At 36.1% G+C, this 101,252-nt stretch carries 93 protein-coding genes, 17 tRNA genes, 1 rRNA gene and 1 riboswitch (1 of these 112 only partly in view); of the genes, 39 read left to right on the top strand and 72 right to left on the bottom strand.

Going from position 1 to position 101,252, the window contains the following annotated elements; all coding sequences use genetic code 11:
• The 4 genes from QDN89_RS03560 to treP all read left to right on the top strand — a co-directional run.
• Positions 1 to 59, top strand: partial view of a GntR family transcriptional regulator gene (locus QDN89_RS03560; protein WP_280768697.1) — the final stretch only. The gene continues 343 nt to the left of window position 1, outside the view; the window shows 59 of its 402 coding nt (coding positions 344–402); its start codon lies beyond the left edge, outside the window; its stop codon occupies positions 57 to 59.
• Positions 49 to 930, top strand: coding sequence for an ABC transporter ATP-binding protein (locus tag QDN89_RS03565; RefSeq protein WP_280768698.1), 882 nt, complete (start codon positions 49 to 51; stop codon positions 928 to 930). Before QDN89_RS03560 ends, QDN89_RS03565 begins: the two co-directional genes overlap by 11 nt.
• Entirely contained in the window at positions 920 to 1,930 is a 1,011-nt protein-coding gene (locus QDN89_RS03570; protein WP_280768699.1) for a hypothetical protein, read from the top strand. Before QDN89_RS03565 ends, QDN89_RS03570 begins: the two co-directional genes overlap by 11 nt.
• 206 nt (positions 1,931 to 2,136) lie before the next feature.
• Positions 2,137 to 3,558 carry a PTS system trehalose-specific EIIBC component gene (treP, locus tag QDN89_RS03575; RefSeq protein ID WP_280768700.1) on the top strand — a complete coding sequence of 474 codons (1,422 nt, stop codon included), beginning with the start codon at positions 2,137 to 2,139 and terminating at the stop codon, positions 3,556 to 3,558.
• Positions 3,559 to 3,634: 76 nt separating this feature from the next.
• Here the strand turns inward: treP and QDN89_RS03580 are convergent, their stop codons facing one another.
• Both QDN89_RS03580 and QDN89_RS03585 read right to left on the bottom strand, forming a co-directional pair.
• Positions 3,635 to 4,546: a pseudouridine-5'-phosphate glycosidase gene (locus QDN89_RS03580; RefSeq protein WP_280768819.1), complete on the bottom strand. Its 912-nt coding sequence runs from the start codon at positions 4,544 to 4,546 to the stop codon at positions 3,635 to 3,637.
• A gap of 100 nt (positions 4,547 to 4,646) precedes the next feature.
• On the bottom strand, positions 4,647 to 5,717 hold the full coding sequence (locus QDN89_RS03585; RefSeq protein ID WP_280768701.1) for a carbohydrate kinase: 1,071 nt from the start codon (positions 5,715 to 5,717) through the stop codon (positions 4,647 to 4,649).
• Between the two features lie 185 nt (positions 5,718 to 5,902).
• Here QDN89_RS03585 and QDN89_RS03590 point away from each other — a divergent pair, with 185 nt between their 5' ends.
• From QDN89_RS03590 to splB, 4 genes are all read left to right on the top strand, one after another.
• Entirely contained in the window at positions 5,903 to 7,540 is a 1,638-nt protein-coding gene (locus QDN89_RS03590; protein ID WP_280768702.1) for an ABC1 kinase family protein, read from the top strand.
• 23 nt (positions 7,541 to 7,563) lie between these two features.
• On the top strand, positions 7,564 to 7,902 hold the full coding sequence (locus QDN89_RS03595; RefSeq protein WP_280768703.1) for a phasin family protein: 339 nt from the start codon (positions 7,564 to 7,566) through the stop codon (positions 7,900 to 7,902).
• A gap of 167 nt (positions 7,903 to 8,069) precedes the next feature.
• Positions 8,070 to 8,348: a transcriptional regulator SplA domain-containing protein gene (locus QDN89_RS03600; RefSeq protein ID WP_280768704.1), complete on the top strand. Its 279-nt coding sequence runs from the start codon at positions 8,070 to 8,072 to the stop codon at positions 8,346 to 8,348.
• Positions 8,345 to 9,373: a spore photoproduct lyase gene (gene splB, locus QDN89_RS03605; protein ID WP_280768705.1), complete on the top strand. Its 1,029-nt coding sequence runs from the start codon at positions 8,345 to 8,347 to the stop codon at positions 9,371 to 9,373. Before QDN89_RS03600 ends, splB begins: the two co-directional genes overlap by 4 nt.
• Positions 9,374 to 9,463: 90 nt before the next feature.
• Here splB and QDN89_RS03610 read toward each other — a convergent pair whose 3' ends face one another.
• From QDN89_RS03610 to map, 6 genes are all read right to left on the bottom strand, one after another.
• Complete coding sequence (locus QDN89_RS03610) at positions 9,464 to 9,784, bottom strand: hypothetical protein (protein ID WP_280768706.1); 321 nt, start codon at positions 9,782 to 9,784, stop codon at positions 9,464 to 9,466.
• Positions 9,785 to 9,881: 97 nt separating this feature from the next.
• The gene (locus QDN89_RS03615) at positions 9,882 to 11,792 is read right to left on the bottom strand and encodes a sensor domain-containing protein (protein WP_280768707.1); all 1,911 of its coding nucleotides are present in this window, start codon (positions 11,790 to 11,792) and stop codon (positions 9,882 to 9,884) included.
• A 457-nt stretch (positions 11,793 to 12,249) separates the two neighbouring features.
• Positions 12,250 to 13,107, bottom strand: a complete 858-nt coding sequence (locus QDN89_RS03620; protein ID WP_280768708.1) for a GNAT family N-acetyltransferase — start codon at positions 13,105 to 13,107, stop codon at positions 12,250 to 12,252.
• A 41-nt stretch (positions 13,108 to 13,148) separates the two neighbouring features.
• On the bottom strand, positions 13,149 to 13,607 hold the full coding sequence (locus tag QDN89_RS03625) for a GNAT family N-acetyltransferase (RefSeq protein ID WP_280768709.1): 459 nt from the start codon (positions 13,605 to 13,607) through the stop codon (positions 13,149 to 13,151).
• 316 nt (positions 13,608 to 13,923) lie between these two features.
• Positions 13,924 to 14,346 carry a hypothetical protein gene (locus tag QDN89_RS03630; RefSeq protein WP_280768710.1) on the bottom strand — a complete coding sequence of 141 codons (423 nt, stop codon included), beginning with the start codon at positions 14,344 to 14,346 and terminating at the stop codon, positions 13,924 to 13,926.
• A gap of 147 nt (positions 14,347 to 14,493) precedes the next feature.
• Positions 14,494 to 15,264: a type I methionyl aminopeptidase gene (gene map / locus QDN89_RS03635; RefSeq protein ID WP_280768711.1), complete on the bottom strand. Its 771-nt coding sequence runs from the start codon at positions 15,262 to 15,264 to the stop codon at positions 14,494 to 14,496.
• A gap of 384 nt (positions 15,265 to 15,648) precedes the next feature.
• Here map and QDN89_RS03640 point away from each other — a divergent pair, with 384 nt between their 5' ends.
• Both QDN89_RS03640 and QDN89_RS03645 read left to right on the top strand, forming a co-directional pair.
• Positions 15,649 to 16,203, top strand: a complete 555-nt coding sequence (locus QDN89_RS03640) for a GNAT family N-acetyltransferase (RefSeq protein ID WP_280768712.1) — start codon at positions 15,649 to 15,651, stop codon at positions 16,201 to 16,203.
• A gap of 154 nt (positions 16,204 to 16,357) precedes the next feature.
• Complete coding sequence (locus QDN89_RS03645; RefSeq protein WP_280768714.1) at positions 16,358 to 17,422, top strand: peptidoglycan-binding protein; 1,065 nt, start codon at positions 16,358 to 16,360, stop codon at positions 17,420 to 17,422.
• Between the two features lie 68 nt (positions 17,423 to 17,490).
• Here the strand turns inward: QDN89_RS03645 and QDN89_RS03650 are convergent, their stop codons facing one another.
• Positions 17,491 to 18,411 carry a ketopantoate reductase family protein gene (locus tag QDN89_RS03650; protein WP_280768715.1) on the bottom strand — a complete coding sequence of 307 codons (921 nt, stop codon included), beginning with the start codon at positions 18,409 to 18,411 and terminating at the stop codon, positions 17,491 to 17,493.
• An 88-nt stretch (positions 18,412 to 18,499) separates the two neighbouring features.
• Entirely contained in the window at positions 18,500 to 19,684 is a 1,185-nt protein-coding gene (locus tag QDN89_RS03655) for an MFS transporter (protein ID WP_280768716.1), read from the bottom strand.
• A 153-nt stretch (positions 19,685 to 19,837) separates the two neighbouring features.
• Between QDN89_RS03655 and QDN89_RS03660 the strand changes: the two genes are divergently transcribed.
• Entirely contained in the window at positions 19,838 to 21,532 is a 1,695-nt protein-coding gene (locus QDN89_RS03660; protein ID WP_280768717.1) for a M3 family oligoendopeptidase, read from the top strand.
• 133 nt (positions 21,533 to 21,665) lie between these two features.
• Here the strand turns inward: QDN89_RS03660 and QDN89_RS03665 are convergent, their stop codons facing one another.
• Together QDN89_RS03665 and QDN89_RS03670 are read right to left on the bottom strand one after the other, a co-directional pair.
• Positions 21,666 to 22,649, bottom strand: a complete 984-nt coding sequence (locus tag QDN89_RS03665; protein ID WP_280768718.1) for an aldo/keto reductase — start codon at positions 22,647 to 22,649, stop codon at positions 21,666 to 21,668.
• A gap of 81 nt (positions 22,650 to 22,730) precedes the next feature.
• Positions 22,731 to 23,039 (bottom strand): hypothetical protein, encoded by a 309-nt coding sequence (locus QDN89_RS03670; protein WP_280768719.1) that lies wholly within the window; start codon positions 23,037 to 23,039, stop codon positions 22,731 to 22,733.
• Between the two features lie 565 nt (positions 23,040 to 23,604).
• Here QDN89_RS03670 and QDN89_RS03675 point away from each other — a divergent pair.
• The 3 genes from QDN89_RS03675 to pgeF all read left to right on the top strand — a co-directional run bounded on the left by QDN89_RS03675 (position 23,605) and on the right by pgeF (position 26,181).
• Positions 23,605 to 24,870: an MFS transporter gene (locus tag QDN89_RS03675; RefSeq protein ID WP_280768720.1), complete on the top strand. Its 1,266-nt coding sequence runs from the start codon at positions 23,605 to 23,607 to the stop codon at positions 24,868 to 24,870.
• Between the two features lie 83 nt (positions 24,871 to 24,953).
• Positions 24,954 to 25,145 (top strand): hypothetical protein, encoded by a 192-nt coding sequence (locus QDN89_RS03680; RefSeq protein WP_280768721.1) that lies wholly within the window; start codon positions 24,954 to 24,956, stop codon positions 25,143 to 25,145.
• Between the two features lie 190 nt (positions 25,146 to 25,335).
• Positions 25,336 to 26,181 (top strand): peptidoglycan editing factor PgeF, encoded by an 846-nt coding sequence (gene pgeF, locus QDN89_RS03685; protein ID WP_280768722.1) that lies wholly within the window; start codon positions 25,336 to 25,338, stop codon positions 26,179 to 26,181.
• A 58-nt stretch (positions 26,182 to 26,239) separates the two neighbouring features.
• Here the strand turns inward: pgeF and QDN89_RS03690 are convergent, their stop codons facing one another.
• The 3 genes from QDN89_RS03690 to QDN89_RS03700 form a co-directional block, all read right to left on the bottom strand.
• Positions 26,240 to 27,667, bottom strand: a complete 1,428-nt coding sequence (locus QDN89_RS03690; protein ID WP_280768723.1) for a dihydrolipoyl dehydrogenase family protein — start codon at positions 27,665 to 27,667, stop codon at positions 26,240 to 26,242.
• Between the two features lie 492 nt (positions 27,668 to 28,159).
• Entirely contained in the window at positions 28,160 to 29,587 is a 1,428-nt protein-coding gene (locus QDN89_RS03695) for a SpoVR family protein (RefSeq protein ID WP_280768724.1), read from the bottom strand.
• Positions 29,588 to 29,702: 115 nt separating this feature from the next.
• Positions 29,703 to 30,920: a two-component system sensor histidine kinase NtrB gene (locus QDN89_RS03700; RefSeq protein WP_280768725.1), complete on the bottom strand. Its 1,218-nt coding sequence runs from the start codon at positions 30,918 to 30,920 to the stop codon at positions 29,703 to 29,705.
• Positions 30,921 to 31,386: 466 nt separating this feature from the next.
• Here QDN89_RS03700 and ilvE point away from each other — a divergent pair, with 466 nt between their 5' ends.
• From ilvE to QDN89_RS03765, 13 genes are all read left to right on the top strand, one after another.
• Positions 31,387 to 32,298, top strand: a complete 912-nt coding sequence (gene ilvE, locus QDN89_RS03705; RefSeq protein WP_280768726.1) for a branched-chain-amino-acid transaminase — start codon at positions 31,387 to 31,389, stop codon at positions 32,296 to 32,298.
• 405 nt (positions 32,299 to 32,703) lie between these two features.
• Positions 32,704 to 34,455, top strand: coding sequence for a biosynthetic-type acetolactate synthase large subunit (ilvB, locus tag QDN89_RS03710; RefSeq protein WP_425335365.1), 1,752 nt, complete (start codon positions 32,704 to 32,706; stop codon positions 34,453 to 34,455).
• Positions 34,452 to 34,973 carry an acetolactate synthase small subunit gene (gene ilvN, locus QDN89_RS03715; RefSeq protein ID WP_280768728.1) on the top strand — a complete coding sequence of 174 codons (522 nt, stop codon included), beginning with the start codon at positions 34,452 to 34,454 and terminating at the stop codon, positions 34,971 to 34,973. The genes ilvB and ilvN overlap by 4 nt, the downstream gene beginning before the upstream one ends.
• A 61-nt stretch (positions 34,974 to 35,034) precedes the next feature.
• Complete coding sequence (gene ilvC, locus QDN89_RS03720) at positions 35,035 to 36,066, top strand: ketol-acid reductoisomerase (RefSeq protein ID WP_280768729.1); 1,032 nt, start codon at positions 35,035 to 35,037, stop codon at positions 36,064 to 36,066.
• Positions 36,053 to 37,606, top strand: coding sequence for a 2-isopropylmalate synthase (locus tag QDN89_RS03725; protein WP_280768730.1), 1,554 nt, complete (start codon positions 36,053 to 36,055; stop codon positions 37,604 to 37,606). The genes ilvC and QDN89_RS03725 overlap by 14 nt, the downstream gene beginning before the upstream one ends.
• A gap of 15 nt (positions 37,607 to 37,621) precedes the next feature.
• Positions 37,622 to 38,728 carry a 3-isopropylmalate dehydrogenase gene (leuB, locus tag QDN89_RS03730; RefSeq protein ID WP_280768731.1) on the top strand — a complete coding sequence of 369 codons (1,107 nt, stop codon included), beginning with the start codon at positions 37,622 to 37,624 and terminating at the stop codon, positions 38,726 to 38,728.
• 101 nt (positions 38,729 to 38,829) lie between these two features.
• Positions 38,830 to 40,245 carry a 3-isopropylmalate dehydratase large subunit gene (leuC, locus tag QDN89_RS03735; protein ID WP_280768732.1) on the top strand — a complete coding sequence of 472 codons (1,416 nt, stop codon included), beginning with the start codon at positions 38,830 to 38,832 and terminating at the stop codon, positions 40,243 to 40,245.
• Between the two features lie 30 nt (positions 40,246 to 40,275).
• The gene (gene leuD / locus QDN89_RS03740; protein WP_280768733.1) at positions 40,276 to 40,860 is read left to right on the top strand and encodes a 3-isopropylmalate dehydratase small subunit; all 585 of its coding nucleotides are present in this window, start codon (positions 40,276 to 40,278) and stop codon (positions 40,858 to 40,860) included.
• Between the two features lie 238 nt (positions 40,861 to 41,098).
• Positions 41,099 to 42,643, top strand: a complete 1,545-nt coding sequence (locus QDN89_RS03745; RefSeq protein WP_280768734.1) for a peptide chain release factor 3 — start codon at positions 41,099 to 41,101, stop codon at positions 42,641 to 42,643.
• Between the two features lie 446 nt (positions 42,644 to 43,089).
• A complete protein-coding gene (locus QDN89_RS03750) occupies positions 43,090 to 43,782 on the top strand; it encodes a DUF1538 domain-containing protein (RefSeq protein ID WP_280768735.1) in 693 nt (230 codons plus the stop codon).
• Entirely contained in the window at positions 43,779 to 44,510 is a 732-nt protein-coding gene (locus tag QDN89_RS03755; protein ID WP_280768736.1) for a DUF1538 domain-containing protein, read from the top strand. The genes QDN89_RS03750 and QDN89_RS03755 overlap by 4 nt, the downstream gene beginning before the upstream one ends.
• Positions 44,507 to 45,217, top strand: coding sequence for a P-II family nitrogen regulator (locus QDN89_RS03760; protein WP_280768737.1), 711 nt, complete (start codon positions 44,507 to 44,509; stop codon positions 45,215 to 45,217). The genes QDN89_RS03755 and QDN89_RS03760 overlap by 4 nt, the downstream gene beginning before the upstream one ends.
• A 36-nt stretch (positions 45,218 to 45,253) precedes the next feature.
• On the top strand, positions 45,254 to 45,685 hold the full coding sequence (locus QDN89_RS03765; protein ID WP_280768738.1) for a CBS domain-containing protein: 432 nt from the start codon (positions 45,254 to 45,256) through the stop codon (positions 45,683 to 45,685).
• A gap of 61 nt (positions 45,686 to 45,746) precedes the next feature.
• Here QDN89_RS03765 and QDN89_RS03770 read toward each other — a convergent pair whose 3' ends face one another.
• Positions 45,747 to 46,916, bottom strand: coding sequence for a cation:proton antiporter (locus QDN89_RS03770; protein WP_280768739.1), 1,170 nt, complete (start codon positions 46,914 to 46,916; stop codon positions 45,747 to 45,749).
• A complete protein-coding gene (locus QDN89_RS03775) occupies positions 46,917 to 47,411 on the bottom strand; it encodes a cation:proton antiporter regulatory subunit (RefSeq protein WP_280768740.1) in 495 nt (164 codons plus the stop codon).
• 165 nt (positions 47,412 to 47,576) lie between these two features.
• On the opposite strand from QDN89_RS03775, the gene QDN89_RS03780 reads away from it, so the two are divergent.
• On the top strand, positions 47,577 to 48,482 hold the full coding sequence (locus QDN89_RS03780; protein WP_280768741.1) for a DMT family transporter: 906 nt from the start codon (positions 47,577 to 47,579) through the stop codon (positions 48,480 to 48,482).
• Between the two features lie 50 nt (positions 48,483 to 48,532).
• Here QDN89_RS03780 and QDN89_RS03785 read toward each other — a convergent pair whose 3' ends face one another.
• The 14 genes from QDN89_RS03785 to QDN89_RS03850 all read right to left on the bottom strand — a co-directional run bounded on the left by QDN89_RS03785 (position 48,533) and on the right by QDN89_RS03850 (position 65,413).
• Entirely contained in the window at positions 48,533 to 48,739 is a 207-nt protein-coding gene (locus QDN89_RS03785) for a Spo0E family sporulation regulatory protein-aspartic acid phosphatase (RefSeq protein WP_280768742.1), read from the bottom strand.
• Positions 48,740 to 49,087: 348 nt separating this feature from the next.
• Positions 49,088 to 50,821, bottom strand: a complete 1,734-nt coding sequence (locus QDN89_RS03790; protein ID WP_280768743.1) for a phospho-sugar mutase — start codon at positions 50,819 to 50,821, stop codon at positions 49,088 to 49,090.
• Between the two features lie 80 nt (positions 50,822 to 50,901).
• Positions 50,902 to 52,566: a glycerol-3-phosphate dehydrogenase/oxidase gene (locus QDN89_RS03795; protein ID WP_280768744.1), complete on the bottom strand. Its 1,665-nt coding sequence runs from the start codon at positions 52,564 to 52,566 to the stop codon at positions 50,902 to 50,904.
• 241 nt (positions 52,567 to 52,807) lie between these two features.
• The gene (glpK, locus tag QDN89_RS03800; protein WP_280768745.1) at positions 52,808 to 54,310 is read right to left on the bottom strand and encodes a glycerol kinase GlpK; all 1,503 of its coding nucleotides are present in this window, start codon (positions 54,308 to 54,310) and stop codon (positions 52,808 to 52,810) included.
• Between the two features lie 11 nt (positions 54,311 to 54,321).
• Entirely contained in the window at positions 54,322 to 55,167 is an 846-nt protein-coding gene (locus tag QDN89_RS03805; RefSeq protein ID WP_280768746.1) for an MIP/aquaporin family protein, read from the bottom strand.
• Between the two features lie 213 nt (positions 55,168 to 55,380).
• Positions 55,381 to 55,935, bottom strand: coding sequence for a glycerol-3-phosphate responsive antiterminator (locus tag QDN89_RS03810; protein WP_280768747.1), 555 nt, complete (start codon positions 55,933 to 55,935; stop codon positions 55,381 to 55,383).
• Positions 55,936 to 56,069: 134 nt separating this feature from the next.
• Positions 56,070 to 57,080 carry an aldose epimerase family protein gene (locus QDN89_RS03815; RefSeq protein ID WP_280768748.1) on the bottom strand — a complete coding sequence of 337 codons (1,011 nt, stop codon included), beginning with the start codon at positions 57,078 to 57,080 and terminating at the stop codon, positions 56,070 to 56,072.
• Between the two features lie 190 nt (positions 57,081 to 57,270).
• Positions 57,271 to 58,806 (bottom strand): GNAT family N-acetyltransferase, encoded by a 1,536-nt coding sequence (locus tag QDN89_RS03820; RefSeq protein ID WP_280768749.1) that lies wholly within the window; start codon positions 58,804 to 58,806, stop codon positions 57,271 to 57,273.
• A 188-nt stretch (positions 58,807 to 58,994) separates the two neighbouring features.
• A complete protein-coding gene (locus tag QDN89_RS03825) occupies positions 58,995 to 59,459 on the bottom strand; it encodes a chemotaxis protein CheX (RefSeq protein ID WP_280768750.1) in 465 nt (154 codons plus the stop codon).
• Between the two features lie 35 nt (positions 59,460 to 59,494).
• Positions 59,495 to 60,187, bottom strand: coding sequence for a DUF2225 domain-containing protein (locus QDN89_RS03830; RefSeq protein ID WP_280768751.1), 693 nt, complete (start codon positions 60,185 to 60,187; stop codon positions 59,495 to 59,497).
• A gap of 204 nt (positions 60,188 to 60,391) precedes the next feature.
• Positions 60,392 to 61,363 (bottom strand): ABC transporter permease, encoded by a 972-nt coding sequence (locus QDN89_RS03835; RefSeq protein ID WP_280768752.1) that lies wholly within the window; start codon positions 61,361 to 61,363, stop codon positions 60,392 to 60,394.
• Positions 61,364 to 62,425, bottom strand: coding sequence for an ABC transporter permease (locus QDN89_RS03840; RefSeq protein WP_280768753.1), 1,062 nt, complete (start codon positions 62,423 to 62,425; stop codon positions 61,364 to 61,366).
• Positions 62,425 to 63,951 (bottom strand): ABC transporter ATP-binding protein, encoded by a 1,527-nt coding sequence (locus QDN89_RS03845; RefSeq protein ID WP_280768754.1) that lies wholly within the window; start codon positions 63,949 to 63,951, stop codon positions 62,425 to 62,427. Before QDN89_RS03845 ends, QDN89_RS03840 begins: the two co-directional genes overlap by 1 nt.
• Positions 63,952 to 64,255: 304 nt before the next feature.
• Positions 64,256 to 65,413 (bottom strand): BMP family lipoprotein, encoded by a 1,158-nt coding sequence (locus QDN89_RS03850; protein ID WP_280768755.1) that lies wholly within the window; start codon positions 65,411 to 65,413, stop codon positions 64,256 to 64,258.
• Positions 65,414 to 65,849: 436 nt separating this feature from the next.
• Here QDN89_RS03850 and QDN89_RS03855 point away from each other — a divergent pair, with 436 nt between their 5' ends.
• Positions 65,850 to 66,242, top strand: a complete 393-nt coding sequence (locus QDN89_RS03855) for a response regulator (RefSeq protein WP_280768756.1) — start codon at positions 65,850 to 65,852, stop codon at positions 66,240 to 66,242.
• 330 nt (positions 66,243 to 66,572) lie between these two features.
• Positions 66,573 to 66,845 (top strand): hypothetical protein, encoded by a 273-nt coding sequence (locus tag QDN89_RS03860; protein ID WP_280768757.1) that lies wholly within the window; start codon positions 66,573 to 66,575, stop codon positions 66,843 to 66,845.
• Between the two features lie 128 nt (positions 66,846 to 66,973).
• Here the strand turns inward: QDN89_RS03860 and eutH are convergent, their stop codons facing one another.
• The 9 genes from eutH to QDN89_RS03905 all read right to left on the bottom strand — a co-directional run bounded on the left by eutH (position 66,974) and on the right by QDN89_RS03905 (position 75,266).
• A complete protein-coding gene (eutH, locus tag QDN89_RS03865; RefSeq protein WP_280768820.1) occupies positions 66,974 to 68,047 on the bottom strand; it encodes an ethanolamine utilization protein EutH in 1,074 nt (357 codons plus the stop codon).
• A gap of 128 nt (positions 68,048 to 68,175) precedes the next feature.
• On the bottom strand, positions 68,176 to 68,610 hold the full coding sequence (locus tag QDN89_RS03870) for a hypothetical protein (RefSeq protein ID WP_280768758.1): 435 nt from the start codon (positions 68,608 to 68,610) through the stop codon (positions 68,176 to 68,178).
• 97 nt (positions 68,611 to 68,707) lie between these two features.
• Positions 68,708 to 70,540, bottom strand: coding sequence for a PAS domain S-box protein (locus tag QDN89_RS03875; protein WP_280768759.1), 1,833 nt, complete (start codon positions 70,538 to 70,540; stop codon positions 68,708 to 68,710).
• A gap of 172 nt (positions 70,541 to 70,712) precedes the next feature.
• On the bottom strand, positions 70,713 to 71,606 hold the full coding sequence (locus tag QDN89_RS03880; RefSeq protein WP_280768760.1) for a manganese catalase family protein: 894 nt from the start codon (positions 71,604 to 71,606) through the stop codon (positions 70,713 to 70,715).
• Positions 71,607 to 71,703: 97 nt separating this feature from the next.
• Complete coding sequence (locus tag QDN89_RS03885) at positions 71,704 to 72,603, bottom strand: DMT family transporter (protein ID WP_280768761.1); 900 nt, start codon at positions 72,601 to 72,603, stop codon at positions 71,704 to 71,706.
• Between the two features lie 30 nt (positions 72,604 to 72,633).
• Entirely contained in the window at positions 72,634 to 73,356 is a 723-nt protein-coding gene (sfsA, locus tag QDN89_RS03890; protein ID WP_280768762.1) for a DNA/RNA nuclease SfsA, read from the bottom strand.
• A gap of 18 nt (positions 73,357 to 73,374) precedes the next feature.
• Positions 73,375 to 73,932, bottom strand: coding sequence for a hypothetical protein (locus tag QDN89_RS03895; RefSeq protein WP_280768763.1), 558 nt, complete (start codon positions 73,930 to 73,932; stop codon positions 73,375 to 73,377).
• A gap of 112 nt (positions 73,933 to 74,044) precedes the next feature.
• Complete coding sequence (locus QDN89_RS03900; RefSeq protein WP_280768764.1) at positions 74,045 to 74,362, bottom strand: YbjQ family protein; 318 nt, start codon at positions 74,360 to 74,362, stop codon at positions 74,045 to 74,047.
• A gap of 34 nt (positions 74,363 to 74,396) precedes the next feature.
• Positions 74,397 to 75,266 (bottom strand): DUF1028 domain-containing protein, encoded by an 870-nt coding sequence (locus tag QDN89_RS03905; protein WP_425335366.1) that lies wholly within the window; start codon positions 75,264 to 75,266, stop codon positions 74,397 to 74,399.
• Positions 75,267 to 75,395: 129 nt separating this feature from the next.
• Between QDN89_RS03905 and QDN89_RS03910 the strand changes: the two genes are divergently transcribed.
• Together QDN89_RS03910 and QDN89_RS03915 are read left to right on the top strand one after the other, a co-directional pair.
• Positions 75,396 to 76,049 carry an SDR family oxidoreductase gene (locus QDN89_RS03910; protein ID WP_280768765.1) on the top strand — a complete coding sequence of 218 codons (654 nt, stop codon included), beginning with the start codon at positions 75,396 to 75,398 and terminating at the stop codon, positions 76,047 to 76,049.
• Between the two features lie 150 nt (positions 76,050 to 76,199).
• The gene (locus QDN89_RS03915; protein ID WP_280768766.1) at positions 76,200 to 76,427 is read left to right on the top strand and encodes a hypothetical protein; all 228 of its coding nucleotides are present in this window, start codon (positions 76,200 to 76,202) and stop codon (positions 76,425 to 76,427) included.
• 87 nt (positions 76,428 to 76,514) lie between these two features.
• On the opposite strand, the gene QDN89_RS03920 is transcribed toward QDN89_RS03915, so the two are convergent.
• Together QDN89_RS03920 and QDN89_RS03925 are read right to left on the bottom strand one after the other, a co-directional pair.
• Positions 76,515 to 78,104 (bottom strand): PTS transporter subunit EIIC, encoded by a 1,590-nt coding sequence (locus tag QDN89_RS03920; protein WP_280768767.1) that lies wholly within the window; start codon positions 78,102 to 78,104, stop codon positions 76,515 to 76,517.
• A gap of 118 nt (positions 78,105 to 78,222) precedes the next feature.
• Positions 78,223 to 79,569, bottom strand: a complete 1,347-nt coding sequence (locus tag QDN89_RS03925) for a 6-phospho-alpha-glucosidase (RefSeq protein WP_280768768.1) — start codon at positions 79,567 to 79,569, stop codon at positions 78,223 to 78,225.
• Between the two features lie 167 nt (positions 79,570 to 79,736).
• On the opposite strand from QDN89_RS03925, the gene QDN89_RS03930 reads away from it, so the two are divergent.
• A complete protein-coding gene (locus tag QDN89_RS03930; protein WP_280768769.1) occupies positions 79,737 to 80,453 on the top strand; it encodes a GntR family transcriptional regulator in 717 nt (238 codons plus the stop codon).
• Between the two features lie 29 nt (positions 80,454 to 80,482).
• Here the strand turns inward: QDN89_RS03930 and QDN89_RS03935 are convergent, their stop codons facing one another.
• From QDN89_RS03935 to QDN89_RS03950, 4 genes are all read right to left on the bottom strand, one after another.
• Positions 80,483 to 80,608 (bottom strand): anti-repressor SinI family protein, encoded by a 126-nt coding sequence (locus QDN89_RS03935; RefSeq protein WP_280768770.1) that lies wholly within the window; start codon positions 80,606 to 80,608, stop codon positions 80,483 to 80,485.
• Positions 80,609 to 80,638: 30 nt separating this feature from the next.
• A riboswitch (cyclic di-GMP riboswitch) is annotated at positions 80,639 to 80,730 on the bottom strand.
• A 343-nt stretch (positions 80,731 to 81,073) separates the two neighbouring features.
• The gene (gene yhbH, locus QDN89_RS03940) at positions 81,074 to 82,237 is read right to left on the bottom strand and encodes a sporulation protein YhbH (protein WP_280768771.1); all 1,164 of its coding nucleotides are present in this window, start codon (positions 82,235 to 82,237) and stop codon (positions 81,074 to 81,076) included.
• Positions 82,238 to 82,647: 410 nt separating this feature from the next.
• Positions 82,648 to 83,238, bottom strand: coding sequence for a signal peptidase I (gene lepB, locus QDN89_RS03945; protein ID WP_280768772.1), 591 nt, complete (start codon positions 83,236 to 83,238; stop codon positions 82,648 to 82,650).
• A 334-nt stretch (positions 83,239 to 83,572) separates the two neighbouring features.
• Complete coding sequence (locus QDN89_RS03950; protein WP_280768773.1) at positions 83,573 to 85,468, bottom strand: PrkA family serine protein kinase; 1,896 nt, start codon at positions 85,466 to 85,468, stop codon at positions 83,573 to 83,575.
• A gap of 169 nt (positions 85,469 to 85,637) precedes the next feature.
• Here QDN89_RS03950 and QDN89_RS03955 point away from each other — a divergent pair, with 169 nt between their 5' ends.
• Positions 85,638 to 87,509, top strand: coding sequence for a transglycosylase domain-containing protein (locus QDN89_RS03955; RefSeq protein ID WP_280768774.1), 1,872 nt, complete (start codon positions 85,638 to 85,640; stop codon positions 87,507 to 87,509).
• 33 nt (positions 87,510 to 87,542) lie between these two features.
• Here the strand turns inward: QDN89_RS03955 and QDN89_RS03960 are convergent, their stop codons facing one another.
• The 8 genes from QDN89_RS03960 to QDN89_RS03995 all read right to left on the bottom strand — a co-directional run bounded on the left by QDN89_RS03960 (position 87,543) and on the right by QDN89_RS03995 (position 93,136).
• Positions 87,543 to 88,100, bottom strand: coding sequence for a DUF5366 family protein (locus QDN89_RS03960; protein ID WP_280768775.1), 558 nt, complete (start codon positions 88,098 to 88,100; stop codon positions 87,543 to 87,545).
• A 94-nt stretch (positions 88,101 to 88,194) separates the two neighbouring features.
• Entirely contained in the window at positions 88,195 to 88,500 is a 306-nt protein-coding gene (locus tag QDN89_RS03965; protein WP_280768776.1) for an antibiotic biosynthesis monooxygenase family protein, read from the bottom strand.
• A 285-nt stretch (positions 88,501 to 88,785) separates the two neighbouring features.
• Positions 88,786 to 89,259 (bottom strand): tRNA (uridine(34)/cytosine(34)/5-carboxymethylaminomethyluridine(34)-2'-O)-methyltransferase TrmL, encoded by a 474-nt coding sequence (gene trmL / locus QDN89_RS03970; RefSeq protein WP_280768822.1) that lies wholly within the window; start codon positions 89,257 to 89,259, stop codon positions 88,786 to 88,788.
• An 88-nt stretch (positions 89,260 to 89,347) separates the two neighbouring features.
• Positions 89,348 to 89,875: a hypothetical protein gene (locus tag QDN89_RS03975; RefSeq protein ID WP_280768777.1), complete on the bottom strand. Its 528-nt coding sequence runs from the start codon at positions 89,873 to 89,875 to the stop codon at positions 89,348 to 89,350.
• 204 nt (positions 89,876 to 90,079) lie between these two features.
• Complete coding sequence (locus tag QDN89_RS03980; protein ID WP_280768778.1) at positions 90,080 to 91,018, bottom strand: amidase domain-containing protein; 939 nt, start codon at positions 91,016 to 91,018, stop codon at positions 90,080 to 90,082.
• A gap of 163 nt (positions 91,019 to 91,181) precedes the next feature.
• Positions 91,182 to 91,715 carry a methylated-DNA--[protein]-cysteine S-methyltransferase gene (locus tag QDN89_RS03985; RefSeq protein WP_280768779.1) on the bottom strand — a complete coding sequence of 178 codons (534 nt, stop codon included), beginning with the start codon at positions 91,713 to 91,715 and terminating at the stop codon, positions 91,182 to 91,184.
• A 28-nt stretch (positions 91,716 to 91,743) separates the two neighbouring features.
• A complete protein-coding gene (queG, locus tag QDN89_RS03990) occupies positions 91,744 to 92,919 on the bottom strand; it encodes a tRNA epoxyqueuosine(34) reductase QueG (RefSeq protein ID WP_280768780.1) in 1,176 nt (391 codons plus the stop codon).
• Between the two features lie 143 nt (positions 92,920 to 93,062).
• Positions 93,063 to 93,136: transfer RNA gene (locus QDN89_RS03995), tRNA-Gly, on the bottom strand.
• A 584-nt stretch (positions 93,137 to 93,720) separates the two neighbouring features.
• On the opposite strand from QDN89_RS03995, the gene QDN89_RS04000 reads away from it, so the two are divergent.
• The 3 genes from QDN89_RS04000 to QDN89_RS04010 all read left to right on the top strand — a co-directional run bounded on the left by QDN89_RS04000 (position 93,721) and on the right by QDN89_RS04010 (position 96,086).
• Positions 93,721 to 94,107: a DUF302 domain-containing protein gene (locus QDN89_RS04000; protein ID WP_280768781.1), complete on the top strand. Its 387-nt coding sequence runs from the start codon at positions 93,721 to 93,723 to the stop codon at positions 94,105 to 94,107.
• A gap of 36 nt (positions 94,108 to 94,143) precedes the next feature.
• A complete protein-coding gene (locus QDN89_RS04005) occupies positions 94,144 to 95,022 on the top strand; it encodes an SDR family oxidoreductase (protein WP_280768782.1) in 879 nt (292 codons plus the stop codon).
• A gap of 209 nt (positions 95,023 to 95,231) precedes the next feature.
• A complete protein-coding gene (locus tag QDN89_RS04010) occupies positions 95,232 to 96,086 on the top strand; it encodes a CAP domain-containing protein (RefSeq protein WP_280768783.1) in 855 nt (284 codons plus the stop codon).
• 52 nt (positions 96,087 to 96,138) lie between these two features.
• On the opposite strand, the gene QDN89_RS04015 is transcribed toward QDN89_RS04010, so the two are convergent.
• Positions 96,139 to 96,468, bottom strand: a complete 330-nt coding sequence (locus QDN89_RS04015) for a hypothetical protein (RefSeq protein WP_280768784.1) — start codon at positions 96,466 to 96,468, stop codon at positions 96,139 to 96,141.
• Positions 96,469 to 96,959: 491 nt separating this feature from the next.
• Between QDN89_RS04015 and QDN89_RS04020 the strand changes: the two genes are divergently transcribed.
• Together QDN89_RS04020 and QDN89_RS04025 are read left to right on the top strand one after the other, a co-directional pair.
• A complete protein-coding gene (locus tag QDN89_RS04020; protein WP_280768785.1) occupies positions 96,960 to 98,039 on the top strand; it encodes an N-acetyltransferase DgcN family protein in 1,080 nt (359 codons plus the stop codon).
• The gene (locus QDN89_RS04025; RefSeq protein ID WP_280768786.1) at positions 98,036 to 99,112 is read left to right on the top strand and encodes an alanine/ornithine racemase family PLP-dependent enzyme; all 1,077 of its coding nucleotides are present in this window, start codon (positions 98,036 to 98,038) and stop codon (positions 99,110 to 99,112) included. Before QDN89_RS04020 ends, QDN89_RS04025 begins: the two co-directional genes overlap by 4 nt.
• A 216-nt stretch (positions 99,113 to 99,328) precedes the next feature.
• Here QDN89_RS04025 and QDN89_RS04030 read toward each other — a convergent pair.
• The 17 genes from QDN89_RS04030 to rrf form a co-directional block, all read right to left on the bottom strand.
• Positions 99,329 to 99,414: transfer RNA gene (locus tag QDN89_RS04030), tRNA-Leu, on the bottom strand.
• 35 nt (positions 99,415 to 99,449) lie between these two features.
• Positions 99,450 to 99,538 (bottom strand) — tRNA-Leu (locus tag QDN89_RS04035).
• A gap of 27 nt (positions 99,539 to 99,565) precedes the next feature.
• Positions 99,566 to 99,639, bottom strand: a tRNA-Cys gene (locus QDN89_RS04040).
• Between the two features lie 3 nt (positions 99,640 to 99,642).
• Positions 99,643 to 99,717 (bottom strand) — tRNA-Gly (locus tag QDN89_RS04045).
• 63 nt (positions 99,718 to 99,780) lie between these two features.
• Positions 99,781 to 99,855: transfer RNA gene (locus QDN89_RS04050), tRNA-Gln, on the bottom strand.
• Between the two features lie 15 nt (positions 99,856 to 99,870).
• Positions 99,871 to 99,946, bottom strand: a tRNA-His gene (locus QDN89_RS04055).
• Between the two features lie 12 nt (positions 99,947 to 99,958).
• Positions 99,959 to 100,032, bottom strand: a tRNA-Trp gene (locus tag QDN89_RS04060).
• A gap of 23 nt (positions 100,033 to 100,055) precedes the next feature.
• Positions 100,056 to 100,139 (bottom strand) — tRNA-Tyr (locus QDN89_RS04065).
• A gap of 58 nt (positions 100,140 to 100,197) precedes the next feature.
• Positions 100,198 to 100,273 (bottom strand) — tRNA-Thr (locus QDN89_RS04070).
• An 11-nt stretch (positions 100,274 to 100,284) separates the two neighbouring features.
• A tRNA-Phe gene (locus QDN89_RS04075) sits at positions 100,285 to 100,360 on the bottom strand.
• 62 nt (positions 100,361 to 100,422) lie between these two features.
• A tRNA-Asp gene (locus tag QDN89_RS04080) sits at positions 100,423 to 100,498 on the bottom strand.
• 137 nt (positions 100,499 to 100,635) lie between these two features.
• A tRNA-Met gene (locus QDN89_RS04085) sits at positions 100,636 to 100,712 on the bottom strand.
• Positions 100,713 to 100,742: 30 nt separating this feature from the next.
• Positions 100,743 to 100,818: transfer RNA gene (locus QDN89_RS04090), tRNA-Val, on the bottom strand.
• 30 nt (positions 100,819 to 100,848) lie between these two features.
• Positions 100,849 to 100,923, bottom strand: a tRNA-Glu gene (locus QDN89_RS04095).
• 9 nt (positions 100,924 to 100,932) lie between these two features.
• Positions 100,933 to 101,025 (bottom strand) — tRNA-Ser (locus tag QDN89_RS04100).
• A gap of 7 nt (positions 101,026 to 101,032) precedes the next feature.
• A tRNA-Asn gene (locus QDN89_RS04105) sits at positions 101,033 to 101,107 on the bottom strand.
• Between the two features lie 9 nt (positions 101,108 to 101,116).
• A 5S ribosomal RNA gene (rrf, locus tag QDN89_RS04110) occupies positions 101,117 to 101,233 on the bottom strand.
• Positions 101,234 to 101,252 lie beyond the last annotated feature (19 nt).

The following is a 101,252-nucleotide window of genomic DNA, read 5'->3' on the forward strand; positions in this document are numbered from 1 at the left end:
TTCTTCGTTGGTTTAATGACGTTTATGAAGAAATGGAGGGAGAAAACGATGAAAGTTAATCATATATCTAAATTCATTCACGGCCAACGAATCTTATCTGATATCGACTTTCACGTGAAAACTGGTAATATTGTCGGAATTATTGGACGTAATGGTGCAGGAAAAACGACACTATTACGAACGATGGTCGGAATCCTAGACCCCTCCAAAGGTGATATTACAATCGATGAACAGAGTATTTTTCTCTATCCAAAGCTTAAAGAGCAAGTTATCTTTGTTCCTGATTCTTCCGAAGCAATGAAAAATTATAGTACAAAAGAAATGCTTACGTTATATAAAAGTATCTACCCTCAATTTGATGAACATTATTTCTATGATTTAATGGATAGATTTTCATTAAAAGCTATAAATAAAATTGGAAATTACTCTAAAGGAATGAAGGCACTCTTTTCACTCGTTGTTGCTTTTTCAACAAAAGCGAAATACATCCTTCTTGATGAACCAACGGATGGACTAGATGTTATCGTAAAAAAACAAGTTCTTAAGATTCTCGTCGAAGAAGTTTCTACAAATGATGTAGCTGTTATTATCTCTTCTCATCGACTAGATGAACTAGAATTTATGGCCAACGATATTATTATGATTAAAGATGGAAAAGTAGACAGTCATTATGAATTAGACGAAATGAAAGAAATGTACAAAAAAGTTCAAATTGTCTTTGATGGTGATGGGATCATACCTGAATTTTTGAGTAAGCACGTGGACATCCTTCATCAAACGGGTCGAGTGTATACAATCCTCATGGATAAAAATAATCTTGAAATTCAGAAAAAGATAACAGAAATCTCACCTCTTCTCTTTGAAGAACTCGCTTTATCATTAGAAGACTTATTCGTAGCCAAATTAGGTGGTGATGAAGATGTTTTATAAAGCTCTATGGTATCAGAATTATAAACAAACGCGTATTATTATTTGGATGATTCTCGCACTGTTTATTCTACATTTACCTTTCCAATCGATATTGTCTCTAGAAAGATGGAAAGAACAAGAACACCAAGCGCAGCAAGTAGAGGACTATACATACGAAATACAAGCTTGGGAAGTTCTAGAAATATTCTCTCAAGGAACACTCCCGATACTTTTATCTTTAGGTATCATTGCTTTAGCCTGTCTTTTGATCGGTTTAGAACGAAATACTAGAAGAAATGACTTTACATTCTCTTTACCATTTAAAAGACAAGACTTATTTTTAGCTAAGTGGTGTTATGGAACTGCGGCTATCACACTTTTTCATATCGTCAATTTCTTTGTGGCATACGTTATTATTTATCAATCTGAATATCGCTTTGCCCTAGAACTTGCAAATTGGATTGAAATTTTTTGGGGACCTCTTTTAGGGTTTATCATGTTTTTTACATTTACACTCTTAATCGGAGCTATTTCCGGAGAAATGATTTCTCAAGTCATATTAACGTTTCTGATTGGTATTTTTCCTTTAGGAATATTTTTCTTAATGCAAGAACTGATTAATGTTCATTTTCGAATTTTCATTAGTTCACCAACATGGTTGGAGTTTTTAACTCCTTTTATGTATGTGATGAATCACCCTTCTCTTGCATCAACAATAGTATTTCCAATAATTTTAACTGGTCTATTTCTTTGGCTAGGAGTTCATTTATATCAAAAAAACAAAATTGAACACAATGGTGAATTTCTAATATTTAAAGTACTAAACCCTATCTTTTTAATCATTATTACTATCTGTTTATCTTTACTAGGCGGAATGATTGTTTCGTCACTTGCTCCTTGGAACGCTGATTTATTAAGAATCATTTCTTATTGGATAGGATTTACTACATTTCTTTTATTTTCATTACTACTTACAAATAGACTCTTATCCATGAATATCACTTTTCGAGGGAAAGCATAATTTGATAACCTTTCTAAAACAAAAAGAAAGTCACCTTGCTTTATATGACAAAGCTTAGGGTGACTTTCTTTACTGTTGGCTTATTCATAGAAATAATTTCTAAAATAAAACGGTTGCAAAACTTGTATATACAAATTATAATGAAACTATCAACAGGAACTTGTATATACAATTTTATGTAAACGATTTATTTAGGAGGTTCTACTATGAAAAAATACGAACAGCAAGTTCGTGACATTCTTGAAGCAATTGGTGGCGAAGAAAATGTCAATAAAGCCACTCATTGTGTTACCCGACTTCGACTAGCCTTGAAAGATGAGTCCAAAGTAGATACCGATAAGCTGGAAGCGATCGATATTGTAAAAGGTTCTTTTTCTACGAACGGGCAATTTCAAATTATCATTGGTCAAGGCACTGTCGATCAAGTTTATCGTGAATTGATTGCCATGACAGATATCGGCGAATCGTCCAAACAAGATGTGAAAGATGCCGGGTCGGAAAAATTAAATCCGTTTCAAAAAGGTATTAAAACATTAGCCGATATTTTCATTCCAATTCTACCTGCTATCGTTACGGCTGGTTTACTGCTAGGTCTAAATAATATCCTTGCTGGAGAAGGAATCTTTTTTGATGAGCAGTCTCTCATCCAAGTTTATCCTCAGTGGGCTGATTTAGCTGAAATGATTAACATTATTGCAAGTGCTGCGTTCGCCTTTTTGCCAGCATTAATTGGTTGGTCTGCAGTTAGGCGATTTGGAGGTAGTGATATACTCGGGATCGTTCTAGGTTTAATCATGGTTCACCCTGATTTATTAAACGCTTGGGCTTATGCTGATGCATCATCAGCAGGTGAAGTACCTGTATGGAATTTATTCGGTTTTGAAGTAGAGGCAATTGGTTACCAAGGACAAGTATTACCTGTATTATTTGCTTCCTATATCTTATCTAAAATTGAATTAGCTTTACGTAAACGAGTACCAGAATCGATTCAATTACTAGTTGTCGCACCTGTCGCCCTTCTAGTCACTGGTTTTATTACATTTATCGTCATTGGACCGATTACTTTTGCTTTAGGGAACGGTATCACTGGTTTATTTGTTTGGTTATTTGACGTACTTCCTGCTCTTGGCGGTTTGGTTTACGGTATTTTATATGCTCCACTCGTCGTAACCGGAATGCACCATGCTTTCTTAGCTGTTGATATACAACTTACCGCTCCAGCAGATGGAGGTACATTCTTGTGGCCAATCCTTGCATTGTCTAATATTGCTCAAGGATCTGCCGCTTTAGCAATGATTTTTGTTACGAAAAACGAAAATTTAAAAGGTTTGTCAGGTACATCGGCCATATCCGCTTATTTAGGAATTACGGAACCTGCCATGTTTGGGGTAAATATACGTTATAAATTCCCTTTCATCTGTGCTATTATCGGTTCAGCTATTGCCGGAACATTTATCTCCATTAATCATGTTCTTGCAAATGCAGTCGGTGTTGGTGGATTACCTGCTTTCTTATCCATCTTCCCACAAGATTGGGCACCATTTTTCATCGGAATGTTCATAAGTATCGTTGTTCCATTCGTACTAACATTCCTTTATGGAAAATTTGTTCTAAAAACAGAAATCTAAAAATAGCGCTAATCCCTAAAAAACCAAGAAGAAGTCTTCTACGAGACGTTCTTCTTGGTTTTTAACTTTTACGATATTATCTGTTTTTAAATGCTACAGCAATTTCTGCACCAACTCGAGCATTATTCTCTACAAGAGCTATGTTTGTTTTCAATGTCGCACCTTCACTCATCATCTTTAATCGGTCTAAAAGAAACGGTGTTGTCTCTTTCCCATTAATATTTTGTTTTTTTGCTTCAGCAAGGGCTGCGTCAATGATCGCATCAATCGTTGATTTGTCCATCTCATCATTCAAAGGTACAGGATTACCAATCACTACGCCTCCTTGAAGATTCAAATCCCACTTCACTTTCAACATTTCTGCAACTTCTTCAGCAGAGTGGGCATGTACATCTACACCAAAACCACTTTCCCTCGTATAAAAAGCTGGAAATTGATTTGTTTCATAACCTACAACAGGAACCCCTTGTGTTTCCAAATACTCCAACGTTAATCCGATATCCAATATAGATTTTGCTCCTGCACAAACGACCGCTACATTCGTTTTAGCTAACTCTTGCAAGTCAGCAGAAACATCCATCGTTTCTGTCGCTCCTCTATGGACTCCACCGATACCTCCTGTCACAAACACTTCAATATTTGCTAATTCGGCACAAATCATAGTCGCGGCTACCGTTGTTGCCCCCATTTTTTTCATAGCTAAAACAGCAGGTAAATCTCTTCGACTTACTTTAACAACGTCCATTTCTTGCGCTAAAGAGATAAGCTCTTCATTCGTTAAGCCTACTTTTATTTTTCCACCTATAATTGCAATTGTAGCTGGAACGGCTCCTCTTGCTCGAATGATCTCTTCTACTTTTGTTGCCGTTTCAACATTTTGTGGGTAAGGCATACCGTGAGATATTATTGTTGACTCAAGTGCTACAATAGGCTTGTTCGCTTCCTTTGCTGCTTGTACCTCCGGTGAAAACTCAATATATTGTGAAATATTCATATTATTATTTCTTCCTCCTAATGATATTTAATGCGATACTATCGACATGCTATAATGACAGAGAATTATGTTTTATGTTTTATGTTTTGATTCTTTACAAATCAAAAACCGTTTCATCTAAGTTTTTAGCAACAGAATCGTTTGTTTCTAATGTGAATTTAGCTAAACATAATCCATGCTTGCAAGCTTCTAAGACCGTTTTTTCATGAAAGGTAGCGTAAAAAAAACCAGCTGCAAAAGCATCTCCAGCTCCTGTTACATCCTTTACCTTAGCAGGCACTGCTTCTATAAAACCTTCTTCCACTTTGGTTACGTAATAAACGCCTTTTTTTCCTAACGTAACGATTATATTTTTCACCCCATGCTTTTTCAACTCCAACATCTTCTCTTTAACATCTAAAGCTGAATTTATCGAAAATCTTTCTACTAAGGCATCAAGTTCATCATTATTAAGAATCAAATAATCCACATTTGATAAATTCTCAGGTAATCGGTTTATTTTTTTCGCAGAAACAGGTACTACAGCTAATAGTTGTTCCTTTCTTTTATTTTGAATGATTTCTTGCAGTACATTTTCCGGAAAATTCGTATCCAATATTAAGATGCTTGCCGTTCGAATATGACTAGCCACTTTATTTAAATCGTCTAGGGTAATCGAATCATAAATATCCATATCTGCTAATGCAAACATCATCTCATTTTCAGCATCAAGTACTGCTGTATAGCTACCCGTTCGTTCACCATGTTTTTGCAAAGATGCAGAACGATCAATCATCGAAGAACCCAACCACATTTTCTCACTTTCTTGATCATACCCGGTAGCTGTAAATAATGAAGTAGAAACATGAAGGCGCGACAAATTTTCAGCAACATTTCTTGCGACTCCTCCTACAGATTCCGTCACATAAACTGGATTAGAATCTCTCCATTTGAAATCTTGATCCAACTTTGCTTTACGATCAATGTTGGCTCCACCTACGCATAGTATTTTTTTACCTTCATTTAGAACATATGCTCGACCAACAATATCTCCACTTCTCGTTAGTGATGAAATATATCCTGCAATGGCTGATCGTGAAATGTTAAGCCTCTCAGAAAGTTCTAGTTGAGTAATATAAGGATTATTACGTATAAGTTCATAAATCATTTGCTCCTTTGCATTCATTAAAATTTCTCCTTTACCATTTATCGTTCACCTCTGCCTTTATTTTAAACAAATGTTTATTTAACTGTCAAATGTTTATAGGGGAAATAGTGACATATATTTATAATGAAACGGGTATAAGAGATAATAGGTTTTTTTATTCGTCTCCATTACATAGAGGGCGACTGATCGACAGGAGGATCACTGTGAAAAATTTCTCACTATATAGGATTATTATAATCGTAGCTATGTTTATAAAAATTGTATTCCAACTGTATATTTTTAATAAACGAAATAAAACATGGACGGCTGATACGCAAGAAAAATGGGAACAATTATTAAAAAAACAAGCAGCAGAGTATCGAGAAAAAGCAATTAAGTTAGAAGGCTTAATGATTAAAGTTGGTCAGTTTTTAAGTACTCGAGCAGATATTATGCCAGAGGTATTTCTAAAAGAACTGGCTGATCTCATTGACCAAGTACCTCCTGTTCCCACTCATATTTCAAAAAAAATATTGGAGGAAGAATGGGGACAAGGGCTTGAAAATTATTTAGCTGAAATTGGTGATAGACCTGTTGCTTCTGCATCAATAGGTGAAGTTTTCAAAGGGAAACTTCATAACGGACAAGAGGTAGCTATTAAAATACAACGACATAATATTGATAAAATCATCCGTACTGACTTCAAAGCACTGCGTATCGTATTATGGATCACCCGTGTTTTCACTAAATTTGGTAAAGAAACGGATACAAAAGCTCTTTATAAAGAAGTAGTTTCGATTATTGGTAATGAGTTAAATTATCATAAGGAACTGAAAAATGGCCAGTATTTTCAAAAAAGGTTTCATGACAGTGAAGACTACTATATTCCACAATTTTATGAAGAATACAGCACGAGAAGAGTCCTTGTTATGGAATGGATGGATGGTCGTAAAGTAACGGATTTGTCTTTCTTAAAACAACATAATATAGATAGAAAAGATACATCTCGCCGAGTATTCCAGTTCTTTGTCGATCAACTATTCGATTATGGAATGTTCCATGCCGATCCTCATCAAGGGAATATTTTAGTAACAAAAGAAGGTATGATTGTTATACTCGATTTCGGTATGGTTGGTGAAATTTCACGAGAAGAATCTGCGAAAATAAGAAAAATGATCCAAGGTCTTGTTTTGGATGATTACCAATTAGCAATTGATCAACTGCAAGAACTTGGTTTTCTGTTACCACATGCAAATAAATTTAAGCTCGCTACTTTATTAAAAACATATATTAATATGTACCTTGAGCAAGGGATTAAAGAGTTGGATCAAGAAACTGTCGAAGAAATATTTCTAGATTTGCAAGAAATTGTCCGTGAACAACCTATTCAATTACCTGCTGAGTTTGCCTTTTTAGGACGAGCGGCATCAATTGGTGTAGGTGTCCTTACAATCATTGATCCTGATATAGATTTCATGGAATTAGGAAAACCAGTTGTCATGACTTGGCTTGAAGAAAATGATGAAGACCAAGGTAGTCTTCAAATGCAAGTTTTAAAAGATTCTGTGAAACCTTTGCTGTCCATTCCTCGTAATATAAATGAATGGCTAGAATCTCCAACTTACCAAAGGAGGTCTGAGGAAAGACGGCAATGGCGTTCATTTGATCACCAACGATACATGCTTTTAATGATTGGATCTTCAATATCCTTTTTGTTTATGTTATCCTTTTTACTAATATCTGTATTAATTGATCATTCTTTGCTACAAATGATCACAATAGTATTGACGATTGTCTCATTTATCTTTAGCTTAGTAACCTTCCTACTTCATAAACGGTGGGTGAATAATTATAGAAAATAAAACCATTTAGGAGGTTTTTTATTATGGCGAATTTATTAAAAACAGGTTTCTTGTTAGGATTAGGTGCTGCTGTTTCCAGTAAAGAAAGAGTTGATAAGTATGTGGATGACCTTCTTGCTAAAGGAAAGGTTACCCCAAAAGAGGCGGATGAATTGTATCAATCTCTTCTAAAAAAAGGAGAGGAAACGGAAGAACAATGGAATAGTCGCACAAAAGAAAAAATGCGTTCTGTCATGGAAGATTTGAATATTGTTTCTAGAGATGAGTTCATTGGATTAAAAGAGAAAGTGGAAATTCTCGAAAAAAAGATAATAGAACTCGAAACAGTAAAGCCTGAACAGAAAAATGATGAACAAGAATAGTACAAAAAGTATTAAAACGACAGCTTTATTGCTGTCGTTTTTTTATATGTAGAAATAATTTACCAAGGATAAATAAAGACGATACTTATCATGATAAAAATAATGAAATATACAAAAGTACCATAAGAATCGAATTTAATACGAATAACAAAAGGAGCAGATTAATCATGAAAAATAATGAATATCATTCTGGGGATCATGTTTATGTCATTCAACGCAACCCCCACACACAATCTGTTGCACATATCCAAGGAGCCAATATCGTTGAAAATCCATATCACCCTGGTGAACTCTCTCTCTTCTTTATGGATGAATATTATCCTTTAACGGACGATTTCGCAATTTACTCAAGCTATGATGAGGCAGAAGAAGAATATAATCACTCTTTTTATGATCAAAATGAGAACGACACCAGTAATCCTATTCAAGAGGGTTACGATTTATGATAGAGCCTTTCGTTCCTCAACTCGTCTATATAGAACCAGGAGCGCTCGAGTATCCGTTAGGAAAACAACTGAAAATAAAATTTGAAAAAATGGGTATTGAAATAAGAAAAACAACTTCTCATAATCAAGTAAGAAATATTCCAGGAAAAAACGATTTACAGAAATATCGAAATGCAAAATCTACACTTGTAGTTGGTATCAGAAAGACACTGAAATTTGATACATCTAAACCATCAGCTGAATATGCTATTCCACTAGCTACTGGTTGCATGGGTCACTGTCAATATTGTTATCTACAAACAACAATGGGCAGTAAACCTTATATTCGCACGTATGTAAATGTCGAAGAAATTCTTTCAGCTGCCGAAATGTATATGAAAGAAAGAGCCCCAGATGAAACAAGGTTTGAAGCTGCCTGCACATCTGATATCGTTGGAATCGATCATTTAACACATTCATTAAAAAAAGCCATTGAGTATTTCGGAAAATCAGATTATGGAAAACTACGTTTTGTAACAAAATATCATCACGTTGACCACTTGTTAGATGCTGCTCACCAAGGAAAAACGAGATTTCGTTTTAGCATCAATGCAGATTATGTCATTCGTAACTTTGAACATGGGACATCTCCACTCATTGAAAGAATTAAAGCAGCAGTCAAAGTAGCTGAAGCAGGATATCCTCTCGGGTTTATTGTCGCACCAATTTACTTACACGAAGGATGGGAAGAAGGATATTTACAAATGTTCCAATTGCTTGACGAACATTTACCGAAACACATTCGAAATGATCTGACCTTCGAATTGATCCAACACCGATTTACCAAACCAGCTAAACGGGTGATACAAAAAAATTATCCGATGACAAAGCTAGAGTTGAATGAAGAAAAAAGAAAGTACAAATGGGGGAAATACGGAATAGGAAAGTATGTTTATCAAAAAAACGAACAAGACGATATCCAACAGCACTTACACAATTATCAGCAACAATACTTCCCTGAATCCACGATAGAGTACTTTACATGAAGCAAGGTTTTACGAAGCATTTTGGGGAACTTTCATTTATATCTAAAAACAGGCTCCCCCTTTCATTTAAGTGAGGTAGCCTGCTTTTCTTTATTTTCTAGCTTTCTGATGACTTTTTTTACTGTGTTTTTCTTGCTCTGCTTCTTGTTTAATTTCTGCTAAGTGTACTTGATACCAAATAAATCCCCAATATGCCCCTATTGCAAGGAAAACCAATAAGTAAAGACCACTTCTTAGTAATTCTCCTTGTGTGAGAAAAAGGGTGAAATCAAAGCGAAAAGAGATAATAAATGTCACAACCATATACAACAACCAGAGTTTTATAGCAAAATGATAAAGCCCCTCTTTTATTATAAACTCTTTTCTACCTTCATCTACTCGGGCTCTCATCCGTTCTTTTCGTTTAGACAATCTAATTTTCCTCCTAAATAACAAAACTCCACTTAATCGATTATTATACTCTAGCTCGTATTTTACATGAAATATTTAAAAGCATCTAGACTAGTTTTTAGGAGATCAGAATCGGGTCTTGCATAATGATAGGAATATCATTCCCATCTACTGGCTTACTGATTATAAATCCTTGAATCCCATCACATTCATGTCGCTTCAAGAAAGGTATGACATCCTTGTTTTCTATACCTTCTGCAATAACATACATCCCTAACTTCCTAGTTAAATGAATAATTGTTTCAACGATAGCGGTATTTACTTTATTCACAGGGATATCATTCATAAAGGAACGATCTATTTTCACAAAATCAGCTGGAATTATTTTCAAATAATTCAGCGAAGAATATCCTGTTCCAAAATCATCTAAAGCAATTCTACAACCTAATTTCTTCAGGCCATTAATCGTATCAAGGCTCGTTTCAATATGATACATTAATACTGTTTCTGTAATTTCAAATTCTATTTTCTTCGGTGTAACATTAAATTTTTCGATTAACAAACTTACTTCCTCAACGAACGTACTTTTTCTTATTTGATTTGCTGATAAATTTATCGACATTTCCAGATCAAGACCGTCATTTTCCCATTTTTTTAATTGAGCAAATGATTCTTGAATGATCCATTCACCTAAAGGGATAATATACCCCGTTTCTTCTGCAATAGGAATAAAATCTAACGGTGGAATTCGCCCTTTCTTTGGATGGTTCCAACGAATCAGAGCTTCAACAGCTACAATCTTATCTTTTTTTAAGTCGTACCTTGGTTGATACTGCAAATAAAACTCTTGATTTTGCAAACCTCTTTTCAAATCATGTTCTAGCTTAAATGAGTCTATTGTCTGATGGCGTTCCTTGAGATAAAATTCGATACTATTCCCTGCTTCTTCTTTCGCTAAATACATTGCTATATCAGCATGCTGGAAAAGAGTGTGAAGATCCCTTGAGTCCTCAGGAAAAATCGAAATTCCTATACTTACATCAACTACAATGTGCTGTCCGTCTAAAAAATATGGTTTACTTAGCTCTTTATTCGTAAATTCTAATACTTCATGTAATTTTGCAAATGATGTCATATTACCATATAGAATGCTGAATTCATCTGCGCCATTACGATACACGCTAATTTGCATTTTTTCAGATAAAAGTTTTAGTCTTTTTCCAACTTGTTTCAACAATTCGTCTCCAATATGATGCCCAAAAGTATCATTTACCGTTTTAAAACGGTTAAGATCTATAACAATCAACGCCACTTTTGTATCATTTTTCTCTGCGGTCATGAGAAGATGTTCTGCGTCTTTTGTTAAACTAAAACGATTGCGTAGCCCTGTCATGAAATCATATTGTACTAAGTATTCTAAGTCCTCTTCGTGTTTTTTTCGTTGATTTATATTTAAAAAGAACACTGACGCCCCTACGTCCGTTGGAAAAACCCTCACATCAAACCATGATGATTGTGCCTTATAATACTCTTCAAAATATTGGTTTTGATGATTTTGTTTTGCGTCCAACAACGCTGGAAAGAGTTTTGTTTTCTTTCCTTCTGGGAATTCCTCCCAAAGATTTTTCCCAATTAAATTTCCTTCTTTTCTCCCTAACATTTTCGTTGCCTCATTATTCACATACGTTAAACGAAAATCTCCGTCTATCGAAAAAAAAGCATCAGTGAAACTTTCAAGAATTTTTCTCGAATTAATCAGTGTGTCTATCCTACGCTTTTTCTCATCAAGTAACTTATCATGAATCTGTTCATTTTTATTAAAATAATATCTTATTAATGCAAATAATAAAATAGACGTCACAATAACATAACCAATACCTTTTGTCGTTTGTATTAAAATAGCTGTACTAGAATTCCCAAATAATGAAGCAACTAATCTATCCGAAAAAGTTATCCACAAGACTCCCAAAGCAAGGTACAGTATCGTGATTTTTAATGCCGCTTGGTTAATTGTAAACAATGATGACATTCATTTACACTTCCTTTTTTTTGAGATTTGTGTCCGTAAAAGAAGTTTCACTATGCGAAACCTGGAAAAGCATGGCGAAAATAGACACAAATTATGTCAATATTGATTCTAAATATTCAGTCTTATTATACTATTTTTTTTACATTTTGTAACGTGTATCACAATTAAATAGTTTAAATGAAGGATATCTTTAACATTTTTGTTGATACAGAGAGTTTTTTCATAGTACTTCGTCAGATATATCCCACCCTCTCCCCGAACGAACCGCTAGTCTTCAGAAAAGAGCATGAACTTCAACAATAAGGTTCGAATCGCTTCGACGTAGGCAACGAATAGAATGTAATTGAAAAAAACAACTGTCTCAAAAACCATTCTAAATTTAAAACGAGTCAGGATATATTCACCTGACTCGTTTTTCTATACCATTTCCCATTTATACTTTTAGAACATAATCTTATTATTTATACTTAAATTGATATTCCACTGCGTCCCCTACAGGTTCATAGCCAATTTTCATGTAAATTGAGTTTGATGTAGGATTTTTTGCATTTGTATTTAAACTGCAAAATTTAAACCCTTCATTCAACATTCTTTCGCTTAATGCACCGACACATGTTGTTGCATACCCTTTTCGTTGATACTCTTCAGGAGTGTAAACGAAATTTACTACAACTCCATTTTTTAATTCTCTCGCTCTTTTCGCCATTGAAACTGGTGTGCAATTTTCATCTCTCCAAAGAAACACTTGGTTGTTTCTTATTTCTTTAATGACTGTTTCTTCTAATAAAGGGTGTTCTTTCAAACCTAATGCCTCTTTTTCAAATTCCTCTGTCCACGACATAACCAATGCGATATCATCTTCTGTTGCATAAGTAAGTCTGCCCTGATTACGAGGGTATTTTTGCAAATGTTTCAGTTGATATATATTTTGGGTCAATTTCTCTTCTGCATATGCACCTGTCAACTTTGTCCATTCCTCTGCAAACGTTTTAGCAGTGTCTGTGCAACCAATCACTCCTGGAAGAGTCATCTCGTGAGCATGTATCCATTTCGCCGTTTCTTTCAGAGCATCTAAATGACCACAAATAATTAGATTTCTAGGTGGTGTTCTTACCGCAACAACTGTGACTTTGTCATTGTTATCTTGGCCTAGGATCATAACATTGTTTTTATTGATAGAACTCGAAGACGATTCATCTTTTGATAATTGCCTTAGCACTCCAAGAGGAAGGTTATGATTCGCTTCTTTTCGAATAAGAAAATCTTCTGCGATTTCAAGCATCTTTGAGGCCGAGTCAAAACGAGTAAAATACATGCTTATTCCTCCTCACACATATAGTCTAGAAACTTATATTACTAGACAATTGCCTTCTCCATTCTTACAAATAAATATTCTTCTCCATTTAATATATTGAGGGATCTGTTTACTGTTTGGAAGCCTTGCTTTTCAAATAATCGAATGGCCCTTTGATTAAATTCAGGTATATCCACTAGTAATTTTTTTGGCTCATACCATTCTATCGCTGTTTTAATTGCATACTCAGCAAACGAATACCCTTTACCTTTACCTACTAAATCAGGGTGAAGGCCTATATTAATTTCTACCTCATGTATATTCAATGGATCAAAGGTAAAATAACCGACCAAACCTTCGCCTTCATAAATAGCAGCATAGTGATTCCATTTGAATGGATTCAAAAATTCATCCAAATCATCTAAGTTGTTTTGAATATTATAAAATGAAAGATTGTCATTATATTCCCACTCAACTATTTCTAGTGCCGCCTCATTTGTCATCCATTTCCACTGAAACATGTAACTCCTCCTAATACAACTTAAACTCTTCGTTTATTATTTTACAATGTATTTAAATATGATCTACATTAATTATTACCGTATTAGAAAATGTAAAGACATTGTTTCTTTCTAATTTCATTATACATCGATCTGCTCATAGCTTCATCCATTAATTACTATTTGAACGTTAAAAAAACCCCCTCGAAATTTCTACAGGGGAACAAAGAATGTTTTAATCCATTTTTAAAGCATCACTTTTTTGCTTCTATAAAACGAAGACACTCTCAATTAGTAATTAAGAATGTCTTCGTTATTCCCTAGTGTTCGTTTATCATTATCGGCATTGAAAAGAACGAATTAGCCTAGTATCTAATCCCATATACACCCATCTAAACTGCCTTGGCCTCCATCTATACCCTGCTACAGACGTCCGTCCGATAAATGTAGGCCAAAACCAAAACCTACGACCATCATCTAAAATGACATACGTATAACGGTATAAACACCGTCTAAAGGCACCAGGATCGACGGCGAAAACTCCAACTTCTTGTTCCACGCCAAGCGGTGGTCTTCCTGGCGGGGGACCAGGAGGTGGACCATCTTGCCCAAAACCTGGAGGGCCAATGGGCGGACGTGGACCATATTGTTGGGGCCCCCCATATGGAGGTCCAAAACCAAACAATGAACCAATCGCTCCTAATCCTTGAGGAGTGGGTTGAGAAGGAAGTAACCAGCTTAATTGACGTTGATCTTGCACGATCTCCTCTCCTTTCTTTTTCTATTCTCTACATTCTATGTTCACTTAAAATCATGGTGCTTGCCTATTTATCTTCGAATTGTGAGACCTAAAAAAACTCTACTTAAAGCCATGTGCGCTTTAAGTAGAGTGAAACCCATCGCAAATTTACAAATCAATCATGCCTTCTTGATTTTGATCCGTTGTAATGATTGGGTTACCTTTTGTTACGACAAGTGTATGTTCATATTGTGTAGAAATAGTCTTATCTCTCGTTCTCGCAGTCCAACCATTATCATCCATTTTAGACTGCCAATCTCCAATATTTATCATTGGTTCTATTGTAATGACCATTCCCTCTTTCAACCGTTGCCCTTTTCCACCTTTTCCAAAGTGAGGAATATTTGGTTCTTCATGAATCGTCGGTCCAATACCGTGTCCAGCAAAATCTCTTACAATGCCATAACCGTAAGGCTCAATAAACGACTGAATCGCCGCTCCTATATCTCCCACACGATTCCCAGCAACAGCCTGCTCAATTCCTTTGTAAAGCGCTTCTTCCGTGACTCGATTTAATTGTTTAATTTCATCAGACACTTCGCCTACCTCGTATGTCCATGCCGAGTCTGCCAAACCACCGTTAAGATCAACAACAAAATCCATCGTCACAACGTCTCCTTCTTTTAATGGTTGATTTCGAGGAAAACCATGGCAAATTTCATCGTTTATAGATGCACAAGTGGCGTAAGCATAACCAAGATAGCCTTTTTGAGCAGGTTTTGCACCATGTTTCTTTAATGTTTTCTCAACAAATGCATCTAATTCAAGCGTTGTTACACCTGGTCTTACCATCGTTGCTAATTTACGGTGGATACTAGCAACCAATACTCCTGCTTCTTTCATTAATTCAATTTCTCGATCTGATTTTCTTTGAATCATTGCATATAAACTCCTTTATAAGTAAGTAATGGATTAAGATATGATTTTTTCTAGAAGCTTGTGATGATTATTTATTAAATTTCCAATGAGTAAACTTTGTAGCTATTCTCGATCTTTATTTTTAAAAGTAAAACTGTATCGCCTTTCATCATACCAATATACGGCTCTTTCATTCAACTTATTAGTCGTGGTTCGTTAAAACCTTAATTACAAAACGTGTAAACCTCTCCAACTAAATCGATTAATTTTGCATGGAAATTTAGAGCTAAGTTTTGTTGAATGATATCAGATTTCAGAACCTTTTCTTTAACCACCCCCCATTTTTCTTTGATCTCGTTTATAATCATATTAGATCGGTTAAATTTTGCAAGGAAGGTGAACGAAATGATCAAACTCATTCCATTTACAAGAGACCACTTTTCCTATTTAAAATATTGGCTTAACGATACATCACCTGCTTTTTTAATGAAATGGGGAGGAGTCACATTTCAATTCCCCTTAACAGATGAACAACTTCATTCATATATAACTAATGTTAACGAAAAAAATAATGAAGCCTTCCTTTTCACAGTTATTAAAAAAAATTCATGTCGACCGATTGGACACGTGGCATTAAGAAAAATTGACCATATACACCACTCCGCAAGAATTGGTAAACTTCTTATTGGAGAAGAACAAGATAAAAAGCAAGGGTTTACACCAATTATTCTTGATCAAATATTACATTTTGCATTTGAAACATTACAATTACATAGAATATCTCTTGGAGTTTTTGAGACGAATCCTCATGCCCACAAAATCTATCGTCGCTATGGATTTAAAGATGAAGGATTTTTTCGAGACTTCAGACTCGTCGATTCAGAGTATTGGGGAATGTACGAAATGAGTTTGTTACAAGATGAGTGGCAACAAAAGCAAGTAAACTGCTCGTTTGAATAATGTGAAAGTCTCTGAAAGATAACAAAACCATTTCGAATAATGACAATCTCTTTTCATAACATTAAATAACATCAAAAGGTATTGAACCTCCATGTCTAGGCTGATACGATTGGCATCGTTGAACTAGGAAACACAAAAAGGAGGTTTTCATATTATGAAAACAAACAAATCAAATCGATCGTTTCAACGATTCGGCGTCTCAGCTGTTGTAGTCGGTGCCATTTTATTTTCAGGCACACAAGTAGGTGCAGCAAGTAATGATAAAGAATTGGGAGACAAACTATTATATACTGGAAAAAATCACGATCATGTCATTGAACTCAAAGAATTGCTTGAAGACAATGACTTCCTTGAGAAAAAGGAAAGTCACGAGTGGAGCAATGAGTATAATGAATCAACAGCTAAAGCCGTACAAGAATTCCAAGAAAAATACGACTTGTTAGTAGACGGTCTTACGGGGATTCAAACAGCTGCAGCCCTTTCAGGACTTGAAAAAGGGGACGAAGGGGACCTTGTATTAGCCCTTCAAGAAGACCTTGCTGAGTTAGACTACTATGAGTATAACCTAGATGGAATATTTGGTCCTTTGACCGAAGAAGCATTGATTAATTATCAAAACGATGAAGACGTGGAAGATAATGAAGGTGTTGCTGGGCCATATACTTATTCAGCTTTAAAAGACATGACAAGCAGGTATAACCCTAACATTGAAGCACCACAATCAGAAGTAGCAACATCAAATCAAGAAAATGAATCAAGTAGTTCAAATGAACCTAGTTCTTCAAATGAATCTACAGAAGAAAATAACTCAAACGAACCTAGTTCTTCCAATGAATCTGCGGAATCTAGTTCTTCCAATGAATCAACGGAATCTAGCTCTTCAAATGAGTCAAACGAATCTAACAGCTCAAATAACGATGCTGAAACGACAATGAACTTAGAAGCAACTGCCTATACTGCAGATTGTGAAGGCTGTTCAGGTATCACTTATACAGGAATTGACCTTAGAAATGATCGAGACAAAAAAGTTGTTGCTGTTGATCCGAATGTTATTCCACTAGGATCAATTGTTGAAGTAGAAGGTTACGGACAAGCTGTTGCAGGAGACATCGGTGGTGCGATTAAAGGCAATCGAATTGACTTACACGTACCAACAAAAGATGAAGCTTTTGCATTCGGAAGACAAAATGTAGAAGTAACAATTATTGAAACACCATAACTAGTTCATAAAACAAGGTACCTCCTTATTGGAGTTACCTTGTTTTTATTTAAGCTCTTAACACATTTCTAAGTGAGATTTTTCTCATAAACCTTCAAATGTTGATAAATTAATTTTAACAAAGGTGTTTCTACCCCTGTTCTTTCAGCTAAAAGTAATAAATACCCTTGCAAATGATCCGCTTCAATACGATGGCCTTTTTCAATGTCTCTCAACATAGAAGATTTCATTCTATCATCTAATTGCTCTACGATTGCCATCTGTTTTTCTACGATACCCTCCGCAATCGGTGCTCTCGCTTCTTCCATTGTCAGCCTTACTTCTTCGAATAACTGTTGTATATACGTGCGTCCTTCTAATGTATCTCGAATCGGTCCTACAGGAGCACGCATGAGAGAAGTTATACCAGATACTGTTGTAATAAATAAATATTTATGCCATAAATCTTGCTCGATATGGTCACTAAGTCTAAATGTCGCTTTTGTACCGGAAAACAGCTCATTTAATTGATTAATTCGTTCCGTTTTTACTCCGGACATTTCACCAAATGCTAATTCATGCTTCTCACTCGTTTGAATGATGTGTCCTTTTTCATTCAATGTGGATTCAATAAAACATAAACCACCTACAACTTGCTCTTTTGAAACATACGTATATAGGTCCTCAATATGTTCTATGCCATTCAATAGAGGTATGACGATTGTATAATCACGAATAAACGGTTCCACAGCTTCCATTGCCTCTTTAAAATGGTATGCTTTCGTTGCAACAAAAACGATATCAAATGGACTATCTTCTTGTTGATCAGATCGAATCGTTGAGGGTTTTAATCTGACATCTCCATGGACACTTTTTATAATTAAACCTTCCTCTTTCAATTGTTTCTCTCTCTTCTCTCGAACGAGAAACGTGACATCCACTCCTTTCTCTAATAATCGTCCACCGAAATATCCTCCTGTAGCACCTGCACCTAAAACTAATGTTTTCATAATAATAAGCCTCCTTTTAACCACACGATGATGAATTCAACAAAAAAGAGAAAACTCCTTTAAAAGTTTTCTCTTTAAGAATTATTTATTATCCTTGTCTTACTTCCGGTTCATCATTTGGCGATACTTTTAACTTTTCTTTATTGAATAACATAAACAAAATAAAGAGCATCGATATACTAAACGCAATATAAAACAACTGACCACTTACGATATCGTATAAAAATGCAAAAAGAAGAGGTCCTATTATTCTACCCATACTATCTGCAGAGAATTGAAGTCCAGAAGCGTAACCTGAACGATTACCGCTAGCCCTCGTAATCAACGATAGAGATAATGTTCGAATAACTGCATTCCCAACAACAAATAGAATTAAATAAATAGCTGCAAAAAACATGTTAAAGAAAATGGCCATGAATAAAAAGGCAAGTCCTGAAGCTAATTGACCAACAATAATCCATCTGTATTCTGTTCCTGTTTTAACTTTTCTAAGCAATCCACCTTGAACAAGGGCTAAAATGACACCACTAATAAAAAATAATCCGCCCATTTCTGTAGGAGTCATTGCAATCATATCAATCCCGTAGATCTGAAACACACTTTCTAAACCGGCTAATAAAAAGGAAGCACTAAAACTCATGATGAGTAAGACTTTTAACGTTCCACCAGTTGGAATGGTTAACGTAGGCAGGAACTTTCGATTATGTTCAGCCTCTACCTTGATCCATTTAGCATCATCTAGATTTTTCCATGCAAACGGCACAAGTACAAGCATAATCCCTCCAGCTAAAAAGAAAGGTACACCAAAGCCAAATACACTAAGAAGTCCGCCGGATGCCGGACCAATGATAAAACCTACCCCGATAGACATCCCTACCAAACCTAAATTACGATTTCTCGTTTCATCATCAGAAATATCTGAAATGGTTGACATGGCAGCAGCATACAACGCACCTGCAAACACACCACTCAGGGCTCTTGCTATGTACATCATCATTAGTGAATCAAGAAATAAACCAAATAATATAAACCCAAGAGCATACCCAAACAGTCCGAGCATTAATATACGCCGTCTTCCGTGACGGTCGGCCCAATGCCCCCATGTTGGTGATGTTAAAAAAGAAGCCAATGAATAGATCGCCAGTAAACCACCAATATGACCGGCACGGCTACTAACATCCGTCACAACTTCTGGCAAGACTGGAATAACCATACCGAATCCTGCATAAACTAAAAATTGAATGATTAAGATAATACTTAATGTTTTTTTCATAATGCTTCCCCCATCTGCCCCCTCGTAATTTCTAACACGATCATAGTTGAATCATACCATAGACTAGTTTTCTCAAACACCCATTTTCATTCGACGTATGTCAGATAATATATTATGCTATGAGAGAAAGTATTGGCTAATAGGAGGAGAAATATGACAAAATTTTATCAAGAAAAATTAAACTTTCATCAACCTGAATCTATTGAAGATTTTTTTCTTGAACTAACAGAAGAAGATATCACATCAGTTGCTCAACTAGAAGATTGGCTTATACGTCAATCGGATCTTTACGATGCATTGGAAGAGGGCCTTACAGGACATTACATAGACTTTCAATCTCAAAGTGATTCTGAAACTGCAAAAAAAGCATTCGAACATGATCAACAAGTTATCGTACCTTTAGTTAAAAAATATGAAGCTTTATTAGATGAAAAGTTTCTTTCCAGTCCTTTTATAAGTCAATTAGATCAAAATGAATTCAAACAATTTATTAAAAGTAAAAACAATGCAAAAGCTTTATTTCGCGAAGAGAATATTTCACTCGAAGTAGAAGAAGACCGCTTAGCTACTAGTTATTTTGAGCACACCGGGGCTATAACGGTTAATTGGAAAGGCGAGGAGAAAACATTGAGTGAAATATCAGCTTATACACAAGATGCCGATCGAGAAACAAGAAAAAACGCCGTGCAACTTTCTGCAGAATCGTTTCTTTCGAAAGAATCTGAGTTGCAAGAGATTATGAGCGAATTGATTCAACTTCGTCAGAAAAAAGCTGAAAATGCCAACGAAAAAAATTATCGCGATTATATGTTTAAGAAATATGAACGCTTTGATTATACACCTGAAGATTGTAAACAATTAGCTGAATCGATTCGAAAACATGTCACCCCTTTAAAAGATAAAATTCAGCAAGAGCACAAACAGAAATTAAATATCGACACATATCGCCCCTGGGACACTAATGGAGTAGCAAAAGGATTAAAACCTTTGAAACCATTTGAAAATAGAAATGAACTTGTTCAAAAATCAGCTGCGATTTTCTCTAATCTCGACAGTCGTTTCGAAGAATTATTAACAACAATGGATAACAGAGGTATGCTTGATTTAACAACACGAAAAGGCAAAGCACCTGGAGGATTTTGTGCTCCTTTACCTATCTCTCAATTATCGTTTATTTTTATGAATGCATCCACTACTCATGATGATATGATTACCCTCCTCCATGAAATGGGACATTGCATTCATAATGATTTCAAAAAAGACATTTCTCTTAGTGAGTATCGTGACACACCAATGGAATCATCTGAATTGGCAAGCATGTCGATGGAACTGCTAACGATGGACCAATGGGAGTTATTTTATAAAAATAAAAATGACCTTGTTCGAGCTAAACAAGATCAATTAAAAGGTATCATCGAATTTTTACCGATGGGGATGGTAGTTGATCAATTTCAACACTGGTTATATGAAAACCCTAACCATACTCCAGAAGAGAGAAATGAAAAATTTGCCGAACTTCAAAAGGAACTTAATTCAAATGTGGTGGATTGGTCTGGATATGAGAAGTGGTCTGAAACAATGTGGCTAAAAATTCTCCATATTTTCGAAGTGCCTTTTTACTTTATTGAATATGTGATTGCGCAACTAGGTGCCGTGCAAATGTATAAACAATATCGCAACAATCCTGAGTTAGCACTGTCAAATTATAAAAAAGCACTTACTTTAGGAGCTTCGAAGTCGCTAACTGAAGTTTACGAAGCAGCAGGCATAAGGTTTGATTTCTCTGAAGAGATGATTAAAGACTTAATGAATTTTGTGGAAGACGAACTATCTTCATTACAAGTTTAATGCAGAATTTGAGCCCGGTTACAAACAGCAACTTCGACATCAAGATATCCGAGTTATGCTCCAATTCCATGCTTTAAAAGAAAATAATAAAATCCCTTGCAAAAAGGTGCAAGGGATTTTATTCTGTAAAGCTCTAATAAGCTCCGCGTATATGTTCATGAACTTCGTTTTCATAAAACTCTTTAAGCCGATTCATCTCTAACTGACTGAATTTCTTCCCTTCGATTGCTTTAATGTTATCATCCACTTGTCTGACATTTCTAAACCCTGGAATAACGGATGAAATCGCATGGTGTTGCAAAATCCATCTTAAAGCAGCTTGAGTCATATTGCCTCGACCATCAGCAATCCATGAGACATCGTTGCTTAGTTCGACCCCTTTTTCAAAAGGAAGTCCACCAAACGTTTCCCCTACATTGAATTGTTGCCCATCTCGATTAAATTTCCGATGATCATCGTCCTGAAAAGCATGATCACTAGTGAATTTCCCTGTAAGTAATCCACTTGCCAGAGGTACTCTAGCTAAAATTCCAACACCTCGTTCAATTGCAGCAGGAAATAGCTCAGAGACTGGTTTTTGTCTAAATAAATTGAAAATAACTTGAAGAGCTCGAACATTTTCGTTCTGCATGGATATAAGACCTTCTTCAACTGTTTCTACACTGACACCATAGTAGCGAATTTTTCCTTCTGCTTGAAGTTTGTCTAATACATGAAATACTTTTCCATCTTTTAATATTTCTATTGGAGGGCAATGAATTTGATAAAGATCTAAGCGATCCCTTTTCAATCGACGAAGGGTATTTTCCAAATATAGCCTTACAGAATCCTCAGAGTAGGTAGCTGGATCATGAATGTCACCAGCACGACAAAACTTTGAAGCAACATAGATCTCATCTTCTTTTCCTTTTGTTGCTTTCGCTATTAGTTCTTCGCTATGACCATCACCGTATACATCTGCTGTATCAAAAAAATTCACCCCGTGTTCCATCGCTCTCTGCAAACCTGCTAAAGCATCTGTATCATTCGTATTCCCCCAAGCACCACCAATTGCCCAAGTACCAAAACTTAATTCACTGATCTTCAATTCAGTATTTCCAAGTCTACGATAATTCATTGGAACCTCCCTGTCTGCTTTATAGATTAACTATAGTCAAAATTTAATACGCTTTCAATTGATTTGAACACTTTTTAGTCATTATGTGTCTTTTTTATGAAGTAACTTTTTTTCTAATTCTTTAAACGCTTCGATAAACTCAGCAGGGTCTTCTTTTACAATATAAGTAAAAACTCCTTGGCTTGTGTGAATAAAAAGTGTTCCTTCTTCCCCACTTTTTAATTCTCTATATGACATGTCAAACACTTTATCTGCTGGAAATTCCCTATGTTGAGTAATTAGTTTATCTTCATATAAATACAACGTCCGTTCATACTCTACATTTTTTTGTTCTATGCTGTTGATTTCTCGTCGAACCTTATAATAAGGATGAGTAGCAAGTGCTTTCATTTTATTCTCCTTCCTCGGTTAAACCATCTCCTACACATTCGTTTACGATTTAAAGGGATATGTGTTTCATCTTAATCTAAAAACAAATGAACATCAAAAAAATTCTATTATTTTCTTTATAAAAACACTTCACACACATCATATTATGGTTTAAAATTACGTTATAATTAGATAAACTACGTTATATTCTTTTAATCATCTAATATGAATTTATATGATCAAATACATCAATATACAGGTTTATTTGATGGATTTTTACTGAAGGAGGATCTGCAAAATGAAAAAAACATTTGTTGGATTCAGTCTCGTATTTTTCTTTGCTATCGTTGGACATTATTTAACTTAATTCATCTAAAATACACGCACTCGTATAACTTACGAGTGCTTTTTTATTTGCTTAAGTTTATTTTAAATTTTAATTTCATTGCTCTGTTATCGTTCAGTTTTGATTTTAAAACTCAACTTAATAAAGCTTATTTCATAAACAATATGGAAATAACATTACGTTTCTCGAAATATTTGTTAGAATATATTTCAATGCGTGTTTAAGAGAAAGGACTTACTTATGATTAAAAAAAACAAAAATGAAAGTTCCCCAACATTTTATTACGGTTGGTATATTGTATTAATTGGTGCCATGAGTTTGTTTTTCTCTGGACCAGGTCAAACTTATTCCAATGCAGTATTCATAGATTACTATATATTAGATTTCAACTGGGAACGCTCACTAGTTTCAGGAATATATTCAGCCGCAACCCTTGCAGCTGGGTTTCTTCTTTTTCTCGTCGGTTCTAGTATCGATCGTTTTGGCCAACGGACCGTATCTTTAACTGTTAGCATTTTACTCGCTGCCGCATGTTTTTGGAACAGTATCGTCATGAATCCCTTTATGCTTTTTATAGGTTTCTTTTTAATTCGTCTACTTGGTCAAGGTTCTATGACACTAGTCCCAAATACACTTATTCCCCAATGGTTTATTGAAAAAAGAGGTCGAGCATTTAGTTTAATGATGATTGGTGGATTTATTAGCTCCACTTTATTCCCTCCTTTTAATGCATTACTCATTTCCAACTTCGGTTGGGAAAATGCTTGGAGAATATTAGGAACAATGATCCTCGTCTTTTTTGTTCCTATCGTCTACTTCTTTATGAAAAACAAGCCGGAAGACATTGGACTTCTTCCTGATAATAAACAATTAGATAAAAATGGAAATGATACATCACCTCGTTTAGCCAATGATGTTTCCTTCACATTAAGAGAAGCCATGCGAACGAGGCAATTTTGGCTTTTGCTCCTCTGTGTTGGCATCCCATCTATGGTTAACACTGGACTGACATTTCACCTCGTTTCCATTTTAGGAGGAAGTGGTTTAAGTACTGCCGCATCAGCTTTTATTTTAAGTTTGATGGCTATGGTCGGATTTCCAGTAACAATGCTCGCTGGATTCGTTCTTGAGAAAATAAAGGTTCATTATATGTTTGCATTTGTTTTTGTTGGACAATTTATCTTTATTATAACGCTCTATTTCACGGATTCTTTTGCATGGGCGATTGCATTCGGATTAATATGGGGATTGATCGGTGGCATAGAAAGAATTGTGATCTCGATTATTTTCCCTGATTATTTTGGTAGACATCACATAGGAAGCATCAAAGGAATTGCAACAACGATGACTGTCGCAGGATCTGCGTTCGGTCCTCTTCCCTTTGGCATTGCCTATGATGTCTTTGGAGGATATAATGAGATTTTGCTTATCATGATGATATTTCCTGCAGTAGGTATGATTGCTAGCTTATTATCACCGAAACCAAAGAAAAAACCTTCTTTATAATACGCCTAACAAGAAATTACAACTCTTACTTGCTATAATAGCAGTTGATTCAATTAAAATGTTACGAAAGGCTGTGGAAAAAGATGGATATTTTCACCGTACCTGATCCTTCAGACAGTGGAATGGGCTATGCTTATATCGTTATGACCTTTGTCTTTATTGCTGCATCATTTACAGTCTATAAATTAAAAAAGTCGTCCCAAAAAGGAAAACAAAAAGAAAAAGAAGAACCGAAATCATATGAGATGTATGACCCTAAAGATAGATCAAAGTGAGAATAACAGTTTGAGCCCCCTAAAATTGGGTGGCTCTTTCTTAACTTGATTATCGTGAACCATTTTTTCTGCGGGACTTGACTGCAAAACACGAGCGTGTATCTTTCAAAACCGACACGAAACAATTAACTATCCACTATGATAAAAAGAAGAAAATGCATTTTATTACAACATGGGAGTGATATATTTTATGGGCGAACCGTTTATAAATAAAAGCAAATCTACGTTAGCTCTTGAAGAGTGGCAACAGTTAGAACCAAATCTTGTTGTCGGTTTTACAACGAAACATGGTGGGGAAAGCTCTTTTCCTTTTGAAACGAATAATTTAGGTTTGCATGTTGGGGATAATCCTCAACAGGTAAGATCCAATCGCAGAGAGCTTTCTAAAGAACTCCATTTCTCTGCTGAAAAATGGGTGTGCGCCGAACAAGTTCATGGAGATCAAATCGTTAAAGTCACAGATAAGCTTTCAGGTCAAGGTGTCCTTGATTACGAAGATAGCATCAAAAGTACAGACGGGTTTTATACGAACAAAGATAACATATTACTTACGTTATGTTACGCTGACTGCGTACCAATTTACTTCTTTTCTCCCGATCACCATATGATCGGAATTGCTCACGCAGGCTGGAAAGGAACTGTGAAAAACATTTCCGGAAAGATGATTCAGCTGTGGGATATGATGGAAGATATTTCTCCTTCTAATGTGCAAGTAGTTATTGGTCCTTCGATCGGTTCCTGTTGTTATGTTGTTGATGAAAAAGTCATAAAAGAAGTAAATGAAGTACTTGAACACATTTCATCAGAGGTAACTCCTTACAAAGAAGTTACGGAAGGACAGTATCTTCTTGATTTAAAAACATTGAATAAATTATTACTACTTCATGCTGGAGTAGAAGAAATGAATGTGAATGTTTCAACTTTGTGTACGAGTTGCAATGATCATCTATTTTTCTCTCACCGCCGTGATAAAGGTAAGACAGGTAGAATGCTAAGTTATATTGGTTTCCAACCTAGCATGAAGGTTATTTTATAATAATTAATCATCATATGAAAAGAGGAGGAAGCTATTTTAGCTCCTCCCTCCTTTCATTTTATCGAAACCATGAAACATATTTATTCATTACTTTAGAAAGAGAGCTTCCAAATAGCTTCTCTCTCCAATACAAGTCACCCGCATTTTTCACTATTTCCCCTCTAGAAGGATAAGGATATACACTATTCGAGATTTTTTTAATGGAATCCCCGTTTGTTTTCATGTAGACAAGTTGTTGCATCCAATCTCCAGCATTTGCTCCTGCAGCATGGGCACCTAAAATCATTCCTTTGCTATCAGTTATGATTTTTACAATGGACTGGTTATCATTTTCGGCAATTAAGCGATCAACATGACCACTGTCCATTCGATATACGTGATAATCTTCCCCTCTTACTTCTTTTACTTCTGCTTCCGTCATACCTAGATGAAAAATTTCAGGTTCAGTATAAAAAGCCCAAGGTACATGATCATAAGATACTTTTCGTTTCAAACCAAATACTGCGTTAGCTATAACAACTTTGCCTTCATGTCCTGCCCCGTGTGTAAATGGGAAAGCTCCATTCACATCTCCAATCGCATAAATATGTGATTGTGATGTTTGCAATGTTTCTTTTACAATGATCTCTCCTTTAAGATTGACATTGACTCCTGCTTTTTCTAGATCTAACTTATCCGTATTCGGCTTTCTACCAATCGCAAAGAAAAGTGCATCTGCTTCTATTTCCCGAGGGTTTTGTCCAGTTATCTTAACAAATGTCTTGTCCACTTTTTTTATAACTTTTTCAACAGTTGAAGACAGCAAAAATTCCATCTCTTTATTTAACTGATAAAAGACTACTTCTGCAACTTCTTCGTCTTCTCGTTGCAAAACTTTATCTGCTGCATCAACAACCGTCATCTCTGAACCTAATCGACTTAGAGCTTGGGATAACTCAAGGCCAATAGGTCCTCCGCCAATCATTACAATTCGTTTCGGTAACTCTTCCATATCAAAAACCGATTCATTCGTTAATACTTGGATATGTTCCATTCCATCAATGTTTGGAACGATCGGTCTAGAACCAGTTGCGATAATAATTCGTTTTCCTTTAATTACAGCTCCTGATGACAATTGTATATGATGGCTATCTTGAAAAGTCGCTTTAGCAAAAATAACATCTATTCCTAAATCACGAAATCTCTGATCCCCATCATGTTCTTGGATTTTTGACACCGATTGATGAACTCGCTCTTTCGCAGTAGCCCATTTTGGTGTACCTGAAACAGAAACGCCAAAAGATTTAGCGGACTCATAAAGGTGATGGACTTCCTTAGCGGCTGCTATTAGTGCTTTTGAAGGGACACACCCAAAATGAAGGCAATCTCCGCCAAGTGAGTTCCTCTTTTCGATTAATGCAACTTTTGCTCCGAACTGGGCAGCTCCTGAAGCAACAGTTAACCCTCCAGAACCTCCACCAATGACGATAACGTCGTATGTTTTCATTACTGACCTCCTTCAACAATTCAGTAGTACTTTTTGCAACTATTTTTTCACTAAAGTAATGACCTAAATTTATCATACTTACATCGTAATTTCTCTTTACAGCACCTTCTACAATTATCATAACTTGAATTATCTATTTTGAAAGTAAGTTAGAATACAAAAAAGTGTATTCTAAAAGCCAGTTTCAAAAAAAACGAGTCAGGATAAATCCTCCTGACTCGTCTTTCTATAAATATCTTGATATATCAGCTATTGGAAAGTGACAGTCGGCGACTGTCTCAGGAAAAACATCGAGTAAAGACCCGCGGAAGAAGGAATCAGACGAGACTCAACGGCGTAGTCTGAGGACGCTTGCTGATCCCTCAGAAAATATACCGTGAATGCAAACAATGTGATACAGGAGTGGATGTCGTCGCACTAGTACCGTGATTTAAAAGATAAGAGAAAAAGCTGGAACTGTCTACTCTATTTCCAAGGTATGCTCGTTCCATGTTAAATATATCTTTTACTTATTTTTTTCCCATCATAGCAATAGACGATCGGACGTTCTGCTATAACCGTTTCTATATGAACCGGTCTCCCCCAGAGTTGATGCAAATAAGGTAACGTTTTTTCTAAATACGTTGTATCCAATTCTACTCCTTCATATTCATGTGTTAAGAATAACTCGCCTGCTTTTAAATAGTCCCCATTTTTTACAGTAATAAAAGGAAAACCTCCATTAATTCGACTTGTTATAATCTGGTCTCTTACCCCTTGCCACTCTTTATCAACGATCTCATAATCTCTTCCTTGTTTTTGAAACAAATACATATCTTCCCTTAAAACTAATTCCTTCGTTAAATAATTTCGAATGAACGAAATATCTGATTCAATTTCACGCACTTCAAATATTTTCTCTCTTCCACTATTCGGTTCTATCCCTTGTCGTTCCATCATATCTTTTGTTGGATTGTTATATCTGTTTTCAATATCTTCAAATATTTTTAACCCAAGATAATACGGGTTAATTTGTGTTCGTGACGGCTGAATCACCCCGGCATTTAGCTTAGCAAATTCAATTGATTCATCTGTTGTTAAGTCCAACTCCCTAATAATTTGTTGGTGCCAATAACTTGCCCAACCTTCATTCATAATTTTCGTTTCCAACTGAGGCCAGAAATAAAGCATTTCTTCTCGCATCATCGTAAGGATGTCTCGCTGCCAGCCTTCTAACTCTCTACTGTAATGTTCGATAAATAAAAGTAAATCTTTTTCAGGCTCAGGGGGGAACTGTTTTTGGTTTTTATTCTTATTTGTCGCTGTTGATATTTCTTTAGGTTGCTCCTCCAATTCCCACAAATCATCATAAGGGCTAGTTTTTATTTCATCTACTTCGTCATTAACCCACGTATCTTCCATTGACCAACTTAATTTTGATCGTTGAATACTTGGGTCAATATGTTCTTGAATCGCTAGAACTGCATCGAGAAACTTTTCAACCTCTCTCTTACCGTGGATCATCTCATATTGCTGAATACGCTCTGCAGTTGCTGTCATGCTCTCAACCATGTCGCGTCGTGTGTTAACAAAACGGGCATTATTCTTGAAAAAGTCACAGTGAGCCAGCACATGAGCAATGATTAGTTTATTTTGTATTAATGAATTCGTATCTAGCAAAAAAGCATAACATGGGTTTGAATTTATAACCAACTCATAGATTTTACTTAACCCCAAATCATATTGCATTTTCATTTTATAAAACTGCTTTCCGAAACTCCAATGATTAAACCTTGTTGGCATTCCGTATGCACCAAAAGTATAAATTATATGAGCAGGACAAACTTCATAACGCATTGGATAAAAATCAAGCCCAAAACCTTCAGCAATTTCTGTAATTTCATCAATCGTATAAGGGAGCTTCTCCTCATCTATAGACATGTCATTTCCTCCTTGTTGTATCTGTTACTTCAAGTTATGAAACGACATGGCAAATGATGAGAATAGTTTCATCAAACTAAACACAAAAAGACACCTAAGTGGTGTCTTTTTGTGTTTAGTTCTGCACTGGGATAGGAAATTTCACGAAAAACTCCGTTCCATTTTTCCCTGTTTTAAAATCAATTTTTGCATGATTACGTTTGGCAATGCTATAGCAGATAGATAAACCAAGTCCTTGATGATCACTTTTCGTTGTCAAGAATGGTCTACCTAAATCTTCAATAATATCCTCATAAATTCCATTACCTTCATCTTTTATTATTAAAATCACTTCATCGTCAAGCACCGTCGTTTTAATCGTTAACGATTGATTTGAGTTCATTGCTTCTAATCCATTCGTAGAAAGGTTTAATATAAGTTGACGAATCTCTCTTTCATCAATGAATACTTTTGGAATAGTAGAATCCATTTCGATAATAACTTTTTTTGTATCCAAAGACGTTTGAGACATGATCATTGGTTTAATACTTTGAATGCATTCGTTTAACTGATAATGTGTTAATTCATTTCTTTTATCCGTTGCTAACGATAAAAAGTCACTAATAACTCCTTCTGTATAATCAAGTTCCGATAACATTAAATCAATCGTTTCACTATTTTGTTCAAATGCTTTGTTTTGACTGAATAATTGCAAGAAACCTTTTACCGTTGTGAGTGGATTTCGAATTTCATGTGCTAGTCCAACAGCCATGTCTCCTACTAATTTTAGATTATCAATTCTACGGCTTTTTATTAGTAACTCTTGCTTTTCAATAATTTCAGCTTTCAATTGATCATTTTGTGCTTTCAAAGTTTTAGTTTCTTCTTCCACAAGATTATATAAATACCGTTTATGAATATCAAGTTCTTGTACAAGCTTATTCTCATTTACTAGTTCCGATATCGTTAGTACAGCACCATTTACTCTTCCCATTTCATCAAACAACGGAATAGCAGAATTCAAGATGGTCGTTTTCTTTCCATCGAACCTATTTATATCGATAACTTCTCCAAAAGTTGATTCCGCTTTATCCAGCGCTTTTACGACGGCCCACTCGTCTCTTTTTACTTTCTTTCCGTTTCCCTTATGATAGCCATCATATTCTTCATATATCGAACTTCTTTTTAAGTTTGCTGGGTCACCGCCCCAAATTTCAGAAACCTTTGCATTAATATGTTTAAAATTTCCATAAGCATCAACAATTAGTACACCAAAAGGAAGAGCGTTAATTACCATATCTACGTTCAAATCTGAGCTCTCTATCCTTTCATCTTGCACATTATGATTAGACATATAGAACCCTTCTTTCACTCAACTGACATCCTTAATTTAGTTATACAATTATCGCAGCAGATAATCAATATACAAACACTGGATATTAAAAGTTCTTCATTTATTATAAAAAAAAATTAATGTAAACGCTTTAAAAAAATTTACAATTAATCTGAAAATTTAATTAATTCTCTTTCGTACCAATACTGTAACCGCTTACTTAAAAGTCGATTGTTTTGAAATGTTAGAATATTTCACAAATAACTGTTGACCTTCCTTTATTTTGTCTGTATTATTGGCGTCAATATCATATTTATCGGCAAACAAATTTCATTAATTGCCAACGTAAATTTAATGATTTTTTCCTTCTCTTGCACTTATTGGTAGAGTATGAAAATACTAACAAATAAAAACAAGAGATTATTGGTTTTATCAAATTAATTTAACACATCACAGCGTCTAAACTTAAAAGGAAGGAGTGATCGGTATGAGCAGCCAATGGATTTTTTTAGGTGGCGAATTCGTAAAGAAAGAAGACGCCGTCGTTTCTGTTTATGACCATGGTTTTTTATATGGCGACGGAGTTTTTGAAGGAATTCGAGTCTACAGTGGAAATGTTTTTAAACTTCATGAACATCTCCATCGTCTCTATGAATCCGCACAGTCTATCATGTTAAACATCCCATACGATAAGGAGGAAATGGAACGAATTATTGTAGACACTGTCCGAAAAAACAAACTAGACACTGCTTATATCCGAGTAGTTGTCTCTCGAGGACCTGGCAATTTAGGATTAGATCCTACATTTTGTTCTCAGCCAAAAGTCATTGTCATCGCCGAGGCACTCGCTCTATTCCCTAAAGAACTTTATCAACGAGGATTAAGAGTTGGTTCCGTTGCAACACGGAGGAATCGACCAGATGTATTAAGTCCACAAGTGAAATCGCTGAATTATTTAAATAATATATTAGTCAAATTAGAAGCTAATCAAGCTGGTGTAGATGAAGCCTTGATGCTAAATGATCAAGGATATGTCACAGAAGGCTCAGCAGACAATATCTTTATTGTGAAGAACAATACGATTTATACCCCTCCTGTCTATTTAGGAGCTTTAGAAGGTATTACTCGAAATGCTATTATCGATTTAGCTAACAAACATGGGTACGACATGAAAGAAGCGCCTTTCACGAGACATGATGTATACATTGCTGACGAGGTATTTTTAACAGGAACTGCTGTTGAAGTCATTGCTGTCGTAGAGGTGGATGGTCGTAAAATTCAAGATGGCAAGCCAGGAAAAGTAACGTCACACTTATTAGCTGAATTTAGAAAAGTTGTACGAACTGACGGTGTTGCTTGCTACGATTCTACAGTTGCTAACAAGGCAATCGTAAGTTAAGTCATACTAAAAACTTTATATCATCAAAACGATGAAGGGAAAAAAGGTTTAAGGTCTTGTATTCACAGAGAGCCGGGGTTGCTGGAAGCCCGGAAATACAGCTTAATCCGACATCGTCCCAGAGTGTTATGCTGAAAGAACTTATCCATTAGGCATAACCAGGTGTTTACACACCTGTTATCAAAAGAAGCAGTTCTTGTTGAACCGCTTCATGAGGCAATTTTCGTAAGAATATTGCAAACCCGGGTGGTACCGTGAAAAGTAAAGGTCTTTTCTCCCCGTTAAACGTTCCCTACTTTTTATTCTGTAGATTTTAGCGTTTAAGGGAAGAAATAGGCCTTTTTGTTTTTGAATAAAACAGAAAAATTAATTTATTAGAAAAATGATTCATTAAAATTTAATTTGATGAATCAACAGCATTCTAGGAGGGATGAAACGGTGAATCTTGAAACACAACCAAAAGCTCAAGCTGCAGCGGTGAAGACAGGGGCAGACATTCTTGTAGAATCATTGATAGAACAGAAAGTTGATACATTGTTCGGTTATCCAGGAGGTGCGGTGCTTCCAATCTATGATGCACTCTATCGATCTGATGGAGACTTCGAACACATTCTTACTCGTCATGAACAAGGAGCGATACACGCAGCCGAAGGATATGCTCGAGTATCTAACAGACCTGGAGTTGTTCTAGCTACATCTGGGCCTGGAGCAACAAACCTTGTTACAGGTATCGCAGATGCGATGATGGATTCTCTTCCACTTGTCGTCATCACAGGTCAAGTTGCTACAACAGTAACAGGCACAGACGCTTTCCAAGAAGCTGATGTGATGGGCATTACAACACCAATCACGAAACATAATTATCAAATTCAATCAAGCTATGAAATCCCGAAGATTATAAAAGAAGCATTCCATATTGCTTCAACAGGTCGACCTGGTCCCGTAGTTGTTGATATTCCGAAAGACATATCAGCAAGCCCATGTACGAAAACAGATCAATCCGATTTTCATTTACCTGGATATCAACCAACGATAAAACCAAATCCGTTGCAAATTAAAAAACTAACAGAAGCACTGAAAAAATCAAAGAAGCCACTCATTCTTACTGGTGCTGGGGTCCTTCACGGACACGCTTCGGATGTATTATTGAATATAGCAGAAAAGTTTTCTATTCCAGTTACTTCTACTTTGCTTGGTCTTGGAGCATTCCCAGGCGATCATGATTTATTCCTAGGAATGGCTGGAATGCATGGAACGTACACATCCAACATTGCTATTTCCGAATGTGACTTACTCATTAATGTCGGAGCAAGATTCGATGATCGTTTAACTGGAAACTTGAAGCACTTTGCTCAAAACGCTGTAATCGCGCATATTGATATTGATCCAGCTGAAATAGGAAAAAATGTTCCAACGGACATTCCAATCGTTTCTGACTCAAGGGCTGCCCTAGAAGAATTTGAAAAACAAGCGAAAGTTGGACCAGAACATCAAGAGTGGATGGAAAAACTAAACCATAATAAAGTTGAGTTCCCTCTTTGGTATAAGAATCCACAAGCTGAAATGATACCGCAGTGGCTCATCTCATCGATCTATAAAGCAACCAATGGAAATGCCATTGTGACAACAGATGTTGGACAACATCAAATGTGGGCTGCGCAATACTATACATTCTCCAAACCAAATAAATGGGTCACTTCCGGAGGTTTAGGAACAATGGGATTTGGTTTCCCAGCTGCGATTGGTGCACAGTTAGCTGCTCCAGATGAACCGGTTATTGCCATTGTAGGTGATGGTGGATTTCAAATGACATTGCAAGAACTTTCCGTTCTTCAAGAACGAGGATTACCAGTGAAAATCATTATTGTAAATAATGAAGCTCTAGGAATGGTAAGGCAATGGCAAGAAGCTTTTTATGACAAACGCTATTCAGAATCGATCATCAGTGTTCAACCTGATTTCGTAAAACTAGCGGATAGTTATAGCATCAGAGGAATGAGAATTGATACTCAAGAAGAATTTTTGTCAGCAATTCCTGAAGTTATGGCATACGACGGTCCTGTCCTAATGGATTGCCGAGTTCTTCAACAAGAGAATGTCTATCCAATGGTCGCACCTGGAAAAGGAATTGATGACATGGTAGGGGTGAAACCATGAAACGAATCATAACAGCTATCGTTCAAAACAGAAGTGGTGTTTTAAATCGGGTTACTGGCTTAATGCACAAACGCCAGTTTAATATTGAAAGTATTTCCGTTGGTCGAACAGAAACAGAAGGTATATCCAAAATGACTTTCGTCGTTGACGTACCAGATCACCAAAAGCTTGAACAGTTAACGAAACAGTTAAACAAACAAATTGATGTTCTAAAAGTAACTGACTTATCCGATAAAGCGATTGTTGCTAGAGAATTAGCACTAATCAAAGTTGTAAGTAATTCACAACTAAGAAACGAAATTCAAGGGATTATTGAACCGTTTCGAGCATCAGTCATTGATGTAAGTAAAGATAGTGTTTCTGTCCAAGTGACAGGAAAACCAGACAAAATTGAAGCTTTGATTGACTTGCTACGACCTTATGGCATTAAAGAAATTGCAAGAACTGGTCTCACAGCATTTGCTAGAGGTCATCAACCGCAAGTCACTGAATTCACTTCCTATTCATTACTAAAATAAATGAACATGGACATTTTAACAATCACAAAAACTACTAACTAAACTGAGAGGATGTTTTACAATGACAAAAGTACTTTACAATCACAATATTCAAGATGAGGTATTAAAAAATAAAAAAGTTGCTATTATTGGCTATGGTTCACAAGGTCATGCCCATGCGTTAAACCTTAAAGAGAGCGGGTTTAATGTCGTTGTTGGACTTAGAAAAGGAAAGTCTTGGGATAAAGCAGTTGAAGATGGTCTTCAAGTTGAAACAGTAGCAGATGCGACAAAACAAGCAGATGTCGTAATGGTTCTATTACCTGATGAAGGTCAACCTAAAATTTATGAAGAAAGCATTAAACCTAATTTAGAAGCAGGGAACGCTTTAGCTTTTGCTCACGGTTTTAACATTCACTTTAGCCAAATTGTTCCTCCAGAAGATGTGGATGTGTTCCTTGTTGCACCAAAAGGACCTGGTCATCTTGTTCGCAGAACATTTGAAGATGGTGCTGGTGTTCCCGCACTTTACGGTATTTACCAAGATCATACTGGAAAAGCAACGGACGTTGCACTAGCATATGCAAAAGGCGTTGGTGCAGGTCGTGCTGGTATTCTTGAAACTTCATTCCAAGAAGAAACAGAAACAGATTTGTTTGGAGAGCAAGCAGTCCTTTGCGGTGGTATCACTAGTTTGATCAAAGCCGGATTTGAAACATTGACAGAAGCTGGTTATCAACCAGAAGTTGCATATTTCGAGTGTTTACACGAAACAAAATTGATTGTAGACCTTCTTTATGAAGGTGGTCTTGCAGGAATGCGTCATTCGATTTCAGACACAGCACAATGGGGAGATTTCGTATCAGGTCCCCGCATTGTTGATGCCGATACAAAAGCTCGTATGAAAGATGTTCTTACTGACATTCAAACTGGAAAGTTTGCGAAAGAATGGATCCTTGAAAATCAAGCAAACCGACCTCAATTTAATGCCATCAATGCAAAAGAAAACCAACATCAAATCGAAAAAGTTGGTCACGAACTTCGTGAACTTATGCCATTTGTTAAGCAACAACCTAAAAAGAAAAAGGATGTGGTCTCCCATGGCTCGCGTTAACGTCTTTGATACTACTCTTAGAGACGGCGAACAGTCCCCTGGTGTAAACCTTAATCAACTAGAAAAGCTAGAGATCGCAAAACAGTTAGAAAGATTTGGCGTCGATGTGATGGAAGCAGGATTCCCTGCTTCTTCACAAGGCGACTTTGAAGGTGTTAGAGAAATCGCACGTAAAGTACGCGGTGTCTCTGTCACAGGTTTAGCTCGAGCGAAAAAATCAGATATTGATACAGCTTGGGAAGCCTTAAAAGAAGGAGCGGATCCTAGACTCCATGTTTTTCTTGCTACTTCCCCTATTCATATGACATACAAACTAAAGAAAACACCGGAACAAGTCATTCAAATTGCTGAAGAAATGGTTCGTTACGCAAGAGAAAAATTCCCTAAAGTTCAATGGTCAGCTGAAGATGCCTCCCGTTCAGACCCAGAATTCCTCGTAAGAATTATTGAAAAGGTTATTGATGCTGGTGCTACTGTCATCAACCTTCCAGACACTGTTGGATACACCACTCCAGCGGAATACGGGCAATTATTTAAATATATTTCTAATAATGTTCGAAACATCGATAAAGCCATTTTATCAGCCCATTGTCATGATGACTTGGGAATGGCCGTAGCCAATACGATAGCAGCGATTGAAAATGGTGCTACGCAAGTAGAAGGAACAATTAATGGAATAGGTGAACGTGCAGGAAATGCTGGGCTAGAAGAACTAGCAGTTGCACTTAATATACGAAAAGATTTTTACCCTTATGAAACCAACTTGGTTTTAAAAGAAATCAAGCGGACAAGTGACTTAGTAAGTAATTTAACTGGTATGGTTGTTCCACGGAATAAAGCGGTAGTCGGCCAAAACGCTTTCGCACATGAATCAGGTATTCATCAAGATGGTGTCTTGAAAAATGCCTCAACCTATGAAATTATCACGCCTGAAATGGTTGGTGTAAAATCTAATAACCTCGTTATGGGGAAACATTCAGGTAAACACGCATTTAATGACAAAGTGAAACAACTTGGTTATGAATTATCAGATGAGAAACTACTCGAAGCATTTAAAGCTTTTAAACAATTAACGGATCGCAAAAAAGAAGTGACTGATGATGACTTATTTACTATATTAATTGAGATACAAACAGACTCTGATGATGTTAAGAAATATGAACTTAAAGCGTTTCAAGTGCAATATGGTTCTTCTAACCTTCCGACGGCTACCGTTTCATTGATTGCACCAGATGGAACAAAATTAGAAGATGCTTCAACCGGTCAAGGTAGTGTAGAAGCTCTATATAATACGTTAGATTCCATGATTGTAGAGAAAATTCATCTGTCTGATTTTCAACTAAACTCTATCGGTCGTGGACGTGACGCTCTAGCTCAAGCTAAGGTTGAAATGACCGTTAATGGACTTTTCGTTACTGGTCGAGGTTCTTCACAAGATGTGTTAGAAGCTTCAGCTAAAGCCTATTTAAATGGCGTTAATCGTGCTTTTTACCATAAAGAACCTATCAAAGATAAAGTGATACATGCACAATCGAATTAAGGAGGATGGACAACGATGAATAAGAAGATCGTTCTATTACCGGGCGATGGTATTGGTCAAGAGGTTATCGAATCTGCCAAAACAGTGTTAGAAGCTCTTGCCGAAGAATACAACCATACATTTTCATATGAATCTCATGCGATCGGAGGAGCGGCAATAGATGAATACGGAACCCCACTCCCTGATACGACAGAAAAGGCTTGTCACGAAGCTGACGCCGTTTTGTTAGGTGCTGTAGGTGGACCGAAATGGGATCAAAACCCTTCTCATCTTCGACCGGAAAAAGGCCTGTTAGGAATTCGAAAGTCATTAGGTCTTTTTGCAAATTTACGTCCTATTCAAGGTTTTAATAACTTGCTTCATGCCTCTCCCCTTAAGGAAGAAGTGGTGAAAGGCAGCGATTTACTCATCGTTCGTGAACTTACTGGTGGACTTTACTTCGGTACACCAAGTGAGCGTCGAAACAATGGCCAATCTGCTGTTGATACTCTAGCTTATGATCGATCAGAAATCGAACGTATTGTAGAGAAAGGATTCCAAGCAGCTCAAATTCGTCGTAAACATCTTACGTCCGTAGATAAAGCTAACGTCCTCGAATCAAGTAAATTATGGCGTGAGGTCGTTGAAGAGAAAAAGAAAGATTATCCAGAAGTTACTGTTGATCATATGCTTGTTGACGCTACTGCAATGAAATTGATAACCAACCCAAAGTATTTTGATGTGATCGTCACAGAGAATATGTTCGGAGATATATTAAGCGATGAGGCTTCTGTTCTTACAGGATCATTAGGTATGTTACCGTCTGCAAGTGTAAGAAAAGATAGTTTTGGATTATATGAGCCGGTCCATGGTTCAGCTCCTGACATCGCTGGTGAAGGTATCGCCAATCCACTAGCAATGATCTTATCAGCAGCCCTCATGCTTCGTCACTCCTTTCATATGGAGAATGAAGCACGTGTTATTGAAGCCGCTGTTGCCGATGCATTAGAGCAAGGCTATCATACAGCAGACCTAAACATCGCTGGGGGACAAACAGTAAGCACAGAAAAAATGACTCAACTCGTCGTTGACTTTATTAAATCAGACAGTACTACGAACAGTATCATGAGCTGTTACGCATAAATCAAATCTATTCTATAATCGTACCTTGAAATGAAAGGGTACAAACACAGTAGCACCTGCTTATAAGCAGGTGCTACTCCTTAAAAGGAGTGAATGACAAAATGAGTAAACCAAAAACAATCATTGATAAAATTTGGGACCGCCACGTTGTCCACAAAGAAGAAAATAAACCTGACTTGATATATATCGATCTGCAACTCGTCCATGAAGTTACTTCCCCACAAGCATTTGAAGGACTTCGAATGAAAGGGCGCCGAGTTAGGCGACCGGATCGAACTTTTGCAACAATGGATCACAACGTACCTACGATTGCACGCCATATCATTAACGATCCTATTAGTAAAAAACAAATGGAAACATTACAAAAGAACTGTGAGGAGTTTGAAGTTCCTCTTGCTGATATAAACCACCCTGATCAAGGAATTGTACACGTTATCGGACCAGAATTAGGTTTAACTCAACCAGGAAAAACGATCGTCTGTGGCGATAGTCATACATCTACACACGGTGCCTTTGGTGCCCTTGCATTTGGTATCGGTACAAGTGAAGTAGAACACGTTTTGGCTACTCAAACGCTTTGGCAAGCCCCCCCTAAAACAATGAACGTCAAAGTAAATGGACGATTAAGCCCTGCCATTACGGCGAAAGATTTAATTTTAGCCATTATCGCAAAATTTGGGGTTCGTTTTGGAACTGGTTATGTCCTTGAATACACTGGAGAAGCTATTCGTGATCTTTCCATGGAACAACGAATGACTATTTGTAATATGTCCATTGAAGCTGGCGCAAGGGCGGGACTCATCAGCCCAGACGAAACGACTTTTAACTACTTAAAAGGCCGACGACATGTACCAAAAGACGAAGAATTTGATCAAGCTGTTGCAGAATGGTCTGCTCTAGCTACTGACGCTGAAGCAACATACGATGCAATGGTTGAAATTGATGCAAACGAAGTCGAACCTCAAGTAACATGGGGAACAAACCCAAGCATGTGTATTCCAGTGAGTGCAACTATTCCAGCACCAGAGTCTGCAAAAACAGACGCTTCTAAAGAAGAAATTGAAAGAGCTCTTGAATATATGGGGTTAGAAGCAAATAAACCTATCTCTTCCGTAACGATTGAACACGTGTTCATCGGTTCATGCACAAATTCAAGAATTAGCGACCTTCGTCGAGCAGCAAAGGTTGTGGAAGGGAAAACTGTCCATACGGGAGTCCGTGCTATGGTCGTTCCCGGCTCACAGTCGGTTAAGTTAGTAGCTGAATCAGAAGGTTTAGATAAAGTCTTCACAGAAGCTGGATTTGAATGGAGAGATGCAGGCTGTAGCATGTGCTTAGCAATGAATGACGATATTGTTCCACCAGGTGAAAGATGCGCCTCTACTTCAAACAGAAACTTCGAAGGTCGTCAAGGAAACGGAGCAAGAACTCACTTAGTAAGCCCTGAAATGGCTGCCGCCGCAGCAATTGAAGGACGATTTGTCGATGTTCGAACGTATTTAACAACACCTGTTTAATAGAATATTTACGATTAGGAGGAAGAATTCATGGAACCAATACGAAAACATAAAGGCCTCGTATATCCGATCAATCGATCGAATATTGACACAGATCAAATTATACCAAAACAATTTTTAAAACGCATTGAACGCCAAGGTTTTGGTCAATTCCTCTTTTATAACTGGCGTTTTGACGATGATGGAAATGAACGAAGTGATTTTTCATTAAACGATACAAAATATGATGGCGCCTCTATTCTTGTTGCCGGAGAAAATTTCGGTTGTGGCTCTTCTCGAGAACATGCACCTTGGGCTTTACAAGATTATGGATTCAAAGTCATTATCGCATCTAGTTTTGCTGATATCTTTTATAATAACTGTGTAAAGAACGGTATCTTACCGATTCAGCTAACAGAGGAACAAACCTCTGAATTAGTCAAAAAAGCGGAAGGAGAACCTTTCACATTATCCGTAGACTTAGAAAATCAAGTCGTTTTCGATGATGCCGGGTTCGAAGCTTCCTTTGAAATTATTAATTATTTAAGAGAAATGCTCTTAAACGGTTGGGATGAAATTGCTGTAACACTCACTCATGAAGATAAAATCAGCACATTCGAAAATACTAAAGCGTAACTTTATAATTTTAGCCAACGATTCTTCTTTAGAGATCGTTGGCTTTTTCATTCTCCAGACTTTCTAATTGGCATTGAAAAGTTATAGATGTAGTTGGTTTGCCTTCCTAACTTTTAATTTTTATTCGTTTAGGGGTGCTTCTTAGCTATTTTTTGTTTATAATAGAATATTGGAGCTTACTATATATCATATGTCAATCTCAAATTTTTAATTTTTCATTATAGAAAGGGTTATGTATATGTCTAATGAAACACCAAGACGAACATTTGCGATTATCTCCCACCCCGATGCTGGTAAAACAACGCTAACGGAAAAGGTTCTTTTACAAGGTGGTGGTATTCGCAGTGCAGGAACGGTAAAAGGTAAGAAATCTGGTAAATATGCTACTTCAGATTGGATGGAAATTGAAAAACAGCGTGGTATATCGGTTACTTCCAGTGTCATGCAGTTGCTTTACAAAGATATTCAAATTAATATTCTTGATACACCAGGTCACCAAGACTTTAGTGAAGATACGTATCGTACATTAACTGCCGTTGATACTGCAGTTATGGTTATCGATAGTGTGAAAGGGATAGAAGCCCAAACACTAAAGTTATTTAAAGTTTGTCGTATGCGTGGCATTCCTATTTTAACGTTTATTAATAAATTAGACCGTGAAGGGAAAGAACCACTAGATCTTCTTTCAGAAATCGAAGAAACGCTTGAAATGGAAACTTTTCCGATGAACTGGCCTATAGGAACAGGAAAGCGACTTAAAGGAATCTACAGCATTCCAGATGAAACGGTCGAAGTATACGACGATTCTCATGAACGAGAAATCATTCCTTATAAAGATAATACGTCTCTTGAAGATTATGAGAAAGAAACCTTGGAAGAGGAAATCATGTTATTAAAAGAAGCAGGAAATGATTTTTCCATGAATAAAGTTCATAATGGCTCATTGACACCTGTGTTTTTCGGGAGTGCCCTTTCAAACTTTGGCGTCCAGTCATTTCTTGATCAATTCGTAAAGTACGCCGCAGAACCACAACCTAGAAAAGCTTCTGGAGACTTAATTCAACCATCGAGTCCACATTTTTCTGGTTTTATTTTTAAAATCCAAGCAAATATGAATCCTAATCATCGTGACAGAATTGCTTTTTTACGAGTTTGTTCAGGAGTTTTTGAACGCGGCATGGAAGTCACTCTTTCTCGTTCAGGTAAAAAAATGAAGTTGAATCAAGCTCATTCCTTTTTCGCATCCGACACAGCAACTGTCGAAAAAGCAATGCCTGGTGACATTGTTGGTATCTATGATTCAGGGAATTTCCAAGTTGGTGATACGATCGTTGGCAGTGGTGACCGGATTCAATACGAAGAAATGCCACAGTTCCCTCCTGAACAATTTGCTAAAGTTACCGCTAAAAATGCGTTAAAACATAAACAATATCACAAAGGTATCGAGCAGCTTGTACAAGAAGGAACAATCCAACTTTACAAAACACCATATTTTGAAGACTATATCATTGGTGCTGTTGGAGAATTACAATTCCAAGTGTTTGAGTACCGAATGAAAAATGAATATAAAGTTGATATTGAATTTAACTATATGACACATGAGTTAGCACGCTGGGTAACAAAAGGAAAAGTAACGGATGATATGACAGATAATAGAAAAATGCTTGTCAATGATCAGCAAGGACGACCCGTTTTACTTTTTCAAAACGAATTTGCTCTTCGTTGGTTCCATGATAAACACCCTGATATTGAGTTAGCTTCAGGTTGGGAGATATTAGAATAGAAAACGACATTAAAACCTTGAAGTTACAGAGTTTTCACTCTTATTCTTCAAGGTTTTTTCTATGATCACACTATTTTATAAATGACTGAAATAAAAAGAAAAACCGAGACTAATCATTCGTAAGCCTCCGTTTAAATAACTTTTTCTTTCACATATTTTTTCTTTCCTACTCCATCACAGAAGCGACAAGAAACTTTCTTCGTTACAAACCACAGTTTTTTTTCCACACGACCGACCCCTTTACACTGCTTACAAACGTAAATTATCGCCATGTGTTCACCGCTTTCTGGTTAGTTAATTTTTAAGCTTTGTTATAGTATAATCTTTATTATCAAAATATTCAATTAATTTGATAATGTGCGTAAATTATTTTAGTTTAGGGTAATGAATATGTATGGTAATAAGATGTTATACAATAATTCAATTATTTTAAAAGGAGGCACAAAATGAAAGATGTTTTTGAACAATTGAAAGAAGTTGTTATGGCAATTCTTCCAATGGCTATCCTTATTATCATTTTGCAATATACTGTGATCGGCCTCCCGCCAGAAACTTTTTTTCGTTTTCTTGCCGGAGTAGTCATGGTAGGCCTTGGGCTTTTTTTATTTTTAGTCGGTGTACATATTGGCTTGTTACCAATTGGCGAAATGATTGGTTCAGCCTTACCAAAAACAAAAAAACCTTGGCTTATCATCCTCGTAGGATTTATTTTAGGGATTGTTGTGACAATTGCCGAACCTGATGTTCGGGTTTTAGCGTCTCAAATAGATCAAGTTTCTGATGGAGAAATTTCTAACCTTGTGCTAGTTTATTCCGTAGCTATGGGTGTCGGCTTTTTTGTGGCAGTTGCCATGGCTAGAACGATTTTCAATATCCCCTTAAAATATATATTACTTGTCGGGTACGGAGCGGTTTTCACTTTAGCTCTTTTTACACCGGAAACTTATATACCTATTTCGTTTGATGCTGGTGGAGTTACTACTGGACCAATGACTGTTCCATTTATTCTCGCTTTAGGTGTCGGCGTTGCTTCTGTTCTGCGAGGGAAGTCATCAACAAGTGATGGATTTGGTCTTGTAGCATTAGCTTCGATAGGCCCCATCTTATCGGTGATGATTTTAGGGGTGATATTCGGATGATTATTTCACTGTTTGAAGGAATTGATCATGTTATATATGAAGTTACAATGGCTATTATTCCTTTACTTGTCTTCTTTTTAGTATTTCAGTTCATATTTTTAAAGTTAGACAAGGAGAAAATTAAAAATATTATTATTGGGTTATTATTTACTTTTGCAGGACTCGTTTTGTTTTTACAAGGCGTAGAAGTCGGCTTTTTCCCTGCTGGCGAAGCAATCGGTGAATTATTAGGAGAACGAGAAAATACTCTTATCCTCCTCCCTACTCTTGGATTTCTTTTCGGACTAGTAGCCACCTTTGCTGAACCAGCGATTCGTATTTTAAACTATGAAGTAGAAAAAGTTACCGCAGGCTCAATTTCAAAAAATGTCATGCTAATTACGCTCTCACTTGGTGTTGGTACTTCTATTGCCCTATCAATGTTCCGCATTTTAGTCGGTCTCCCGTTATGGTGGTTCATTGTTCCAGGATATGGACTTGTGATGATTTTAGCGTTTATATCTAAAGACCGCTTTATCTCTATTGCTTTTGATGCTGGTGGTGTTGCTACTGGACCAATGACCGTTACCTTTATAATGGCCATAGCGGTTGGTGTTGCCTCTGTAACGGAAGGAAGAGATCCACTAATGGATGGATTCGGTATGATTGCTCTTGTAGCCTTGACACCAATCTTATCAGTGCTCATACTAGGTTTGATATATACACAGAAGGAGCGGGAGGAAGAATGAATAAAATCCGAAGAGACCATAAGCTCTTAGTCACAATTGTAAAAAGAGGAAGAGCTAAAAAAGTCATGAAAGCTGCTAAAAAAGCTGGGACTGAAGGAGGGACTATTTTATTCGGCATAGGTCGAGGGATTCGTGAGAAAAAGAAGCTCCTAGGTATAGAAGCTTTCTATGAAAAAGAACTTGTGCTTAATTTGATTCCTGAAGATATTTTACCAAATGTTATTGATTCCATCATTGAAGAAGTCAATCTAAATAAACAAGGCAAAGGAATTGGTTTTATAATCGACATAAAAAAAACAATTGGTATTGCACATATGGACTATGAAGAAGAGGTTAAGGAGGACTTAGAAGAAATGACTGATGATATAAACCATAAAGGATTCGATTTAATTATGACAATTGTTAACAAAGGCGATGCAGGTAAAGTAATTGATGCATCAAATCGTGGTGGGGCAGAAGGTGGAACTGTAATAAATGGACGTGGTAGTGGCATTCATGAAAAAGCAAAACTACTTTCTATCGCTATTGAACCTGAAAAAGATATAGTACTCACATTAATTAAAAAGAATTCTACAAAAGATGTTCTAAAAGCTATCGAAGAAGATGTGAAAATTAACCAACCCGGAAAAGGAATTTCTTTTGTCTTACCGGTAGAACAAACAGTGGGAATCCATCATCTTATGAAAACACCAGACGCAAATCAATAGATTTTTTTATTAACACTAAAAGGAGATGTAACGAAAATGCCTCAAGTTAAAGATGTATATAATACTATTACTGATGAATTCCCTACCATCGTACTTGATGCACCTTTAGTTAAAGTTCAACAAACCTTTCAAGAAATGAACCCCATGTTCAGGACTTTATATGTTCTTGATGACCAAAATCAATTCATAGGGACTATCCCATTAGTCAAAATTATTAAAGGGTATACATTAAAAAAAGGAATTATAACTTCTAAATCTAGCTCTGTTAAGGGGTTATTCCAGATGACTTCTCAAGATATAACAGCTCAAGATTTGATGGTAAAAAGTGGTTCTGTTTGTGAAAACGATTCACTTGATGAAGCATTACAATTAATGGTAGAAACAAGTGTTGATGAGCTTCCAGTCTTAGATAAGCACGGTAGCATGGTTGGCCATTTAAGTGTTTTTGAACTATTGAGTTATCTGTAATAGAACCTCTACTAAATTCAATCAAAAATAAACGAGAGCTGATGATTCAGCTCTCGCTCTTTTATCCTGGTAACTTAACTTTCTCAGGTTTTTTCTGCGGGTATATTGTTTTGGTTATCTTTGGTGCTAATTGAAAAAGAACAATCCCTATCACAGCGGTTGATAAAATAATCACACTACTAAATACCATGATCTCTGCAGATGCCAATGCGGCAATAATAATCGAAAACTCTCCACGCTGTATCAAAGATAAAGCTGCTCTAAGGGAAACTCTTTTCGTTAAGCCATATAATCGACCACCTACAATACCAACAATTACCTTGGCAATGATCCCCCATATTACTAAGGTTATTAATAATGGAATCATCGGAACTCCCGCGTCAAATTGAATGGTTGTTCCAAACCAAATAAAAAACAGTGGTAACGTCAAGTCTCTTATAGGCAAGATCAAATGTTCCAACTGATCCGTCTTTCTTACTTCAGCTATCATAATTCCAGCTAAAAAAGCCCCTAGGACTTCTGATAAATCTAAATAAAGAGCTAGTCCACCATAGGAAAGGGCGATTCCTATAACAAACAAAACAAATGTATCATAATTCAAGTGTCTTTCAAAAAAATGTTGAAGTTTATTAAATAAAAATTGACCTAAAATAACTGCACCTAAAATTAGTAAAACAACTTTAATAATAATAAAACTAAACGATCCAATTGTTAATGCTCCTCCAGCAGTTAACCCTACTAATATAGCAACTAAAATCGGAGCTACTAAGTCCTCAAATATTAACAACCCTAAAATGAACTCCGACTCTGGATTCGCCATTCTTTTAGATGTTTCTAACATTTTCGCAGTTATAGAAGAACTAGTCGCATAAACAACCCCACCAATAAGCAGCGCTTCAATGAATCCAAGTCCAAATAACAACACGATTGCAATTGTTACACCAATATTTAATAGAACGTCAATGCTGCCAGCTGGAGTCACTTTTTTAGCAACACCAATTAATTGTTTAAGAGGAAATTCCATACCTAACATAAAAAACAATAATACAATTCCTACCTCACCTATGATATGAAGTAACTCAGATTCACCAATTAACGATGTCAAAACGACACCAATCAAAATATAAGTAATAACTTCAGGTATTTTATATCGAATTCCGATTATTGCAATAAAGAACATTAGTAAAAATAGTCCCCCGGATACGAGCATAACTGGTAATTGTGAATCCAATTATTTAACCGCCTCTCCTGAGCATAAATCTTCAAAGTCCGTAATTTCATCTTGTTTACCAATAGCCATTAACGTATCCCCAGGTAATAGAAGTTGATCCACATCCGGGCTAGGAATGACTTCTTTATCCCTAAAAATACCAACGACAGAAACACCCGTTTTCTTTCGTATTTCAGACTCTCCAATTGTTTTGTTGACAAGAGGTGAATCTTGCTCTAATTTAATCCACTCTGTAACAATCTTACTTCTCAACAACTTCATCTTTTCACTATCAACTGGTTGAAAAACAGCTCCTAGTAGTTGGGCGCCTAATTCCCGTGTTTCATCAGCATTAAGGTCTATACAAAAATCCGCTTCATCATTATCACGATCATGAAAAAAATATAGCTCTCTCTTTCCGGTATGGTGAACGATCAGGACAATCATGCTATCTTCAGCAGTAATAAATGAAATTTTCTTTCCTATTCCAGGGAGTTCTGTCATTTTAACATCCATTATAAATCTTCCTTTCAAATAAAAAATGTACCAACCTATATTATATACTATTCTAATTCCTGTTCCTAACTCTTTTTTCAACACTGTATTATTGATGATATTGATAATAAAGTATCAAAAACCTATATGTTATACTAAGGCTTATTCAATCGGAGGTTGCTTATTTTGCGTATTCACCCATACATATTTTTAACCATTGCCATGCTTTTTTTCTCTGGAAACTTCATTGTTGGAAAAGCTTTTGAAGGGACAATTCCCCCTATTACATTAGCATTTTTTCGATTTGCAACAGGGTCACTCGTTCTTCTCCCATTATGTTATAAAACATTAATAAAGAAGTTGTCCTTATGGCGAAAAGAATGGAAACCTCTTCTAAGTCTTTCTATCTTTGGTATTGTCTTATTTAACGCTAGTCTTTATCTAGCTGTAAATTATACGAGTTCAATCAATGCATCTATCGTTGACGCATTGACACCAACCGTTGCAGCAATCTTAGGTTTTATAGTGTTGAAAGAATCATTAACTAAACTACAAATAGTTGGAATAATTTTATCTTTTGCAGGAATTTTATCAATCATTTCAAATGGGTCTTGGCATGTTATCACTTCTTTATCTTTTAACATCGGAGATATTATCATGCTGTTTGGAATTATTTGCTGGGCTAGTTATTCGATCATTATAAAAAAACATAGTTATAAGTTTCCTCCGATAGCTGGTCTTGTTGTTACAATGATTATTGGTACAATGATTTTGATGCCTTTCGCTTTAATTGAAAGTTACTACGTAGGTTTTCCAAACATATTTCAACAACATATTTTATTAGGGATTGCTTATATTGGAATTTTCCCTTCGGCAATTTCTTTACTATTATGGTATCGTGGTGTTGGAGAAATTGGACCTGCAAAAGCGTCTATTTTTTTCAACTTAGTGCCTGTTTTTACTACGATTATGGCGATCACTATTTTAAATGAAAAGATGACATATCCACAACTTTTTGGTGGTGCTATTGTCTTATGTGGTGTTTATCTATCTACTAAATCACAAAAAAAATTCCACCAAAAAGCATTGTAATAAGATTATTACAATGCTTTTTGACGGATTTATAATAATAAAAGATAAAATTAGTTAGTGCAGCTAATCTTATCTTTTACACTGTAACTTTTCTCATCACCTGTTTGGGTAATCCTCCGATATACATTCATTAATTGATCCAATTCTTGACTATATCGAATTGTCTCGGATGATGTAAATCCATATTTATTCGCTGATACGATCATTAACTGTCGCTTCGCTTCCATCTGAGATTTCAGAGATTGTTTTAAGACCATTTTTACCGCCTCACCTTACCTAACATTCAAAAATACTTCTTCTAAAAGATAAAGCATTTCAAATTTGAACAAACAATTAGTCTTTAATAACTATAATTTTATCACAACTCCCCTGTTTTTTTCCATTATTCTAACCTTTTTTTGTAAATTTCACAAAAGTTTTTAAACTAACTCCATTTATTTATTAACTTTATATTGATTTGAAGCTTAGTCTCGCACGAGTGCAAACTTGGGTGAAAGAGAGGATAAAAAGCTGGAACTCCATTTGCTGTGCTTTAATTTTCAGGATAGACAAAAAAACGAAAGAAAAAAAGAAGCCTATTATTAGACTTCTTTTTATCATAAGTACTATATTGCTTCGATCTTTTGGATTAATTCTCGTTTGATTTCTTCTATTCTTTTCGCTGCTTTAATAGCAGATGTTTCTTTCACACCAATATAGCATTTAATTTTTGGTTCTGTTCCGGATGGACGTAAACAGTACCACGAACCATCTTTTAAGATCATTTTTAATACATTGGAGTGAGGTAAATCAATTTTCTCTACTTTTTTCTCAGTGATCAAGTGTCGATCGCCCGTTTTGTAATCTTCAACGAACTGAACTTCATCTGACAGATCACCACTAGCGATTTCATCTCGGAAAACGGACATAATCCGCTGGATCTTTTCAGCGCCTTCCTTACCTTTGAATACGAAGGAAGCTAGATCTTCATAATAATAGCCATAGGTTTCATATATATCATTTAAGCCTTCATGAAGAGACATTCCCCTTTTTTTGTAATAGGCGCTCATTTCAGCAGCTAAGAGACCCGCTTGGATGGCGTCTTTATCTCTTGCAAAAGGTTTAATTAAATAACCAAAACTTTCTTCATAACCATATAGAAATTCAAACTCTTTAGATGATTCAAATTCACGTATTTTTTCCCCAATGAATTTGAAGCCTGTTAATACATCTAAAGTTTCTAATCCATAAGCTGAAGCAATTGTTCTACCTAATTCTGATGTCACGACCGTTTTGATTACGACACCATTGTCTGGTATTTCACCTTTTTCTTTTTTCTTTTTCAACAAGTAGTCAAGCATCAATGCCCCAGTTTGATTTCCTGATAATACTTGATATTTATTATCTTTATTTTTTGCTGCTAACCCAACACGATCCCCATCTGGGTCTGTTGCAATGAGTACATCTGCATTTGTTTTTTCACCAAGTTTGATTGCGTATTCAAAAGCATCATGCTCTTCTGGGTTCGGTGAACGAACCGTTGAAAACTCGGTGTCCGGTTCTGCTTGTTCCTTAACAATGTGAACGTTAGTAAAACCAGATTGTTCAAACCCTCTCATCATCGGAACAGTTGCTGCTCCGTGTAAGGGAGAAAAAACGATTGCTAAGTCGTTGCCTACTTCACTAATCAGTTCAGAATCAACAATAACAGATTCTAATTCTTTTTCATAAGCCTTATCTACTTCTTCTAATACCCACTCAAGCAAACCTTCTCGAACTAACTTATCAGCATCTTCTGTCTTAACCTCCAACTCATCCTCTACTGCATCTACCATTTTAATTAACATATCAGCATCCGCTGGAATAAGTTGAGCCCCATCATCTCCATATGCTTTAAATCCGTTGTATTCAGGTGGATTATGACTTGCCGTAATCATAATTCCAGAATAGGTCTGTAATTTACGGACTGCAAAGGATAATTCTGGTGTTGGACGAAGTTCTTTGAATAAGTAAGTTTTAATTCCATTTGCCCCAAAAGTACAAGCAGATTCAAGAGCGAATTCTTTTGACATCCGCCTATTATCGTAAGCAATAACCACGCCTTTAGACATCGCTGCTTCTCCAGCCTGCTTTATAAATTCAGCTAAACCTTGAGAAGCTTTTCGTATCGTGTATATGTTCATACGATTTGTCCCTGGTCCTATCTCTCCACGCATACCGCCTGTTCCAAATTCCAGAGTTTTGTAAAAACTATCTTCTAAATACTTCTCATCACTTTCATACTTCATTAGTTCTGCATTTAACTCTTCATTTAGTCCTACTTTTGATTTCCATCTCTCATATTGCTTTTTCCAATCCATTTAACATCCTCCTTTTAATAGGCAATCAGTCTTAACTCTAGTTATACTCATTTTCTGGCCTATAGTAAAGAGGTTTTCCATTAATTTTTTTCGCGTGTTTCTACAGGATTTGCTGCGTAATACAACTCTTCTTCTAAAATGGCAATATGTTTATCAAGCTCTTCTTCTGACCAATGGAAACGATCTTTCATATATTTAATGACTCCTGTTTTCCATTCTTTAACATAAGCGATATCAAAGAATAGCGCGCTTGTTCGTCGATTAAAAAAGTCAATTGGCGATACGACCATTTCTTCTTCAATACCATAAATTAAAGAAGCGTATACACTTGCAGGAAGATTGTAGTGTTTACTTTCGTTTCCTACTGTTTCAATAATTTCAAACACTCGTTTCACATTCGATCCATATAGGTTGGAAAGTCGCTTCGCTTCAGCTTCACTTAACCCTAGCTCTTTTCCTTTTTTCGTCCATTCTCTTACAAAACTATCGAGTTTATCAGAACCACCTACGTCTCCTCCAGATAAGGTAATCCCTGCAGTGCTACACTTTTCTTTCACACCTAATTCTTTACCTACAATATCAACTATTCTTTCTGCCATTTTTCTATAACCTGTTAGTTTTCCACCTGCAATAGAAAGAAGACCACTGTGAGACTCAAATATCTCATCTTTTCTGGAAATCTCTGAAGCACTTTTCCCTTCTTCGTGAATGAGTGGGCGAAGACCCGTCCAGCTTGATTCTACATCTTCCCGTTTTAACTGAACCGAAGGGAACATATAGTTCGTTGCATCAATTAAATAATCTAAATCTTTCTCTGTCATATGCGGAGAAGCAATATCCTCTAAATAATGGGTATCCGTTGTCCCAACATATGTCTTACCGCCTCTAGGAATAGCAAAAATCATTCGACCATCATCTTCTGTATCAAAATATACTGCCTGTTTCAATGGGAAACGAGCTTGGTCAATGACGATGTGTACACCTTTCGTTAAATAAAGGTATTTTCCTTTTTTAGAGTTATCTTTCTCTCTTAACTCATCTACCCAAGGACCAGCAGCGTTAACGACTTTTTTTGCTCGAATATCATAAGTTTCACCTGTAACGAGGTCAGTAACTTTTGCACCAACAACTTTCCCATCCTCATAGAGAAGGTTCTCAGCTTTTGTATAATTAGTAGCAACTGTTCCGCGGTATATAGCTTCTTTTAATATTTCTAGCGTTAGCCTTGCATCATCTGTTTTATATTCAACATAGACGCCTCCACCTTTTAACATATCTTGGCGAAGCAAAGGCTCTTTATCCAATGTTTCTTTCTTACTTAACATATTTCGGCGTTCACTTCGTTTAACTCCTGCTAAAAAGTCATATACTTTAAGCCCTAATGATGTAGCGAATTTTCCGAATGTTCCTCCTTGAATAATAGGAAGCATCATCCATTCAGGATTCGTCACATGTGGTGCATTTTCATACACGATTGCTCTTTCTTTTCCTACTTCAGCAACAATTTTAAATTCAAATTGTTTTAAATATCTTAATCCACCATGAACCAATTTCGTAGATCGACTAGAAGTACCTGCTGCAAAATCTTGCATTTCCACTAAACCTGTTGACAATCCTCTTGTCGTAGCATCAAGGGCAATTCCAGCCCCAGTAATGCCTCCTCCTATAACAAGAAGGTCAAGTTCTTTTTCTGTCATTTGTTGTAAATATGCTTCTCGTTGTACAGCTGAAAATGGTTTTGCCATAATTAAACATCCTCTCCATATAGTAAATTACTAAGAAATATGACTCACAAGTCGTTGTAAATTCAGCAGGGAGATAATTTCTAATAATAAGTACAAAAAAGAGACCACAACAACCCGTACATAAAAGGATTTCTTTTACGTTCAAGTGCTGTGGTCTCTCCATATCTCCAGACCTTTGATTAATTTAAACTAATTGTATCATAGAATACTAATATTTTATAACAAATTAGCTTAAAATATATTATTTCTTTCTCTTAAATTTCATTGTTGCTTCGACAGCTGTTTTCCATCCATCATATAAGTCTTCTCTATTAGCATCTTCCATTTCTGGTTTGAACGTACGATCAATGTGCCATTGTTGAGCAATCTCTTGTTTATTACCCCAGAAACCTACTGCAAGTCCTGCTAAATATGCAGCTCCTAGTGCTGTTGTTTCTTGTATTTCAGGTCGATCAACCGGAACATTGAGAATATCACTTTGGAACTGCATTAAGAAGTTGTTTGCTACTGCTCCCCCATCTACTCTGAGAGCTTTAACATCAATTCCAGAATCAGCTACCATTGCTTCAAGTACATCTCTCGTTTGATAAGTTAGTGATTCTAACGTTGCTCGAATAAAGTGCTCTTTCTCAGTACCACGTGTAAGTCCAAAAATCGCTCCACGAACCTCACTATCCCAATAAGGCGTTCCTAATCCAACAAATGCAGGAACCATATAAACGCCATCTGTTGAAGCTACTTTTGACGCATAGCCTTCTGTTTCCGGCGCAGACTTTATCATTCTTAAACCGTCACGCAACCACTGAATCGCAGATCCAGCAACAAAAATACTACCTTCTAACGCATATTCTACTTTTCCATCTATCCCCCATGCAATTGTTGTTAACAAACCATGACTTGATTTTACCGGTTTTTCCCCAGTGTTCATTAACATAAAACAGCCAGTGCCGTAAGTGTTCTTGGCCATCCCTTCTTCAAAACAAGCTTGACCAAATAGTGCTGCTTGTTGGTCTCCTGCTGCTCCTGCAATAGGTACCTCTTCACCAAAGAAATGATAGTCTATTGTATTAGCATACACTTCTGAAGATGGTCTTACTTCCGGTAGCATCGACTTCGGAACTCCAAGAATATCAAGTAGCTCATCGTCCCATTTTAACTCATGAATATTGTACATTAGCGTACGAGACGCGTTAGTATAGTCAGTAACGTGGGCCTTTCCACCAGAAAGTTTCCAAATAAGCCACGTATCAATTGTTCCAAATAATAGTTTTCCTTGATCCGCTTTTTCTCGGGCACCTTCAACATTATCTAAAAGCCACTTTACTTTTGTCCCTGAGAAATAAGCATCTATTAATAGTCCTGTTTTATCAGTGAAAAGCTGACTATATCCTTTTCCTCTTAGTTCTTCACATATTGGATCTGTCTGGCGAGATTGCCATACTAGTGCATTATAAATGGGCTTGCCTGTTTCTTTCTCCCAAATAACTGTTGTTTCCCGCTGATTTGTGATACCAATCGAAGCAATTTCTTTCGGCGATACATTTTGATTACTTAAAACTTCTGCAATTACTCCTAATACAGATGACCAAATTTCATTAGCGTTGTGTTCTACCCAACCTGGATTAGGAAAAATTTGTCTAAATTCTTTTTGCGCTGTATCAACAATTTTTCCTTCCTTGTTAAATAAAATCGCCCTTGAGCTTGTCGTTCCCTGGTCTAATGCGAGTACATACTTTTTTTCCATATAATCTCCTCCTAGGCTTCTTTTTGTTTTGGTGTGTGTTTTGTGTCTTCTACGCTTTCTGGATTAACATCATCTTTCTTCGCTTTAATGGAAACACCTAACACTACAAAGAACAGTGCAATGAAAATCCAAAGTCCTGCATTCATCGTTCCTTCAAACAGTGCTACATAACTTAATGTTCCAAGTGATCCCCCAATAATTGGACCTGCTATTGGAACCCAAGAGTAAGCCCATCCTGAATCACCTTTGTTGTGAATAGGCAATACAGCGTGTGCAATACGAGGTCCAAGGTCACGAGCTGGGTTAATGGCATATCCTGTCGTTCCACCTAGAGACATACCAATGACAACAATCAAGAAACCAACCAATAATGGATCTAGTCCAGCTGTTACATCATTCGCACCTAATGCTAGAATACCAAATAATAGTACGAATGTTCCAAGTACTTCACTGAAGTAGTTAGATGGAGTATGATCAATCGCTGGCCCTGTTGCAAATACTCCAAGCTTTGCTCCTTTATCCTCTGTGTTTCTAAAATGTGGATAATACATGAAAAATACCAGTGACGCCCCAACAAATGCTCCACTTAGTTGAGCTGCGATATAACCTGGTACGTCAGCCCAAGCAAAATCTCCTATCATAGCAAGACCAACAGTTACTGCTGGGTTAATATGACCTCCACTAATTCCCCCTATCATATAAACCGACATAGCTACACCAAGACCCCATGCAAAAGTAATAACAATCCAACCTGAACCTTCTGATTTTGTACCTTTTAATACTACGCCGGCAACAACCCCTCCACCAAAAATAATCAACATCATTGTACCTAAAAACTCGGCTAATACTGGTGACATGTTAAATTCCCCCTTTTGACAAATTTTAGAGAGCAAAAAAGACCAACAAAATACCACCTAGTTTTCTCGCTCCTAGGCGTATTTTCGTTGGTCTCCATGGTCTCCATCGAAAAATTTATTAACTTACTTTTTATTTAACCATTCAGTGTAAGCGTTGTCAATCTCTTCCCATTAATTAAACAATTTAATTAACGGAATTATTTGTTTTGTATATTAATTATTAGCTTCCCAAAGCTCTCGATTTGAAGTAGTTACCGCCGCTGCCCCTGCATTTATTGCAGCTTTTACTTCTTCATTGGACCGTATGAGTCCTCCTGCAATGATTGGGACGTTTGTCTTTTCATAGATTTCTTTAATAATATGTGGAATAATACCAGGAAGCACTTCAATAAGGTCCGGTTGGATCGTATCAAGCATGTTATAACTGGATTCCAACGCAATGGAATCGAGTAAAAATAATCGTTGTATCGTTAATAGTTTTGCTTTTTTAGCTGTTAACAGTACATTTTTCCTCGTAGAAATTAACCCTTCTGGTCGAATATCTCGACAAAGAAATTGAGCAGCATACTCATCACTTTTCAACCCTTGAACTAAATCAGCGTGAAGTAAAACTTTTTTATCATGCTCATGGAGCATTTTAACCAAACTTTTTAATTGACCAATATGAGTATTTAATAAAACGATGTATTCGTAATTTGAATTTGCTACTTTATCTAAATCTTTTAAATCACGAATTGCAGGCAAGATGGTTGAATTAGATATGCTCATAATATTTCGTCCCCCTCTAACTTTTAAACGGATAATGTAAATAGTATAGCATATTAGTCATATTCTTCATTTCTTTAATATAAGAATAAGCTTATTTTTATAAAACCATCTCACCTTAAAACAGGATATGTTATTTATAAAATTCCGAATGTAAACGTCGTTTGTTTTTCATAAACGTTTCCTTTTTCAACAATATAACTTTTGGTTTCATTCGGTGGCATTTGGGTTTCCAAACAAATTCCTGCGTATTTCTCTGCTTTTCCCTTATTCAAAAGAGGTGATTGCTTCACTTGATTTCCAGAGTAAATCACAATAGCTGGATCATCTGTTTTAACATGCAAAGATCTGCCAGATAGTTGATCAACTAAAACTACTTTTTCTTCATTCCATTTATCAAATATAAATGGATGGTCCAATCCTCCGCCAACAAGGTTAATTTGATCATCTGAATCAGCGATCATTTCATTTAACAATTTCCCTTTTCGAAAGTCAAAAGTCGGACGGCTTTCTACACTTTTAACATCTAGAGGAATAGATTCTTCGTCTAATTCATAAAACTTAGAACTAGCAACCGTTAAATGATGACCTAATATATTTCGTTTCAAATTTCCTGTTAAATTAAAATACGAATGATTAGTTAAATTTATTGGAGTTGTTTCATTTGGTAATGCCCAATAATGAATGATTAATTGATTGCTATCACTAAGTGTGTAGCTAATTTTAAATTGGACATCCCCGGGATAATTATCTTCTCCATCAGCACTAAAGTATTCAAAAATAAGAGTATTATCTTTCTGAGTTACATCCCATATTCTTTTCGCAAGGCCTTTTTCGCCACCATGCAAATGGTTATTACCATCATTCTTATCCAACTGAAATTCTTGATCTCTAAACTTTAACATGGCATCTTTTGTACGTCCTGACGTTCTTCCAACAACTACGCCTAAATAATGAGGGTTCGTTTCATAGAGAGAAATATCATCATAATGAATGACAACGTTCTCTTTTACACCTTCTTGATCTGGAACTAAAATTTCTGTAATCGCTGCACCAAAATTTATTGCTGTGAGGGACATCCCTTGACTGTTTTCTATCTTATACGAATAGACATCGCCATCTGAGAATGTAGCTACTTTTTTTTTCAATTAAACCCACTCCTATCTCATTAATTTGTATTTTAAATAATACACTAACTTTATTAATAAAATTAATAAATTATCTCTGCTACTTTATTGTACAAAAAAGTATGACGAAAGAAAAGCTTAACAAGTCGTCTTTAATCATTAATTTTATTATTAAAAGACCCCAGCAAATCACTGAGGTCTTCATTAAAAGTTAACAATCATATTGTACTTTGTACAAATCTTTTCTTCGATCACGCCACTGAGTTACATTCCCTGACTTCCTATGTCTTCTTAATAACTCTAAATCCACATCACCAACGACTACCGTCTCAATATTAGGATGACATTCTCCAACAACTCCGTCACGAGGGAAGGCAAAATCTGAAGGTGTGAATATTCCTGATTGTGCATATTGAATATCCATATTTTCAACATGAGTTAAGTTTCCAACAGTTCCAGCAATCATCGTATAAACTTGATTTTCAACAGCTCTCGCTTGCGCACAATAGCGGACTCGAAGATATCCTTGTCTTTCATCTGTACAAAAAGGTGTAAAAATGATATTCGCTCCTTTTTCTGTTGCAATACGCGCTAACTCAGGAAACTCAATATCGTAACATATTTGAATTGCAATTTTACCACAATCACTATCAAACACCTCTACTTTATCTCCCCCATGGATCCCCCAAAATCTTCGTTCATTTGGAGTGATATGGATTTTATATTGCTTTTCTACCGTTCCATCTCGCCGAAAAAAGTAAGCAATATTATATATTTTCCCTTCTTCTTCAACGAAGTGGGAGCCACCAATAATATTAACGTTATACTTGATAGATAAATCAATAAATAAATTTATATAGTCCTCAGTAAAATCTGTTAGCCTGCGGATTGCTTGACTAGGACTCTTCTCTTCGATAAAAGAAAGAAGTTGCGTAGTGAAAATTTCTGGAAAAACAACAAAATCCGAATTATAACTTGCACCAACATCGGCATAGTATTCACATTGTTGGGCAAATTCCTCAAAAGAATTTATTTTTTTCATCATATATTGAATCGCACAAATCCGAACTGGAAACGATGTTTTGAAATGTCGTTTTGTTGTCGGACGATAATCAACATTATTCCACTCCATTAACGTTGCATAACGCATGGAAGCTTTATCATCTACAAGATAATTACGATTGACCCGCTTTAACGTAAAACCATTCATAACTTGAAAAGTTAACACAGGGTCAAACACATTGTGACTCATTACTTCTTCGACATATTGCCTTGGAGTTAATTCAGCTGAATACTTTCTGTAATTAGGAATTCTTCCACCGATAACAATACTTTTAAGGTTCAATTCTCTTGCTAACTCTTTTCTAGCTTCGTATAACCGCCGTCCAATTTTCATCCGACGATAATCGGGATGAACAGCTACTTCAATGCCATAAAGGTTATACCCTTCAGAGTCATGATTCGTAATATATCCTTCATCTGTTATTTCATCCCAAGTATGTTGGTCATCGTACTCATCAAAATTTATGATTAAACTAGCACAAGAGCCAATTATTTCTCCATCCACTTCCACACAAAACTGTCCTTCAGGAAACAATTCTAAATGGCTATATAAATGGGATCTTTTCCAAGGTTCCATATTTGGAAAACATAATTTAGACAACTCAATAATTGCTTCTATATCATCGTGCCTTATATTTCGGATAATTATTTTTTTTTCAAATTTAGACATATCTAATGGACTCATAAATCTCATCCTTCCTTAAGTTTGACTTTTAGTTATCAAACTCTCAATGTTCGCTTGCTTCATTTAATCTAAAGCAAATATGACAAAAAAGCAAACATTCTTCGGAACTTTAGAAAATTCTCTCTATTAATGTTATAAAACCATGAAAAAACCGTTCATGGATTGACCCACGAAACGGTTTTATACGTTTAACTTGCTTTTGCAGTTAATGATATATGAACAGCTATTTCTCCTATGATTGAATCCATTGGAATCGTAATAAACATCTTTGTGGACCTAAAATTTGACATTCCATCGTTTACAACTGGAGGTGTGACATCAATCAAACAATTTAATTTGGAAAGTTCTGTTGCTGTTGATCCTGCTACCCAATTACCAAACTCTTGTATAGCACTCCATCCCATATCATCTAAAATTTTAATCGTTACGCCTCCCATCATTGTTCCAACCAGTTGTTTGGCTGTTTCTGTACTCAATGTACAAATGATTTGCCCAGATAGTTGTCCATTAATCCCCAACACAACTGCAACATCATCAGACGCGATAACGCCTTTGCTTGAACTTGGCTTGTTTGGTGTTATATCCACTCCAAAATGATTGTTCATGATTGCTTTTGTAGCTTGACACACAGCATTAATATGATTAGCATTCATTACTTCCTTTTCATCTCCTTAATTAGGCTATCTTTTTATCTATTTACGGCTTTATTTTTTTCTCTCGCTTTATACCATTGATCTCTAGCCATTTCTACAATTTGTGGTTCCATGTGACGATGTTTGTGTTGTATGACTTTCGAAAAATATTTAATGGCTTCGCCGTTTCTATTTAATAGACGATGAAGTTCTCCTAAAATATAGATAACTTTTAATTCTGACATAGATTCATAATTGCCATACGAAAAAGCTTTTTCAAACTTTTGAATCGAAAAGTTCACAAACCTCGTTGCTTCATCTTCTTCGTTAAGCTCCCGAAGTAACCAACTTAGTTTCATACATATACCTGCTAAAATGATGTCAGGTTGCATTGTTTGTTCCCCTGCAACAACTGCTAACTTAAAAACTCGAACTGCCTCTTCGTGACTTCGTTCACCGGAAAAATCTTGTTTTCTCCATTTTGATGATATCTTGTTTATAAATTGCTCCCTTTGAGCTTGATGAAACGTTTCTTGGAATTGATCGTTAAACGCATAACCGCACTCAGGACAAACATAAACTTCATACAACAATGGGTTTCTAGATGCATCTTTGTACTCTTTAGAAAAGTCATTGTTCACTTGTTTCACTCTAATATACCTTGATCGTAACTTTTTAGAAGTGAAATTGTGATCACAAATATGACAAGACAATTGCTTATCATACAATAGTGGCACTTCTTTAGTCATATAAAATCACTCCACTTCTATTTTTAACTTAATTAAAGTATAAATTACCTATACTAAAGAAGGAAGAAAAATATTTTTTTATAAACTAATTAATCTATTATACCTAAGACTATTATATCTCAAACAAAAAACATCACTCTATTTATCCAATATTAACCAAAAAAGAACACGACTATGTCGTGTTCTTTGAACAATATAAAATGATTAACGGCTACCTTTTTCATAAGGTTGATTTAATGCCTTCGGAGGTTCTGCTTTACCAACAAATCCAGCCAGAGCTAGAATCGTGAGTACATAAGGCAGAATCAACATATAAACTTGTGGAACATTCGCTAGTCCTGGTATTTGCTGAGCGGATATACTTAACGCTTGCGCAAAACCAAAGAATATAGCTGCTCCCATAGCTCCAAACGGATGCCATTTACCAAATATCAGTGCGGCTAAAGCCATAAAACCTTGACCAACAATTGTTCCACCAGCAAAGTTTCCTGCAGTTGTAATCGCATATACTGCACCACCACTACCTGCAAAGGCTCCACTTAGCATAACGCCAATATATCTCATTCGATTAACGTTAATTCCCATCGTGTCTGCTGCCATTGGATGTTCCCCCACTGAGCGAAGACGAAGACCGAATGGTGTTTTAAATACGACATACCATACAACGATTGCAATCAAAAATGCTATATATGTTGTGGCATACACTCGTGAAAATAGCATCGGTCCAATGATTGGGATCTCACTTAAAAACGGTACATTAATTCGGAATAAACGAGCTCCTGAAGAAATGGTGTCTGTTTGGCCTTTATCAAACACTTCACGAACAATATAAACCGTTAAACCAACTGCTAAGAAGTTCAAAGCGACACCACTAACGATTTGATCTGCTCGCAGTGTAATCGATGCAACAGCGTGGAACAAAGAAAACAAAGCACCTAATACAATAGCTACTAATATCCCCATCCAAGCGGATGCTGCTCCAAAACCTAACGAATCAAAAAATAATGTACCAATAATACCTCCAAAAGCTCCCATAACCATGAGCCCTTCTAGGCCTATATTTACTACTCCGGATCTTTCTGAAAACAAACCACCCATTGCTGTGAGAAGAAGAGGGGTAGCTGCAATCAGAGCAGCCGGGACAATAGTGTAAAGGATTGGTAGTATCAAATCCATTTATTTCCCCTCCTTCTTGCTTTGAAAGCGGCTATAGATCCAACGAATCAAATAGCTTGATGCTACAAAGAAAATAATTAAAGCAATAATAATTTCAACAAGTTCAGGTGCAACACCTGCTTGACTTTGCATATTATTGGCCCCTTGTTTCAAACCACCAAATAAGAAGGCTGATAAAAAGATACCAATGGATGTACTAGACCCTAAAAGAGCAACGGCAATCCCATCAAATCCATAGTTCGTAAACGATGGTAAGATATTTGCATAATTATATGTTCCTAAGCCAAGCATTGCTCCGCCAACTCCTGCAAAAGCACCTGAAACAGACATAGAAAGAATGATGTTCATATTCACACTCATCCCTGCATATGAGGAAGCGTGTTTATTGTAACCGACAGAACGAAGTTCAAATCCTTTTTTAGTTTTCCAAAGAATAAACCACATAATGACACAAGCAATGACTGCAACCAAGAATCCCCAATGAAGTCGGGAAAAATTTGTGATATTTGTTAAAAATTCTGAAGAAAGAGACGCTGAATCATTTACGAATGCTGTTCGCTGACCTGATTCTATCATGTAATTTCTTATAAAATGGTTAACTACATGCATAGCTATATAGTTCATCATAATCGTCACGATAACTTCATGCACTTGAAACCTTGCTTTTAAAATACCCGGAACAAAACCCCATAATGCACCTGCTAATGCACCTGCTAAAAGGGCAAGGGGTAAATGGATAATCATCGGGGCTTCAATAGCAATTCCCACTAAAACAGATGTGAACCAACCTACGATAAGTTGACCCTCTACACCAATGTTTAATAGTCCAGTTCTAAAAGCAAAGGCTACTGCTAAACCGGAGAAAATTAATGGCGTCATGCGTTGTAACGTTTCTCCGAAATCATATGGAGTTCCGAAAATACCACTAATTAATGCTCCATAAGCAGTGATTGGGTTATTACCACTGACAAGCATAATCACAGCACCTGCTACGAAACCAAATAAAATTGCTATTAAAGGTACGAAAACACCTGTCAAATTACCTTTAAATACATTCTTCATTATTGCGGCTCACCTACTTCCCTCTTACCACCAGCCATAAGAAGACCGAGTTCTTTTTCATCTGTGTCCTTTGCGTCTAATATTTCAACAATCTTTCCTTCATAAATAACAGCAATTCGATCACTTACATTTAGTACTTCATCTAATTCAAGGGATACAAGAAGTACCGCTCGTCCCTTATCTCTTTCTTCTACTAATTTTTTATGAATAAATTCAATCGCACCAACATCTAATCCTCGAGTAGGTTGCGCTGCAATGAGAAGATCAGGTGAACGATCCACTTCCCTTGCTATTATCGCTTTTTGTTGGTTCCCTCCAGATAAGGACCTAGCTAATGTTTTTTCATTCGGTGTTCGTACATCATATTCTTCGATTAATTTGCGAGCTTTCTCATACATTTTCGGATAATTCAACACACCATTTTTCGTGAACGGCTTCTGGTAATACGTTTGCAATAATACGTTCTCACCTACAGTAAATTCAAGAACAAGACCATGTTTATGGCGATCTTGTGGGATATGCCCTACACCTGCCTCTGTTACTTTTCGTGGTTTATAACCAGTAATATCCTTACCGGAAACGATGATTTTACCACTTTTAGCTTGTCTTAAACCTGTAAGAGCCTCTATCATTTCCGTTTGACCATTTCCATCTACTCCGGCAACACCCATGATCTCCCCAGCTCGTACATCTAAAGAAAGTCCATCAACAACATCAATTTTTCTTGCATCCTCTACTATCAAATCTTTAATCGACAGAACTTGGTCCTTGGGTTTTGCTTCCGTTTTTTCCACTGCAAAGCTTACTTCTCTTCCAACCATCATTTCAGCAAGACTGTTTTCCGTCGAGTCTGCAACTTCAACGGTACCAATACCTCGTCCACGACGAATAACCGTACAACGATCACATACTTGTAGTATTTCTTTTAACTTATGAGTAATTAAAATAATTGATTTACCTTCACTGATTAAGTTCTTCATAATTTGAATAAGTTCTTTAATTTCTTGTGGAGTAAGTGCAGCAGTAGGCTCATCAAATATAAGAATTTCCGCTCCACGGTATAATGTTTTTAATATTTCAGCACGCTGTTGCATACCTACCGAAATATCTTCAATTTTTGCATTTGCATCTACTCGCAAACCATAACGATCTGAAATTTCTGCTACATCTTTTGCAGCTTTTCGAAGATCAATCGCTCCACGTTTAGTAGGTTCACTACCTAAAATAATGTTTTCTGTTACGGAGAAATTTTGCACTAACATAAAATGTTGGTGAACCATTCCAATGCCCAATTCATTCGCTACATTAGGATCCGTAACGTCCACTTTTTCCCCACGAACCTTAATTTCCCCTTTTTCAGGTTGATACAAGCCGAACAAGACGTTCATCAGTGTTGATTTCCCTGCTCCGTTTTCACCTAGTAACGCATGAATTTCGCCTTGTTTGACCTGTAGCGTAATATTGTCATTGGCAACGATACCGGGAAACTCTTTTCGTATGTTGTTCATCTCGATTACGTATTCCAATGTAAACACTCCTATCGGACTCATTAGAAAAAATTTGATAGCCGCCAAGTCAAAAGAAGGTTTATTCGACAGTTTTGTCAAATGTTCCACACTTTATCAATGGAAGTGACACCATAGATTTTCTTTATATTTATTCAATAGAGAAGTTAATAGCCGAAAAAACAGTATCTCAAATGTTCTAATAAGATTCACTCATTACTTCTCACTTGATTATTATCTCTATTTAAGTTTTACCTATAAACAAAGGCTAGTACAAGACTAGCCTCATTTATGTCTTATAGGTAATTCAAATGTCTTTTAATTATTATAGGGAACCTTCGAAATCTTCATACTCATCATCAGTTTGTGGAACTTCGATTTCTCCGTTTAAAATCATCGCTTCGTATTCTTCAACAGCTTCTAATGCTTCATCTGAAACATTGTCTCTTGTTTCTGCAATACCTACACCTTGATCTTCAAGACCAAATTCAAGAATCTCTCCTCCAGGGAAGTTTCCATTCATCGTATCTTCAGAAACTTGGTAAACTGATTGGTCCACACGCTTAACCATTGAAGTTAAAATAACGTTTCCTTCTGACCATTCACCTTCAGTAAGCGCTTGGTCTTGGTCTACGCCGATTGCCCATACGTTTTCTCCACCTTCATTACGGTCAATCGCTTCAGTAAATAGACCATTACCAGTACCACCGGCTGCATGATAAATGATGTCTGCGCCATTACCATACATTGTGTCAGCAATTTGCTGACCACGTGAAGCATCGTTAAAGTCTTGAGCATACTGAACAGTAATTTCAATATCTGGGTTAGCATATTTAGCTCCGGCTTTGAAACCATTTTCAAATTTCTTAATTAGTGGACTTTCTACTCCACCAATGAAACCGATCTGATCTGTTTCACTATGCATAGCTGCAACGGCACCTACTAAGAATGAACCCTCATGCTCAGCAAATGTAATATTAGCAATGTTTGAAACAGGTTGATCGTCGTCACCCATTACAACAGTATCAACAATGGCAAAGTTTTGATCTTCGTTTTGTTGAGCAATTGTACGAATATCATCTTCCATTAAGAAACCAATTGCGAATGTTAAATCAGTTCCTTGACGAGCTAAGTCATTTAAGTTTGGTGCATAGTCAGAAGCATCACTTGATTGGATGTAGTCCACTTCGGCTTCAGGATAATCTTCGCCGAACATTGTTAAACCAGCCCAAGCGGATTCATTAAAGGAACGGTCGTCAACTCCACCTACATCAGTAACCATCTTAGAAGAGAAAGCTTCTCCATCTCCTGTTGCTTCATTGTTACCTTCGTTTTCGTTGTTGCCTTCATTCTCTGTTACTTCATTGTTGTTATTTCCATTCTCATTAATTGGCGTGGTGTCATCATTGTTTTCACCACAAGCAGCTAGAAGTGTACCAGCAGCTAGTACAGAAGAAACAACCATCATCATACGTTTTTTCATTTTGTAAATCCCCCTTGATCCTTTTTTTTTGCTCCCATCGTGCAATATGTAACACGATGGTAACTATGCCACTATTATGACATATTATGAAGAAAATTATAATCTGTAAAACGTTTTCAAAAAAATATTTATTTACTTGTACGATGTCTGACATCTAAAGTAAACAGACTACTTTTGAAACGTTTTTTGATTCGTGTTTAATATACCATTAAATGATTTAATAATAAATAGTTTTTTAGATAATTTTATGAATTTCTCTACTTTTATTAAAACGCTTACATTTTCAAGCGTCTTTTTATCAAAGTTTTGTCAATTTTTTTGCATAGACAACACATGTAAACTCCTATTTTATGGTAGTATAAATGATAGAGATGCATCTTAGAGTGGCTGGCTTATTGCAATCTATTGATCATTATTTAAAATGGGGGCGAATTTTTTGAAGGCACTTTCAATCCTTGTATGTGATGACTCCGAATTAATACGAATGCAAATGAACGAAGTATTAAGGTCTATCGGGGTAAAAAATATTCTCGAAGCCAAAGACGGTGAAGAAGCTGTAAAGATCTGTGTAGAAAAAGAACCTCAACTGGTTTTTATGGATATCATTATGCCTAACAAAGATGGCATTGCCGCGTTAAAACAAATAAAACAAAAGACCCCTCATATTAAAGTAATTATGGCTTCATCTTCATCAGGTCATTCTCATTTAAGAAAGTCGCTATTACTTGGTGCACACACATTTATTAAAAAACCAATTAGCGAAGTCGTTATTCGCGATATCATATACAACCATCTCGACGAACAGTCCAAATCATCAACAAAAGTGTAATCGATTTAATAGCTGGGTGACACACACGTGCTCCGTCTCGGTATATCATTCTTTAGAAAGAGACTTACATTATCCCCGAATGTTCATAATATTTTTCTAGTTCGTAGCATGCCCTCTACTTTTTTTCTTATTTATACCTTTTCTTTATTAATACACCTGTTCGACTCTTACCCTTCATTGTTTGTGGTCTTTTTTTCCGATGGAAACCTTTAACCACGAGTTTTATAATCATTCCCAAAAAATACTTCAAATTTATTTTCATTTGTTTTTTATTTTTTAAATCGGGAATGCATAATATAACAACAAGAGCAATTTAAAGGAGGTCAAACAATGAAAACTAGTAATCAATCATTTATGTATAAGTGGCATAGGTTTTGGGTCCTGTGGCATGATACAAAGCATCACTATTACGGAAGTATTTGGCATGAGAAAAGGAAAGAAAAACATGAGAAACAATTAAGAGAACTAATCATTTCTAAACATGACTTCTCAACAGAATCAAAGGATCCAAACAATAATGCTGATGAGTCTAAAAAGGAATCTGCAGCATCTTTTGAAGAAATTCCTAATTCGACTACTAAATCATCAACAGCGAATGGGTAAATAACACTTGGGCTAATCTCTAAGTTAATAAAATGGTCTTTCTCTGAATTTCCTACCCTTCGAATAGAAGAAGAGGAACCAGCACGTCCTTTCTTCGACCGTTTTATAATTATATGTTCTATTAGCAATTAATTGTGGTGAAAAGATATATATGCAATGGATATAGCTAAAATACCTGCTGTTAATTTTCCAACCATCATCGGAATCACCATGTCTGGTTCTAGCGCAGCTGTGAATCCTAGATGACCTCCTAATACAAAAGCTCCACTAACCGAAAAAGCAATATTCATTAGCTTCCCCTTTTGATCTAATTCATGGAGTTTTTTGTACATAGGAATACTGTGAGCCAAGGATGAAACAAAACCTATCCAAGCTAGATCTGAAATACCACTTTTCTTGATAACAGGACGAAAAAAAGAGATGACGCTTTTTTTTAAAAAATAAACGAAAGGGAAGGCCCCCGCTAAAGCTAGTACAATAAGTCCGACGATTTCCATAGATTCACTAAATGGTGTAAGGCCTTGAATTAATGTTATTCCAGTTAATTCATGAATGGCAACAATTCCAATAACAATAGATACAAGTGCCATGACAATTTTTCCAATGAACACAAAAATCATAATCATGATTTTATCCAACCATAAAAGACCAGCAATGATGAACAACACAAATATGATGACAGGTAATAACTGCATAAAAAGAAAAGTTGCTGGAAAACCAGAGATTAGCCCCGCCAAAAAAGCTCCTATTGGTACTGGAATTAAACCAATCATAATTCCCTTTGCCAAGATAGGATAATCCCTTTTATGTATAAATCCTAGAGCAACTGGTATTGTAAAAACAAAAGTCGGGCCTAACATAGTAGCTAAAATGACACCAGAAAAAATGCCAGCTTCTTCGCTCGTTGCTAATTCCTGCGCAAGTGGATACCCTCCCATATCAATAGCTAGGATCATTCCTGGAAACATTGCTGGATCTGCCCCAAGCATGGAAAATACTGGGCTCACAATTGGTTTCAATAATTCGGCTAGAACTGGAGCAATCGTTATCATCCCTACCATCACGAGTGCGAGAGGTCCCATTGCTTGAAACCCCTCATCAAAAGCTTCTCCATACCCCTTTTTATTCCCTCTCATTTTATCAATAATACCTGCCACCATAAAAACGATTAAAGTCCACATAATAATCGAATAAATCCACATTTTTTTCACCTAATCCTCTAATAAATACTCCATTAGTTAATAATTTCTGAATAAGAGATATTAACTAATGAAGCTTAATACTTCGAAAAATAAAACCACACATTCTCTCGAACGGTGGCTTATTTCCCTTATTCAAAAGCTATTTCTGAAAGACCAACAACTAGCAGCGCCTCTATTTCTTCTGGAGTTAACCTCTCTAACACTTTCTTTTCCAGTTCGACCTGCTCTTCTAGCGTCAATCCACGAGATGCTTTAGATGTAATATCCCGGATTTCTCCTAATGAGAATTTACTCACTAATAATTTTGTCGCATCTTCCTTCGTCGTAAATGGAAGGTCTTCTTTCGGAATCGACGATCCTTGGGATATAGGTAAATCTCCTCGATAGTTATCGATCATAGAAGCTACGTCAGAATCTTTCATAAGGGCATCTAACGTTTCCTCATCCAATACTTCACTCTTCACCTGATCAATTAATTGGTCTGAAGCATAGGTTAATAAAATACGATATCCACCGTAAGATATTGCTAGCATAATAATGATAAATATAATGACTTTTTTCATTTATTTCTTCCCTTCAATAAATAACAAATAGAATACCTTTATTATAAACGGAAAGACTTTTAATACATAGAATTTTTCTTGTATATCCATCGATTCCCTAATCCTTTGAATAAATCGGTAATTTAACTGTGAACCTTGTCCCTTCCCCTTCTTTACTACAAACTTGAATATCTCCACCATGATCTTCAATGATTTGATAGGATACCATTAAACCAAGTCCTGTCCCCTTTTCTTTCGTTGTAAAAAACGGTTCCCCTACTTTTGATAAGAGTGACTCGGGTATGCCACAACCTTCATCGATAATTTCAATGATAGCAAAATCATTTTCTTCCCATAAGTTCACTATTATTTTCCCACTATCCATGGCTTCAATGGCATTTTTTATAAAATTAATGAATACTTGTTTAATTTGACTGCTCGTACAATATACCTTAGCTTGCTCTGTGTATTCATATTTTTCTATATAAATGTTTTTAATAATCGCTTGTGTATTTAATAGTGTAATAATGTGATCTAATAAAGAGTTCATGGAGCAGACTTCTTTATTTATCGATTGTGGCTTCGATAAAACTAGCAGTTCATTTAATATTTGCTCGATACGTCCAAACTCTGATTTCATTATCTCAAAGTACTCTTTTTTCCCTTCCCCGCTCATTTCAATTAATTGAAGAAAACCTTTTAAAGATGTGAGTGGATTGCGAATCTCATGAGCGATTCCAGCTGCAAGTTGTCCAACTGCAGATAGTTTCTCTGATTGATAAAGAAGTTCATCAGATTTTTTCTTTTCTGTTATATCTCTAAACGTGTAGACTTTTCCAACTACTTTATTTATTCCAGCAATCGGGGTCATGACGTATTCAATGATGATTGGCTGACCATCTTTTCGAAAAATACTCACATCACTTACTCTAATAATTTTTTCATCTAATCCATGTTCGTCATTATTTGTAGAATCAGTTGTCCAAAGAGGTGAGTTTACCTCCTTAAAAATTCTATTCACAATGTCTAAATTCAACTCTTCTTTTTTATATCCCGTCATTTTTTCTGCTGCCCGATTCCACATAATCACATTTTGGTGACCATCAAAGCCAACAATTCCATCTTCTACCGAGTTAAGTATCAGTTCATTCATCTGAGAAACTTCCAAATATTTTTCAAGACTATCTCTCTCAGCCGTAATATCTTTAAGTATCCCATAAACACCAATAATATTTGATTGAACAATGATTGGCAGCGCAGTAAGAAAGAGATGAAATGGACGTTTAAATTCTTTAGTAAAATTAAGTTCTGTCGTTTGCGGCTTTCCATTTTTAGCATAATTAAATATATTTTTTACTCGTTCTTTCAACTCATCGGGTATAAATTCAAGGTAATGACTACCTAAAAATAACTTTTCATCAGTTGGAAACAACGTTTTAAATGCTGTGTTTAAAGCAAGAAAATTCCCATCTAAATCAATTGAACACACCGCATCCGGATGCTTTTGAAATAATGTTCGATAACTTTCTTCCACCACTTCCATTGCAACATGTTTTTCCGTAATATCTTGAAAGATGATGAGTAACCCATTTTTTTTAGGATAAGCTTTAACATGAAACCATGAATCAAAAGCTGGATCATACTCATCGAATTCCATTACATCGTTTTTCAAATGAGCATGGTGGTATGCTTCATAAAATAACGTTTTCACTAAATGCGGGTATTCTTGCCATATTTGTTTTCCTAACAGTTTCTCTCGATCATGCCTTAACAATTTTTCTGCCGATTGATTTATGTACTCAAACTCCCAATTTAAATTTAAAAAAAGCACACCATCTGAAAGAAGATCCATCGTAGAAGAAAAAGAATCAATTAGAGAATCCTTCGTTTGTTCTTTACTTAGAATCGAACAAATATCATTCGCTCGTTGATTTGTCTTGTCTGTTGTCATCATGTTCACCTCAACATCTATATATCTCATGGTAACTTATTCTTATCTTACCAAATAATTGATCACTTTTCGGAAATTTTTCAAAGTTATCCTGTTTTTTTATCTACTTAACTCTCCATGATTTGATAAAAAACACGACTGCTCGGAAGCAGTCGTGTCGTTTTTTGTAGAATTATAAACCTGCTGACCTTTGTAGCCTTTTGGCGATTTCTTGAAAATCCTCCTCTGACACTCCAGGGGCAAATTCTTCAGGAACTTCTTCAAAGTCTGGGATAGGGGCTCCCCGTGGCGCTCCTTGAATAACTTCAAGAGTACCTCCATCTGGATGCTCTCCTTTCCAGATTTGGCTAATTTGTTTATAATCCTCTGGACTAAATGTATAAAGTTTCCGATGTTTTCCTTGCGCTTCAAATTTTCTTGCAGTATCAAATTTACGATTATCCAAATCTGGAATCGGTAACATTTTCTTCATATCGACTCCTGTCATAATCTCTATCGCTTTCGCATAAGCAAGAACATGCACCCCACCTCGAACAAGAAGGTAACCTATCATTTCCCTAGCCACAGGGTGATCCGTCATTTCATAAACACGCATTTTATGGGTTCTTGCTCCACACTCAAGGAAGAAATTGTGCAGTAAATCGAGAACTAAGTTACCGCTATTAAATACATTATCCCCGGTCCACGGTCTTCCCATAGAATCTCCTGGTAGAGATGTTTGTGCCGTTTGAATAAAGTGATATGAATTTCTTTTGTCTTTCGCATTTTCCATTGGTGCTATGTTTGGGTCCCCTGGAAATGTTGTTCCAGTAATCATTAAATTAATCGTATTCGACACTAATTCCACATGACCAAATTCTTCAGCAGTAATACTAGCTATTAGCTCATAAAACGGTCGGAACTTCTTTTTTTGTCTGAAATTAAATGATTGAAACATATAATTATTCAAAGTTGACATCTCACCATACTTACCACCTAATAACTCTTGGACTGCAGCAGCTGCATTCGCATCTGGACTATCGGGTCTCGGAAGCTCAATTTGTAGCTTATCCAATCTCAAAATCATAGGATATTCCTCCTTATCATTAAAACGAACGTTTGATTTTCCGAACCGTTCATCTCATCTATATGACAGAAGGAACTTGGCCTACTACCAAACTCACTTAAGAAGTTCCTATTTTTTTTGAAAAGTCCGTATTGGATTTCTCACTTACAGATCTAATCGATGTAAATACAACGATGGCAAAGATAATAAAAATTCCAACCCACTCTACTCCATTAGGAATTTCATTAAATAGAATCATCGCTGCCGCAATGCCATAAACTGGTTCTAATGTTGTAATGATACTCGCTTTTTGTACATTGACTTGCTTTAATCCTCCAATAAACATCACATGCGCAACAGCTGTAAACAAAACTCCTAATAAGATTAGCAATAATACATTTACTATTTCAAACGTTGGTTGTTGAAATAATAAAATAGGAGCTAACCATACGAATGCAAATAAGTTTTGATAAAACCCTACTTTTAAACTGTCATATGATGCAACATACTTCCGATTCAATATGGAAAGTACCGCAAAGCTTGCGCCTGAAACAAGTCCCCACAAAGCACCAACCGTCATGGAGGAATCCAAATTTATTTCAGGGATAATTAAATAAACGCCAATCATTGTAAGAAAAGCTAATAGGAAACTTTGCGGTTGTAATTTCTCTCGAAAAAACATTGGTTCAAGTAAACTTGCGAAAACTGGAAATGTTGCAAACGTCATTAATCCAATGGCCACAGTTGAAAGTTGAATAGCATGAAAAAAACTAACCCAATGCAAAGCTAATAACGCTCCCACAAATAAGAAGGCAATCGTATCTTTTTTCGTTTTAATTTTTATCGATTTTTTTTGCACGCTCAAAATTGCTGCTAGAAATAGGCTAGCAAAAAATACTCTACCGAGAACAATCATTAATGCAGAAAGAACAATCCAATTTGCAAATAACCCTGATAAACCAAACAATAGAACAGCTAAATGTATGTAGACTAATTCACGTGGCATTTTAAATTTCAACCAATTTGCCTCCTTATTGGAGCTGTTTCACTAAATATGTATAGGGATTTCATCTAAAAGTTGAATGCCATCTAACGACACTTTGCAACGACAGCCAACAATCTTCACGCCTGATTTAGCTGCACTTTTCAGAGCCTCAGAAAACACTGGATCAATATCTGTTGCTGGTCTTATCTCTTCTATATCTTCTCGTTGAGCAACAAAAAGCAAACTGGCCTTCCAATTTTTTTCTTTATTTATTTCAATCAGTTCTAACACATGTTTCGTGCCACGCGACGTCACTGCATCAGGGAAAAAACCAATTTTCTTATCATTTACTAACGTCACCCCTTTAACTTCCACAACCATTTGCTCTTCGTCTCTTTTTAACAAATGATCCCATCTGGAGTGACCTTTTGTATACTCCGCTCGAACATACTCCCATCCTTTATATGAAAGAAGTATGTTCGATGAAAAAGCGAGCTGTGCAATTCTGTTAGGTACTTGAGAATTAATAGATACCCAACCTCTGGAATCAGCTGATTGCACACAAACAGCTGAGAATCGAGTCTTTCTTTTCGGATTATCATTTGGTAATAAATAGACTTCTTGTCCTTCGATAAGAAGTTCTTTTAACCTACCTGAATCAGGCAAGTGCGCCTCCACTTTCTCCCCGCTTTCTTTTAGTTTACATTTAATCATAAAACGGTTTATTCTTTCTACAAAATAAGATGGAACCATTAACGATGAATAGTTTATTTTAACTTTTGTCATACAAAACTCCTTAAGGTATTATTCTTTTACCTCAATTACAATAGATGAGATATAATTATGTCTCTCCGGTTCTTCCTCTATAAATGTTTCAAAATTCGTTCGTAATTCAATTTCGTATTCTCCTATAGGGAAGCCTTTTTCATCCATAAACAAGTGATAAAATTCAGCATGTTCGTCCGAGTCCCTAAAACCTATTTTCTTCTCGAATGATTCTTCATACCATTTGTTTTTCTGTAAAATCGTTGTTTGTTCCGTACCATCCATCATATAAGGAATTTCTAACCCTCTATTGATTTCAACAATGTCAAAAAAGAACGGGCTCTCTAAGTAACCTATTTCCATTTCTTCTTCATCACCAATGTATTTAAGTTTCCCTTTCATCATTACTTCTTCATCAGGAGAGTAACTTATTTTTTCTGAAATGAGTCTCAGGACAAAATCTCCTACATCTGTTTCTGAAACTAATGTATCTGAAAGCCTTGTAGACTGATTTATTTCATTTGTTGTTTCGTCAGGGGTATCGTTGCTGCATGCTGTAAGTAATATGATTAAGAGTATCAAAGGTTTTAGATCCATCACAACCTCCCTTCATTTGCTGAACTAGGATTAGGATAACAGTAAACTTTCATTGTATTACTAAGTTCCGCAAACCATTCACATTGGACGACACAATGATATTACTACACCTTTAACCCCTTAATTTAACCGCAGTTCCGTAAATCATTACTTCTGATGATCCAGACATAATTGAAGAAGTTGTATAACGCACGTTGACTATGGCATCAGCCCCTAATTTATTTGCCTGATCAATCATTTCCTTTTCTGCAATTTCTCTTGCCTCATTAAACATCTCTTCGTATTCTTTCATTTTACCTCCGACTAACCCTCTTAATCCTCCTACAATATCTTTCCCGATATGTTTAGCCTGCACTGTATTTCCAGAAACAACTCCTAATGATTGAACGATTTCTACCCCTGCAATTTGTTCTGTATTCACAATGATCATCTTTTATCTTCCTTCCATTATTCGATTCTTTTGTTTACGTTGTTTTCATATATTCAATAACATGTAAATCGATAAACAGGTCATCTCGCCAGCGTTCTTCAAAATTTTCTTGCATATAATATCTTTTTAACTGTTTTTTCGTTAGTTCTGAATAATGATCCTCCACTGATTCAAGAAGTCCTTTTTTTATAAGTAATTTTTGAACCAACTCTAACGTCTGGCCTTCCATCGGTAATAACGTATTTTCATCAGGTTTATGGAAGTATAGTTTATGCAATTCATATAAACGCTTCAACTCTTTTATTGGTTCATGGTGATCGTCGACCCTTAAATCATATTTCCGATCATTATATCCACCATAACCTCCCTCATCTTGGACGATAAACAAAGCAGCTGATTGCTTTCCTCTTGAATCACCTCCAGCATTTTGAGCTTTTTCCAAAGCTTCAAGTAAACGATCGGCTAACGAACCGTTTGTTGATTCAAAAACATCAATAAATTGGTTTATTGTTTCTTCACTAATTAAAATATTCCCTTGTGCTGAACAGTATTTCCCTGTCTTGTGCCCTGCCCAGTGGTAACACTTTTTCCCTGTAAATGTTGCAACTTCACCTTTGGCATCCATGACAGAAAACTGTCGTAAATCTCTATCTTCATCTTTCTCAATGAGCTTCTCAACAACTTCTTCCACAGTGAAACCTTTTTCCAAATAGTTTAGACCTCTCGGACCGAAGGAAGTATTAGCAAAAGACTGCGTTGCTATCGCACCAACTCCAGCTTTTGCCCAAGGAACGACCGAACCTACTCCAAGAAACTTTGATTGAACTGCGATTCCCCATTCTTGTGTTTCTGGATCAAACCCAATAATGGAAAAGGTTGCTACTTTTGGCCAATTATCCATCATTACACCCACCCCTTTTTTCTATTTCTATCATAATCTTCTGAAATTAATTCCGTCAACGCTTCTTTTAGATGTTTATGTTTAATGACTATATTAATTGGGAACAAGTGGCTAATGAAAGGAGCTGTTTAAATGAAAGTTTTAATTATCGGTGCTAATGGACAAATTGGTAAGAATATGGTTAAGATGATTGGTTTAAGTAGCGACCATGAAGCTAGAGCGATGGTCCGCAATGAAAAGCAACGAGAAACAATGGAAGATTTAGGTGCCGATGAAGTAGTTATTGGAAACCTCGAAGAAGACTTTTCTCATGCCTTTAATAATACGGATGCCGTGATTTTCACAGCTGGATCTGGAGGTCATACTGGAAAAGATAAAACGGAACTTGTCGATAAAATAGGTGCTATCAAATCGATTGAAGAAGCTGAAAAAGCTGGAGTTTCTAGGTTTATTATGATTAGTACCATTCGTGCTGATAAACCAGAAGAAGGTCCTGAATCTATGAAGCATTACTTCGAGGCGAAAGGTGCTGCTGATGAAACATTGCAAAATAGCTCTCTCAACTACACTATTTTAAGGCCTGGAAGCCTTTCAAATGATCCTGGAATCGGGACAATCACTGCAAAGCTTTCTCTTGATAAGCTTGATGCACAAATACCTCGGGAAGATGTAGCTAATGCGGCTGTAAATTCATTAACTATAGAAGAAACGTATCATAGTACCATTGAACTTCTTACTGGAGATACGGCTATCGGTGAGGCCTTGAAGACATTTAAAAACCTATAATATTCATAAATAAGTTGACCATAATAAATCTCCCCTTGCTGAAATAGACAAGGGGAGTTATTTATATATGCATCTCTCTTTTTTACGAATTGCAGAGATTCACCATTGCGATTATAATAGTTAGTAATGATATTATAAGGAGGGTTCCATTTGATTACATTCAAAGAAATGAGTAAAGAAAATAGACTACATTTATTAATTATTTCAAGCATTATTACTGTGTCCATTTTAGCTGGTATTTATGTTGGTTCAAATGAAGCATGGTTCAACCCTCGAAATTTCACTGCTGGTTATATGGCTGGATCATTGCTCGCAGTTATTGTATTATTTTCCATTTATCGATCCGTTGCTTTCTTTATCGAGAAGAAAAACGAATAGAGGAACTATTTTAACGAAAGGACTCCTAAGAGTTCTTTTTTGTTTACTTTAAACATCACTATTCTTAATCGTTAACCTTTTTTTGTATTATGCGGACTTATTGATAATATCATTGATCTCATTTTTATAAAGATCTGATTTCCCACCGAACACTGCCTGGATATTTTTATCATACTTCATAACTCCTGCCGCTCCGAGTGCCTTTAGATACGGTTCATCAATTTGCTTCGGATCTTTCACTGTCACTCTAAGTCTAGTGAAACAAGCATCCACGTATTCCACATTTTCTTTACCGCCTAGCGCAACTAATATATCTTTGGCGGTTTCTCGATAGGCATCTTTTGATTTTTTCTTTTTAGAGGCTGAAGTTGCAACTTCTTCCGATGATTCATTTTCTTTTTTCTTGTTATAATCCTTTCTTGTATATAATTTTGCTTCTTGACCACCGCGTCCTGGCGTAGCTAAGTCCCACTTTTTGATGGCAAATGAGAATATATAATAATATACGAAGAAGAATATGGCTCCCATGACTAGATTCATCCACCAATTATTTGTCCCAGGGAGGGCATTAACAAGAATAAAGTCTATCAGACCGGAACCACCTGCCCAACCTAATTGAACATCCAACATAAATGCTACGGCGAAACTTATCCCCGCTAAAAGCGCGTGGATGACAAACAAAACGGGTGCAACAAATAAAAACGTAAACTCAATCGGTTCCGTGATCCCTGTTAAAAAAGCTGTTCCTGCTGCTGCAATTAACATCCCTTTAACAACAGGACGATTTTGCTTATCAGCTTGACGATACATAGCTAATGCTGCACCAACAAGACCAAACATGATAACTGGAAACTTACCAGCCATAAATCTTCCTGCTGTAACATCTACTCCTTCAGCTATTTGAGCTAAGAATATATATTGATCACCAGAAACCATTTGTCCACCAACATCAACTGTTCCCCCAAGTGATGTCCATAAAAATGGTGCATACCAAATATGGTGTAAACCAGTGGGGATTAGAACTCGTTCAAGAAATCCATATAAACCTATATACAAAGGATTCGTTGCATCAGAAGCAATAACATTAGCTACAGCATCAATACCTGTTTGAACTGGAGGCCAAATGAGCATAACCACAAACGCTAAAATCATAGAAGTGAAAACCATAACAATCCCTACTGAACGATCTCCCGCAAAGAATCCGAGTACTTCTGGAGGTTGAAATCTTTTAAACCGGTTATAAACCCACACCGCCAAAAGTCCAACGACAATACCACCTAATACTCCTGTTTCAAGCGTCGGAATTCCAAGAGCCATTCCATATTCCCCTGCTCCTTCTGCCATCTCAGGCGTAATCCCGAGTGCAAGAGAAATTGTTGTGTTCATGATGATATATCCTAGCAGTGCTCCTAATGCAGCAATTCCTGAACCACCAGTTAAACCAATCGCTACACCTAGGGCAAAGATAACGGGTAAATTTTGAAAAATACTGAGACCAATTGTTGTCATACCTGAACCGATTGCTTCTACAGAATCATTTTGTAAAATAGTTATAAAATCTGCTAAAGGTCCTGTTAGCGCTGCACCAATCCCAAGAAGTATCCCTGCTGCAGGTAGTAATGCAACCGGAACCATTAATGATTTACCAAACTTTTGTAAACTTCCAAAGTTAAACATATGAATCTCCTTCCAAATTTAAAATGAATGGGTTTTATCATAAAAGCGTTATCATTTGTTTAAAATGAAAAGGGAGTTTTTCTTTCTCCTTTGAACTCCCTTTCATTTTATAAATGCTTTACACTTCTGTAGTTTGAAGTTTCTTCAGTTCTGGCCAATACTCTTTGTTTTCAGCAATGAGGTCATCTAATATTTTTCTTGCTTTTGGTGCATCTACAACAGCCCGGTTCAACGTTAATGCTTGCAGCAATTTGTTATAGTCTTTTTCATACCAAGCATCTACAACTAGTTTTTCAAAAGCAAGCTGCCCTTCAATAAGCCCCTTTTGGAATGTTGGGATATCGCCCACAGCAAAAGGTTTTGGACCTCTGCTCGTTAAAGCTGCAGGCACTTCTACCATTGCATCACTTTGTAAGTTTGAGATAATTCCGTTATTTTCTACAATTACAATGAATGTATCTCCGGTGTTATAAGCTAACGAAGCTGCTACTCTAATCATGTAACATCCATGAATGTCCACTTCTAACTCCACATTTTTAGTTGTTTGGTCAGTCATGATTTGATCACTCATCGTGTGAACACGTTTTTCGCGACCGTTGATCACTTGACGAGCTCTCGTATTGTCTATTTCTTCTTTCTCGACCATGTCTGTTGGATATAAATAATATTGAAGATACGTATTAGGTAAGTAATCTGGAAAATCATTCAGCATTGTTTCAACTTGCTTGAATGTTTTTATCCAAGATGGATCGTTTACTATCTCTGAATCTTCAGGAATAAATCCTCTTTCTGTAATTGCACGCTTTATATCATCTGTTAATTGATTTCCTTCTTTGTCATAAATGTTCGTAAACCAACCAAAGTGATTTAAACCAAAGTACTCGGGAACCAAATCCCAGATTTCTTTCCCTAATATTTTTGCATAACTAACCATGATTGCTGCAGGCATATCACAGATATTTAATATTTTTTCATCATTTGGAAATTCTCTACGAAGAGCTTCAGCCACAATAGCCGCGGGATTTGTGTAGTTTAATATCCAAGCATCTGGAGCATATTCTCTTATATCGTTGACTACGCCAATCATGTCTCCTATAGAGCGTAATCCATAAGCCATACCACCAGGACCACAAGTTTCTTGCCCTACTGCATCGTATTTCAATGGAATTTGTTCGTCTTTTTCACGCATTTGAAGACCACCCGTCCGAATCTGCACAAAAGCAAAATCAGCATTTGTATATGCCTCTTTTTTGTCCGTTGTGTAGCGAAATGATTCTAGCTCAGGGTATTTTTCTTTTAAAATCACCTCTGTTGCTTTCGCAATCTTTTCTTGTCGCTCTGCATCGATATCATAAAAAGTAATGGATTTTAAGGGGAATTTTTCTTTTTCTTCAATTAAACTCATAATCATTCCAAGAGTGTACGTACTTCCGCCACCGACAACAACTAAATTTTGACGTTTCACTATTCATTCCTCCAATAATTTAATTTGTATTATATTTGTATTATTTAATTCAATACAAATATAATACAAATAAATAAGTTCGTCAATACTATTATTAATTGCATGGGGAAAAATTGTACTATATGCTAAGGATAAGAAGTAACTTAGACGTAAAATGAGGTGAAAAAATGAAAAGTGTATCTCCTTTGTACAAACAAATTGCTAATCAAATGAAAAATGAAATCACAAAAGAAACCTGGATGAAAGGTGAAGCGATTCCGACTGAGGCGAGGTTAGCTGAAATATATGGAGGAAGCCGTGTTACGATTAGACAAGCTATTAAATTACTCGTACAAGAAGGGTTGTTATACAAAATTCAAGGAAGTGGAACATACGTTAGTGAAAATAAATTTGAGCACAATATTTATTCGCTCAAAGGTTTTACCGAAGAAATGCATGCTCTAGAAAAAGAAACAAAAAATAAAGTATTAACATTTTCGTTAATACAACCTGAAGAACGTATTAGACAAATATTAGGATTAGCGGAAGGGGAAGATGTTTTCTTTGTAAGAAGACAGAGGTGGGTAGAGAAGACACCATTAGTTGTTGAAGATACTTATTTACCTGTTAAGCTATTTCCAGACTTATCTTATGAAATAATGCGTGGGTCAAAATATGAATACATTGAAAAAACGAAATTGATGAAAATCAAAGAAAGTTTCCAAGAAGTATTACCTCTTCTTCCAAATAAAGAAATTTTGGATTTACTTAAGTTAAAAGAAGCAATTCCAATTATTAAAGTTCAACTTTTCTCTAAACTAATGGACGACACTCCTTTTGAGTATACAGAAATTTACTTTAAAAGTGATGAATATAAATTTACGATTGTAGCTTCACGCCAATAAACGTAAAATATTCAGTTACATTTCTGCACTCATTTTCTTTTACTTTCATGTAAAAAATATCGAATTTCTTCAGGTGTCATCCCTTGTTCTAAAGCAGATTTAATTAGTGAAACCCATTCTTGATCTAACCTTTCTTCCCTTTTAGATGGTAGCATGAAATTGTCCCCCTTATGCCTTTTTTCATTAGAGGCAACTATGCAATCATAGGGTTTAATACTCTTCCCTTAGATTCATAGTTTTGCGTCCCTATTTTTTAATAGGTAGGCTATTTCTTAATGAATATTACATAATTAACACATTTGTTCACTATAAAGAACAAAATTCGCCTGTTTAAATAATTTTTCGCAATAAATTTTAAGAATAAAGCCTAAAAGGACTCTTTTCTGTTCTTTATTGCGAATATTGTAGGTAAATCATAATATGTTTCATTTCTCTTGTAAATAGTAATTATTTCTTAATAAATTAGAATATTTATCCATTTCATATTCTCTACATTGAATTACATTGACGTATCCCTACTTCTTCACCTTCTCTTAGTTTAATCACCCACTACTCATATAGATCTAAAGATTTAGTTAATAAAAAAGAGCGACCTGTTTAGGTCACTCTTTTTTATATGATTACTGAATCAATCCATGTTGATTTTTTTGAAAAAACCACTTCAATGATTGATAAACGTCAGCTTTTTCTCTCAGTACATAATAACGAAACTTTTGATCTTGAATATTTTTATAGACATTCATAAGAGTTGATGGTCGATTATACTGGTTTACTTCACCATATCCAAAGTAACTAGACTTCTTTATTAATTCATTAATATATTGAATGCATCGTTTGTTATCAGAAGTTAGATTATCTCCGTCTGAAAAGTGAAAAGGATAGATATTATATTTAGATGGTGGATATCTACGATCAACGATCTCCAGCGCTTTTCGATATGCGGATGAACAAATCGTTCCTCCACTTTCCCCTTTCATAAAAAAGTCATCTTCTGATACTTCCTTCGCTTCGGTATGATGGGCTATAAAGACGATATCAACTGTTTCATACTTCGTACGTAAAAACCTCGTCATCCAAAAGAAAAAACTTCTCGCCATATACTTTTCAAATCTCCCCATGCTTCCTGAAGTGTCCATCATGGCTAACACAACCGCATTTGAGTCAGGCTTTACTTTTTCTTCCCACGTTTTGAACCTTAAATCATCATTGTAGATAGGCGCGACACTTGCTTTTCCTTCAATAGCATTTCGTTTTAATGCTTCTAGAATAGTCCTTCGCTTATCCACATTTCCCATCAGCCCTTTTTTACGAATATCGTTGAATTCAATATTCTCAACAACGACATTGTCTTGTTCTTTTTGCTGTAGATTTGGTAACTCCAATTCACGAAATAACATCGTTTCCAATTCTGAAATAGAAACTTCCGCTTCAAAATAATCTTCTCCGGCTTGGTCTCCAGCCTTTCCACCTTTTCCAGGTGCTTTTTGTCTTCCATCTCTTGCTACAACATCTCCAATTTTACTGTCTCCATCTCCTTGACCGACATGTTTACTTTTGTCATAGTTGTAACGAATCTTATATTCATCTAGGGAACGTATCGGGACTTTAATGACATCACGACCATTTGACATAACAATGTTCTCTTCACTAACTAGATCAGGTAAGTTCTTATGAATAGCATCTTGAACTTTTTCTTGGTGCCGCTGCTGATCTTGGTAGCCTTTCCGATGGAGGGTCCAATTTTCCTGAGACACAACATAATTTTTTCCCGACCGGTTTATCATGCGCTTCCCTCCTTCTGATTTTTTGAAAATAGTGACTTGAATTCATTTAAAATCAGACTTAGTCTATCCTATGCAATCTGGACACTTAGTTGACAAAAATTCTGAATATTGGACAGGACAAAAAAATATAGTTTCTGAGGAATTGAAGACCAATCCTTCTCTCCCAAAGAAGTAGACGCTTGGTGCGAAAATATTCAAATGGAAGTCTCAAGTTTATCCCTTCAATGTTTAACGTTTGGACTAAGAAAATGAGAATAAATAAAAAACCTTTGCTTTAATAACACAAGCAAAGGTTTTTCTTATAGGCTCACTGCTATCATTCAGAGTTGACGTCTAAAAATCATCTGTCACTCTTATGTCCAGCAGGCAAGTCCAGAGATTTCTCGGAGAAGCTTTATCTTAGTTTTCTATCAAAAAAATCTTATATTTTTCGGTGGCCAAAACGCCATATTCGCTCGTCCAACAATTTCTTCAATAGGAACAAAACCAATATGTCGGCTATCTACACTGTTTTGCCGATTGTCACCTAATACAAAAACATGACCTTCAGGTACTTTTGTATTTCCTGTTTTCTCTTCCAACTCAAAGTTTTCTGTAAATACCCCATTGTCGTGGTTTTCTTTATAAACATCTAAGAAATTCTCATCATGAGGCACATCGTTAATATATAGATTATCATCATCATAGTAAATTTCATCACCCGGTAATCCAATCACTCGCTTTATATAATCCGAGTCTTCTGTTGCGTGAAAAATAATGAGATCAAATCGGTTTGGTTCATTGATTTCATAACCGATTTTATTGACAATAATTCTCTCTCCATCATGAATGGTTGGCATCATAGACTGGCCATATACAATATAATTTGCGAACAAAAATCCTCTAACTAAAAACGAAAAAACTAACACAATAATAATTAACTTTGATAAAGCCCAAATGTTCCTTTTCCAAAACGATTTCTTTTTTGAACCGTTATTTGTAACAGTTTCTTCCTTATTCATTTTTCTCCTCCATTTTTCCTTATCAGAAGACTCTTTATCAAGTTGATATGATAGATATGTATTAAATCAAATACACATACAATAATTGAGTCTGTAAAAGATACTTATTACTTAAAATATAGCCATATGTGGCTTATTTCAAACAATTATTATCAAATAATCTTAATTGTTATGAATCTGTAATAATCGTTACATTTTTTGTGTTGTATATCAACTACCATATGTCATTCATGTTAATGATTGAGACCTTTTCTAGAAAGTCTAATCTACAACTCAAAAATCTAATTTCTTAAACACTAAAAAACAAGACTGGGGCTATTCCCAGTCTTGTTTTTTATCTATTTAGTAAACTACCAACATATCTCAAAAGGTCGTTTGCTGATGTGCTATTATAACCATGTTCATCAATCAACCTTGCAATGACTTCATTAATTTTCTTTAACTGACCTTCATCTGGTGTTTTTGTGGACGTTGTTATTTTTACTACATCTTTCAAATCAGCAAATAGTTTTTTCTGAATTGCTTCTCTTAAACGGTCATGAGACTGATAGTCGAATTTTTTTCCTTTTCGAGCATATGCTGAAATTCGAATTAAAATTTCTTCTCTAAATGCTTTTTTGGCATTTTCTGAGATCCCAATTTGTTCTTCAATTGAACGCATAAGTTTCTCATCAGGATTCATTTCTTCCCCTGTTAACGGGTCGCGCAGCTTATTTTTATTACAATAAGCTTCAACGTTATCCAAATAATTATCCATCAGTGTTTTAGCAGACTCCTCATATGAATATACAAATGCTTTTTGAACTTCTTTTTTAGCCATCTCATCGTATTCTTTCCGAGAGATTGAGATATAGTTTAAATATCTTTCACGATCTTCATTTGAAATAGAAGCATGTTGATCTAAACCATCTTTGATGGACCTTAATACATCTAATGCATTTATTGACGTAAGTTCTTTCCTTATAATAGCCGATGAAATTCGATTAATGACATAACGTGGATCAATTCCACCCATACCTTCATCGGCAAATTCATTTTTTAACTCTACAACATCTTGATTATTAAATCCTTCTACATTTTGACCATCATACAATTTTAACTTCTTTAACACATCTACATCATTCTTCTGAGACTCTTTAATTCTTGTTAAAACTGTAAACGTTGCAGCAATTTTCAGAGCATGGGGTGCGATGTGAACATGAGAAATATCAGACTCTTCAATCATTTTTTTATAAATACGTTCTTCTTCACTAATTTTCAAATTATAAGGGATAGGCATAACGATAATTCTTGAATGAAGAGCTTCATTTTTTTTATTTGAGATGAACGACTTATACTCCGCTTCATTCGTATGTGCAACAATCATTTCATCTGCGGAAATCAAGGCAAATCGACCTGCTTTGAAATTGCCTTCTTGCGTCAATGAGAGCAAATGCCACAAAAACTTTTCATCACACTTCAACATTTCTTGAAATTCCATTAATCCTCGATTAGCTTTGTTTAACTCACCATCAAACCGATAAGCTCTTGGATCTGATTCCGATCCATACTCAGCAATTGTAGAGAAATCAATACTCCCTGTTAAATCAGCTATGTCTTGAGATTTAGGGTCAGATGGACTAAATGTACCTACCCCAACTCGCCGATCTTCAGATAAGAAAATCCGCTCCACCATGACATCTTCAATACGTCCTCCATACTCTTTTTCTAAACGCATCAGATTTAACGGTGATAAATTTCCCTCTACTCGTATTCCAAACTCATTATAGAAGTCTTTTCGCATGTGTTGAGGGATGAGATGCAATGGATCTTCATGCATAGGGCACCCTTTAATTGCATAAACCGCTCCTTGGTCCGTTCGACTATATTTTTCTAATCCTCTTTTTAACATTGTTACTATTGTTGACTTTCCTCCACTAACCGGTCCCATTAATAATAAAATTCTCTTTTTTACATCTAATCGTTTTGCAGCTGAATGAAAGTATTCTTCCACTAATCGCTCAACAGATTCTTCTAAACCAAATATCTGGTCTTCAAAAAATAAATAACGCTTCCTGTCTCCTTCTTCCACCACTCCCGCATCTTTAATCATGTTATATATCCGAGAGTGAGCCGTTTGTGCCACCTCTGGCCTTTCTCGCAGTATCTCTAAATAATCAGCAAACGTACCTTCCCACCTTAATTCTTCTTGTTCTTCACGATAGCCTTGAATTTTGTTAATGATATCCATCTTATCCCCCTTCCCACAACAACCTTGGTTCTTTTAAAGGATGTCATGGTACATCTTATGCACTTACCTAGAAAACGATGTTAAAAGATAAGTTATGATGATTCCCTTTCAACTATTTGAAAACAAGAGTAAAATAAAAATATAACTTCAAGAGGGTGTTGTGACATTCATGCGGATATTGATCGGAAACGTATTTATATTATTTTTTATCAGCTTCTTTACATTGCTATTTATAGAAACGACAAAAGAACTTTCTTCTGCCCAATCTTTACACCAAGTATTAGATGAATCTATTGAATTAGAGAAAATCACACTTTCTAGTAACAGTCTCGTTCTAGACAAAAATGGCAACACCATTTCAGATATTTACTCTAGTGAAAATCGGATTCATTTATCCTATGAGGATATTCCATCATCTGTATTAGAGGCATTTATCGCTGCAGAGGATCACTCGTTTTACGAGCACCACGGTTTTGATATGTCAGGGATTGCAAGAGCTTTTCTTGTTAACTTACAATCACAAAGTGTGGAACAAGGTGGAAGTACAGTGACTCAGCAGTTAGCTCGTAATCTATATTTGTCTCACTCGCAAACATATGAACGTAAGCTAACAGAATTACTTTATTCCTATCATTTAGAAAGAGTTTTTACAAAACAGGAAATCTTAGAAATGTACATTAACACCGTCTACTTTGCAAACGGTGTATATGGTATGGAAGCAGCTAGTCAATATTATTTTGACCAAACAATTGAAGAACTTTCTATCGCTGAAATTGCATTTCTTAGTGCCATACCTAATAACCCAACACATTATGACCCGTTGAAAAATTCTGAACTGACACATGAGCGTAAGAAGTGGATTCTATTACAGATGCTCAATCAAGAATTCATTGATGAAGAAACTTATCATGACGCCAAATCGGAAGAAATTACGATTTATTCATTTGAGAAACAAGATCAATTTCCTGATTACACAACATATGTTTTTTATGAACTACAACAACTTATTTCAAAAGAAGAAGGATATAAAAAACGTTTACGTGCTGCTTCATCAGCAGAAGAACGCTCAGCGATTCGCGAAACTATACAAAATCGTGTCGATCAGCTTCTAGCAAGCGGCATTACTATCGATACAGCATTAGACCCTAAAGCTCAATCTCATGCTGTATCTACTATCAATCACTATTTAGGAGACACTGGTATACAAGGAGCCACTTCTATTATTGATCACGAGAAGGGAGAAATAGTAGCCATCACCGGAGGCGTTTCTTATAATAAATTTGATTTCCATAGGGGATTTCAAGCTTATAGACAACCTGGATCTGCAATTAAACCTTTGCTCGTTTTCGCACCTCTTCTTGAAGAAACAAAATTAAATAGAAGTTCGATCATTGACGCAAGTCCAATTAATAGAGGGAATTATGAACCTAAGAATTTTGGTGGCGCAATTTACGGAAAAGTGACGTTGGAAGAAGCATTTAAGAATTCCTATAACACTGCCGCTGTCAGAATGTTCGATATGATAGGGGTTGAAACAGGATTTGATTACTTTAATCAATTCGACTTTAATCAAATTAGCTCAAATGATTATCGTCTTCCTTCTGCTTTAGGTGGGTTAACAAATGGTGTAACCGTTAATGAGCTAACACAAGCTTACTCTGTTTTTGCTACTCAAGGGGTATATCGCTCCCCTAAAGCAATTCGTCAAGTGACAGACTTAGATGGGAATATCTTGTACACCTGGGAAAGTGAAGACAAAGAAGTGTGGGAGCAATCTACGGTGGAAGAAATGAAGACGATGTTACGTTCTGTGGTTTCAAGTGGTACAGGAACTGCTGCTCATTTCACCGGGTCTAATTACGTAGGTGGTAAAACTGGAACAACTAATGATTTCCATGATTTATGGTTTGTTGGTTCGAGTGATCGATATACGACAGGTTTATGGGTGGGGAAAGATGATCCTTCTTCCATTTATGTACAAAGTCAAAATAACCTCCATACTAGGCTTTGGAGTGACATAATGAAAGAACTAAACCAGTAGAGATATTCTCTACTGGTTTTACATTTCCTTTTTTTATATAGGCAAACTTGCAATTAAGCTGTTGTAAAGTTTCACAACTGCGTAAACAATTGCGATACCAAAGGCAAACCAAAAAAAGAGGTGAAAGAATATGAGGGCAATTAATGCTGGAGCAGATAATGAATCACTTACTTTGTAGATAAAAAAAATAAAGTAACTAAAACAAGCTATAGCAAAAACACTCAACAGCAAAAGAATATCGATGGAGGCAATAATCGAGAAAATTCCTCCGATTAAAAATATCCATGCCCCTCTTCTTACATTTTTTAAATCCGTCCCTTCTTCGTCTTTCGAAAAAAACAAAAGTGACAGTTCATTTACTGTATTCGCAATTAATTTAAGTGCTGCAAACAACATAAAGAAAAATAACCAAAGCACAAACAGGAGTGCAAGATGAATGCCTCTTTCAGAGAAAAATTCGATCATACCACTATATAAGCCGATGTTTTTTAAATAAGATATTGACAATCTTTCCGTATAAATAGAAAAGGCCAAACTAAATAAAATAATTGATATCAAAGGGAAATGACTTGTTAAATACATATTTTTCATTTCATAACTCCTGGCTGTTGCTGTAATTTATGTAACGATTATCGAACGAACAACCGAGTGAAATCACTCGGTTGTCATGATTACTTACCTTACCTTATAAGTGATGAATAGCTTCGTAAGCGTAAATCTTATTCCCAGAAGTTGGGCTTTTATCTAAATTATCTCTTCGTTTTTTGTGAGCATGTTTAAATGCATCACTGTTAATCCAGTTTTCATAATCTTCTTTCGTCTTCCATTTAGTCAAGACAATTTGGAAGTTCTCATCTTCTTCAGGACTTAAGAACATGAAATCTAGACATCCGGGTACTTGTTCCATTTTCTTATTACTTTCGGCAAAACGATTTGCTACGTTTTCTCGTCCATCCACAGGTACGTGAAGTTCATTCATAACAACATACATTAGTGAAAACCTCCTTTTCCTACATCTATTATACGATAATGACCTGTGATTTCAAAGATTTACCTTTCCACAGTTAATATGGTGGAATCCTTTCTTTCATTATTAAAAAATGGTATATTTGAATGTAGATAACATCGAAGGGGGCATTGTAATGGGACTACTTTTGATTTTAGGAGTTTGTTTAGCATTCCTAGTAGCCATTTTCACCGCTGGATATGATTCGAATCCACATAAAAATTAAATAGAAAAATAAGCCATGAATCAATGATTCATGGCTTATTTATATTATTTTAGTGCGCTAAATACTTGCTGTCTTAGTGCTTCATATACGACAATTGCAGCTGTATTTGAAAGATTTAACGAACGAATTTTATCTGTTTGTGGGATACGGAAGCAGCGATCTTGATATTGCTCCGTTAATTCTTCCGGTAATCCTTTCGTTTCTTTACCAAAAACAAAGAAATAGTCTTTATCCATTTGACTATAATCAAATTCATGATAATGCTTTTTTCCTATTGTTTCAATAAAGAAAAATTCCCCATTAGGAAATCGTTTGAATAGCTCATCAATTGTATCATAATGATTCACATTTACGTTTGGCCAATAATCACACCCTGCTCTTTTAAGCATTCGATCATCTGTCGAAAAACCAAGTGGATGGATTAAATGCAATCCTGTATTCGTTCCTGCGCAAGTTCTTGCAATATTACCGGTGTTGGCTGGTATTTCTGGTTCGTGCAAAACAACATGCAATCCCAAAGCTTTTTTCACCTCATTTTATCTTCGCTTCCAATCTCCAAACGTTATCTTACCATGTCTTTTCTGTAAAAGAAAGAAGCCTCTACCCTTAAGTTGAGACTTCAAGTGTATAAATGAATTTTCTTAGCTCTTCCGTTGATATTTCCTTTCCTATCAACTGATAATTTGGAACATTGCCATTAATATCAACAAACAAATCTTTTTTTGAAACAAACGTATATTGTACTGTTGGAGTCGGCTCTTTAAAATATGCTAATTCTCCCACAAAATCGTACACTTCAATAACTTCTTGCCTTTGCTCAATACGGTCATTTGTTGGTTCACTAGAAATCACATGTTTACGAAGTTCTTCAATATCTAAGCCTTGTATATTTTGGTCTTGTATAAGCTCTATTCGCCCATCTTGATTATTTATAAAACTAGTAACAAGAAGGTTATCCTCAAAGATCGTTTCTTCTATCGTCCAGTTTTCTAACATCGTTTCTGGAAATAAAACAGGAAAAGGTAACTCTCGTTTCGCCTGAGATAACGTTGCATCTGCTTGGGTACAAGCAATAACAACAAACATAACACTAATAGTTAGAACTCCTATTTTTTTTAAATGGAATGAACTCATTATCAACACCCGTAACTTTCAACTATTATTTATTAGATATCGTTCAGTATTGATTATGAAACATCAACACTAAGCTTTAACATAGATTTTTATTAAGTCGTTTACTCCAATTATTTTAAAAAATATCAAAAATTATGAAGAAATCTCAAATAATTATATCATACTCATGTTTCTATTTTTGAGTGTCAAAAGAATGAAGTCCGTTTATCCATTCATAGTCCCATCTACGATATGGAAATATTTATATTGAATACTTGGTGTCCATGCTGACGAATCTTCATAAGACCAATATCGCATACGACTATTTGTCGTATGTGCATTCACTAAAGGCATATGATCCGCATCTTTATCAACAACGATGGTTGTATGTTGCCAATTACCATCTCCGTTGAAGTCATAACAAATCACATCACCTTTCATAAGTTCTTTAGGTGAAGATACTTCTTTTGCCCTAAGTCCTTTTTGCGATCCGCTTAAAAACCATCGAAGCGAATGAGCCACTGCCCAACTGAAACTCCATTGGTTGCCGGTGAACCACCACCCGCTGCTTCTATCTGGTTCACCACGCATCGGTGCTCCTGCTTCTTTTAAACATTGTGAAATATAATTAGTACAATCATTCTCAAATTGACGATAATCCGGATTATAATCATCCCACCATCTTTCAGCATACCTTACTGCTGCTAAACGATCGAATTCATACCTAACTTGCCTAAAAGAATCTCGTTTGTAGTATTTTCTTGCCATTTCTTGAACTTTTTTTTCTAGTTTATTTTCAAGACCATCTGGAAAAACGAGATAGTCGTCAATCAATTGTGTCTTATCTTCTATTACAGCTCTTCGATATTGTTGTTGTGTTTCAAGATAGATTTTTCCTTTTTGGTTCATTAATTGCTCAATGGTTAACAAATAGTCTACTTTCATTCTTGAAGAAAGGTTTTGCGTTTTTATTATTTCCCCTTGAACAATGTTCTTTAAAACTTCTGCCTTTCTCTCTTTTATTGTTTTTATTTTTCTATCCGTTGCATGAAAGTCACTCTCTCGAATAAACCATTCATCTAAATGCCCTTCCATTTCTTCATCGAAATAAGCGGAGCAACATTTTTCCCAATAATTTTTCAATAAATTAATAGCTTCATTCATATGATCCCCTCCATTCTATATCATGTTATTCATGAGTGAGAGGGATTCATGCCAATAAGTTCTTTCTATTTGAATTGCTTGCTTAATGATAACTTGTCCTACAAAAATCCTCATTGCTATAATAAATAGCAATGAGGATGAATTTTAACGAACATAAATAAACTTAAGAGGACATTTTTTTATAGGAACCTTCTAGTTTTAATAAGACTTCTTTTTTATCTAAACCACCACCGTAACCAACCATCGATCCATTTGATCCGATTACTCTATGACAAGGTACAATAATTGGCACGGGATTTTGATTATTCGCCCCACCTATCGCTCTGACAGCTTTAGGAGCTCCAATTTCCGCAGCAATTTGTTTATACGATTTCGTTACACCATAAGGAATATTTGCTACTTTATCCCAAACTAACTTTTGAAATTTCGTTCCAATAAGATCTAACGGTAAGTCGAAATTTTCTCTCTCCGCTGAAAAATACTCAGATAGTTGACGCTTTGCCTCTAGCAATGGAACCTCATCATTTTTCAACTCGCCATTCAATTGTAACTTATTCAGTTTCCTTTCCATAGACGAATATGAGCTCTTCACTGAACCGAATTCGATAAAACAAATCCCTTGATTAGATGTTGCCAAAGTGATAGCTCCTATAGGACTTTCCATTTCAGTAAAATAAATATACGGACGTTTAGACATCATAGCCCTCCTTCAGTTCAGATAATAATTACTGAACTTCTTTCATTGTTTCCATTTTCATCTCAACTGAGATTTCGATTTTTTCTATTGCTTTTTTAATTTCTTCCATAACTTCAATCACATTTTCTTTATTTTTAGCCTCTAAAAGCTCCGCCTTTACTTCTTCATTCTGTGAGATTTCAGCCAATGCCCAAGCAGAAGTTCCTCGTATGACGGGGCGAGGGTCTTTGTGTAATAGTTCATATAATGAAGGTAAAGCCTCTTTTTCTTTATAATGGGCAAGAGCAATGATTGCATTTCGTTGGATTGGTTTTTTACCTCTCCATGAACCAGATATTTTTCCAAACCTTTCTTTGAATTGACGATTACTAATCGTTAACAAAGGTAACAATGTTGGTTTGACTATTTCTGGATCAGGTTCCATCTCTGGATGATGATTGGCATTTTTCCCTTTGTTTTCTGGACATACGACTTGGCATGTATCACAGCCGTATAAACGATTTCCTATCTTCTTACGATATCTCTCAGGTAACATGTCTTTTGTTTGGGTTAAAAAGGCTATACATTTATTTGAATCTAATTGTCCACCTTGAATAAGAGCGCCTGTTGGACAAGCATCCACACATTTGTTACAAGATCCACACTGATCAAACATCGGCGTATCTTCTTGCAAATTAACAGTTGTAATCATCTCTCCTAAATACACGTAGGAACCGAATTCCGGAGTGATGATAGCACAGTTTTTTCCACTCCACCCAATACCAGCACGTTCTGCCACAGCACGATCTGATAATTCTCCTGTATCAACCATTGATTTAGAGATAACATCTGGAACTTTTTCAACTAGAAACTCTTCCAACAATTTTAATTTCCGTCGCAAAATATGATGATAATCTTCTCCCCACGACGCTCGACAAAAGATACCTCGCCGGTCCCCTTTTTTTGACTGAGGAGCTGCTTTCATTTTTGATGGATAGGCAAGGGCGATGGAAATGATCGTTTTCGCTTCTGGTAAAAGAAGACCTGGTTTCGTTCTTTCATCTATTGTACCTTTCTCGAACCCAGATTGATAACTAAGTTCCTGTTGATATTTTAACCTTGCCTTCATCGTTACGAAAGGATCTGCCGAAGCAAATCCAATTTTATCTATGCCTATACGCTTACTATATGCAATTAACTCTTCTTTTAACTGGGTATTTGCCACGGTTTCACCTTCTTTCATAATTTTTCTTAAATACATCAGTTATTATGCTTATTTAGTTAGTCGTTAAACATACGAAAAAGTAGCGCTCCTAGTGACAGAAACACTACTTTTTATTTTAGTTTAATTGTATCTTCATAAAAAATTGGAGCGGGTGATGGGAATCGAACCCACATCATCAGCTTGGAAGGCTGAGGTTTTACCACTAAACTACACCCGCATTTATTATGTTCTAGTCCTCTGAATCATTGGACAATCTTCCATGCTTCTTCCTCTGATAGCTTTGCTTTGATGATTATCCGTCGAAGCAACTCGCAGCATTCTCGACGATGGAATTGCTCGTGGCTGAGGTTTTACCACTAAACTACACCCGCATTTATTATGTTCTAGTCCTCTGAATCATCGGACAAACTTCCATGCTTCTTCCTCTGATAGCTTTGCTTTGATGATTATCCGTCGAAGCAACTCGCAGCATACTCGACGATGGAATTGCTCGTGGCTGAGGTTTTACCACTAAACTACACCCGCATTTATTATGTTCTAGTACTCTGAATCATCGGACATAACTATTAGTTATCTTTTCTTTAACCTGTTTCGTATTTTACTACTTCATTTTATGAATGTCAATATCACTAAAATTAACAACATTAATAAGAGGCATACGGTTATTTCATTAAAAATTATACCGTTTTTTATTAGCTTAGATCTTGGAAAAGCTACGTTTTAAAAAAAGAGGTTATTTTTCTCCATTATTAGGTAATAGATATACGGTATAGCCTATATTTTATAATGGAGGGATTTCATATGAGTTTTGATTACACTATTGAAAGTAATAAAAAACCAGCTGAACTTATCGAAGCACTAGAAGTTGAATTGAAAGAAGAAGGTTTTGGCGTATTATGGTCATTTAATGTGAAGGATAAGTTAGAGGAAAAAGGGTTAGACTTTAGTGATAACTTTCATATCCTTGAAGTTTGTAATCCTCATGATGCAAAAGAAATTCTCAGTTTATCCAAACTTGCTGGTTATTTCTTACCATGCAAAGTAGTTGTTTATGAAGATAACGGGAAGACCTTCGCTGGTATGCCACAACCGTCCACATTAATGGGTTTTATTGACGATGAAAAAGTCCAAGCTGCGGCGAACAAAGTGGAAAAAAGAATGATTACTTGCTTCGAAAAAGCAAAATAATGTTAAGACCATAATTACTGCTAGAGGTGAACAACATTGAATTTTTCAGACATTAATAAATTACAATCAAATGGTCAACCTGAACAAATGCAACATCGTCAGCCCGGGTTCGAAAATGAAATGAATCCTGAACCTCTTTATGATGATCCAAATTATAAAGGGTCAGGTAAGCTAAAAAATAGAGTTGTATTGTTAACAGGCGGTGATAGTGGGATTGGACGTGCTATCGCTGTTGCTTTTGCCAAGGAAGGTGCTAAGTTAGCTATTGTCTACTTAAATGAACATGATGATGCTGAAAAAACAAAAGTCGCTGTTGAAAGTTATGGTAGTGATTGTTTACTCATACCTGGAGATGTTGGTGAGGAAGATTTCTGTTTTGAGGCGGTTAAAAAAACAGTAGATACTTTCGGTAAATTGGATTGTTTAATCAACAATGCAGCTGAACAACACTTTCAAGAAGATATCGAAATGATTTCAATTGAGCAACTCGAAAGAACTTTTAAAACAAATGTTTACTCCGCTTTTCACTTTATTAAAGCAAGTAAAACACATCTCAAGCCAGGAAGTACAATTATTAATACCGCCTCCATTGTGGCTTACCAAGGTATGCCAGTATTGATGGATTATTCAGCAACCAAAGGAGCCCTTGTCGCTTTGACACGTTCTTTATCAGAAAACCTTGTATCAAAAGGAATCCGTGTTAATGCCGTTGCACCTGGTCCTATTTGGACCCCGCTTATTCCCGCTTCTTTTCCTGCTAATAATGTAGGCAACTTCGGTACTTCAAGTCCAATGGGGCGGCCAGGACAACCTGCTGAATTAGCACCAGCCTATGTGTATCTTGCTTCAGATGATTCTTCTTATGTGTCTGGACAAGTTATTCATATAAATGGGGGAACAATTGTAAATGGATAACGATGTTTATCTATTACATTAAGAACCACACTTCAACTGACAGTCTAAGTTAAGTATTTAAACAAGAGGAAGCATCTCCTCTTGTTTTTTTATGTCAATATAAAATACTCTTCTTCTTTTATCCAATTTATACTTTAATTCTCATTAATATTTTTAAGTATTAAAGAAACCCTAAGAAATATTGACTATAAAATGAAGGAGAGATCATTATGAAGAGAAAGTTTCTTTTAATACTATTTATATTTGTCATGGCTACTACGGCATGTAATAATCAAGAAAATGCTTTAGATCGTCAAGATCAAGCTCAACCAATCGCTAAAGGGAGAGCAAATAATACAGAATTTCTTTCAAGTGCACAAACAACGATACCTAGTTTTGATTTCCCACACACGAAACCTATCCAAATCCAAGAAGCAAAATATGATTTTGAAATTGATGCAGAGCAAATACATTTAGAAGAACTCTACGAATTGAATTTAGATGAAAATATCGAGAACATCCAACAACAATTACAAGATCAATTACAGATAAATCCTGAACCTACTCCTGAACTTCAACGACCGGAACTTGAGCAACGTCAAGCTCAAGAACCTCAACCTGAGCCGGAACAACCTCAAGCTCCTGAGCCAGAGTCAGAACAGGAACAAGAAGAACCGGAGCCAGATACAGATCAAGAGGTACAAGGAATTAGTCAAGAAGAGCAGCGCGTCGTCGAACTTACAAATCAACACCGAAGAGATGCTGGTTTATCTGAATTACAAGTAGATACGGAATTAAGTACAGTCGCTCGAAAAAAATCTGTTGATATGCATGAGAATAACTATTTTTCACACACAAGCCCCACTTACGGATCACCATTTGATATGATTCGTGATCATGGTGTTCAATATAATTCTGCCGGAGAAAATATTGCTCAAGGTCAGCAAAGTGCTGAACAAGCTGTTCAAGGATGGATGGATAGCCAAGGACATCGTGAGAATATCCTTAATGGGGGATTTACGCATATCGGTGTCGGGTATGATTCGAATGGGAACCATTGGACACAAATGTTCATAAGTAGATAAAGCTTTACTGAATAACAAGGAGCTGTCGATAACTATAATCGACTAGCTCCTTTTAATTATTTGATGATTTAGTATAAACCCATCGTTTCGTTTGATCATTTTTTCTTGAGATACTCTTGATTAAACCAAATCCCTCTATTTCTTTTAACAACTCGTGAACAGTTTCTTCACTCTCTTTTCCATTAAAAACTTTCTCAGCCAACTCAGAAGTTGATGGCTTTTGATATTTGGTATCTTCTCGCAAATACAGGAGTAATTTGACTCGTTTCTTTTGACGAATATCCTCTTTAAATCCTCCAGTAAAAAGTTTTTTTAATGGATCACTAGCTATCACACCAATAAATATTCCTATGATAACTAATAATAAATCATATAAAACCATCCCTTATGTTACCTCCAATTCATTTCTTATTTAACTTGCTTCTAATTGTTAGTTTACTACAAACCTTTTCATATAGACGAGGGTAGATGGATTTTTATTATTCGTGACTCTCCATTAATTATTTAGGTTTATTATATTAAGTCATACTATTTAATAAAAAGAGTAGTATAAAAGCAGGAAATTAAATAGTATGTTATACTTATAGGTGGGGATAATTAGAATTACTTACCTATTTATACAATTTTTCAACTTCTGCATTCTTTAGCGCATTGAGTTCTATGAATAATTGTACAAGTATTTTTGTGATGTCTCTAAATTATAATCTAAGTTGTTAATCCTTCCTTAGAGTTCCTTTCACTCAGAAACCACAACCATTCGCCACCACTTTTACAAAAGAATCATCCTCGTTTCTATGTTAGTTTATCGATGAAAACTTCGCTCACTCTTTCACAATATTTACGCAGCTTTAAAAATAGAAAGGAATGTGTATTATGAACAAAACAGCACTTATTTATTGCGAAGGTCACTTTGGAACAATGGACGGTAAAACTGCAAATGGACTAATTAGAAGTTCAAGGAAATATAAAATCGTTGGAGTTATAGATAGCAAAAAAGCAGGGATGGATACCGGTGAGATTCTTGAAAATAAAAAAAATGGTATTCCGATATTTTCAAATTTCGAACAAGCGTTAGATAGCTTATCAGAAATACCAAATCAATTTATTTATGGAATGGCTCCCTCGGAAGCATTTCTCAAACTTGATGAAAGAAATATCGTTTTATCAGCGATGGAAAAAGGTATGAACATCGTTAACCCTCTTCATGAATTTTTTACAGACGACGAAGAATTTGTAAAGTCTTCCATAAAGAATAACGTGGAAATTAACGATGTCAGAAAACCATCCATAAAAAGAGATCTGCATCTCTTTTCAGGGAGAATCTTAGATATCAAAACACCAATTGTCGCTATATTAGGCACGGATAGTGCAGTCGGCAAACGAACGACATCTGTCATCTTAGAAGAAGCTTTAATAAAGCAAGGTCTTAATGTCGCTTTTGTTGCTACAGGACAAACTGGACTTATTCAAGGTGCAAAATATGGTGTTGCTATTGACGCTATTCCCACACAGTTCTTAACAGGAGAAATAGAACACCAAGTAATGAGAGCTTATGATGAAGAAAATCCTGATATTATCATCATAGAAGGACAAGGAGCATTGAGTCACCCTGCTTATATTAGTTCCTGTGGAATTATTAGAGGATCAAGACCCAATGCCGTTATCGTACAGCACCCTCCTAAGCGTAAAAATTTAGGTGATTTCAGCTATATGGAAATGCCTACTGTAAAAAGTGAAATTGATTTAATTGAGAATTTTTCAAAATCTAAAGTCATTGCAATTACTATCAATCATGAAAATATGTCTTCTGATGAAATAAATGATTATATTCATATCTATGAAAATGATTTAAAGATCCCAGCAACCGACGTTCTAGTGCTCGGATGCGACAAATTAATTTCTAGTATATACGAAACATTCCCATCCTTAAAAACAAAAATTGGCGTCCAGTGAACGAATCCTCTGCACCAAGAATTGAAATTAACTTAGCAAAAATTGCTCACAATACAGAAATTTTAATGAAGTTATATCGTTCTAAAGGAATAGAAATCACTGGAGTTACAAAAGGAATATGTGGCGGATTAGAAATCGCAGAGGTTTTTGTTAACATGGGGATTAAAACAATCGGTGATTCGAAAATAACGAATATCATAAAAATGCGAAAAGCTAACATTAATGCGGAATTTATGTTACTAAGAATACCTGGTTTAAGTGAAATTAAATCTGTCGTAAAGTATGCTGATATTAGTTTAAATTCTGAGCTTTCCGTAATACAAAGCCTTTCTAAATACGCTAATAAGTATAATAAGCGTCATAAAGTTATTTTAATGGTTGAAATGGGAGACCTAAGAGAAGGTATCATGCCTAAAGACCTTCACTCTTTTATAGAAAAGGTAATGACTCTCCCGAATATTGATATCATTGGGATTGGTGTGAACTTTGCTTGTTTTGGTGGTGTAAAACCTACTAATAACAAAATGAGATTACTGGCTGAATTATCCCAAGAAGTAGAGAAGAAACATCATTTATCTCTAACATATGTTTCTGGTGGAAATTCTGCCAATTACAACTGGTTCATGGAAAGTAACAATACCATGCAAGTGAATAATTTAAGGATCGGAGAATCATTGCTACTAGGAAGAGAAACTCTTTCACGACTCCCCATCCCTGATTTATACACCGATGCATTTACGCTTGTATGTGAAGTGATTGAATCAAAAATAAAACCATCGGTTCCATATGGAGAAATCGCTCAAAATTCTCTAGGAGTCACCCCACAATTTCAAGAACGAGGTAATATCAGAAGATTAATATTAGGAATTGGTTTTCAGGATGTTCTAGTATCTGGATTGACTCCAATATTAGATTTAGAGATTTTAGGTTCAAGCAGTGATCACACTGTCCTTGATGCGAAAAATGTAAATATACAAGTTGGAGACGAGGTTACATTTTCTGTAAATTATGGTGCAATGCTTTCTCTCATGACATCTTCTAATATCCATAAAAAATATCTTAAGATGATATAATCTTCAAAAGTGACAGGATCACGTATATTTAAAAGACGCCTTTCTCAAAGAGAGAAGGCGTCTTTTTTGATAATATTTGATCATTTCTTGCTGATTCCTCCGCAGAACGGAAGAATAAAAGCAGGGAAGTCATCTTGTTGTGTTATTGGATAAACAAAACAAAAAAACAGGATAATTATCCTGTTTACACTAATTAAATTTATGTAAGTATTAAAATGGTACCGGTGGCCGGAGTCGAACCGGCACGGGACGAACCCACAGCATTTTGAGTGCTGCGTGTCTACCAATTCCACCACACCGGCAAAATGGTACGTAATGGATATTATTTAATGAGATTTGGTGCCGAAGGCCGGACTTGAACCGGCACGGTAATTACTTACCGCAGGATTTTAAGTCCTGTGCGTCTGCCAATTCCGCCACTCCGGCATTACAAGAACATCATTATATAAAATTTGGAGGCGGCAACCGGATTTGAACCGGTGATAGAGGTTTTGCAGACCTCTGCCTTACCACTTGGCTATGCCGCCATCTGGAGCGGAAAACGGGATTCGAACCCGCGACCCCCACCTTGGCAAGGTGGTGCTCTACCACTGAGCTATTTCCGCATACAATTTAAAAGGATAATTACAAAGTCCTAAATGGCGATTGCTTACACACCGTTATAAAAATGGCAGGGCTAGCAGGATTCGAACCTGCGAGTCACGGAATCAAAATCCGATGCCTTACCGCTTGGCTATAGCCCTTCAAATAAATATAAATGGGGCGGCTGATGGGAATTGAACCCACGAGTGCCGGAATCACAATCCGGTGCGTTAACCACTTCGCCACAACCGCCATATTTTCAGTTGGCAGGGGCAGCAGGAATCGAACCCGCATCAAAGGTTTTGGAGACCTTCGTTTTACCATTAAACTATGCCCCTAAGTATAGTTTAATACATAAAAATGGTGGAGGGGGGCAGATTCGAACTGCCGAACCCGAAGGAGCGGATTTACAGTCCGCCGCGTTTAGCCACTTCGCTACCCCTCCACAAAAGAGACAATTAATATATTACAAAAGAATATTAAATTAGTCAAGAGATTTTTTATGGTGCTGGCCAGAGGACTTGAACCCCCAACCTACTGATTACAAGTCAGTTGCTCTACCAATTGAGCTAGGCCAGCACTTAAAAAAATGGTGGCTCAGGACAGAATCGAACTGCCGACACACGGATTTTCAGTCCGTTGCTCTACCGACTGAGCTACTGAGCCAATACAATATGCTATGTTTTTACGTATTTTATAATTTTACTGGTTAATGATAAATGAAAAAATGGCGGTCCCGACGGGAATCGAACCCGCGATCTCCTGCGTGACAGGCAGGCATGTTAACCGCTACACCACGGGACCCTATATTAAAAATGATGGTAAGTCAAATTAACACCAAATACTTAAAAATTTGTGAAAGAATAAAAATGGCTGTACTTCTTCAGCACTACCATTATCTTTCTATAAAGAAACCACAATGAAGTATTAATAATTAAAATTGGTTGCGGGGGGCGGATTTGAACCACCGACCTTTGGGTTATGAGCCCAACGAGCTACCAGACTGCTCCACCCCGCGTTAATAGTATTAAGCTTCAAAAAACTTTTATGGTGGAGGATGACGGGCTCGAACCGCCGACCCCCTGCTTGTAAGGCAGATGCTCTCCCAACTGAGCTAATCCTCCATAAAAACAAAATATAATATATATATGTGTTGGTGACCCGTACGGGATTCGAACCCGTGTTACCGCCGTGAAAGGGCGGTGTCTTAACCACTTGACCAACGGGCCATGTTATTCTGGCGGAGAGCGAGGGATTCGAACCCTCGAGACGGGTTTAAACCGCCTACACGATTTCCAATCGTGCTCCTTCGACCTCTCGGACAGCTCTCCATAAAAATGGCTCCACAGGTAGGATTCGAACCTACGACCGATCGGTTAACAGCCGATAGCTCTACCACTGAGCTACTGTGGAATAATAATTGCCCAGCGACGTCCTACTTTCACAGGGGGAGATCCCCCAACTATCATCGGCGCTGGAGAGCTTAACTTCCGTGTTCGGCATGGGAACGGGTGTGACCTCTCCGCGATCGTCACTGGACATATGAAATTGACAGGTC

Origin of the sequence: Salipaludibacillus daqingensis (genome assembly GCF_029891575.1) — a bacterium.
GTDB classification, from domain to species: Bacteria; Bacillota; Bacilli; order Bacillales; family Salisediminibacteriaceae; genus Salipaludibacillus; species Salipaludibacillus daqingensis.

Excerpts from the sequence above, each read along its gene's own strand:
- QDN89_RS03565 (WP_280768698.1), top strand. The coding sequence starts at position 49 with ATGAAAGTTAATCATATATCTAAATTCATTCACGGCCAACGAATCTTA.
- QDN89_RS03570 (WP_280768699.1), top strand. The coding sequence starts at position 920 with ATGTTTTATAAAGCTCTATGGTATCAGAATTATAAACAAACGCGTATT.
- treP (WP_280768700.1), top strand. The coding sequence starts at position 2,137 with ATGAAAAAATACGAACAGCAAGTTCGTGACATTCTTGAAGCAATTGGT.
- QDN89_RS03585 (WP_280768701.1), bottom strand. The coding sequence starts at position 5,717 with ATGAATGCAAAGGAGCAAATGATTTATGAACTTATACGTAATAATCCT.
- QDN89_RS03595 (WP_280768703.1), top strand. The coding sequence starts at position 7,564 with ATGGCGAATTTATTAAAAACAGGTTTCTTGTTAGGATTAGGTGCTGCT.
- QDN89_RS03600 (WP_280768704.1), top strand. The coding sequence starts at position 8,070 with ATGAAAAATAATGAATATCATTCTGGGGATCATGTTTATGTCATTCAA.
- splB (WP_280768705.1), top strand. The coding sequence starts at position 8,345 with ATGATAGAGCCTTTCGTTCCTCAACTCGTCTATATAGAACCAGGAGCG.
- QDN89_RS03615 (WP_280768707.1), bottom strand. The coding sequence starts at position 11,792 with ATGTCATCATTGTTTACAATTAACCAAGCGGCATTAAAAATCACGATA.
- QDN89_RS03620 (WP_280768708.1), bottom strand. The coding sequence starts at position 13,107 with ATGTATTTTACTCGTTTTGACTCGGCCTCAAAGATGCTTGAAATCGCA.
- QDN89_RS03625 (WP_280768709.1), bottom strand. The coding sequence starts at position 13,607 with ATGTTTCAGTGGAAATGGATGACAAATGAGGCGGCACTAGAAATAGTT.
- map (WP_280768711.1), bottom strand. The coding sequence starts at position 15,264 with ATGATTCAAAGAAAATCAGATCGAGAAATTGAATTAATGAAAGAAGCA.
- QDN89_RS03640 (WP_280768712.1), top strand. The coding sequence starts at position 15,649 with ATGATCAAACTCATTCCATTTACAAGAGACCACTTTTCCTATTTAAAA.
- QDN89_RS03645 (WP_280768714.1), top strand. The coding sequence starts at position 16,358 with ATGAAAACAAACAAATCAAATCGATCGTTTCAACGATTCGGCGTCTCA.
- QDN89_RS03650 (WP_280768715.1), bottom strand. The coding sequence starts at position 18,411 with ATGAAAACATTAGTTTTAGGTGCAGGTGCTACAGGAGGATATTTCGGT.
- QDN89_RS03655 (WP_280768716.1), bottom strand. The coding sequence starts at position 19,684 with ATGAAAAAAACATTAAGTATTATCTTAATCATTCAATTTTTAGTTTAT.
- QDN89_RS03660 (WP_280768717.1), top strand. The coding sequence starts at position 19,838 with ATGACAAAATTTTATCAAGAAAAATTAAACTTTCATCAACCTGAATCT.
- QDN89_RS03665 (WP_280768718.1), bottom strand. The coding sequence starts at position 22,649 with ATGAATTATCGTAGACTTGGAAATACTGAATTGAAGATCAGTGAATTA.
- QDN89_RS03670 (WP_280768719.1), bottom strand. The coding sequence starts at position 23,039 with ATGAAAGCACTTGCTACTCATCCTTATTATAAGGTTCGACGAGAAATC.
- QDN89_RS03675 (WP_280768720.1), top strand. The coding sequence starts at position 23,605 with ATGATTAAAAAAAACAAAAATGAAAGTTCCCCAACATTTTATTACGGT.
- QDN89_RS03680 (WP_280768721.1), top strand. The coding sequence starts at position 24,954 with ATGGATATTTTCACCGTACCTGATCCTTCAGACAGTGGAATGGGCTAT.
- pgeF (WP_280768722.1), top strand. The coding sequence starts at position 25,336 with ATGGGCGAACCGTTTATAAATAAAAGCAAATCTACGTTAGCTCTTGAA.
- QDN89_RS03690 (WP_280768723.1), bottom strand. The coding sequence starts at position 27,667 with ATGAAAACATACGACGTTATCGTCATTGGTGGAGGTTCTGGAGGGTTA.
- QDN89_RS03695 (WP_280768724.1), bottom strand. The coding sequence starts at position 29,587 with ATGTCTATAGATGAGGAGAAGCTCCCTTATACGATTGATGAAATTACA.
- QDN89_RS03700 (WP_280768725.1), bottom strand. The coding sequence starts at position 30,920 with ATGTCTAATCATAATGTGCAAGATGAAAGGATAGAGAGCTCAGATTTG.
- ilvE (WP_280768726.1), top strand. The coding sequence starts at position 31,387 with ATGAGCAGCCAATGGATTTTTTTAGGTGGCGAATTCGTAAAGAAAGAA.
- ilvB (WP_425335365.1), top strand. The coding sequence starts at position 32,704 with ATGAATCAACAGCATTCTAGGAGGGATGAAACGGTGAATCTTGAAACA.
- ilvN (WP_280768728.1), top strand. The coding sequence starts at position 34,452 with ATGAAACGAATCATAACAGCTATCGTTCAAAACAGAAGTGGTGTTTTA.
- ilvC (WP_280768729.1), top strand. The coding sequence starts at position 35,035 with ATGACAAAAGTACTTTACAATCACAATATTCAAGATGAGGTATTAAAA.
- QDN89_RS03725 (WP_280768730.1), top strand. The coding sequence starts at position 36,053 with ATGGCTCGCGTTAACGTCTTTGATACTACTCTTAGAGACGGCGAACAG.
- leuB (WP_280768731.1), top strand. The coding sequence starts at position 37,622 with ATGAATAAGAAGATCGTTCTATTACCGGGCGATGGTATTGGTCAAGAG.
- leuC (WP_280768732.1), top strand. The coding sequence starts at position 38,830 with ATGAGTAAACCAAAAACAATCATTGATAAAATTTGGGACCGCCACGTT.
- leuD (WP_280768733.1), top strand. The coding sequence starts at position 40,276 with ATGGAACCAATACGAAAACATAAAGGCCTCGTATATCCGATCAATCGA.
- QDN89_RS03745 (WP_280768734.1), top strand. The coding sequence starts at position 41,099 with ATGTCTAATGAAACACCAAGACGAACATTTGCGATTATCTCCCACCCC.
- QDN89_RS03750 (WP_280768735.1), top strand. The coding sequence starts at position 43,090 with ATGAAAGATGTTTTTGAACAATTGAAAGAAGTTGTTATGGCAATTCTT.
- QDN89_RS03755 (WP_280768736.1), top strand. The coding sequence starts at position 43,779 with ATGATTATTTCACTGTTTGAAGGAATTGATCATGTTATATATGAAGTT.
- QDN89_RS03760 (WP_280768737.1), top strand. The coding sequence starts at position 44,507 with ATGAATAAAATCCGAAGAGACCATAAGCTCTTAGTCACAATTGTAAAA.
- QDN89_RS03765 (WP_280768738.1), top strand. The coding sequence starts at position 45,254 with ATGCCTCAAGTTAAAGATGTATATAATACTATTACTGATGAATTCCCT.
- QDN89_RS03775 (WP_280768740.1), bottom strand. The coding sequence starts at position 47,411 with ATGGATGTTAAAATGACAGAACTCCCTGGAATAGGAAAGAAAATTTCA.
- QDN89_RS03785 (WP_280768742.1), bottom strand. The coding sequence starts at position 48,739 with ATGGTCTTAAAACAATCTCTGAAATCTCAGATGGAAGCGAAGCGACAG.
- QDN89_RS03790 (WP_280768743.1), bottom strand. The coding sequence starts at position 50,821 with ATGGATTGGAAAAAGCAATATGAGAGATGGAAATCAAAAGTAGGACTA.
- QDN89_RS03795 (WP_280768744.1), bottom strand. The coding sequence starts at position 52,566 with ATGGCAAAACCATTTTCAGCTGTACAACGAGAAGCATATTTACAACAA.
- glpK (WP_280768745.1), bottom strand. The coding sequence starts at position 54,310 with ATGGAAAAAAAGTATGTACTCGCATTAGACCAGGGAACGACAAGCTCA.
- QDN89_RS03805 (WP_280768746.1), bottom strand. The coding sequence starts at position 55,167 with ATGTCACCAGTATTAGCCGAGTTTTTAGGTACAATGATGTTGATTATT.
- QDN89_RS03810 (WP_280768747.1), bottom strand. The coding sequence starts at position 55,935 with ATGAGCATATCTAATTCAACCATCTTGCCTGCAATTCGTGATTTAAAA.
- QDN89_RS03820 (WP_280768749.1), bottom strand. The coding sequence starts at position 58,806 with ATGAGTCCATTAGATATGTCTAAATTTGAAAAAAAAATAATTATCCGA.
- QDN89_RS03825 (WP_280768750.1), bottom strand. The coding sequence starts at position 59,459 with ATGAATGCTAATCATATTAATGCTGTGTGTCAAGCTACAAAAGCAATC.
- QDN89_RS03830 (WP_280768751.1), bottom strand. The coding sequence starts at position 60,187 with ATGACTAAAGAAGTGCCACTATTGTATGATAAGCAATTGTCTTGTCAT.
- QDN89_RS03835 (WP_280768752.1), bottom strand. The coding sequence starts at position 61,363 with ATGGATTTGATACTACCAATCCTTTACACTATTGTCCCGGCTGCTCTG.
- QDN89_RS03840 (WP_280768753.1), bottom strand. The coding sequence starts at position 62,425 with ATGAAGAATGTATTTAAAGGTAATTTGACAGGTGTTTTCGTACCTTTA.
- QDN89_RS03850 (WP_280768755.1), bottom strand. The coding sequence starts at position 65,413 with ATGAAAAAACGTATGATGATGGTTGTTTCTTCTGTACTAGCTGCTGGT.
- QDN89_RS03860 (WP_280768757.1), top strand. The coding sequence starts at position 66,573 with ATGAAAACTAGTAATCAATCATTTATGTATAAGTGGCATAGGTTTTGG.
- eutH (WP_280768820.1), bottom strand. The coding sequence starts at position 68,047 with ATGTGGATTTATTCGATTATTATGTGGACTTTAATCGTTTTTATGGTG.
- QDN89_RS03870 (WP_280768758.1), bottom strand. The coding sequence starts at position 68,610 with ATGAAAAAAGTCATTATATTTATCATTATTATGCTAGCAATATCTTAC.
- QDN89_RS03875 (WP_280768759.1), bottom strand. The coding sequence starts at position 70,540 with ATGACAACAGACAAGACAAATCAACGAGCGAATGATATTTGTTCGATT.
- QDN89_RS03880 (WP_280768760.1), bottom strand. The coding sequence starts at position 71,606 with ATGATTTTGAGATTGGATAAGCTACAAATTGAGCTTCCGAGACCCGAT.
- sfsA (WP_280768762.1), bottom strand. The coding sequence starts at position 73,356 with ATGACAAAAGTTAAAATAAACTATTCATCGTTAATGGTTCCATCTTAT.
- QDN89_RS03895 (WP_280768763.1), bottom strand. The coding sequence starts at position 73,932 with ATGGATCTAAAACCTTTGATACTCTTAATCATATTACTTACAGCATGC.
- QDN89_RS03900 (WP_280768764.1), bottom strand. The coding sequence starts at position 74,362 with ATGATCATTGTGAATACAGAACAAATTGCAGGGGTAGAAATCGTTCAA.
- QDN89_RS03905 (WP_425335366.1), bottom strand. The coding sequence starts at position 75,266 with ATGATGGATAATTGGCCAAAAGTAGCAACCTTTTCCATTATTGGGTTT.
- QDN89_RS03910 (WP_280768765.1), top strand. The coding sequence starts at position 75,396 with ATGAAAGTTTTAATTATCGGTGCTAATGGACAAATTGGTAAGAATATG.
- QDN89_RS03920 (WP_280768767.1), bottom strand. The coding sequence starts at position 78,104 with ATGTTTAACTTTGGAAGTTTACAAAAGTTTGGTAAATCATTAATGGTT.
- QDN89_RS03930 (WP_280768769.1), top strand. The coding sequence starts at position 79,737 with ATGAAAAGTGTATCTCCTTTGTACAAACAAATTGCTAATCAAATGAAA.
- QDN89_RS03935 (WP_280768770.1), bottom strand. The coding sequence starts at position 80,608 with ATGCTACCATCTAAAAGGGAAGAAAGGTTAGATCAAGAATGGGTTTCA.
- yhbH (WP_280768771.1), bottom strand. The coding sequence starts at position 82,237 with ATGATAAACCGGTCGGGAAAAAATTATGTTGTGTCTCAGGAAAATTGG.
- lepB (WP_280768772.1), bottom strand. The coding sequence starts at position 83,238 with ATGAATAAGGAAGAAACTGTTACAAATAACGGTTCAAAAAAGAAATCG.
- QDN89_RS03950 (WP_280768773.1), bottom strand. The coding sequence starts at position 85,468 with ATGGATATCATTAACAAAATTCAAGGCTATCGTGAAGAACAAGAAGAA.
- QDN89_RS03955 (WP_280768774.1), top strand. The coding sequence starts at position 85,638 with ATGCGGATATTGATCGGAAACGTATTTATATTATTTTTTATCAGCTTC.
- QDN89_RS03960 (WP_280768775.1), bottom strand. The coding sequence starts at position 88,100 with ATGAAAAATATGTATTTAACAAGTCATTTCCCTTTGATATCAATTATT.
- QDN89_RS03965 (WP_280768776.1), bottom strand. The coding sequence starts at position 88,500 with ATGTATGTTGTTATGAATGAACTTCACGTACCTGTGGATGGACGAGAA.
- QDN89_RS03975 (WP_280768777.1), bottom strand. The coding sequence starts at position 89,875 with ATGAGTTCATTCCATTTAAAAAAAATAGGAGTTCTAACTATTAGTGTT.
- QDN89_RS03980 (WP_280768778.1), bottom strand. The coding sequence starts at position 91,018 with ATGAATGAAGCTATTAATTTATTGAAAAATTATTGGGAAAAATGTTGC.
- QDN89_RS03985 (WP_280768779.1), bottom strand. The coding sequence starts at position 91,715 with ATGTCTAAACGTCCGTATATTTATTTTACTGAAATGGAAAGTCCTATA.
- QDN89_RS04000 (WP_280768781.1), top strand. The coding sequence starts at position 93,721 with ATGAGTTTTGATTACACTATTGAAAGTAATAAAAAACCAGCTGAACTT.
- QDN89_RS04010 (WP_280768783.1), top strand. The coding sequence starts at position 95,232 with ATGAAGAGAAAGTTTCTTTTAATACTATTTATATTTGTCATGGCTACT.
- QDN89_RS04015 (WP_280768784.1), bottom strand. The coding sequence starts at position 96,468 with ATGGTTTTATATGATTTATTATTAGTTATCATAGGAATATTTATTGGT.
- QDN89_RS04020 (WP_280768785.1), top strand. The coding sequence starts at position 96,960 with ATGAACAAAACAGCACTTATTTATTGCGAAGGTCACTTTGGAACAATG.